The 87,966-nt window shown below is 69.5% G+C and carries 79 protein-coding genes and 2 pseudogenes; 41 read left to right on the top strand and 40 right to left on the bottom strand.

Annotated elements, in window-relative coordinates; genetic code table 11:
• Positions 1–139: 139 nt before the first annotated feature.
• The 4 genes from AC3EO4_RS26875 to AC3EO4_RS26860 all read right to left on the bottom strand — a co-directional run bounded on the left by AC3EO4_RS26875 (position 140) and on the right by AC3EO4_RS26860 (position 4,702).
• A complete protein-coding gene (locus tag AC3EO4_RS26875; RefSeq protein ID WP_431898410.1) occupies positions 140–553 on the bottom strand; it encodes a hypothetical protein in 414 nt (137 codons plus the stop codon).
• Positions 550–2,250 carry a glycerol-3-phosphate dehydrogenase/oxidase gene (locus tag AC3EO4_RS26870; protein ID WP_431898409.1) on the bottom strand — a complete coding sequence of 567 codons (1,701 nt, stop codon included), beginning with the start codon at positions 2,248–2,250 and terminating at the stop codon, positions 550–552. The genes AC3EO4_RS26875 and AC3EO4_RS26870 overlap by 4 nt, the downstream gene beginning before the upstream one ends.
• Positions 2,251–2,316: 66 nt before the next feature.
• Positions 2,317–3,834 (bottom strand): glycerol kinase GlpK, encoded by a 1,518-nt coding sequence (glpK, locus tag AC3EO4_RS26865; protein ID WP_379580062.1) that lies wholly within the window; start codon positions 3,832–3,834, stop codon positions 2,317–2,319.
• Positions 3,835–3,871: 37 nt separating this feature from the next.
• Positions 3,872–4,702 carry an MIP/aquaporin family protein gene (locus AC3EO4_RS26860; RefSeq protein WP_379580064.1) on the bottom strand — a complete coding sequence of 277 codons (831 nt, stop codon included), beginning with the start codon at positions 4,700–4,702 and terminating at the stop codon, positions 3,872–3,874.
• Positions 4,703–5,007: 305 nt separating this feature from the next.
• On the opposite strand from AC3EO4_RS26860, the gene AC3EO4_RS26855 reads away from it, so the two are divergent.
• The 3 genes from AC3EO4_RS26855 (at position 5,008) to AC3EO4_RS26845 (ending at position 7,745) form a co-directional block, all read left to right on the top strand.
• Positions 5,008–5,775 (top strand): IclR family transcriptional regulator, encoded by a 768-nt coding sequence (locus tag AC3EO4_RS26855; RefSeq protein ID WP_379580066.1) that lies wholly within the window; start codon positions 5,008–5,010, stop codon positions 5,773–5,775.
• A 34-nt stretch (positions 5,776–5,809) separates the two neighbouring features.
• Positions 5,810–7,318 carry a glycerol kinase GlpK gene (gene glpK / locus AC3EO4_RS26850; RefSeq protein WP_379580067.1) on the top strand — a complete coding sequence of 503 codons (1,509 nt, stop codon included), beginning with the start codon at positions 5,810–5,812 and terminating at the stop codon, positions 7,316–7,318.
• 130 nt (positions 7,319–7,448) lie between these two features.
• On the top strand, positions 7,449–7,745 hold the full coding sequence (locus AC3EO4_RS26845; protein ID WP_379580068.1) for a hypothetical protein: 297 nt from the start codon (positions 7,449–7,451) through the stop codon (positions 7,743–7,745).
• Positions 7,746–7,791: 46 nt separating this feature from the next.
• Here the strand turns inward: AC3EO4_RS26845 and AC3EO4_RS26840 are convergent, their stop codons facing one another.
• The 3 genes from AC3EO4_RS26840 to AC3EO4_RS26830 form a co-directional block, all read right to left on the bottom strand.
• Positions 7,792–9,108 (bottom strand): MATE family efflux transporter, encoded by a 1,317-nt coding sequence (locus AC3EO4_RS26840; protein ID WP_431898408.1) that lies wholly within the window; start codon positions 9,106–9,108, stop codon positions 7,792–7,794.
• A 130-nt stretch (positions 9,109–9,238) separates the two neighbouring features.
• Complete coding sequence (locus tag AC3EO4_RS26835; RefSeq protein ID WP_431898407.1) at positions 9,239–10,855, bottom strand: alpha/beta fold hydrolase; 1,617 nt, start codon at positions 10,853–10,855, stop codon at positions 9,239–9,241.
• A gap of 411 nt (positions 10,856–11,266) precedes the next feature.
• Entirely contained in the window at positions 11,267–12,295 is a 1,029-nt protein-coding gene (locus AC3EO4_RS26830) for an alcohol dehydrogenase catalytic domain-containing protein (RefSeq protein ID WP_379580073.1), read from the bottom strand.
• 261 nt (positions 12,296–12,556) lie between these two features.
• Here AC3EO4_RS26830 and AC3EO4_RS26825 point away from each other — a divergent pair, with 261 nt between their 5' ends.
• Complete coding sequence (locus AC3EO4_RS26825) at positions 12,557–13,252, top strand: DUF4097 family beta strand repeat-containing protein (RefSeq protein ID WP_379580075.1); 696 nt, start codon at positions 12,557–12,559, stop codon at positions 13,250–13,252.
• Positions 13,253–13,309: 57 nt separating this feature from the next.
• Here the strand turns inward: AC3EO4_RS26825 and AC3EO4_RS26820 are convergent, their stop codons facing one another.
• On the bottom strand, positions 13,310–13,807 hold the full coding sequence (locus AC3EO4_RS26820; protein ID WP_379580077.1) for a DoxX family membrane protein: 498 nt from the start codon (positions 13,805–13,807) through the stop codon (positions 13,310–13,312).
• A 162-nt stretch (positions 13,808–13,969) separates the two neighbouring features.
• The gene (locus tag AC3EO4_RS26815; protein WP_379580079.1) at positions 13,970–14,614 is read right to left on the bottom strand and encodes a DUF5919 domain-containing protein; all 645 of its coding nucleotides are present in this window, start codon (positions 14,612–14,614) and stop codon (positions 13,970–13,972) included.
• Between the two features lie 77 nt (positions 14,615–14,691).
• On the opposite strand from AC3EO4_RS26815, the gene AC3EO4_RS26810 reads away from it, so the two are divergent.
• On the top strand, positions 14,692–15,780 hold the full coding sequence (locus AC3EO4_RS26810) for an effector-associated domain 2-containing protein (RefSeq protein ID WP_379580081.1): 1,089 nt from the start codon (positions 14,692–14,694) through the stop codon (positions 15,778–15,780).
• Here AC3EO4_RS26810 and AC3EO4_RS26805 read toward each other — a convergent pair.
• Complete coding sequence (locus AC3EO4_RS26805; protein WP_379580083.1) at positions 15,768–16,007, bottom strand: DUF397 domain-containing protein; 240 nt, start codon at positions 16,005–16,007, stop codon at positions 15,768–15,770. The two genes, AC3EO4_RS26810 and AC3EO4_RS26805, sit on opposite strands and share 13 nt — an antisense overlap.
• 118 nt (positions 16,008–16,125) lie before the next feature.
• Here AC3EO4_RS26805 and AC3EO4_RS26800 point away from each other — a divergent pair, with 118 nt between their 5' ends.
• A complete protein-coding gene (locus tag AC3EO4_RS26800) occupies positions 16,126–16,317 on the top strand; it encodes a DUF397 domain-containing protein (RefSeq protein WP_379580085.1) in 192 nt (63 codons plus the stop codon).
• Here AC3EO4_RS26800 and AC3EO4_RS26795 read toward each other — a convergent pair.
• From AC3EO4_RS26795 to AC3EO4_RS26780, 4 genes are all read right to left on the bottom strand, one after another.
• Positions 16,303–16,548 carry a DUF397 domain-containing protein gene (locus tag AC3EO4_RS26795; RefSeq protein WP_379580086.1) on the bottom strand — a complete coding sequence of 82 codons (246 nt, stop codon included), beginning with the start codon at positions 16,546–16,548 and terminating at the stop codon, positions 16,303–16,305. The genes AC3EO4_RS26800 and AC3EO4_RS26795 overlap by 15 nt on opposite strands.
• A gap of 79 nt (positions 16,549–16,627) precedes the next feature.
• Positions 16,628–20,836 carry an FxSxx-COOH system tetratricopeptide repeat protein gene (gene fxsT / locus AC3EO4_RS26790; RefSeq protein ID WP_431898406.1) on the bottom strand — a complete coding sequence of 1,403 codons (4,209 nt, stop codon included), beginning with the start codon at positions 20,834–20,836 and terminating at the stop codon, positions 16,628–16,630.
• Positions 20,833–21,882, bottom strand: a complete 1,050-nt coding sequence (locus AC3EO4_RS26785) for an AAA family ATPase (RefSeq protein ID WP_379580089.1) — start codon at positions 21,880–21,882, stop codon at positions 20,833–20,835. The genes fxsT and AC3EO4_RS26785 overlap by 4 nt, the downstream gene beginning before the upstream one ends.
• A gap of 52 nt (positions 21,883–21,934) precedes the next feature.
• Complete coding sequence (locus tag AC3EO4_RS26780) at positions 21,935–23,389, bottom strand: VMAP-C domain-containing protein (RefSeq protein WP_379580091.1); 1,455 nt, start codon at positions 23,387–23,389, stop codon at positions 21,935–21,937.
• A gap of 428 nt (positions 23,390–23,817) precedes the next feature.
• Here AC3EO4_RS26780 and AC3EO4_RS26775 point away from each other — a divergent pair, with 428 nt between their 5' ends.
• The 3 genes from AC3EO4_RS26775 (at position 23,818) to AC3EO4_RS26765 (ending at position 34,880) form a co-directional block, all read left to right on the top strand.
• Positions 23,818–24,921 carry a glycerophosphodiester phosphodiesterase gene (locus AC3EO4_RS26775; protein ID WP_379580092.1) on the top strand — a complete coding sequence of 368 codons (1,104 nt, stop codon included), beginning with the start codon at positions 23,818–23,820 and terminating at the stop codon, positions 24,919–24,921.
• Between the two features lie 404 nt (positions 24,922–25,325).
• A complete protein-coding gene (locus tag AC3EO4_RS26770) occupies positions 25,326–28,586 on the top strand; it encodes a LamG-like jellyroll fold domain-containing protein (RefSeq protein ID WP_431898405.1) in 3,261 nt (1,086 codons plus the stop codon).
• A gap of 177 nt (positions 28,587–28,763) precedes the next feature.
• Positions 28,764–34,880: an RHS repeat-associated core domain-containing protein gene (locus tag AC3EO4_RS26765; RefSeq protein WP_431898404.1), complete on the top strand. Its 6,117-nt coding sequence runs from the start codon at positions 28,764–28,766 to the stop codon at positions 34,878–34,880.
• 145 nt (positions 34,881–35,025) lie between these two features.
• On the opposite strand, the pseudogene AC3EO4_RS26760 reads toward AC3EO4_RS26765, so the two are convergent.
• The 5 genes and pseudogenes from AC3EO4_RS26760 to aztA form a co-directional block, all read right to left on the bottom strand.
• Positions 35,026–35,843, bottom strand: a pseudogene (locus AC3EO4_RS26760) (DUF899 domain-containing protein).
• Positions 35,844–35,901: 58 nt separating this feature from the next.
• Entirely contained in the window at positions 35,902–36,390 is a 489-nt protein-coding gene (locus AC3EO4_RS26755; protein ID WP_379580099.1) for an SRPBCC family protein, read from the bottom strand.
• Entirely contained in the window at positions 36,383–36,766 is a 384-nt protein-coding gene (locus AC3EO4_RS26750) for an ArsR/SmtB family transcription factor (RefSeq protein ID WP_379580101.1), read from the bottom strand. The genes AC3EO4_RS26755 and AC3EO4_RS26750 overlap by 8 nt, the downstream gene beginning before the upstream one ends.
• Entirely contained in the window at positions 36,756–37,187 is a 432-nt protein-coding gene (locus AC3EO4_RS26745) for an SRPBCC domain-containing protein (protein ID WP_431898403.1), read from the bottom strand. Before AC3EO4_RS26745 ends, AC3EO4_RS26750 begins: the two co-directional genes overlap by 11 nt.
• A 118-nt stretch (positions 37,188–37,305) precedes the next feature.
• Positions 37,306–37,983 carry a zinc ABC transporter ATP-binding protein AztA gene (gene aztA, locus AC3EO4_RS26740; RefSeq protein WP_431898402.1) on the bottom strand — a complete coding sequence of 226 codons (678 nt, stop codon included), beginning with the start codon at positions 37,981–37,983 and terminating at the stop codon, positions 37,306–37,308.
• Positions 37,984–38,033: 50 nt separating this feature from the next.
• Here aztA and aztB point away from each other — a divergent pair, with 50 nt between their 5' ends.
• From aztB to AC3EO4_RS26715, 5 genes are all read left to right on the top strand, one after another.
• Entirely contained in the window at positions 38,034–38,903 is an 870-nt protein-coding gene (gene aztB, locus AC3EO4_RS26735; RefSeq protein ID WP_379580106.1) for a zinc ABC transporter permease AztB, read from the top strand.
• Positions 38,897–40,081: a PQQ-binding-like beta-propeller repeat protein gene (locus AC3EO4_RS26730; protein ID WP_431898401.1), complete on the top strand. Its 1,185-nt coding sequence runs from the start codon at positions 38,897–38,899 to the stop codon at positions 40,079–40,081. The genes aztB and AC3EO4_RS26730 overlap by 7 nt, the downstream gene beginning before the upstream one ends.
• Entirely contained in the window at positions 40,078–40,989 is a 912-nt protein-coding gene (aztC, locus tag AC3EO4_RS26725) for a zinc ABC transporter substrate-binding protein AztC (RefSeq protein WP_431898400.1), read from the top strand. Before AC3EO4_RS26730 ends, aztC begins: the two co-directional genes overlap by 4 nt.
• 48 nt (positions 40,990–41,037) lie before the next feature.
• A complete protein-coding gene (aztD, locus tag AC3EO4_RS26720; protein WP_431898399.1) occupies positions 41,038–42,228 on the top strand; it encodes a zinc metallochaperone AztD in 1,191 nt (396 codons plus the stop codon).
• Positions 42,229–42,485: 257 nt separating this feature from the next.
• Positions 42,486–44,060, top strand: coding sequence for an OmpA family protein (locus AC3EO4_RS26715; RefSeq protein WP_431898398.1), 1,575 nt, complete (start codon positions 42,486–42,488; stop codon positions 44,058–44,060).
• Positions 44,061–44,311: 251 nt separating this feature from the next.
• Here AC3EO4_RS26715 and AC3EO4_RS26710 read toward each other — a convergent pair whose 3' ends face one another.
• Positions 44,312–44,518 carry a hypothetical protein gene (locus tag AC3EO4_RS26710; RefSeq protein WP_379580114.1) on the bottom strand — a complete coding sequence of 69 codons (207 nt, stop codon included), beginning with the start codon at positions 44,516–44,518 and terminating at the stop codon, positions 44,312–44,314.
• 438 nt (positions 44,519–44,956) lie between these two features.
• Here AC3EO4_RS26710 and AC3EO4_RS26705 point away from each other — a divergent pair, with 438 nt between their 5' ends.
• The 7 genes from AC3EO4_RS26705 to AC3EO4_RS26675 all read left to right on the top strand — a co-directional run bounded on the left by AC3EO4_RS26705 (position 44,957) and on the right by AC3EO4_RS26675 (position 50,669).
• Positions 44,957–45,382 carry a hypothetical protein gene (locus AC3EO4_RS26705; RefSeq protein ID WP_431898397.1) on the top strand — a complete coding sequence of 142 codons (426 nt, stop codon included), beginning with the start codon at positions 44,957–44,959 and terminating at the stop codon, positions 45,380–45,382.
• Between the two features lie 174 nt (positions 45,383–45,556).
• On the top strand, positions 45,557–45,727 hold the full coding sequence (locus AC3EO4_RS26700; protein WP_379580117.1) for a hypothetical protein: 171 nt from the start codon (positions 45,557–45,559) through the stop codon (positions 45,725–45,727).
• Between the two features lie 187 nt (positions 45,728–45,914).
• Positions 45,915–46,484 carry a hypothetical protein gene (locus AC3EO4_RS26695; protein ID WP_379580119.1) on the top strand — a complete coding sequence of 190 codons (570 nt, stop codon included), beginning with the start codon at positions 45,915–45,917 and terminating at the stop codon, positions 46,482–46,484.
• Between the two features lie 603 nt (positions 46,485–47,087).
• Complete coding sequence (rsgA, locus tag AC3EO4_RS26690; protein ID WP_379580121.1) at positions 47,088–48,167, top strand: ribosome small subunit-dependent GTPase A; 1,080 nt, start codon at positions 47,088–47,090, stop codon at positions 48,165–48,167.
• 113 nt (positions 48,168–48,280) lie between these two features.
• Positions 48,281–48,793 (top strand): GNAT family N-acetyltransferase, encoded by a 513-nt coding sequence (locus tag AC3EO4_RS26685; protein ID WP_379580276.1) that lies wholly within the window; start codon positions 48,281–48,283, stop codon positions 48,791–48,793.
• 29 nt (positions 48,794–48,822) lie between these two features.
• Positions 48,823–49,950 carry an MBL fold metallo-hydrolase gene (locus AC3EO4_RS26680; protein ID WP_431898396.1) on the top strand — a complete coding sequence of 376 codons (1,128 nt, stop codon included), beginning with the start codon at positions 48,823–48,825 and terminating at the stop codon, positions 49,948–49,950.
• Positions 49,951–50,063: 113 nt separating this feature from the next.
• Positions 50,064–50,669 (top strand): response regulator transcription factor, encoded by a 606-nt coding sequence (locus AC3EO4_RS26675; RefSeq protein ID WP_431898395.1) that lies wholly within the window; start codon positions 50,064–50,066, stop codon positions 50,667–50,669.
• Here the strand turns inward: AC3EO4_RS26675 and AC3EO4_RS26670 are convergent.
• Positions 50,647–52,473, bottom strand: a complete 1,827-nt coding sequence (locus AC3EO4_RS26670) for a sensor histidine kinase (protein WP_431898394.1) — start codon at positions 52,471–52,473, stop codon at positions 50,647–50,649. The genes AC3EO4_RS26675 and AC3EO4_RS26670 overlap by 23 nt on opposite strands.
• Positions 52,474–52,597: 124 nt before the next feature.
• On the opposite strand from AC3EO4_RS26670, the gene AC3EO4_RS26665 reads away from it, so the two are divergent.
• The 8 genes from AC3EO4_RS26665 (at position 52,598) to AC3EO4_RS26630 (ending at position 58,810) form a co-directional block, all read left to right on the top strand.
• The gene (locus AC3EO4_RS26665) at positions 52,598–53,734 is read left to right on the top strand and encodes an epoxide hydrolase family protein (RefSeq protein WP_379580128.1); all 1,137 of its coding nucleotides are present in this window, start codon (positions 52,598–52,600) and stop codon (positions 53,732–53,734) included.
• On the top strand, positions 53,731–54,321 hold the full coding sequence (locus AC3EO4_RS26660) for a TIGR03086 family metal-binding protein (RefSeq protein WP_379580130.1): 591 nt from the start codon (positions 53,731–53,733) through the stop codon (positions 54,319–54,321). Before AC3EO4_RS26665 ends, AC3EO4_RS26660 begins: the two co-directional genes overlap by 4 nt.
• Before the next feature lie 384 nt (positions 54,322–54,705).
• Positions 54,706–55,542 carry an NAD(P)H-binding protein gene (locus AC3EO4_RS26655; RefSeq protein WP_431898393.1) on the top strand — a complete coding sequence of 279 codons (837 nt, stop codon included), beginning with the start codon at positions 54,706–54,708 and terminating at the stop codon, positions 55,540–55,542.
• A 25-nt stretch (positions 55,543–55,567) separates the two neighbouring features.
• On the top strand, positions 55,568–56,167 hold the full coding sequence (locus AC3EO4_RS26650) for an SGNH/GDSL hydrolase family protein (RefSeq protein WP_431898392.1): 600 nt from the start codon (positions 55,568–55,570) through the stop codon (positions 56,165–56,167).
• Positions 56,168–56,823: 656 nt separating this feature from the next.
• Positions 56,824–57,210, top strand: a complete 387-nt coding sequence (locus AC3EO4_RS26645; RefSeq protein ID WP_431898391.1) for a hypothetical protein — start codon at positions 56,824–56,826, stop codon at positions 57,208–57,210.
• A gap of 12 nt (positions 57,211–57,222) precedes the next feature.
• The gene (locus AC3EO4_RS26640; protein WP_379580137.1) at positions 57,223–58,065 is read left to right on the top strand and encodes a hypothetical protein; all 843 of its coding nucleotides are present in this window, start codon (positions 57,223–57,225) and stop codon (positions 58,063–58,065) included.
• Positions 58,062–58,445 (top strand): YbaB/EbfC family nucleoid-associated protein, encoded by a 384-nt coding sequence (locus tag AC3EO4_RS26635; RefSeq protein ID WP_431898388.1) that lies wholly within the window; start codon positions 58,062–58,064, stop codon positions 58,443–58,445. The genes AC3EO4_RS26640 and AC3EO4_RS26635 overlap by 4 nt, the downstream gene beginning before the upstream one ends.
• Positions 58,446–58,447: 2 nt before the next feature.
• Positions 58,448–58,810: a YbaB/EbfC family nucleoid-associated protein gene (locus AC3EO4_RS26630; protein WP_431898411.1), complete on the top strand. Its 363-nt coding sequence runs from the start codon at positions 58,448–58,450 to the stop codon at positions 58,808–58,810.
• A gap of 29 nt (positions 58,811–58,839) precedes the next feature.
• On the opposite strand, the gene AC3EO4_RS26625 is transcribed toward AC3EO4_RS26630, so the two are convergent.
• The 4 genes from AC3EO4_RS26625 to AC3EO4_RS26610 form a co-directional block, all read right to left on the bottom strand.
• A complete protein-coding gene (locus AC3EO4_RS26625) occupies positions 58,840–59,337 on the bottom strand; it encodes an STAS domain-containing protein (protein ID WP_431898387.1) in 498 nt (165 codons plus the stop codon).
• Between the two features lie 351 nt (positions 59,338–59,688).
• Complete coding sequence (locus tag AC3EO4_RS26620; RefSeq protein WP_431898386.1) at positions 59,689–60,165, bottom strand: nuclear transport factor 2 family protein; 477 nt, start codon at positions 60,163–60,165, stop codon at positions 59,689–59,691.
• A 4-nt stretch (positions 60,166–60,169) separates the two neighbouring features.
• Complete coding sequence (locus tag AC3EO4_RS26615) at positions 60,170–61,105, bottom strand: NAD-dependent epimerase/dehydratase family protein (RefSeq protein ID WP_431898385.1); 936 nt, start codon at positions 61,103–61,105, stop codon at positions 60,170–60,172.
• 96 nt (positions 61,106–61,201) lie between these two features.
• Positions 61,202–62,011, bottom strand: a complete 810-nt coding sequence (locus AC3EO4_RS26610; protein ID WP_431898384.1) for an inositol monophosphatase family protein — start codon at positions 62,009–62,011, stop codon at positions 61,202–61,204.
• Positions 62,012–62,154: 143 nt separating this feature from the next.
• Between AC3EO4_RS26610 and AC3EO4_RS26605 the strand changes: the two genes are divergently transcribed.
• Positions 62,155–62,790, top strand: coding sequence for a DUF1345 domain-containing protein (locus AC3EO4_RS26605; RefSeq protein WP_431898383.1), 636 nt, complete (start codon positions 62,155–62,157; stop codon positions 62,788–62,790).
• A gap of 24 nt (positions 62,791–62,814) precedes the next feature.
• Here the strand turns inward: AC3EO4_RS26605 and AC3EO4_RS26600 are convergent, their stop codons facing one another.
• Positions 62,815–63,189 (bottom strand): hypothetical protein, encoded by a 375-nt coding sequence (locus AC3EO4_RS26600; protein WP_431898382.1) that lies wholly within the window; start codon positions 63,187–63,189, stop codon positions 62,815–62,817.
• A gap of 513 nt (positions 63,190–63,702) precedes the next feature.
• Between AC3EO4_RS26600 and AC3EO4_RS26595 the strand changes: the two genes are divergently transcribed.
• Positions 63,703–66,021, top strand: a complete 2,319-nt coding sequence (locus tag AC3EO4_RS26595; protein ID WP_431898381.1) for an FdhF/YdeP family oxidoreductase — start codon at positions 63,703–63,705, stop codon at positions 66,019–66,021.
• Positions 66,022–66,045: 24 nt separating this feature from the next.
• On the opposite strand, the gene AC3EO4_RS26590 is transcribed toward AC3EO4_RS26595, so the two are convergent.
• A complete protein-coding gene (locus tag AC3EO4_RS26590; RefSeq protein WP_431898380.1) occupies positions 66,046–66,396 on the bottom strand; it encodes a hypothetical protein in 351 nt (116 codons plus the stop codon).
• Between the two features lie 700 nt (positions 66,397–67,096).
• Between AC3EO4_RS26590 and AC3EO4_RS26585 the strand changes: the two genes are divergently transcribed.
• Together AC3EO4_RS26585 and AC3EO4_RS26580 are read left to right on the top strand one after the other, a co-directional pair.
• A complete protein-coding gene (locus tag AC3EO4_RS26585) occupies positions 67,097–67,600 on the top strand; it encodes a SigE family RNA polymerase sigma factor (RefSeq protein WP_379580154.1) in 504 nt (167 codons plus the stop codon).
• Positions 67,597–68,895 (top strand): TolB family protein, encoded by a 1,299-nt coding sequence (locus AC3EO4_RS26580; protein ID WP_431898378.1) that lies wholly within the window; start codon positions 67,597–67,599, stop codon positions 68,893–68,895. Before AC3EO4_RS26585 ends, AC3EO4_RS26580 begins: the two co-directional genes overlap by 4 nt.
• Positions 68,896–69,120: 225 nt before the next feature.
• On the opposite strand, the gene AC3EO4_RS26575 is transcribed toward AC3EO4_RS26580, so the two are convergent.
• The 4 genes from AC3EO4_RS26575 to AC3EO4_RS26560 all read right to left on the bottom strand — a co-directional run bounded on the left by AC3EO4_RS26575 (position 69,121) and on the right by AC3EO4_RS26560 (position 72,383).
• Positions 69,121–70,077 (bottom strand): RNA-binding protein, encoded by a 957-nt coding sequence (locus AC3EO4_RS26575; protein WP_379580158.1) that lies wholly within the window; start codon positions 70,075–70,077, stop codon positions 69,121–69,123.
• Positions 70,078–70,555: 478 nt separating this feature from the next.
• The gene (locus AC3EO4_RS26570; protein ID WP_431898377.1) at positions 70,556–70,750 is read right to left on the bottom strand and encodes a hypothetical protein; all 195 of its coding nucleotides are present in this window, start codon (positions 70,748–70,750) and stop codon (positions 70,556–70,558) included.
• A 270-nt stretch (positions 70,751–71,020) separates the two neighbouring features.
• The gene (locus AC3EO4_RS26565) at positions 71,021–71,461 is read right to left on the bottom strand and encodes a pyridoxamine 5'-phosphate oxidase family protein (RefSeq protein WP_379580162.1); all 441 of its coding nucleotides are present in this window, start codon (positions 71,459–71,461) and stop codon (positions 71,021–71,023) included.
• 313 nt (positions 71,462–71,774) lie between these two features.
• On the bottom strand, positions 71,775–72,383 hold the full coding sequence (locus AC3EO4_RS26560) for a TetR/AcrR family transcriptional regulator (RefSeq protein WP_431898376.1): 609 nt from the start codon (positions 72,381–72,383) through the stop codon (positions 71,775–71,777).
• Positions 72,384–72,438: 55 nt separating this feature from the next.
• Here AC3EO4_RS26560 and AC3EO4_RS26555 point away from each other — a divergent pair, with 55 nt between their 5' ends.
• Positions 72,439–73,074, top strand: a complete 636-nt coding sequence (locus AC3EO4_RS26555) for a DUF4386 family protein (protein WP_379580166.1) — start codon at positions 72,439–72,441, stop codon at positions 73,072–73,074.
• Positions 73,075–73,093: 19 nt separating this feature from the next.
• Here AC3EO4_RS26555 and AC3EO4_RS26550 read toward each other — a convergent pair whose 3' ends face one another.
• The 5 genes from AC3EO4_RS26550 to AC3EO4_RS26530 all read right to left on the bottom strand — a co-directional run bounded on the left by AC3EO4_RS26550 (position 73,094) and on the right by AC3EO4_RS26530 (position 79,151).
• Entirely contained in the window at positions 73,094–74,338 is a 1,245-nt protein-coding gene (locus tag AC3EO4_RS26550; protein ID WP_431898375.1) for a M20 metallopeptidase family protein, read from the bottom strand.
• Positions 74,335–75,483 (bottom strand): amidohydrolase family protein, encoded by a 1,149-nt coding sequence (locus AC3EO4_RS26545; protein ID WP_431898374.1) that lies wholly within the window; start codon positions 75,481–75,483, stop codon positions 74,335–74,337. The genes AC3EO4_RS26550 and AC3EO4_RS26545 overlap by 4 nt, the downstream gene beginning before the upstream one ends.
• The gene (locus tag AC3EO4_RS26540) at positions 75,473–76,729 is read right to left on the bottom strand and encodes a type I glutamate--ammonia ligase (RefSeq protein WP_431898373.1); all 1,257 of its coding nucleotides are present in this window, start codon (positions 76,727–76,729) and stop codon (positions 75,473–75,475) included. The genes AC3EO4_RS26545 and AC3EO4_RS26540 overlap by 11 nt, the downstream gene beginning before the upstream one ends.
• Positions 76,726–78,177 carry an APC family permease gene (locus tag AC3EO4_RS26535; RefSeq protein ID WP_431898372.1) on the bottom strand — a complete coding sequence of 484 codons (1,452 nt, stop codon included), beginning with the start codon at positions 78,175–78,177 and terminating at the stop codon, positions 76,726–76,728. Before AC3EO4_RS26535 ends, AC3EO4_RS26540 begins: the two co-directional genes overlap by 4 nt.
• A 113-nt stretch (positions 78,178–78,290) precedes the next feature.
• The gene (locus tag AC3EO4_RS26530; RefSeq protein WP_431898370.1) at positions 78,291–79,151 is read right to left on the bottom strand and encodes a MurR/RpiR family transcriptional regulator; all 861 of its coding nucleotides are present in this window, start codon (positions 79,149–79,151) and stop codon (positions 78,291–78,293) included.
• Positions 79,152–79,518: 367 nt separating this feature from the next.
• Between AC3EO4_RS26530 and AC3EO4_RS26525 the strand changes: the two are divergent.
• Positions 79,519–79,729, top strand: a pseudogene (locus tag AC3EO4_RS26525) (hypothetical protein); the annotation flags it as partial.
• Positions 79,730–79,747: 18 nt separating this feature from the next.
• On the opposite strand, the gene AC3EO4_RS26520 reads toward AC3EO4_RS26525, so the two are convergent.
• Positions 79,748–80,254: a F0F1 ATP synthase subunit B gene (locus tag AC3EO4_RS26520; RefSeq protein ID WP_431898369.1), complete on the bottom strand. Its 507-nt coding sequence runs from the start codon at positions 80,252–80,254 to the stop codon at positions 79,748–79,750.
• Positions 80,255–80,418: 164 nt separating this feature from the next.
• Positions 80,419–80,835: a sensor histidine kinase gene (locus AC3EO4_RS26515; protein WP_431898368.1), complete on the bottom strand. Its 417-nt coding sequence runs from the start codon at positions 80,833–80,835 to the stop codon at positions 80,419–80,421.
• 525 nt (positions 80,836–81,360) lie between these two features.
• Between AC3EO4_RS26515 and AC3EO4_RS26510 the strand changes: the two genes are divergently transcribed.
• On the top strand, positions 81,361–82,266 hold the full coding sequence (locus tag AC3EO4_RS26510) for an RDD family protein (RefSeq protein WP_379580183.1): 906 nt from the start codon (positions 81,361–81,363) through the stop codon (positions 82,264–82,266).
• 237 nt (positions 82,267–82,503) lie between these two features.
• Here the strand turns inward: AC3EO4_RS26510 and AC3EO4_RS26505 are convergent, their stop codons facing one another.
• The gene (locus AC3EO4_RS26505) at positions 82,504–82,935 is read right to left on the bottom strand and encodes a hypothetical protein (protein ID WP_379580185.1); all 432 of its coding nucleotides are present in this window, start codon (positions 82,933–82,935) and stop codon (positions 82,504–82,506) included.
• A gap of 717 nt (positions 82,936–83,652) precedes the next feature.
• Between AC3EO4_RS26505 and AC3EO4_RS26500 the strand changes: the two genes are divergently transcribed.
• Complete coding sequence (locus tag AC3EO4_RS26500; RefSeq protein WP_431898367.1) at positions 83,653–84,465, top strand: hypothetical protein; 813 nt, start codon at positions 83,653–83,655, stop codon at positions 84,463–84,465.
• On the top strand, positions 84,462–84,839 hold the full coding sequence (locus tag AC3EO4_RS26495) for a GntR family transcriptional regulator (protein ID WP_379580189.1): 378 nt from the start codon (positions 84,462–84,464) through the stop codon (positions 84,837–84,839). Before AC3EO4_RS26500 ends, AC3EO4_RS26495 begins: the two co-directional genes overlap by 4 nt.
• A 191-nt stretch (positions 84,840–85,030) precedes the next feature.
• On the opposite strand, the gene map is transcribed toward AC3EO4_RS26495, so the two are convergent.
• A complete protein-coding gene (gene map / locus AC3EO4_RS26490; RefSeq protein ID WP_431898366.1) occupies positions 85,031–85,855 on the bottom strand; it encodes a type I methionyl aminopeptidase in 825 nt (274 codons plus the stop codon).
• 85 nt (positions 85,856–85,940) lie between these two features.
• On the opposite strand from map, the gene AC3EO4_RS26485 reads away from it, so the two are divergent.
• From AC3EO4_RS26485 to AC3EO4_RS26475, 3 genes are all read left to right on the top strand, one after another.
• Positions 85,941–86,210, top strand: coding sequence for a helix-turn-helix domain-containing protein (locus tag AC3EO4_RS26485; RefSeq protein WP_431898365.1), 270 nt, complete (start codon positions 85,941–85,943; stop codon positions 86,208–86,210).
• Between the two features lie 500 nt (positions 86,211–86,710).
• Entirely contained in the window at positions 86,711–87,184 is a 474-nt protein-coding gene (locus tag AC3EO4_RS26480; protein ID WP_379580194.1) for a hypothetical protein, read from the top strand.
• A 112-nt stretch (positions 87,185–87,296) separates the two neighbouring features.
• Entirely contained in the window at positions 87,297–87,581 is a 285-nt protein-coding gene (locus AC3EO4_RS26475) for a hypothetical protein (protein ID WP_379580196.1), read from the top strand.
• Positions 87,582–87,966 lie beyond the last annotated feature (385 nt).

Genomic DNA, 87,966 nt, shown 5'->3' with positions numbered 1-87,966 from the left:
ACCGACCGTGCGATGCCGCCCTTGCGGTCCGCCGGGCCTTCGGAGCGTCCTCCGGCGGCACCGGTTCGCGCCCGGTTCCGGGGCGTAGGTCTGGGCCGCCGGGGCCGTGGACCGGGACGTCCGAAGGAGGGCCCGGTCGTCACGCGACCACGAAGGGGCCCGGTTCCGAGCGGTGCCGGGCGAGGACCAGGCCGACGGCGACGGATTGGGCGGGAGGCCGGGCCACGAACAGGCTCCTGTTCCGATCCTGGCGGGCCACCCGGATGGCGCGGCGCGGCGGTACGGCGGCCACAGCGCGGTCATGGGGCCGGGTGAACAGCCATGTCAGCAGCAGTCCGGCCAGGGCCAGGACCGCGTCGATCAGCAGGATGAGCGTGAGCATCTTCATCTCCTTCGCGGACGCCGCGGTGAGCGGTCCCGGGCCGTCCGCGACTTCAGCAGGGCCGAGGTCGGTACCGCGGCCGCCGGGCAGGTGCCGAGGAACGTGTCCCCGGCCGTCGGGCGCGTGGTGGCGGGAGTCGCCTCGCCACCACGCGCCCGCCGCGACCGTCATGGGGAGAGCGCGGAAAGGTCGGGGACGTCGAGCCTGGCGGTGTCGGCGGCCTGGTCGTCCAGCTGCCGTTCGGCGGCGTGCTGGGCCGCGACGTGGAGCCGGTGGTGCTCCGTCTCGCGCCACACGTCCTCGGCGTCCCAGCCGAGCAGGGGCGCCATGAGCGCGGCCACCTCGGGGGCGGCGGCCAGCCCCCTGTCCTTCTCCTCGGTCGCGATGCGGGTACGGCGGCCCAGGACGTCGTCGAGGTGCCTGGCGCCCTCGTGCGAGACGGCGTAGACCACCTCGACCTTGAGACAGTCCCTGGTCCCCGGCACGCGCTCGCCGAGCGCCGGGTCGGCGGCGACCATCTCGAGCAGTTCCTCGGTGAGCGAGCCGTACCTGCGCAGCAGCCGCTCGGTCGCGGCCAGGCCGACGCCGTAGCGGTGGGCCAGGTGCCGCCGGCCGTTCCACATCGTCTCGAACCCCACGGCGCCGAGGATCGGCAGCCGGTCGGTGACGGAGGCCGGCACGGCGCCGTCGAGCTCCCGCACCGCCATGTCGATGGCGTCCTTGGCCATGACCCGGTACGTGGTGTACTTGCCGCCGGCGACGGTCACCAGTCCAGGCGCGGGGCGGGCGACGGAGTGCTCGCGTGACAGGGCGGCGGTGTTGGCGGCGTCCTTGGCGGGCAGGGGGCGCAGTCCCGCGTACACGCCTTCGATGTCGTCGCGGCTCAGCGGTGTGGACAGTACCGCGTTGACCTGGTCGAGCAGGTAGTCGATGTCGGCGCCGCTGGCGGCGGGGTTCGCCTTGTCCAGGCGCCACGCGGTGTCGGTGGTGCCGATGATCCAGTGGCGTCCCCAGGGGATGACGAACAGCACGCTCTTCTCGGTGGGCATGATCAGTCCGGTGTCGAGGCGGATGCGCTCGCGCCGGATGAGGATGTGGACGCCCTTGGACGCCTGCACGGTGGGCCGGTCGCCCGCGCCGGCCATCTGGCGCGTCTCGTCGGTCCAGACGCCGGTCGCGTTGACCACCTGGCGGGCACGGACGAGGATCTCGTCGCCGCTCTCCAGGTCGCGCACGCGCGCCCCGGTCACGCGGGCGCCGTCGCGGAGCAGGTCGGTGACGCGCGCCCTGGTCGTGACGGCCGCGCCGTACTGCGCGGCGGTGCGCGCGAGCATCATGGCGAAGCGCGCGTCGTCCACCTTCGCGTCGAAGTACTGCACGGCGCCGACCAGGGACTCCGGGCGCAGGGCCGGGGCGACGGCGAGCGCCTTCCTCCGGCTCATGTGGCGGTGGCGGGGCATGGTGCGGGCGCCACCGAGGACGTCGTACAGGGCCAGACCCGCGCCGACGTACAGCCGCTCGGCGACCCTGTGCCGCAACGGGAACATGAACGGCACCGGTCGCACCAGGTGGGGGGCGAGCCGGGTCAGCAGCAGGCCGCGCTCCTTGAGCGCCTCCCTGACCAGCCGGAAGTCCAGCTGCTGGAGGTATCGCAGGCCGCCGTGGACCAGCCTGCTCGACCGGCTGGAGGTGCCGGCCGCCCAGTCGTCGGCCTCCACCAGCGCGACCGTGAGGCCGCGGGAGACCGCGTCGAGCGCCGCTCCGGCCCCGACCACCCCGCCGCCGATGACCAGCACGTCGAACTCGGTCTCGCGCATTCTTCGCAGCGTGGTGGCGCGGTGGGCCGGGCCAAGCGGTACAGACGTCATTGCAGAACTCCTTGCGTCGATCAGAGGTGAGGATCCGCGGGGCCCGCGGCCCCGCGGATCCGCGAGTCAGTCCAGCTCGACCCAGTCGAGGGTGCGGGAGACGGCCTTCTTCCAGCTGGAGTAGCCGCGGGATCGCTGCGCGTCCGACCACTCGGGGTACCAGCGCCGCGCCTCGTTCCAGTTGCGCTTGAGCTCGTCGGTCGACTGCCAGAAGCCGACTGCCAGACCCGCGGCGTACGCGGCGCCGAGTGCGGTCGTCTCGGACACGACCGGCTTGGACACCGGGACGCCGAGGATGTCGGCCTGCATCTGCATGCACAGGCTGTTGGCGGTGACGCCGCCGTCCACTCTCAGGACGTCGAGGGCGACGCCGGAGTCCTGCCGCATCGCCTCGACGACGTCGCGGCTCTGGTAGCAGATCGACTCGAGGGTGGCGCGGGCCACGTGGCCGTTGTTGTTGTAGCGGGACAGGCCGACGATGGCTCCGCGGGCGTCGGAGCGCCAGTACGGGGCGAACAGGCCGGAGAAGGCGGGCACGAAGTACACGCCGCCGTTGTCGTCGACCTGCGCCGCGAGGGCCTCGCTCTGCTCGGCGCCGGAGATGATGCCGAGCTGGTCGCGCAGCCACTGCACCGCCGAGCCTGTGACGGCGATCGAGCCTTCCAGCGCGTACACCGGCTTCTCGTTCCCGAACTGGTAGCAGACGGTGGTCAGCAGGCCGTGCTTCGACCTGACCAGCTCGTGGCCGGTGTTGAGCAGCAGGAAGTTGCCGGTGCCGTAGGTGTTCTTGGCCTCGCCGGGCGAGAAGCAGACCTGGCCGACGGTGGCCGCCTGCTGGTCGCCCAGGTCGCCGGAGAGCGGGACCTCGCCGCCGAGCGGCCCGCCGGCCCTGGTCACGCCGTACAGCTCGGGGTGGGACGAGGGCCGGATCGCGGGCAGCATCCGGCGGGGGATGCCGAAGAACGACAGCAGCTCGTCGTCCCAGTCCAGCGTCTCGAGATCCATGAGCATGGTGCGGCTGGCGTTGGTCGGGTCCGTGACGTGCACTCCCCCGTCGGGACCGCCGGTGAGCTGCCACAGCAGCCACGTGTCGGTGTTGCCGAAGAGGGCGTCTCCGGCCTCGGCCGCCGCGCGCACCCCGTCGACGTTCTCGAGGATCCACTGGATCTTGCCGCCGGAGAAGTAGGTCGCGGGGGGCAGGCCCGCCTTGCGGCGGATGACGTCGCCCCTGCCGTCCTGGTCCAGTGCGGACGCGATCCGGTCGGTCCTGGTGTCCTGCCAGACGATGGCGTTGTAGTACGGCCGGCCCGTGACCCTGTTCCACACCACGGTGGTCTCGCGCTGGTTGGTGATGCCCAGCGCGGCCAGGTCGGAGGCGACGAGGTTCGCCTTGTTCATGGCGGTCTCGATCACCGCCCTGGTGCGCTCCCAGATCTCGGTCGGGTTGTGCTCGACCCATCCGGCCTGCGGAAGGATCTGCTGGTGCTCCAGCTGGTGCCGGGCGATCTCGTTCCCGTCGTGATCGAAGATCATGAAGCGGGTGCTCGTCGTACCCTGGTCGACGGCTCCGACGAAGTCGGCCATGACGATCGTGCCTCCTTGAGCGGGTTGGGGGGAATTTTCAGACGGCTTCGTAGGCGGCGGCCTTCGCCGGTGCCTGGACGGGCTCGGGCTCCTCCAGCGGCGGCAGGAAGCGGCTCACGACGACCTGGTAGAGCCCGGCGCCGATCAGCCCGCCGATGACGGGGGCCACGATCGGCACCCAGAAGTAGAGCGCGCCGTACTGGTCGTGGAAGGCCGTTTCGTAGCCGGTGAGGAACGAGGCCAGGCGGGGGCCGAAGTCGCGGGCGGGGTTGATGGCGTAGCCAGCGTTCGTTCCCCAGGCCATGCCGATCGCGACGACGAGCAGGCCGACGACGAAGGGCGCGAGGTTCGCGGCGGGTGAGGAGTTGCGCAGGTCGGTGATGGCGAGGATGAGGAACAGCAGGATGGCCGTGCCGATGATCTGGTCGCGGAAGGCGCCCCAGGTGTGGATGGGCAGCGTCCCGTTGCCGGGCAGCGTCGAGAAGACGCCCTGGGTCTTGATGGTGAAGCCGGGGTCGACCTTCGCCAGCACCTCGGCGTAGTTGAACCGGACGATCAGGGCGGCCACGAAGGCGCCCGCGGTCTGCGCCAGCGAGTAGGGCAGGACCTTGCGCCACGAGAAGCCCTTGAAGACCGCCAGGGCGACCGTGACGGCCGGGTTGAGATGCGCGCCGCTGACGCGGGCCGCGACGTAGACGCCGAGCGTGACGCCCAGGCCCCACGCCCACGCGATGCTGTCGTGGTCTCCAATGCCCGCGGCGGCGACCTGGGCCACCACGCCCACCCCGAAGAGGATCAGGATCAGGGTGCCCGCGAACTCGGCCGCCAGCTCGCCGAGCAGCCCGTGGGCCTTGAGTCGTTCCGCCATGTCTTTCTCCTTCAGTGCCGTGCTCCCGTCCGTCCCTGGCCGGAAGCAGACCGTCGCCATGAGGACGTTCTCCCAGGTGGTGTGACCGGCCTCACGGTTGCCGAGGACGCTAGGTGAGAGAAATGGACGGGTCAACGGCAGGGTGCCGACATTGTCGAACACTGGCCAGCGATGACACTCCGAGTTAGAGTCCGGGAACTATGAGCCAGCCCACGGAAGTCCGGCTTTGTAGGCGAATGCGAAGATTGTCCCCTCGTGTGCGCCGACATTGTCGAACGCATGCCGACAGCATTACGATTGAGCACATGCCAGGTCCAGTTCAGTCCATCGAGCGGGCGGCGGCCATCCTGCGTCTCATCGCGCGCAGTTCGGGCCGGCTCGGCGTCGGCGAGATCGCCACCGCGCTGGGTCTGGCCAGGGGCACCACGCACGGCCTGCTGCGCACCCTGCACGGGGTCGGGTTCGTGGAGCAGGACGAGGCGTCGGGCAAGTACCAGCTCGGAGCGGCCCTGCTGCACCTGGGCACCAGCTACCTCGACGTGAACGAGCTGCGATCGCGCGCCATCAACTGGGCCGACGCGCTGGCCGCCAGGAGCGGGGAGGCCGTCCGCATCGGCACGCTCCTCGACGGCCAGATCCTCATCGTGCACCACGTCTTCCGGCCCGACGACACGCTCCAGACGCTCGACGTCGGCGCGCTGCTGCCGCTGCATTGCACGGCGCTCGGCAAGGTCCTGCTGGCCTACGACGTCAGCGCCGCAGGAGGCCTCGGCGACGGGCCGCTGGAGGCGTTCACCCGGCGGACGATCGTCCTGCCCAAGGCGCTGGCCCGCACCGTCGCGGCGGTCCGCGAGGTGGGCTGGGCGGTCGAGGTCGAGGAGATGACGATCGGAGAGGCCGGCATCGCCGCGCCCATCCGCGGTCACGGAGGGCTCGTCGTCGGCGCCATCGGGATCTCCGGGCCCGTCGAACGCGTCTGCGACACCAAGGGTCAGCCGAACGCCTCCCTCGTGACGTTCGTGCGCGACGCCGCGCGCGCGGTCTCCAGGGACCTCGGCGCATCCCGCTGGTAAGCAAGATCATTCAAATATGCCGAGGTAGGATGCCATGGTCATGCGCTATGTGTTGTCCATCGATCAGGGCACGACATCGACGCGGTGCATCGTTTTCGACCAACGAGGACGCCTGGTGTCGGTGGCGCAGCGTGAACATCGTCAGTACTTCCCTCGCCCTGGCTGGGTCGAGCACGACGCCGTCCAGATCTGGCGCAACCTGGAGCGCATCGCGCCCGAAGCACTCTCCCAGGCGGGTATCGGCCTGGACCAGGTGGCGGCGATCGGCATCGCCAACCAGCGCGAGACCACCCTCCTGTGGGACCGGCACACCGGCGAGCCGATCGGGCGGGCCATCGTGTGGCAGGACACCCGCACCGACGCCCTGGTGGACGAGTTCGCCGCCCGGCCCGACGCGTCGATGGTGCAGAAACGCTGCGGCCTTCCGCTTGCCACCTACTTCTCCGCCCCCCGCATCCGCTGGCTGCTCGACCGCACCCCTGGGCTGCGCGAGCGCGCCGAGCGGGGCGACGTGCTGTTCGGGACGATGGAGACCTGGCTCATCTGGAACCTCACCGGCGGCCCCGAGGGCGGCCTGCACGTCACCGACGTCACCAACGCCAGCCGTACCCTGCTCATGGACCTCGCCTCGCTGGCCTGGGACCCCGACCTGCTCGACTTCTTCGGCGTCCCGCGGGCGATGCTGCCGCAGATCAGACCCTCGACCGAGACGTACGGCCTGGCCAGCCGCGTGCTGCCCGGCGTGCGCATCGGCGCCGCGCTCGGCGACCAGCAGGCGGCGCTGTTCGGGCAGACCTGCTTCGCGCCCGGCGACGCCAAGTGCACCTACGGCACCGGCAGCTTCCTGCTGCTCAACACCGGCCACGAGCCCGTCCGCTCCAGCCACGGGCTGCTCACCACCGTCGGCTACCAGGTGGGCGACGAGCCCGCTGTGTACGCGCTGGAAGGGCCGATCGCCATCACCGGGGCCCTCGTGCAGTGGTTCCGCGACGGGCTCGGCCTGATCAACAGCGCCCCCGAGATCGAGACGCTCGCACGGAGCGTCGACGACAACGGCGGGTGCTACATCGTCCCCGCGTTCGCCGGGCTGTTCGCGCCGCACTGGCGCAGCGAGGCGCGCGGCGTCATCGTCGGCCTGACCTCCTACATCACCAAGGGCCACCTCGCCAGGGCCGTACTGGAGGCCACGGCGTGGCAGACGCGCGAGGTCGTCGACGCCATGAACGCCGACTCCGGGCTCGCGCTGCGCACGCTCAAGGTCGACGGCGGCATGACCGCCGACAACCTCCTCATGCAGTACGTCGCCGACGTCCTGGACGTGCCCGTCGTGCGTCCCATGGTGGCCGAGACCGTCTCGCTCGGAGCGGCGTACGCGGCAGGGCTGGCGGTCGGCTACTGGGCGGACCTGGAGGGACTGCGCCAGAACTGGTACCGGGCCGCCCAGTGGCTGCCCAGCATGGAGCCCGAACGCCGCGCGACGGAGTACGACAACTGGCACCGGGCGGTGGAGCGGACGTTCGGCTGGATGAAGTCGGCCGACTGACCGCGAACGGTCCGGCCCCGGAGAGGGGACCGGACCGTCGGCACGACGCTTCCGGATCGGAACGTTCCGACCCTAGAATCCTGCGACGAGCTGATCATGCTCTCTCCCTCGTCCCTGTGTTCAAGGAACCATGAGAACCGTCTTCGCAGTGACCGTCGCCGCCGCTTCCCTGCTGCTGGCCACGCTTCCCCCCGCCGCCTCCGCGAGTTCCACCGCGCGGCCTTACTGCAACGAGAAGCATCCGCCCAAGAATCGCTACTACTACAAGCACAAGAACCACTGGGACTGCGTCGGCGAGCACCTCACCTGCTCCAAGGAGCAGCGCGGGGCCTACGGCTACTCGATGAACCACGCTCCGCACAGTCGCAAGCTCAGATGCGTCTTCTGGACGGACGCCTACCGCTGGAAGCCGGTCCGGACGAGTTAGACGGCCCGCCCGCCTTGAAACCCGAGCCCTGCGCTGTCGGTCGGGGTCAGCGGACGGCGCCGAGGACCACCCAGCGGCCGGACCGCAGCCTGGCCAGCACCGTGATCATCCGGACCAGCAGGAAGACCGACAACCCGGACCAGATCCCGACCAGGCCCCAGTGGAAGCTCAGCGACGCCCACACCACCGGCAGGAACCCCAGCACCGCCGCGCACATCGTCCCGCTGCGCAGGTAGGCCGCGTCCCCTGCGCCGAGCAGCACGCCGTCCAGCGTGAACACCACGCCGCCGATCGGTTGCAGCGCGACGAAGAACCACCACGCGTGGGGCATCTCGGCCAGCACCGCCGCGTCGGTGGTGAAGGCGTGGGGCAGGATCCCGGCCAGCGCCGCGAACAGCACGCCGAGCAGTCCCCCGAAGACCAGCCCGCAGCCGGTCACCTGCCAGGCCAGCCGGCGCGCCTGCACCCCGTCGCGCGCGCCGAGCGCGGCCCCGACCAGAGCCTGGGCGGCGACGGCCAGCGCGTCGAGCACGAAGGCCAGGAACATCCACAGCTGGAACACCACCTGGTGCGCGCCGACCACCGCGGCGGAGGTGTGGGCGGCCACCGCGGTCGCGGACACCCAGCACGCCTGGAAGGCCAGGCCGAGCAGCACCAGGTCGCGCGCGAGGCCGAGCTGGGCACGCATCGCGGCAGGGACCGGCGCGAGCGGTACGCCCTCGGCCACCAGCGCCCGCACGAACAGGCTCGCGGAGATCGACTGCGCGACCACGTTCGCGACCGCCGAGCCGTTGAGGCCCCAGCCGAGCCCGTGCACCAGCACCGGGCACAGCACCGCGGAGATCCCGTTGCCGACGAGCACGTAGCGCAGCGGGCGCCGCATGTCCCGCACACCGCGCATCCACCCGTTGCCGGCCATGGTGATCAGGATCATCGGGGCGCCGAGCAGCGCGATCCGCAGCCAGCCCTCCGCGGCGGCGGCGACCTGGTCGTCACCGGCGAGAAGGCCGGCGACGGGCGCGGCGAGCAGCTGCCCGGCCACGAGCAGCACCAGCCCCACGATCGCGCCGAGCCAGGTGGCCTGCACGCCCTCGGCCACGGCATCGGCCCTGCGGCCCGCGCCGTCCAGCCGGGCGGCGCGCGCGGTGGTGCCGAAGGACAGGAACGTCATCTGGGTGGCGATCTGCGCCAGCACGATCGCGCCGACCGAGAGGGCCGCGAGCGGCACCGCGCCGAGGTGGCCGACCACGGCCGTGTCGACGAGCAGGTACAGCGGCTCGGCGGCCAGGACGCCGAGCGCTGGAACGGCGAGCGCGAGTAGTTGACGCAGCGGGGACCCCGCCCGGTCGACCTGCTCGACCATGCACTCCTCCGTAAGGTGCTCAGCCGATTTTCACTCCTGACATCCGAACCTTAGCTGTAAGGAGCTCTGGGGGCCAGTGCCACTTACCGAGGGGTCGACGGCCGGGGCGCCCGTCAGCGCCGGTCTGGCCTCAGCGGGACGTCCTGGACGTACCCGCGGACGCCGGGCCCGGCTCGGGGCGGGACAGGGTCGCGACCGGGCCACCCCAGTGGAGCCGGCTCGACGGCCACGTCGGGGACTGCCGCTTCGCCATGGTCGCGGCCAGGGCGACGGAGCAGCGGGTGCCGGGAGCGGGCACGACCAGCGAGATCAGGTACTCGTCGAAGTGCCGCGTGCTGCACTCGTCCTTGCCGTAGATACGGTGCCCCCAGCCCTCGTATGTGAGCAGCACCGCCTTGGGACCGAGCTGGCGAGCCGCGTTGGCGGCCCAGATGTACGGCGTGGAGGGATCGTGCGTCGAGTTCCCGAGCAGCAGCGGCGCGCTTCCCCGGTAGCGCAGGGGGTGCTGCGGGTTGGTGGTGGGGTGGTTGAGGCAGATGGGCACGTCCTCGATCGGCATCGGGTTGTAGCGCATGTCGGGGGCGAGGCGGGCGGAGCTGCGCATGAGCGCGGCGTACTCCCTGTAGGTGCGCACCCGCAGGTTGTAGTCCTGGCAGAGGACCGCGGTCGGCAGCTGCGCGAGCTCTCCCGGTACCGGCTCCCGGCCGGGCGGCGGAGGCAGGTCCGACGGCGGCGGCCCGCCGGCCAGGGCCATGAGCATCTCGGTCAGCAGGTGCCAGTTGGGCCCCTGGTTGCCCAGCACGCCCTGGTAGATGAGCTGCAGCTCGGTCATCGGGCGGTCCTTGACGCCCGGGTAGTACAGCTCGCCGCGCCGTACCTTCGCGAGCAGCCCCTCCCAGAGCGCGCGGATGTCACGCCCGTGCAGGGCGCAACTGGTGTCGGCCTCGCACCAGGCGACGTACTGGTCGAACCCGTCCTCGGCGGCGGCGCTCTCGGTGTCGAGGAACGCCTTGACGCCGAGGCTGTGGTCCATGTTGCTGTCGAGGGCCAGGGCCCGGATCCGGTGCGGGAACAGCTCGGCGTACATCTGCCCGATCAGCGTGCCGTACGAGAGCCCGTAGTAGGTGAGCTTCTCCTCGCCGAGGGCGGCGCGGATGGCGTCCAGGTCGCGCGCGACGTTGATCGAGTCGACGTGGTCGTAGAGGGGACCGGTGCGGGCCCGGCAGTCCTGACGCAGCTTCCTGCTGTAGGCGTTCCAGGTGTCGAAGTCGGCCTGGCTCGCGATGACGGGGTAGGGCATCTGGTTGTACACGGACGCCGAGCAGACCACCGGGTGGCTGCGAGCCACGCCCCGGGGATCGAAGCCGACGATGTCGAATCGCCGCTGGATCTCCTCGGTGAAGAACCCGGGGGCGCCATAGGCGGCCTCCACGCCCGACCCGCCCGGACCGCCCGGGTTGACCAGCAGGGATCCGATGCGGGCCGCGGGATCGGTGGCCTTACGGCGGGCGATGGCGAGGTCGATGGTGGGTCCGTCCGGATCGGACCAGTCGATCGGTACGGCCAGCTTGCCGCACTCGGCGGCGGGCTCCTCCTCGCAGGGCGCCCAGGTGATGCCGCCCTTCCCGGCCTCCGCCGCGGCTCCGTCTCCGGCGACAGGCCCGGCGTCCGCGCCGGCAGTCGAAGCGGGTAACAGCGCCGCCATCACCACGAAGGCGGCGGCGAGCAGAGAAGATCTTCTTCGCACGTTGCTCCAATCGTCGATCGGCCGGCCCGCTCACGCGGCGCGCGGCTTGATCTTGATCATTCCCGGTCGGAGGCACACGTCGGGTGAGAATGGACATTTCCGACGCGACCGGTTTCGCTGACGAGCAGAAGAAGCTCAGATCTTGCACTAATGGACGCCCGCTGAGGCGCAGTGGGGCGTCCAGCTCAGGCGGCCTCGGAAAGACTCAGGCGGCTCGGGGAGACTCAGGTGGGCTCGGGGAGACTCAGGTGGGCTCGGGGGAGAAAGGCGCGGACCAGCGTCAGGTGGCAGGCGGGCCCTCGGGTCGGGGCAGGCTCGGGTCTCGTGGCAGTCGCCCGGCGCGGCGGCCGCGCGTGGCGTACCTGACCGGCCGCCGCAGGAAACGGTCAGCGACCCCCTGTCACGGGGTGCTCAGTTGCCGGTGGTCAGGACCATGCGGAAGCGGGCCTGGCCGGAGAGCATCTTCTGGAACGCCGCACCCGCCTCCTCCAGCGCAACCTCCTCGATCCACGCCCGGACGCCGCTCTGGACGGCGAACCTCATGGTGTTCTGGGTGTCGACCGCGATGCCGGAGGCGTGCCCGTACACCCGTCGTGCCCTGCTCACGAGCTGCAGCGGCGTGACGTTCACCGGCTCCATGGCGACGCCGACGATGACGAGCTCGCCGCGGCGTCCCAGCCCGTCGATCGTCGCGGACATCGCCGCGGCGTCGGTCACCGTCGCCAACACCACCTTGGCCCCTCCGAGGGCCTGCAGCGCGTCGGCCGTGCTCGAGGTGGCACTGTCGATGTAGTGGGACGCGCCGAGCTTGTGTGCCAGCGACGCCTTCTCGGGACCGCGGGCCATCGCGATGGTGTCGAAGCCCATCTTCGAGGCGAACTGAACGCCCAGGTGCCCCAGTCCGCCCAGCCCGAGGATCGCCACGGTGTCACCCGAGCGGGCGGAGCTACGGCGCAACGCGTTGTACACGGTCACGCCGGCACAGGCCAGGGGCGCGGCTTCCGCCGCCGTGAGCTCGTCCGGGATCGCGGCCAGGGCGACGGCCGGCACGACGACGGAGTCGGCGAACCCTCCTGCGTACGCGACGCCGGGCACCTGGAGCTCAGGGCACAGGACGCCGTCGCCCTCCCTGCAGGCGTCGCAGTGGCCGCAGCTGCCTCCGTACCAGCCGACCGCCACCCGATCACCGACGGACCAGCCGGTGACGTCGCCGCCGATCGCGTCGATGCGTCCCGCGATCTCGTGCCCTGTGGTGACGGGAAAGGTGGTGCCGGGGATGTATCCGCCGGTGATCAGCGCGTCGGAGTGGCACACCCCACACGCCTCGACGGTGATCCGCACCTGGCCAGGGCCCGGCTCCCGGGTTTCCACCTGAACCAGGGACATGTCCCCGCCAGGCTCGGCGATCTGCATGGAACGATGCATAGGCGAAGAAGACATGGCGTCTCCTTTTCTTCCTATGGGAAGCTCACTAGTCCACCTTTTCCGGTTTCGTCCGGTTTATCCATGGCCCGCCGGACCCTCGTCAAGGTCATCGCCAACGGCGACTCTCCGGAGCACCTCGGTGACGCCCGGCTGTCCCCGTCCACGGCATCGGCGCCCACATCGAATCCCAGGCCGGGGGCGGATCCAGGGTTGGTCCGGGACGCGTAGGGGTGATCCCCGATGCCGCCTCCCGCCGCTCACGAGAGCATGGAGGACATGAGGACGAGGGGCATGATCGCCGTGGCCGCGCTGGCGGCCTCCGCGACGATATTGACAGGCTGCGGGGTCGTCGGGTTCGGCGGGGCCACGGAGAAGAAGACCGAGTCCTACGAGGTGACCGACAAGGTCATCCGGCTGACCGTGAAGGGCGAGGCCGGCGATGTCGTGGTCAACGAGACCGACAGGACCGGGATCAAGGTCACCGAGAACATGAACTGGCGCAACAACAAGCCCGAGCCTTCGCACGAGGTGAAGGGCGACGTCCTCGAACTGTCCTACGACTGCAAGAGGACGTTCGACAACTGCTGGGTCGACTACACGATCGAAGTTCCCAAGGCCGTGAAGGTCAAGATCGACAACGGCGCCGGCGACATCACGCTGCGCTCGCTGACGGGCGAGGTCGAGGCGACGACGGGCGCGGGCGACATCGACGCCAACGGGCTGGCGGGCAAGCGGCTCTTCGCCGAGACGGGCGCGGGCGCGCTCGACCTGAAGTTCAGCAGCCCGCCGGACAGCGTCGAGGTGGAGACGGGCGCGGGCGATGCCACGCTCCGCGTCCCCCAGGGCCCCTACCACGTGACGACCGACACCGGCGTGGGCAGCGCCGAGGTGAAGGTGACCGACGACGCCGGCGCACCACGCAAGATCTCGATCTCTTCCGGCGTCGGCGATGTGAGGATTCTGCCTCTGTGACCCAGCCTGGCCGACGACGACGCCCACCCCAGCGGGGTGGGCGTCGCCTGTCACCGGCTACTTGAGGTATGGGTTCCGGACGAGCTTCCCGAGACCGAGGGTGTCACCGGCGCCGGCCATCGCCAGGCCGATCAGCACCATGGCGTAGATCACGTGCTCGTCCATGAACGGGTTGGTGGCCAGGGGCAGCTCCGCCGCCCACATGAGCGCCAGCATCAGCCCGCCGGCCGCGGCGGCGACGCGGGTCCCGATGCCGAGCACGAGCGCGAGGCCGACGCCGAGCAGCCCGGCCATGAACAGCCAGTCCACCCACGGCTGCCCGGCCAGAGCCGCGAAGTTGCCGCCCTTGAGGAAGCCGGTGGTGGGGCTGCCGCCGTTGGTCCACGCGCGGCCGGCGGGGGTGGCGAAGCCCCAGCCGAAGGTCTTGTCGAGGAACGCCCACAGGAACACCCAGCCGATGGAGAGACGAACGATCGCCCAGACGTAGGCGAGGGGGCGCGTCACGGTCCTGCTGGGATCGGCGTCCATGACGGGCCTGTTGTGTGTCGTGGCCATGCTGTCCTCCCTTGTCCCATGCCCATCACAGCGCTTCCGCCGTCCTGCCGGCAGTGCCGTACGGCCCGGGCCGGGAGGCCCTTGGTCCGAAAACGGCCAGGGAGGGACATGCGGGCGCCTGAGGGTGCGTCGACAAGGGACTTTCGGCCCCAGCGGGGCCGATCACCTGGCGCCCGCCTGCCACAGCCCGTCGAACAGCCGCAGCAGATAGTCGTACATCGGGCTGCCGTTCCCGAAGACCAGGCACGGCGAGTTGCGTCCGTGCGTCTCCTGCAGGTACGGAGTGAAGTACGCCAGGCGGTCGGTGACGATCACCCGGCAGCTGTGGGGCGCGTCGAACAGCCGTAACTCCACCGAGGCGTTCCTCGCGGCCACCGCGGTCACGTAGTCGATGTTCGTCGAGACCTGCTTGGCCAGCAGCCCGCTCTCGATCCCCGGATCCGTCCGCCGTATCTCGTCCTCACGGGCCCGCAGCCACCCTCCCGCGTCCGCGGGGTCGGGAAGCAGGACTCGCGTCGACTCCAGGCGCGGGTTGCCGGGCCGCCAGACTTCCTGGAAGCTGTCGCGGGTCAGCTCGTTGCCGCGCCCGGTCAGCACCTTGACCCAGCGGGCCGCGCGCAGGTCGGCCGCCAGGTCCGCGTTGGCCGCCGACTGTTTGGGATAGGAGCGCAGGACGCCCACTCCCGACATCCGCGACAGCAGGCGCAGGAGCATCCGTCGCGGCCAGGACAGGCCGAACCAGCCGGCCGCGACCGTGAGTGCCGTGGCGATCAACGAGCTGACGACTCCGATGACCAGTTCCTGCATGCTGCTCCCTCACCTGCCGGCGAATTCCAGGAATTATCGTGATCTGCTGTGCCGTCCCAGGTCTAGGCTGGGAGCTTATGATCGGCGTCATCACCGCTCTGCCCGTGGAGTCCGTCGCGGTCCGGCACGTGCTGGGCGATATGCGGGAGGTTCGGGCGCCTGGCGGTGATCCCAACCAGTACGTGGTGGCCGAATTGCCGTGTGGCCCGGTGGTGACCACGGTGCTGACCACCACGGGCAACAGCGCGGCGGCCCACGCCTGCGCGCATCTGGTGCGCAGCTTCCCGCGGATCGAGACCGTGATCATGTGCGGGATCGCCCTGGGCGTGCCGAGGAGCGACGATCCCGAACGGGACGTGCGGCTCGGCGATGTCGTCGTGGGGACCGCCGGCGTGGTCCATTACAGCCACGTCAGGGTGACCGACGAGGGCGTCTCGACCAGAGGCGCGACGCTGGTGGCCGCGCCGCGGCTCCTGCGCGGGGTCAACGAGTTGCGCGCGGCGGCGCTGCGCGGCGAGCGCCCGTGGCGCGACCGTGGGAGCCCGCCGCCCTCGCCGCTCTACGAGCGTCCGCCCGCCGAGCGGGACGTGCAGGTCTTCCACGGCCGGATCGGGAGCGGCGACGAACTGCTGCGCAGCGCGCGCCGCAGAGACGAGCTCGCGCGGCGGGAGGATCTGCTCGCCATCGAGATGGAGGCGGCGGGTGTGGCCGTCGGCTCGGCGCTCGACGGACGGGGGTGCCTGGTCGTCAGGGGCGTGAGCGACTACGGCGACGCGGCGAAGTCGGACCTGTGGCAGCCCGCCGCGTCGCTGGCGGCCGCCGCCTATGTACGAGCGCTGCTGGATGTGCTTCCTCCTTCATCCGGCACGGAGGGTACGGAGCACCGCCCGCTTTCGCTCCTGGAGCTCGTGACGACGATGGAGCGGGTTCCTTCACTGCGGACCCCGCAGGATCGCGACGACGTCCTGCGCCTGCTCGGCCCGCCTGTCGAGGGCCTGGTGAAGCGCGACACGCGAACCCGCGCGGCCCTGCTGAGCCTGGCAAGCGTCTGCGGTGGCTATCCCACGGGGCTGACCGACCTCCTGAACGTCCTGGAGCTGCTGGAAGGCGCGGACTCCTCGCCCGTGCGCGCTCTGGCGGACGCGATCGAGCGCTACCGGTCCTGACCGTCGTAGTCGAACTCGCCGTCGAGCGCGCCGGCGACGAAGGCGTCCCATTCGGCCTGGGTGAAGACCAGGATCACGCCGTCCTTGTCGCCACCGTTGCGCATGAGGATATTTTCCCCAATGAAGGCGATTTCTATCGGATCCTCAATAGTCCGGCCGGTCTCGCTGCTCGTCCATACAACGGAGGAAAGGTCGAAATCTGCCGCTTTCGGCTTGATTGGCAACATAGTCGCATCTTATGGGAAAGATCCCGCCGTATACGGAAATGCCATGCTGCCGACCGCCACCCGCACTCTCTGTAGAGTAGTCGAGTAATCACGTTCCGGAGTTGCGAAAGGGGTAGACATGCACGACGCACCCGCGTGGCGCAAGAGCACACACAGCACCGAGCAGGAGTTCGGCACCTGCGTCGAGGTGGCGGAGCTCGGAGACAGGCTGGGAGTCCGTGACTCCAAGGATCCCGGCGGCCCGCACCTCAGCTTCTCCCGCGAGGCATGGGCCGCCTTCATGAGTTCGATCAGATCACGCGCCATCTGAGGGGTTGGGGCGCTGCGCCGGCGCCCCGCTCGCTACCCGTCCGAATTCCCCCTTTTTGACTCCGGCGATGAAAGCTCGCCACGAACCTAACGACACCAGGACGTAGGGACCGGGATTCCTGCTGTCGCTGATCGCACAGTCGGCCCCGAGATGGGCGACGGTCACGCACCCACCCCCCGTCCCGTCGCTCCACGTGCTTTTACGCCACGGGAACTCAGCACTTTCGCTCACGTCGCAATACTCCCGGGTTCTTTGTGGAACCTGTCGGCAACGGGACCACGCTGTCCGCTTTTGGCTTTTACAGCACCCGCTACACGGAGATTGGGTAGATGTCGCAGTTTGCCCGCTTTCCTTGGCCGCGGGATTTGAGCGCGGGATGGTCTTCCCCCAGCACTCGCCGGTAGCCGGCCAGTGATTCGGCCAGCAGGGTTGCCGCCTCCGTCTCCTGACCCACCGCCTGCAGATCCATGCTGAGATTGAACGCGCACGCGAGCGCGGTCGGGTGCTCGTCCCCCTGTCCGGCGCGCAGCCGTTCGAGGGTCCGCCGGTCCAGCTCCAGCGCCTGCTCGTACTCGCCCAGCTCGTACAGGTCGCTGGCGTAGTTGACCGCGCAGATGAGCGTGCGCGGATGCTGCTCACCCAACATCCTGGTGAGGTCCTCCAGAGCCTTGCGGTCCAGGTCACGGGCCTCGTCGAGCCGCCCCATGAGCCGCAGGCCGACCGCGACGTTGACCGCCGCGGTGGGCGTGTTGGCGTGCTCGGGACCGAAGATCTCCTCGTAGAGCTGCTTGGCGCGCATGCCCAGCTCGAGCGATTGAGTCAGGTCTCCGATGTGGCGCAGGTTGATGGCGTGGTTGAGGGTGATGGCCACCGTGGTCTGGGCCTTCTCGCCGTAGCGGGCCCTGAACAGCGACATCGCCTCCTCTGAGAGCTTGAGCGCCTCGTCCTGCCTGCCCGCCTTGCGGCTCATCACCGACAGCAGGCCGATGGCGTCCATGGTGCCGGGGTGGGAGTTCTGGAAACGGCGGCGCATCTCGTTGGTGTGGATCTCCTGGAGGTTGCGCGCCTCCAGGTAGTGGCCGCACTCCATGATGTCGATCGTCAGGGCGACGCGCGAGCTGATGGTGCTGAGGTTGTCGGGTCCGAGCACCTCCTGCTTTCTCCGGTAGGTGTCCTCGTCCAGTTCCCTGGCCTTGGCGGGGTCGCCCGTCAGGCGGTAGTCGATGGCCAGCAGGTGGGCCTGCTCCAGGGTGAGCGGGTCGTCGGGGCCGAAGCGGCGGCGCAGCGTCTCGAACGCCTGGCGGTCGATCTCCAGCGCCTCGTCGAACCGGCCCAGGTAACGCAGGTCCGCGCCCAGATAGCCCTGTGCCTCCAGCGTGCGCTCATGGTCGGGACCGAGCCGCTCACGCAGCGCGTCACGTGCGTGCAGGTGGTGGCGGTAGGCCGCCTGGAAGTCGGCGAACAGCCGCAGTGCCCGGCCCAGGCGCAGCTCGGCGGCGAGGGTCGCGTCGTGCTCGGGCCCGAGGTTCGCGCTCCAGGTCTCCACCGCGCGTTGCGCCATGGAGATGAAGCCGTTGTGGTCGCCCCACAGGTAGAGGAAGTCGATGAGATTGAGGAACAGCTCCCTGGCCCACGGGTCGGTGCACTCCTCCAGCTTGGAGGCGAACACGTGCGGGAAGAGCGCGTGGTACTCCGGCCAGCGAGCGCGGTTGCCGGGTGCCTTGGGGTCGGCGTTGGCCAGCATCAGATGGCCGCAGTGCCGGAACAACATCCGTTCGTCGTCCGACAGCTGGCTGGTGACCACGCGCTGCACCAGCCGGTGCAGGGAGACGGTGTTGTCACGGTGGTTCAGCTTGGCGAGCGCGTACTGGTTGATGGCGCGGGTGGTGCGGCTGAGCGCGATCGGGTCGCGCAGCGCCTGCAGCAGCTCGGGCGGTCCCTCCATGTCGCGGCTGCTGGTCAGCAGCGACCTCGGGATGGGCTCGGGCGCGAGGAAGGCGCACACCTGCAGGAGCTGCAGGGCCGCGGGATGGCTCTCCCTCAACCGGTCGAACGAGACGTTCCACGCCGCCGCGACCGGCACCTCCGCGCCCTCCACCTGCAGCAGCTCGGTGCTGTGCTCGTCGAAGAGCTGCAGGTACTCCGAGGTGGGCATGCCCGTCTCCGACAGCCAGACGGCCGCCTGCTCGATCGCCAGTGGCAGGTCGCCCAGACGGCTGGAGATCTCGTCGGCGTCCCTGTCGCTCAGCTCCGGACCCCGCAGGCGCAGCAGCTCGCGACTCTCCTCCCGCGTGAAGACATCGACCTCGAGCGGGGCGGCGTAGGAGAACCAGTCGCGCGAGCGGGAGGTCACCATGATCTTCCCGGGGCCGTTGGTGGGGAAGAACTTCCTGATCTCCTCCACGTTCTCGGCGTTGTCGAAGATCAGCAGCCAGTCGGCGTACGGCCGGCCCAGCCGCAGCGCCTCCTTCACCGCGGGAACGGCCACGTTCGGCTCGGTGACGTTCAGGTCGAGGTGGACGGCCAGATCCACGAACGCCTGCCGGACCATGGTCAAGCGTTCTGAGGGGATCCACCAGATCAGGTCGTACTTGTCCTGATGGCGATAGCAGTACTCAATGGCGATCTGTGACTTGCCCACGCCGCCCAGACCATGTAGCGCCTCGGGAAGCACCGCCGTCGTTCCCGCCGACAACCGCTCGTGCAGCAGCGCCAGCATCTCCTCACGGCCGGTGAAGCTGGCGTTCTTCTGCGGGACGTTCCAGACCGGCGTCGGCTCGTGGGACTCACGCTTAGGGGCTAGTGGGACGGCGCTCATATTGATCGTTACTCCAAACGGGTCCGGCGGCGATGGATCCTTCACGACATGCGGGTAGACGGTGTCCTCCGGGCGTGGAAGATCACGACTGAAGGCCTGCCCCATGGCGGACTCATGCATGCCTTCCTGACCACGAAAGGAATCCCTGATCCGCCGCGCGGGCACCGTGTAGCGTCCTGCCATCGCCTCCAGGGCGGACACGGTGGGCTCGACCAGCGGCGACAGCTCCGGTGGCAGATCGGGCACCGGCGCGCTGCCCGGCGAGATGATCACGTCGCGCAGCCCACGTAACTCACCCACCTCCTGGCCGAGGTGGTCGACGACCGCGACCAGCACCTCGGCCGTCTCCGACCGCCTGCCCGCCTGCAGCAGTTCGGCCCGCACGCCCGGCACGAAGTCGTACGGCACGCTGGGCCGCGTCCGCGCCGAGCTCGCCCGCCGTACCAGATCGCTGCCCAGGACCTCGGCCAGGTGCGCCTCGGTGGCCCTGGGCGCCAGCCTGCGCTGCACGAGCCGCATCACCGACATGGTCAACGGCGCGGCGGCCAGGTGCACGGCCAGCTCGAAGGCGGTCGGCGAGACGCCCATGCGGAAACGCCAGACGCGCTGTCTGGCCGAGGCGTCGTCCTCCTCCGGCTCCGGCGGCTCGGGTTCGGCCTCGGCCGGCGCGCAGGCCAGCACCCCGCCGGACCAGCGGGTACGGCCGCCCATGACGAACTCGGCCCAGCTCTTCACGTGCCCGGCCACCGGCCCGATGACCGGGATGGGCACCGTTCCCTCCGGGACGGCCGCGCCGTATTGGATGGCGGGGGCGGCGGGCTGCGTGTTGCGCAGTTCACCGCGCTCCGGCGCGATGCCCGTGCGCCGCCACAGCCGGGTGGGCAGCAGGTGCACCACGGCGACCGCGTTGTGCTTGCCCCAGCGGGCCAGCATCCGGTGAGCGGCTCTGGTGTGCCAGGCGTCCCCGATGCCGTCGGTGAGGACGACGATGAGCCGGCGCCCGGTACGGCCGGGCAGCGCGAGCGCGGCGGCGGGTGTCGCGGGACCGTCCGCTCGCCCGGTGCGCAGCCGCAGCTCGGACTCCCGCTCGACGTCGGCGTCGAGCAGGTGCGTCCGGATCACCCGGAAGGCGGCGACGTCGTTGAGTGCCGCCGCGAAACCGTTGGCCGCGGCCCTGTGCAGGATCGCGAAGCGGCCGTCGTCGATCACCAGGTCGAGTTCGAGCAGGCGCTCACGTGCGGGAGTGAACACCGGCAGCCACAGGTCGTCGCCCGCGGCCTGCTCGGCGGTGGCCTCCTCGTCGAGTTCGGCCGAGCCGTGCGGTGACCCGATCAGGCGCCGGAACGCCCGCATCGCCTGGACGAGCGCCCGCCGCCTGGTGGACTCGGAGCCTGCGACGACCTCACGCTCGCCCGCCTCCTCCTGAACGGCGGGCTGGAGCCCGACGGCGAACGGCAGGCCGGAACCAGCGGCGTGGCCGCTGGGCACCTCGGCGTCGGAGATCTGCGGAGGCGGAGCCGGGCCTGGAGGCGGCCGTTCGGGAGGGTCCGACGGCTCCCCCGCCGGCCGACTCGGGGCCTTCGGTAGCGCCCCCGCCTGACCCGCCACGGTGTGGGCGGCGAGCCAGAGAAGGTCGGCGGCCTCCTGCCACTGCGGCGCGTCCTCGCGGCCGGATGGCGATCGACCTGCCGGCTCCTTCACCCCACGCCTGCCTCGTCGAGCCGTCGTAGCACCACGTCGAGCACCTGTTTGTAGGACTGCTCGCTCCAGCCGTCCTGGCCGGTGATGACCAGGTGGAGCGCGTTGAGCAGCTGGTCGGCGGCCACGGGGTTGTGCTTGCGGTAGTCGAGGAACTCCCGGATGATCCGGTCCTTGTACGGCTCGGCGTCCTGGCCGAAGTGCGCTCCGACCAGCTCGGCCAGCCGCTCGGCGCTGGGCTCGGGCATGTCCAGCCGGACGCACCGCCGCAGGAAGGCGCGCGGGAACTCGCGCTCGCCGTTGCTGGTGATGACGATGAAGGGAAAGGCCCTGCAGGTCACGGCGCCCTGGTTGATCGCGGCGGCCCCGCGCGGGTCGGCGGTGTGCACGGTCTCGGGCTGCTCCGAGCGGGCGCGGAACAGCTCCCTGATCTGGAAGCCGCCTTCCTCCAGCACGTCGAGCAGGTCGTTGGCGAGGTCGGCGTCGCCCTTGTCGAACTCGTCGATCAGCAGCACGCGCGGCAGCTCGTAGGGCAGCAGCGCCGTTCCCAGCGGCCCGAGCTGCACGTACTTGCCGACGCTCGGCTCGTTTCCCGCGACCCTGGCGTCCTGGACGCGGGCGACCGCGTCGTAGTCGTAGAGCCCGGAGCGCAAGGTGCTGCGGCTGTTGACGGGCCAGCGGAGGACCGGGCCCAGATGCAGCTCACGGCTCACCTGGTAGGCCAGAGTGGACTTGCCGACGCCCGGCGGTCCTGTGACCAGCAGCGGGCGGCGCAGGCAGAGAGCGGCGTTGACCGCGATGACCTCCTGCGGGTCGGGTTTGCGCACCGGCAGGGTGTCGACCCGGCCGAGCCTGCGGTCGAGCTCCTCGTGGTCCTCCGCCGGGGGGTCGATCAGCGGCCCGCCGGTGAAGGTCCGCCACGGGGGCGGCGAGGGCAGGGCGCTACGCAGGGAGATGTCCTGCAGCGGCCGTCCCGTGCCTCGGTAGAGGAGCCACCCCTGGGGAATGGCTGCGAGCTCACCGTCCCCATGTGGTTCTTCCACTCTCATCTGTGGACGTTCCTCACTTGGATACACGGTTCGGCGCATGAAATTTGACTACTTAGGAAGGATCCCCTTGTTTCACCTGTCGCGCAACCCTCAGCTGCGGCGCACGGGGAATTGGCCTGTCCGGATCGTCCCAAAGCAGGGCCACACTCTCACAGGCCGCTGAACTGCGCAATTGAAGGATGCTCTCCGGCAGCTTTTTGAGTTTGACCGGCTGGACGACGTCGTGAACTATCTCCCGAAATTCGACATTTGATGCTATATCGCGACACCAAAGGACAATCGGCAGTCCCGCGTCGATAGCGGCCTCCAATTGGGCACGGCCCATCGGGTGGTCGGGCGGCGCCGACAGGACGCAGGCCACCAGATGACAGCCACTCACCAGGTCGTCATGCATCGCACCGGGCTCGGCCGCGTCGAGCGGGATCAGGTGAGTGCCGCCCTCGCCGCGCAGGAACCTGCCCCACCGGTCATGCCAGCGCCGGTGCCGGTGACGCGGGCGCAGGCGCGCGTCGCTGCGCAGCACCACCTCGTAGTCCTGGCCGAGGGCGCGCGGCGGCAGGTTCGCGCTGATCTGACGGGGCCAGCGTTCCACGGCCAGATTGACCAGGTCGGGCGCGAGCATGAACTCCAGCAGCAGCGGGCCGCCGGCGGTCCATTCCTCCTCCGCCCGCAGGACCAGTTCCACCACGTAGTCGCCGAGTCGCTCGAACGGCAGCTCGACGTCCTCGCCGCGCACCGGGCCCCAGCCCGACTGGTCGGCCTGGGTCCAGTGGGTGACGCGGTGCGGGTCGGTGCCGTCGTCGGGCACGGGCGAGCGGTCGATCTCGATGATGAGACAGACCGGCAGGTCGGTACGGGTCTGATAGGGCGGCGGCTGGCGCAGCAACAGCTCCAGCTCGGTCGCGGCCGCATCGTCGAACTCCCGCAGCAGGTCGCGCTGGTGGTACAGCCACCTGCTCAGCTCGTCCTTCAACTCGACGTCGTTCGCCGGCTCCTGGTGGACCAGTCGTCCCCGCAGCAACGCCACGAAGCGCAGGTGCGGCGCCAGCCAGCCGGGCCTGCCGTTGACGTCGAGCAGGAACTCGAACATCTCCCACGCGGTGGTCAGCCCCACCGGGCAGGCGGCGCCCCTGCCTTCCGTGACCACCTGGTAGAGGGCGCGCAGGTCGTTCGCCTCGTAGCCCCTGAGCAACTCCTCGATCCGCCGCTCGTCCTCCGGCTCGAGGAGGCTGTCGGCCAGGCCCGCCAGTCTCCTGATCTGCTCCACCTGCGGGAGCCCCGCGGCGAAGAACTCCACCGCCCGCACCAGCGCGCCGCGCGCCTGCTCGCTCTCCAGGCAGTGCCGGGCAATGTTGAGGAAATGAACCTTTCGCCTGGCGGAGTAAGGAACGTCAAGCCCGGCCGAACCCATCTCGCCCATAACCGCGTCCACGAGATCTGCGGGCTCCAGCTGAGGTATCGAGGCAAGCACTTTGGCGACCGCCATGTGATCGCCGAGTTTCGCCACGCTTCTCCCTCGCTGAACACCTTCGCCGAATTAATTGCCGTGATTCTACTAAATCGCACATGCATTTCCACTAGTGGTCAAGACGATCCACCCCAGGGCCGCGAGGGCGGCCACCGCAGCCCGTTGACCACCGGGTCGCGCCCCGATGACCGTGCAAAAGAATGCCGTACGGCTGCCCCGTGACGACAACACCTCCCGACTCTGACCGAGCGGCCGGCGCCGGCACAACCGATCTTGAAGGACGCGGAATAGTTAGTGTCGTACCTCACCGAAGGGCCGGTTTCAAGATTCACTGGACGGGCGGGCAGGCCATTGTCGTGCCGCTGTTACTCGGGCCTTCCCGACCATGCACGCCGCCTCACCGACGAGCACCTCGCGACCATCCGCACGTAACCTCCGGGCCACCCCGGCGATCTACCGTACGCGCCATGATGATCCGCAGGCTACTCGCGGGCGCGCTGGCCGTCCTGACGGGCGGTACGGTCGCCGTTGTGCTGTTCCAGTCCGACCCCGCCACGGCCGAGGGCCGCCACCATGCCCCCATCGTGATCGGCCACCGGGGCGCCAGCGCCCACCGGCCCGAGCACACGCTGCTGTCGTACGAGGCCGCCATCGCGATGGGTGCCGACTACATCGAGCCCGATCTCGTCTCGACCAAGGACCACGTGCTGGTGGCCCGGCACGAGAACGAGATCTCCGGCACCACCGACGTGGCCGTCCGTCCCGAGTTCACCGGGCGGCGCACCACCAAGACGATCGACGGCCGGGCGGTCACCGGCTGGTTCACCGAGGACTTCACGCTCGCCGAGCTCAAGACGCTGCGCGCCAAGGAACGCGTGCCGGACCTGCGGCCCGACAACGCCGCCTTCGACGGGCTGGCGGAGATCCCCACGTTCGACGAGGTCGTCCGCCTCGCCCAGCGCCACGGCGTGGGCGTCTACCCCGAGACCAAACACCCGACCTACTTCGACTCCATCGGCCTGTCGCTGGAGGAGCCGCTGCTCGAAGTGCTGAACACCCATCGGGTGCGCAAGGCCTTCATCCAGTCGTTCGAGACCGCCAACCTGCGCGACCTGCGCGCCAGGACCAGACTGCCGCTGATCCAGCTGATCACCTGGGGCGGCGCGCCGTACGACTGGGTCGCGGCAGGCGACCCGCGCACCTACGACGACATGGTCAGGCCGGAGGGGCTGCGCGAGGTGGCCGCGTACGCCGACGGGATCGGCGTGGACACCCGCCGGGTGGTGCCCGTGGGCCCTGACGGCAGGCTGCAGCAACCGACCACGCTGATCGCCGACGCCCATCGAAGGCGGCTGGAGGTGCACGTCTGGACCGTGCGCAACGAGAACTCCCAGCTCCCCCTCGACTACCGGCTCGGCGACCCGGCGAGCCCGGTCTTCTCCCGGGCCACGGGCGACGTGATGGGCTGGCTGGGCCGGCTCGTGGAGCTCGGCATCGACGGCGCGTTCTGCGACGACCCCGGCATGGGCCGCGCCGTGGTCACCCGGCGGACCGCAGGCCCCGGAGCGTGACCCCGGGGCCTCGCCGTGGTCACCCGGCGGACCGCGGACCCCGGAGCGTGACCCCGGCGGTGGCACGCCCAGCGCGGTGAGAAGGAGGCCTCGCCGGTCACCGACCGGCGAGGCCGCTCCGCGCGACGCCCCCGATCACCTCGCACCGGCGGAGCGCGCCAGGTCGGTGCGCATCCTCAGCAGTGATGGGGGCGCCGAGGGCAGGCCGGCCCGCCGCCGTCACCCCTTCTGGCGGATATCTTCATGTCGATCCGGCCCCTGAAGAAATCTTTGAGCAGAATGACCAGAACTCTGGACAGACAGTAGAGGCCGGGTGAAAATCCGATCGTCAATCGAAGATCGTGGAGACGCCGGGCGGGTGGCCCGTCCCGCGCGTAACCCCTGCTCACCATGGGCGAGGACGTATGCGGGTACTGCGTGGGCTGATCACGGCGACGTTGATATTAGCGATCCCCCCGGCGGTGACAGCCAGGGCGGACACCGCGCCGGAGCCACCGGAGAGCGTCCAGGAGCGATCGACGACGGAGGAGTCCGCGGTCGCGGCGGCCCGCCGCAGCGGCGGGCCGGTCGAGATCGAGTCGATGCGGACCGAGACCCGCCAGGTCTTCGCCAAGCCTGACGGCACCCTGACTCTGGAGCAGAACGTACGGCCGGTACGCGTACGCCAGTCCGGCGGCTGGGTCCCCGTCGACACCACCCTCCGCCTCAACCCCGACGGCACGGTCAGCCCGGCCGCGGCGGCGGTCGGGCTGACGTTCTCCGGCGGCGGCGAGGCCCCGCTGGCCAAGCTGTCGCGCGGCGCCAAGTCCCTCGAACTCGGCTGGCAGGGCGCGCTGCCCAAGCCCACGCTGAAGGGCGACACCGCCACCTACGCCGAGGTGATGCCCGGCGTGGACCTCCAGGTCACCGCGGACGTGGACGGCTTCTCCCACCTCCTGGTGGTCAAGTCGCGAGCGGCCGCGGCGAGCATGACGGAGCTGACGTTCCCGCTGTCGGTCTCCGGCCTGTCGGTGGCCTCGGACAAGGCGGGCAACCTTGAGGCCGTCGACAGGAACAAGGGCACGATCTTCGTCGCGCCCACCCCGAAGATGTGGGACTCCGAAAGGATCACCAGCCCGCAGGCGCTCAAGGAGGGCCGCTCTCCCGAGGCCCGCGAGGCCACGATGGGCGTGGAACTGGTGGGCAGGCAGCTGCGGCTCAGGCCTGACAGGAAGATGATGACGGACCCGAAGACGCGGTTCCCCGTCTACCTGGACCCGTACTTCTCGGCCGCGCGGAACGCCTGGACGGCGGTCTGGAGCAACTGGCCCAACTCCAACTACCTCAACTCCAGCGACGTCGCCAGGGTGGGTCACGTCGAGTCGCAGAAGAACCGCTCGTTCTTCCAGATGAACACCGGCTCGACCATCCACGGCAAGCAGATCATCAAGGCGACGCTGCGCACGTACGAGACGTGGTCGTACTCGTGCAGCGCCCGCAAGGTCGAGGCCTGGGCGACCAACCCCATCAGCAAGAGCACCACCTGGAACAACCAGCCCACCTGGGCCAGGCTGCTCTCCACGGTGAACGTGGCCAAGGGCTGGGGTCCCTCCTGTATGCCCGGCGGCGTCGAGTTCGACGTCACCTCGCAGGTCGTGGACGCCGCCGCCAAGAAGTGGCCCAACGTCACCATCGGCCTGCGCGCCACCAGCGAGACCGACGTGTACGCCTGGAAGAAGTTCAAGAACAACCCGAGCCTGGTCATCGAGTACAACTCGCTGCCCGGCAACCCGGTGGCCGCCGACGCCTGGTCGGACCCGGGCGGCCCCTGCGTCTCCGGCGAAGAACGGCCGATCATCAGCACCGCCACACCGAAGCTGTGGGCGAAGCTGTCGGACGCCGACAACTCGGTCCAGGGCCGTTTCGAGTGGTACAACGCCGCAGGGGTGAAGACGGGCGAGCACCTCACCCCCATGGGATCGACGGGCACCGCCTTCTACGCGACGATCCCGCTGAGCCTGTACGCCGACGGCGCGCTGATCCGCTGGCGGGTCCGTGCCGAGGACGGCAAGGCCACCAGCGCCTGGAGTCCTTGGTGCGAGGCCACCGTCGACACCACGGCCCCCGGCAGGGAGCCGGAGATCTCCTCGCCCCAGTACGCGGAGAACGGCTGGAGCGACGGGGTCGGCCTCCCCGGCACGTTCGCGTTCGCCCCGAACGGCGTCGCCGACGTCGCCGCCTACGTCTGGGGCCTCGACACCATGCCCAGGACGGAGGTCGCGCCCGGCCAGGACGGCACCGCCACGATCGCGCTGACGCCGCGTCACGACGGCCCCAACGTGCTGTCGGTTCGCAGCAAGGACCATGCGGGCCAGCTCGGCCCGATCCGCACCTACGTCTTCAACGTCAACGCGGGCAGGGGCCCCAGCGGCCACTGGGCGATGGACGAGGGCCAGGGCACCCTGGCCGCCGACGCCGCGCAGGCCCACCCGGCGACGCTGTACGGGGCGACCTGGACCTCCGGCAGGACCGGCACGGCACTCAAACTGGCCGGCGCCTACGCCCAGACCTCCGGCCCCGTCATCGACACCAGCCGCAACTTCACCGTCAGCGCCTGGGCCCGCCTGACCGGCACGGCCGCCTCCGCCACCGCCGTCACCCAGGAGGGCGGCAGGACCGGCGCGTTCGCGCTGCAGTACGCCAAGGCCAACGACCGCTGGGCGCTGACCATGGCGGGCTCGGACGCGGACGGCGCGCCTGTGGTGCGCGCCCTGTCCGCGGCCGCGCCCCGGCTGAACGAGTGGACCCACCTGGCCGGCGTCTACGACTCGGCGGCCGGCCAGGTCTCGCTCTACGTGAACGGCAAACTGGAGGCCACGGTCGCCGTCTCGCCGCCGTGGAACGCCACAGGCCCCCTGACGATCGGCCGAGGGAAGGTCAACGGGGCGGCTTCGGAGCACTGGCCCGGGGACGTCGACGAGGTGCGGGTCTACGGCCGCGCCATGTTCGCCGACGAGATCGCCGACCTGGTCAACAGCGCTGCCACGCTGGTCGGCCATTGGAAGCTGGACGAGGAGTCCGGCTCGTCGGCGGCCGACGCCTCGGGCCGGGCGACGGCCGCGACGCTGTCCGGAGCCGCCTCGTGGACGGCGGGATGGCTGGACGGCGCGCTCGCGCTCGACGGCGTCAACGGTTACGCCCAGACGACCGCGCCCGCGGTCAACACCAGAACCGGGTTCACCGTGGCCGCCTGGACCCAGCTCGACTACCTGCCCACCCGTGACACGGCGGCCGTGGCCCAGCCGGGCAGCAGGGCCGCCGGATTCCAGCTCGGCTTCGACAAGGAACAGCAGCGGTGGACCCTCGGCATGGCCGCCGCTGACACCGACGCCGCCGCCCTCGTCCGCACCCGCTCCGACGACATCCCCAACCCCCTGGAGTGGGCCCATGTCGCCGGTGTGTACGACCCGCTGGCCGGTCAGCTCCGCATCTACGTCAACGGCCGCCTGTCCACGACCACCGTCACCGCCCATCTGAGCGCATGGAACGCCACCGGCCCACTGCAACTGGGCCGGACCAAGTCCGCAGGCGTCTTCACCGGCTTCTGGCCCGGGGCGGTGGACGACGTCCGCACCTATGACGGCGTGCTGAACGCCGAGCAAATCGCACAGCTAGCCGCCCAGTAACTCCCGTACCGCACCCCGACTGGGAGAGGTCCAATGGATCTGCCGGATGAGTTAGAGCTGCCCGAATCCCGCTGGAATCGTTTTCCGCCGCCAAAGGAACCCGACCTTCCCGACTCCTCCTGGAACCGTTTCCAGGAGCCCAAGCGCGAGTCGCCCTGGCCACGCAGGCTCGCGACCATGCTCCCCGTCCTCCTGGTCGTGCCACTGGTGTACGCCGTGCCCGCCTCGGCCGACCCTCGCCCGGCGCCCTCGGTGCAGAAGGAGACGCCGGTCAAGGGAAAGGCGGTCCCCGTCCTGCCGCCGATGGCCGATCCCGTGCAGAAACAGGCGTGGAAGGCGCCGCCTGGCATCACCTGGCCCCGGCCCCAGAAAGCCGAGCTGGGCGGCGCCACCACGCTGGCGGCCGGCTTCCCGGTGAAGCTGGCCCCACGGCGAGGGGAGGCCAAAGCGACCGAGGCCGCCGAGCCGGTGAGCGTGGAACTGCTCGACACCGACCGGCTGGGACTGGCGATGCGCGTCACCCCCGGCCAGGGTGTCGCGGCGGCCAGGGCGGCGAGGAAGACCCGCCTGCAGGTCGACTACTCGGGCTTCCGTTACGCCTACGGCGGCGACTACGGCGCCCGGCTGCGCATGGTCAAGCTCGACGAATGCGCGCTCGACACGGCCGCCACGAACTGCGCCCCGCCCGAGCCGGTGAAGAGCGAGAACGACGCGAAGGCCGGCACCCTGACCGCCGAGGTCGAGACCGGCGCCGTGTACGCGCTCACGGCCGCCGCCTCAGGCCAGTCGGGCGACCACTCGGCCACCTCGCTGTCGCCCTCCGCCGACTGGAGCGTCGGCACCCAGACCGGCGACTTCACCTGGGACTACGACATGCGCACGCCGCCCTCGCTGGGCGGCGACGAGCCGGAGATCTCGCTGGCCTACTCCTCGCAGAGCGTGGACGGCCGCACCGCCTCCACCAACAACCAGGCGTCATGGGCCGGCGACGGCTTCGAGCTCAACCCCAGCGGCTACATCGAGCGCCGCTACAAGTCCTGCATGATCGACGGCAAGAAGACCGGCGACCTGTGCTGGGACCAGGACAACGCCACCCTGGCGCTCGGCAGCTCCGCCGTCGAACTGGTCAAGGACGCCACGACCAAGCAGTGGCGGCCCAAGCGCGACGACGGCACCCGCATCGAGTACCTCACCGGGGCCACCAACGGCGACAACAACGGTGAGTACTGGCGCGTCACCACCGCCGACGGCACCCAGTACACCTTCGGCATCAACCGTCTGCCCGGCTGGGTGACCGGCAAGCCGGAGACCAGGTCGGTCCAGACGGCGCCGGTGTTCGGCAACAACAGCGGCGAGCCCTGCTACTCCAGCACCCCGGCCAACGCCTGGTGCCAGCAGGCCTACCGGTGGAACCTCGACTACGCCGTGGACACCCACGGGAACGCGACCACGTACTGGTACGAGCGCGAGACCAACTACTACGGCCGCAACTCCAAGCCCGAACTGGGCACCCAGTACGTGCGTGGCGCCTACCTCAGCCGCATCGACTACGGCTACCTGCAGAACGAGTTGTTCACCACGGCCCCCGCGGCCCGCGTGCTGTTCGAGGTGGCCGAGCGCTGCCTGCCCAGCGGCACCGTGACCTGCGCCCCCGACCAGCTCAAGAAGGAGACCGCCAGTCACTGGCCTGACGTCCCGTTCGACCAGATCTGCGACGCCGGTGTGAAGTGCATCGACCGCCTGACGCCGACGTTCTTCACCCGCAAGCGGCTGACCAAGGTCACCACCCAGGTCCGCAACAGCGCGGGCCAGTACTACCCGGTGGACTCCTGGGCGCTGACCCACCAGTTCCCCGCCACGGGTGACGGCCTCAGCCCGTCGCTGTGGCTGGCCTCCGTCCAGCAGACCGGTCATGTGGGCGGCACGATCACGCTGCCGAAGACCACGTTCGTCGGCGTCCAGCTCCCCAACAGGGTGGACGCCACCGAGGGCCGCGCCCCGCTGGTCAAGTGGCGAGTCCAGTCGGTCGACAACGGGACCGGCGGCGAGCTGCGGATCAACTACGCCCCCGCCGAGTGCAGGCCAGGCGAACTGCCGGCGGCCGACAAGAACACCAAGCGGTGCTTCCCGCAACGCTGGACGCCGCAGGACGAGACCGAGGTCACCGACTGGTTCCACAAGTACGTGGTGTCGCAGACGGTCGAGGTGGACCGCGTCGCGGCCTCGCCCAACGTGGTCACCAGCTACGAGTACCTGGACGGCGCCGCCTGGCACTACGCCGAGAACATCCTCATCAAGCCCGAGCACCGCACCTGGTCGGACTTCCGCGGGTTCGGCCGGGTACGGGTACGTGAGGGCGACGGGCAGGACACCAAGCGCACGCTCACCGAGTTCCGGTACTTCCGCGGCATGCACGGCGACAAGCAGTCCGACGGTTCCAAGCGCAGCGCGCAGGTCCAGGACTCCGAGGGAGCCAAACTGGACGACCTCGACCAGTACTCCGGCCTCGAGCACGAGGAGATCCTGTACGACGGCGACGGCGGGGCCGTCCTGAAGGCGGCGGTCGAGCAGCCGTGGTCGGTGAAGACCGCGGAGTCCACGCAGGGCGGCGTCACCAAGACCGCGCACGTGGTCGAGGCCAAGTCCATGGTCACCCGAACCTCGCTGCCCGGCGGTACCTGGCGGCGTACCGGCGAGGAGCGCTCGTACGACACCAAGGGCCTGCTCACCCAGGTAGAGGAAAAGGGCGACCTGACCACGCCCGACGACGACCAGTGCACCAGCTACACCTACGCCCGCAACGACGCGAGCTGGATGCTCGACTACCCCAGCCGTGTCCAGAAGGTCGCCGCGAGCTGCGGCACCGCCGTGTCCGCGCTGGCCGCCGGTGACGTCATCTCGGACGAGAAGGTCCAGTACGACGGCAAGCCGTACGGCCAGGCACCGAGCAAGGGCGATGTGACCTCGGTCCAGCAGATCGTCTCCGGAGACGGCGCGACGATCGTCGACAGCGCCCACACCTACGACGTGTACGGTCGCGAGACCAGCGAGACCGACGCGATCGGCACCAGGTCCGTGACCGCCTACAGCCCTGCCACCGGCACCCTCCCCTCCGAGATGACCGAGACCAACCAGCTCGGCCACACCGACCGTACGATCCTCGAACCGGCCTGGGGCGAGCCCGTCGCCGAGGTCGACGCGAACAACCGGCGCGTCGACCTGGAGTACGACGCGGTCGGCCGCCTGACCAAGGTCTGGCAGGCCGACCGCAACAAGGCGGCAGGGCAGTCGCCCAGCACCGAGTACGCCTACGTCCTGCGCGCCGACGGCCCCAGCATCGTCACCACGAAGACGCTGCGCGCCGACGGCGGCTACACCTCCAGCCACGAGCTGTACGACGGCCTGACCCGCGAGCGCCAGACCCAGGAACCGGCGCCCAGGGACGACCAGACGCAGGACCCCGCGCTGCGTGACGGCCGCACGATCACCGACACCTTCTACAACTCCCTGGGCGAGCAGTCCAAGGCCAACACCGGCTACTTCGCCACCGGGACGCCCTCCACCGACCTGCTGGCGGTGGCCGACACCGACGTGCCCGCGCAGGTCGTGTCCCTCTTCGACGGCGTGGGTGACGTCAACGCCCAGGTCCTCAAGGCGAAGGGGGTGGAGAAGTACCGGGTCTCGTCCAAGCAGGAGGGTGACAGGATCCACGTGACGCCGCCCGCGGGCGGCACCGCGACCACCCGTATCGGGGACGCCGAGGACCGCCTGATCGAGCTGCGCCAGTACAAGGGCGCGACCCCGACCGGCGAGTACGACTCCACCAAGTACACCTACGACCACGCCGGACGGCTGTCCACGGTGACCGACTCGGCAGGCAACGTGTGGCGCCACCACTATGACCTGCGCGGCCGGGAGATCAAGACCGAGGACCCCGACAAGGGCGTCACGACGATGACGTACAACGACGCCGACGAGCTCGTCAGCACCACCGATGCCCGCGGCAGGACCCTGTGGTACGTCTACGACGAGCTGGGCCGTGAGAAGGAGCTGCGCGAGAACTCCGCGACGGGCCCGCTGCTCGCCGAGTGGAAGTACGACGCCCTGGCCAAGGGCCACAAGAACGCCAGTATCCGGTACGTGGACGGGCAGGCGTACAAGGCGGAGATCAACGCCGTCGACGCCGACTACCGCCCGCTGCGCGAGACCGTCACCGTCCCCGCGCGGGAGGGCAGGCTGGCGGGCTCGTACGTCCTCAACACCCGCTACACGCTCGACGACCAGGTCCAGTCCGTCAGCTTCCCCGCCGCAGGAGGCCTGGAGCAGGAGTCGGTCGTCTACAGCTACGACGAGCTGGGCCAGCCGACCAAGGTCACCGGCCTGTCGTCGTACGTGACCGCGACCCGCTACTCCAAGCTGGGCGAGACCCTGCAGTACGAGCTGGGCACCGGAGGCAAGAAGACCTGGCTCACCTACACCCACGACGAGACCAGCCGCAGGCTGACCAGCATGCGGCTCGACAGGGAGAGCGCCCCGGCGACCGACCTGGACCTCAACTACACCTACGACGCGGTCGGCAACATCACCAAGATCGCTGACAGAGGGGCGAGCGGTCAGGACACGCAGTGCTTCGCCTATGACCACCTGCGCCGCCTGACCTCCGCCTGGACGGGCACCGACGACTGCGCCAGCGGCAGCCCGCAGTCGGACAAGATCGGCGGCGTGGCCCCGTACGCGTTCAGCTACGCCTACGACTCCACCGGCAACCGGACCAAGGAGACCAAGCACGCCTGGGGCGGCGCGGGCGAGACGGTCCGCTCCTACACCTACCCGCAGGCCGGCGGCAAGCAGCCGCACGCGCTGCAGACCGTCGGCGCCGACCTCTTCGAGTACGACGCCGCGGGCAACACCACCAGGCGCAAGGTCGGCACCTCGGACCAGACCCTGGTCTGGGACGCCGAAGGCAACCTGGAGTCGGTGACGGAGGCGGGCAAGACGACGTCCTTCGTCTACGACGCGGAGGGCGACCGGCTGATCCGCAAGACGCCGACCGACGCCACGCTCTACGTCGACGACATGGAGCTGCGCTTCGACTTCGCCAAGGACGTCGTCGAGCAGACCCGCTACTACACCATCAACGACCAGCCCATCGCCGTACGCACCAACGACAACCAGGTCTACCTGCTGGCCAACGACCACCTGGGCACCGCGCAGGCCGCGGTGAACGCCGGCAACGGCGAGCTGGCCGTACGGAGGACGACTCCGTTCGGCGAGAACCGGGGCGCGCCACCGCCATGGTGGCCCGGGCAGCGCGGATTCGTCGGAGGCACGCAGGATGCGACGACCGGGCTCATCCACCTCGGCGCCCGCGAGTACGACCCCAAGAACGGCCGCTTCCTGTCGGTGGATCCGATCATCGACGATGTGGATCCGCAGCAGCTCAACGCCTACGCCTACGCCAACAACAGCCCGGTGAGCATGAGCGACCCCGACGGGCAGTGGGTCTGGGTCGTGGTCGCGATCGGTGTCCGGCTCGGGGCCCGCTACCTCGCCAAGAAGGCGGCCCAGCGCGCCATCAGGCGTGAGGCGATCCGCCGTGCCAGGGAGGCGGCCAGGAAGCGGGCCCTGGCGGAGGCCAGGAAACGGGCCGCGGAAGAGGCCAAGAAGCGGGCCAAGGAGGCGGCCAGGAAGCGGGCCCTCGCCGAGGCGAAGAAGCGGCGGCTGGCGGCGGCCAGGAAGAAGGCGGCCGAGGCGGCCAGGAAGGCGCGGGAGGCCGCGGCGAAGCGACGGGCAGCGATGGCGGCCCGCAGAGAGGCCAGGAAGGCGGCTCGCGAGGCGGCGGCCAAGCGGCGCATGGCGCTGGCGTCTCAGCGGCGGAACCACCGGGCCGGCAGGATCCCCAGGGGCATCCAGCACGCGCGCTCGCGCCCGGCGAGCCGGCCGACCAGCCACAGGGCGCAGCAGCGGCACTCTCCGCCCAGGGCGAACCGGCAGCCGGCACAGCCGAGGCCCAGCCAGGTCTACAGGAACGACGGCTCCGTACAGCCGACCCAGTCCTACACCGTCTACGGCAACGGCCGGATGTACCCGCAGGGCAGGCCACCGTCGAACCTGCCGCGCAGCGGCGGCTCCGGCCAGAGTGAGAAGCAGATCTTCAAACCGGAGAAGATAGAGATCGAGACGAACCGGAGGGGTGCCGCCACCGCCGAACTCGGCGCCCGAAGCCAGAAGATCGTGGACAACGTCGTCGACATGTTCGACACCTGGTTCGGTGGAATGGGAGGAATGGGCTGACAGGACCGCCTTCCGCTGAGCACTGACCGGCGCGGGACCCTCGTGGTCCCGCGCCGGCGGCGTCACGGCGGGGCTTCCCCGCGCCTTCGCCGTACGGCGGGCCGCGGGCGTGGCTCGGGGCCCGCCAACGCCTGCCCCGGCCCGCTCATTCGTGACAGCAGCACCCTGCGGACCCGGACGATCGCATGGTGTCGTCGCCCTTCGAGATGGTGTCGTCGCCCTTCGAGGGGGTGGAGCCGAGGTCGTCGCCGCCGGAGGCCCCGGCGATCTTGTCCAGCCACCGAGGGTCCGGTTCGGCGGCGGCGCCGTACTCGTCGTGCCAGTTCCACCACTCGTACGGCCGGGTCTGGGGATAACCCTCGGGCGAGTTCTCCCACTCCTCCTGCCGCCCGAGCGCTGTCATGTCGAGGTAGCTCCAGGTGCTCCCCAGTGCCTCGTCGCCGCGGTTGTTGACGAAGTAGGTGCGGAACACGCGGTCGCCGTCACGGATGAACGCGTTCGTGCCGTGCCATTCGTCCACGCCGAAGTCGGCGTCGAACGTGTCGGTCATGGTGTACCACGGCATCGTCCAGCCCATCCGCGCCTTCAGGCGCTCGATGTCGGGCTGCGGCGCGCGCGAGGCGAAGGCGAGAGTGGTGTCGCGGGCGTTCAGGTGGGCGACGTGGGCGACCTGGTCGGCCACCAGGGAACAGCCGCGGCACGCGTGGTCGGGCCAGCCGAACACGCCGGGCTCGAAGAAGGCGCGGTAGACGATCAGCTGACGGCGGCCCTCGAACAGGTCGAGCAGGCTCGCCCTGCCCCCGGGCCTTCGAACGCGTACTCCTTGTCCACCGCCAGCCACGGCATCCGCCGACGCTCGGCGGCCAGCGCATCGCGGGCGCGGGTCAGCTCCTTCTCCTTCACGAGCAGTTGCCGGTGCGCCGCCTCCCACTCCTGCGGCGTGACGATCGATGGGGTTCTCATGGTGGTGTCCACCTTTCGGTTCAGGTTCACGCTGACGCGTTGAGGAGGACAGCCGTCGCTATCGCCCCTGCCCGGCTGCCGCTTCTTCAAGCGGCAGGCGTGGGCGGCCGCGCCCGTTGGGCTGTCCTTCTCCCGTGGTGATCAGGCTCCGGAGGCTGCCGGCGTAGAAATCCCACGCGGTGGAACAGACCTCGAAGCACTCGTAGGCGGGGACCAGGCCCTGGTGGGTGAGACGGACCTCGGTCTTGCCGTCCTCGTCCGAGATGTCGAAGCTGATCGTGGTGCCGATCCACTCGGTCTTGTCCTCGGTGAAGTCGAAGTAGTTGTCCACCACGAGCCAGGAGACCTTCCGGCCGGGGACGGCCTCCGTCACCTGGATGCGGCAGCGGTGCACGTCCTCGTAGTGGTAGGTGAACTCGGCTCCGGGCTGGTCGGTGGGGCCGTCGATCTCTTCCGACCACCAGCCTCGAGCGTCGATGACGGCGTCGAAGGCTTCCATCGGGGTCCGGTCCACGGTGAAGGTGGTGGTGAATCCGTGATCAGTCATGCTGTCCTCCGGTTTCGTGGAGCGGGGTCGTGGCGGGGCCGCTCGCACGCTGGTCGAGGTGATCCTTCAACGCTCCGAGCGGACCGTCCCAGTCGCGGGCCAGCGCGGCCAGGAACTGCTGCGCCACCTGCATGGGCGCGGAGCGAAGCCGGTAGCGCACCCGGCGCCGCTCCCCCGGCTCGGCCGTCACCAGGCCGGCCTCGGCCAGCAGGGCCAGGTGCTTGGCGATCGCCTGCCGCGTGATCGGCAGACGATCGGCCAGATCCGTGGCCGTGGCCGGTCCTCCCGAGGCCAGCGCGGCCAGGATGGCGCGCCGGCTCGGGTCGGCCAGGGCGACGAAGACCTGCTCGGCGATCGCCTCGATGTCAGGCGGCATCGAGGTATACGACCAGTTCGCCCAGTTCGCTCGCCCATCCCTGGATGTTGGCGTCGTACGCCTTGCGGTACGCGTCCTCCGGCAGTTGGGCGAAGCCGGTCTCGACCACCCTCAGCCGCGTGCCCGCGCCGACCGGTTCGAGCGTGAACTCGACATAGGTACGGCGCGGATCGTCCTCGGGCAGCCCGTGGATGTGCCAGGTGAACCCGAACACCGTCGGTTCCTCCACCCGTTCCACCCGCATGTCGACCGTGAACCCACCGGTCCACTTCATCTGGGCCGACCCACCAGGACGCAGGTCGATCGTCGCCTCGTTGCCGAACCAGGAGCCCAGCCCCTCGGCCGTGGTGAGCGCCGCCCACACCTTGCCGGGCGGGTGAGCGACCTCCACGGTCCGCTCGATGCGATCGGGAAAGCCCATGACAGCCTCCAATAAGTAGCAACCGAACGGTTGCCACACTATAGCAATCGAATGGTTGCGTCAACGGCCCCGCTCGAGGGGGCGCTCGGTTCGGCCGAGCACAGACTGGATGGGGCGGCTACGACGCCTGAGGCGCCAGCACGTCGCGGGGCGGGCCCTCCGCGGCCAGCCGCCCGGCCCGGAGCAGGAGGCAGTGGTCCGCGCCCATCGCCATGGCCAGGTCGTGAGTGGCGTGGACCACGGTGACACCGCGCTCCTTCTCCCGGTCGAGCACGGCGGCGATGTGCCGCCGCGCGTCCGGATCCAGCCCGGTCGCGGGCTCGTCCAGCACGAGCAGGCCGGGCTCCTGCGCGAGCGCCTGGGCGAGCAGGACGCGCTGGCGTTGACCGCCCGACAGCGCGCTCAACTGGCGTTCGGCCAACCCGGAGACGCCGAGTCTGGCCATGCAGTCGTCCACCGTCGACCAATCGTGCGCCGACAGCCGCCGCCACAGGCCACGCGACGCCCAGCGACCCATCGCGACCGTGTCCCGCACGGTGATCGGCAGGGCGTCCGAGACGGCGTCGCGCTGCACCACGTAGCCGGGACGGCCGGCGGGGGCTCGCTCGATCCCGCCGCGTGACAGCCGGACGGTCCCGGCGAGCACTCCCAGCAGGGTGGACTTGCCCGAGCCGTTCGGGCCGACCACGGCGGTCACGCCGGAGCGGGGCAGCCGGGCCGAGAGCCCGCGCAGGACCGCCTTACGGCCGTAGCCCGCCGTCATGTCGCGGATCACGACCACCTCACCGTCCACCATGAAGCCTCCTCTTGAAAATGACAACGGTTTTCATTGTAGAGTGCTGCGTCATGGATTGGTTGCTTGATCCCTTTCACGTCTCGTTTGTCCGGCAAGCCCTCTGGGCCGGGATCCTGGTGTCCCTGCTCTGCGCGATCGCCGGAACCTGGGTGGTGCTGCGCGGCATGGCCTTCCTGGGCGACGCGATGTCCCACGGGATGCTCCTGGGAGTGGCGCTCGCGTCCATGGCCGGGGTGAACGTCCTGATCGGCGCCCTGCTGAGCGCGGGCGGCATGGCGATGGGCGTGAGCGTGCTCAGCCGGTCGCCCCGGTTGTCACAGGACACGAGCATCGGGCTGCTCTTCGCCGGGATGCTGTCCCTGGGCGTGATCGTCGTGTCGCACTCCCAGTCCTTCGCGGTGGACTTGACCGCCTTTCTGTTCGGCGACGTGCTGGCGGTCAGGGGGCAGGACCTGGCCGGGCTCGGCGTCGCGCTCGCGGTCACCGCCGCGGTCGCAGTGCTCGGGCACCGGATGTTCGTCGCGCTCGCCTTCGATCCGCGCAAGGCGCACACGCTGGGGATGCGTCCCCGGCCGGCCCACATCCTGCTGCTCGGCCTGGTCACGCTGGCCATCGTCGCCTCGTTCCACATCGTGGGCACGCTGCTGGTGTTCGGCCTGCTCATCGGGCCTCCGGCGGCGGCCGCGCTGTGGGCTCGCCGGATCCCGACGATCATGCTCGGGGCGGCGCTGCTCGGGATCGCCTCGACCGTGATCGGCCTGGTCGTGTCGTGGCACGCGGCGACGGCCGCGGGCGCCACGATCGCCGCGGTCGCCGTGGCCCTGTTCTTCCTGTCCGCCCTGGGCGACCTCCTACGGCACCGGCTCCCCTCCCCTGGCCGGGTCCCTTTCGGAAAGGACACGGAGGGGCAGCCGTGTTGACGACAACGGCGTCCAGGGTGGTGGCGGCGACCCTCGCCGGAGGAACCCTGCTCATGGGATGCGCCGCCCAGCACAGCGACGGCAGGGCCGCGAACACCAAGGAGAAGATCCCGCACGGGTACGTCGAGGGCGCCGAGGAGATGCCCGAGCCGCAGCCCCGCCTCGTCCTGGCCGATGGGGAAACAGGCAGGGTTCACGTCCTCGACCTGCTCACCGGCGAGACCTCCGCGGTCGCTCACGTCGAAGGTGTGCGGGACATCGCCGGCAACGGCCGCTACGCCTACCTCACGACGGGCTCGGGCGTCCTGCGCGTCATCGACGGCGGCGCCTGGGCCGTCGACCACGGCGACCACTTCCACTACTACCGGACCGCGGCGCGCGATCTCGGCGAGGTCGCAGGGCGGCCGCCGTACGAGACCGCCGAGGGCGCGGCGGTCACGGCCGTGCGGTCCGCGGACGGCGCGGTCGAGCTGTTCGACCGCGCGCGCATGGAGAAGGGCGACCTCGCAGGGACGGGCGGCCTCAGGGCCGCTGCCGCCGTGCCGTACCAGGAGCACCTGCTGATGGCCGCCGACGGCGCCGTCGTGGCACGCGCGCGGACCGGCGGCGCGGGGACCCCCGTCGGCGCCTGCGAGGACCCGGCGGGTACGGCGGTGACACGACGTGGCGTGATCTTCGGATGTGCCGACGGGGCCCTGCTGGTCACCAGGAAGGGGGGCGCGTTCGCCGGCGAGAGGATCCGCTATCCACGCACGGGCAAGGACGGCGAACGCGCGACAGAGTTCCTGCACCGTCCCGGAAGCACGACGCTGGCGGCGAAGGCCGGCGACTCGGGGACATGGGTGCTCGACGTCGCCGCCAAACGCTGGAAACTGCTGGAAACCGGCCCCGTGGTGGCGGTGAACGCCGTGGGCGAGGACGCGCCGGTCCTGTCCCTGACAGAGGACGGCGTGCTCCACGCCTACGACCCCGTCTCCGGTGACGAGACCGCCAGGACGGAGTTGCTCACCGCTCCCCTGACCGGCTCCCCCAGCATCCAGGTGGACACCGGCCGTGCCTACCTCAACGACCCCGCCGCCAGAGCGGTCCACGAGATCGACTACAACGACGACCTCAGGCGCGCCCGCACGTTCGAGACCGGCTTCACACCCACGTACATGACGGAGACCGGACGATGACCGCGCTCGGCCGGCTCGTGACGGCGATCGTGCTCATGATGGCGGCCGGTTGCGCGAGCACCGGTGGCCACGGTCCGCGGGTGGTCGTCACCACGAACATCCTCGGCGACGTCGTCCGCGCCGTGATCGGCGACCAGGCCGAGGTGACCGTGCTGATGAAGCCGGACTCCGATCCGCACTCGTTCGGCATCTCCGCCCAGGAGGCCGCGCTGCTGGAGGACGCCGACCTGATCGTCTCCAACGGGCTCGGGCTCGAGGAGGGTGTCCTGCGCAACGTCGAAGCCGCCGGGAACAGCGGCGTGCCCGTGCTGGCCGTCGGGGAGGGCGTCCAGCCCCTCCGCTTCACCGCCGACAGGGCGGCGGGGCACCTCGATCCCCACTTCTGGACCGACCCGCGACGCATGGCCAAGGCCGTCGACCTGATAGCCGAACAGGTCGTCGCGAACGTGCCCGGCATCGACGGCGGCGCCGTACGAGCCGGCGCCGCGGCCTACCGCGCGCAGGTCGAGCGGCTGGACGCCTGGGTCGAAGAGCAGGTCGCCACCATCCCGCCCGAGGCCCGCCGTCTGGTGACCAACCATCACGTCTTGGGCTACTTCGCCCAGCGTTACGGCTTCCAGGTCGTCGGCGCCGTGATCCCCAGCGGCACGGCACTGGCCTCCCCGAGCACCTCGGACCTGAAGGCGCTGAAGGACGCGATCCACCGGACGAAGGTCAAAGCGATCTTCGCCGACTCCTCCCAGCCCGACCGCCTCGCCCAGGTGCTGGTCTCGGAAGCCGGTGTGGACGTCAAGGTCGTCACCCTCTTCTCGGAGTCCCTCAGTCAGCGCTCCCCTGGCGCGGCCACGTACCTCGACATGATCCGCAGCAATACCAGAGCCATCACCGCCGGCCTCGACGGCCGTTGAAGAACTCCCCATGACCGTTGAAGAACCCCCATGAAAGGTGCACGACACATGACCGTCCGACCACGGACCACCGCTCCGGCGGTACTGCTCGCGGCGGGCCTCCTGCTCGCCGCCTGTGGATCACAGGTGCCCACGGCGGCGCCCGCCCCCGACTCGCCCGCCCCCGCCTCGCCTTCCGCCGCTCAGAAGCCTGTGGCGGCTCCCGTCGTCATGACCTACGACGGCGGCTTGTACGTCCTCGACGGGCAGAGCCTGGAACTCGCCAAGGACATCCCGCTCAGCGGGTACAACCGGATCAACCCCGCAGGGGACCGGCACCACGTCCTGGTCTCCACGTCGACCGGGTTCCGCGTGCTCGACGCCGCCTCCGCCACTTTGAAGGAGGAGGAGTTCAAGGGAGCCAAACCCGGCCACGTCGTGCGGCACGCGGGCACCACCGTCCTGTTCGCGGACGGCACCGGCGAGGTGACCCTGTTCGATCCGGAGGAACTGAGCGCCGGCCTGCCCAAGGGCGAGGTCTACAGGGCGGCGGCGCCGCACCACGGCGTCGCGATCGAGCTGGAGAACGGCGAGCTGGTCGTCACCCTCGGCACCGAGGAGAAACGCACCGGCATCCTCGTCCTCGGCAAGGACCGCAAGGAGATCGCCCGCAACGAGGACTGCCCAGGCGTGCACGGCGAGGCCACGGCCCAGGGCGAGGCCGTCGTGATCGGCTGCGAGGACGGCGTCCTGCTGTACAAGGACGGCGAGATCAGCAAGATCGACAGCCCCGGCGAGTACGGCCGGATCGGCAACCAGGCAGGCTCCGAGGTGTCGCCCGTCGTCCTGGGCGACTACAAGAAGGACCCCGACGCCGAACTCGAGCGCCCCACGCAGGTCTCGCTCATCGACACCAGGACCGGCACGATGAAACTGGTGGACCTCGGCACCAGCTACACCTTCCGCTCCCTGGCCCGCGGCCCTCAGGGTGAGGGCCTGGTCCTCGGCACCGACGGCGCCGTCCACGTGATCGACCCGGCCGCCGCGAAGGTCACCAGGACGATCAAGGTGCTCGACGAATGGAAGGAACCGATGGAGTGGCAGCAGCCGCGGCCGAACATCTTCGTCCGCGACAGGACCGTCTATGTGAGCGACCCCGCGGGCAAGAAGGTGCACGCGGTCGACTTCGCCTCAGGGAAGCCGACCCGCAGCACGGCTTTGCCGCAGGCGCCGAACGAGCTCAGCGGCACCACCGGTTGAGCACGGCAGGCGACTGAAGGCACCACGGTGACCCCGTCACACCTCGAGGGGACATCGGGCCGGCACCGCGTCTTCGTGCTCGACGGACAAGGGCGACGCGACATCGCGGTGCCGGCTTTTCGCCTGGTCGGGGACACACCCTTGACCGCTCGGCCGCCGTTTGTGGCCGTGCCGGAGGGCACCCGTCGAGGTCGAATCCATCGCGCCGATTCCTCATCCGTACATGCCGAAATTTCGGGCATGGCACAATCTTCGCCATGTCCAACCGGATCTTGGCTCTAGCCGCCGCAGTCACGCTCGCCGCGACCGGTTGCGGGGTGCTGCCCACCAGCGAAGCCGCACCGCCGTCCCCGTCCGCGACCTCTCCGTCGAGCGAGCCGGCCACCAGCGCCCCGGCCACCCCGACCGCGTCGGCCCAGGAGAGCCAGGACAGCCAGGACAGCCAGGACAGCCGTCCTGCCCTGGCCGAAACCCGCAGCACCATGACCGAGAACCTCAAGATCGAGGTCGTCGGGCTCAACCGGGTCAAGGGGAAGCACCTCGTCGCCCAGCTCCGCCTGTCCAACACCGGCACCGAGCAGGTGCCCTGGACCGGCGAGATGGGCGACAACACCCGTGAACTCGGCGAGATCCGGTGGGCGTCGGGCATCGGCGTCCTCGACACGACGGCCCGTGTCTGGCTCCTGCCGTACCAGCCGGAGGGCTCCCCGTGCCTGTGCAGCGACCAGAGCCGTGACGGGCTCGGCTACTTCGTCGAGCCTGGTCAGTCGATCAACGTGTACGCGGTGCTGCCCGCTCCGTCGGGGAACCCCGCCACCGCCACGGTCGTCACTCCTGTGGGCCCGCCCATGCTGAACGTGCCCATCAGCGACGCGCCGCCCGCCGGCGACTTCCCCGACCCCGACGCCGAGCCCGTCACCAAGGTGACCCGCCGCCTCGTCCTGCCTTCCGAGAGCTCGGACAAGTCGGAGGAGACCACAGACAGCGGCAAGGACCTGCAGGTCCACCTCTCCTCCGATGTGCTGTTCGCGGTGAACAAGGCCAACCTCACCCCGAAGGCCAAGACCGTGCTGGCCCGTACGGCCAAGCTCATCGACGCGTCGCCCGCCGCCGTGGTGACGGTGGAGGGCCATGCCGACTCCTCCGGCAACGACGCCATCAACGATCCGCTGTCGCGGCGCCGCGCTCTGGCGGTGCAGCGCGCCCTGTCGGCCCTGCTGACTCGCGAGGGCCCACGTTTCCAGGCTCGCGGGTACGGCTCGCGCCGCCCCTTGTACAGCAACGACAGCGACGAGGGCAAGCGCCGCAACCGCCGGGTGACCGTCGCCTTCGAAAAGCCCAGGTCGGAGCAGACGGATCCGGCGGGGGACGTCGTGCACACGCTCTCGCCTGACGCGGGCGAGCTCACGGCCACCGGCGAGGCCAAGGGCCAGCCGATCGGCCTGGAGATCACCGGGCTGAGCAGGCTGCCGGGCGGGCTCGGCCTCCTGACGTACACGATCACCAACCAGGGCTCGGCCGAGACCTGGTACAACGACCTGCACGACGCGCAGGACTGGGAGAGCTACAAGTACCAGGCCGCCAGCAACGTCCGGCTGACCGACGCCGCCGCCCGCCGCCAGTACCTGCCTGGCCGCTTGGAGGTGCCCACGGACGACGGTGTCGATTTCTACTGCGCCTGCACCGACGTCTCCGGCGTGCGCATCAGCACCGAGAAGTTCGCCCCGGGCCAGACGCGCGTGTTCTGGAGCCTGTTCGCCCTCCCGGACAACGCGAGAAACCTCACGGTCAAGATCGCCTCCTTCCGCGACCTTGACGTGCCCGTCCGGTGACGCGTGCTCATCCGGCTCCGGGCAGAGACGGGCGGTTGACCATCCGCTACTGAGCCGTGGGCCGGCATTCCCGGTCCTGACGTTTTGCGGCCGGCTCCCTGAGGCCGGCTTCCAGGCCTTCTTGGGCCCGGCCTCTTGGGCCCGGCCTCTTGGGCCCGGCTTCTTGGGCCGGCGGCAACGCCGAAGAGGCGCCGGAAAGAATGACCTCCGACGCCTCTTCCTTGCCTTTCATGACCTTCCAGGAATTTGTACTAATTATTCCTGTTGCTGCCACCGCCGCCCGCATTGGTGCCGCCTAGGCCGATACCCTTCCCGAGACCGGGATCGCTCGCGGATGCGCTGTAGTGCGTGGCGACCGCGGTGTCGGCGGCGAGGACATCGGCCGACACGGTCGCGGGCGCGACGAGGGCGAAGGCTGCCACTGCTCCGGCTGCGAGAACGTTCTTCATCGTGAACATCGAGATCACTCCATGTCGAATGGGTTGTGCCCTGGTGAGACCTGGGCCGGCTTCCCGGAATTGTGCGATAAATCCGGATATGTGGTGCTGCAACCTTCAGGGCGGGTTCCGCATTCCGCGAATCTCGGTGATTTCCAATGAAGAGACGTGCGCATACCTTTATTTGACGTTTAAAGCAGTGTGCGCCACTCCCTGGGAGTGAAACTCCTACCGTGCTCGGACGGCCTGAGCGGCACCGTCGACGATTCCGCCGACGGCGGCTGTCGGGGTTCGGCGCGGTGCGCGGTACCGGGGAGTGGTCACTGCCACGAGCCGCAGACCGTGCCGCCGGCGGGTGGTCGAGCTGAGTCAGTAGTCTCATCGATCATGGACCTACGACGCCTGAAACGCTCGACCGCTCTGCGGTGCGCCCTGTTAGCGCCATTGCTGTATGCCGCGGTGACTCTGATCGCGATCCAGCTGGCCGCCCAGAGTGGGCTCAACCCCTGGCACCAAGGTTGGAGCGACCTGCTGCCGAGCCGGTTGGACAGGGGGATCGCGTCGGCGCGGAAGGTGACACTCGGCATCACCCTCATCCTCGCCGTCGAGGCGGCCCTGCTCGCCGCGCTGGGTGGCCGGCTGAATCGTCGATCCACCGTCGGTGGCCTCATGTTGTGCACGGCCGCCAGTGTGATCTACGTGTTGAGTCTCGCCCTGGCCGTATTGGGCACTCACGCGATCGTTCTCTATCCCTCGGGCGATCTCGACCTCGGGCTACTTTTCCCCGATTGGTACTTTCCCGCACTGATCATCATCACCATCGCGGTCCTCACCGCGCTGATCGTCTGGCTGTCCGCCGCGGTCAGGGACGCCTCAGCCTCCTGATGGTCGCAACCGCGGTCACGGCAGCCGCATCCGGCGACGTGCCGCGTTCCCCGGGCTGTTCCGCGGTCGGCCAACCGGCTCTGTGAACTGGTGCGCTTCTTGCGCTGGGCACCACTCGACCCCTCAAGCTGATCTTCTCAAGCGTTACAGAAAGATCGATTCCCCGGAGGAGACATGGTCGTCGCCTTACTGTTGCTCGGCGTACTCGCCGTGACAGCTGTCGCGATCTGGCTGGTTCAGGTCCTGCCGGTCCGCTTCGCGGGCCTGCCGATCCTGCTTTTGGTGGTGACGGTGGTCGGCGCCTGCTCCATCGCCGCTGCCTGGTGGCGGACGCTGGAGCTGTGACAGCCCGTATCAGCCCGGCCGTGAAGCTGTCCCGCGGGCGGACGGAAACATCGTCATTTCTCGGTGCGGATGGTGAGTCGCCAGGCTGGGAACGCGCTGCGTTTCTCTACATTGGCGAAGCGGGCGTGCGTCGCGCCTGGAAGCGAGAGTCCAGCGGCTCGGCTGGTGTCGAGCGGTCGGAGTGAACATGGTCGATCCCAGTCCGAAAGGGAAGCGCGGCCTTCCCGACATCGATCCCACCCTCCGGGCCACCGCGGCAGCGGCGGCGGGTGGCACGCTCGTCATCTGGTGGCCCGCGTTCACGCTGGGCGCGTACGGCGCCATCTTCTTCGACGCCGTGCTGACGATCTGGGCCGTGGCCACGGCGGTGTTGCTCTCAGGCCTGATGCTGCGCACCAGAGGTGCGCTGCCCTGGGGAGGCTGGGTCGCGCTGGCACTGCCCTCGTTCTGGATCGTCCTGGCGGTCGTGGCGCCGCGAGTTCATGGGTTTCACTACCTCCACTACTTCGAGGTGGTGCTCACCCTGGTGGGCGCGCCGATCCTGGCGTGGCTGCTGTCGAGAATCCTGCTGCCCGACTACGCCGACCTCCCGGAACTGCACCGGATGCGGGCGGTCGCCGTCACGATCGCCGTCGGGGTCCTGGCCTTCCTGCTCGGCAAGTTCAATCACCTGTTCCTCACCTGTGCTGATTTCGACATCAGCGGCAACAACACCCCCTCCGGCTGCGAAAGCGGCCCGCCCTTCCACCTCCTCTGAGTACGGCCTGCCCATCCACACGTGGTGACTCGTGTCACGGAAGCGGCCGCCATCGCAGCCGTGGCCGGCCACCCTGGCAGGCGCCTGGCCGCTGAAACGCCGCGGGCTTCGATGGCCCGCAGGGATCCTGCCGCGAGCGCTCGCCCGGCGCCCGGCGGCTCGGGAGCGGTCGTCCTGCGGGCCGACGTACCGACTGTTCGCGCAGTTCACGCGCGATCAGGGCCCGACTTCGCACCCATCCGCCGGCGGGCCGGGCCGGCGAGCTGACCCTGGACCGGCCCTCGCCGGTCGGGCGCGGCTGTCACGGGTCCGCGTCCGACCGGCGAGGGCCATCACGGGTGGAGGCGAGTCTGTGCGGCCCGCCGGGCAGTGCCGGTGGTTCGGGGGTGCTATCGTGATCCGGACTTGAATCGGACCGCTGGATGAAAGGGAGGTGAGGTTGATGACCGCGGTGAAGACCGCTGCTGTGCGCAGCGCCCGGACAATCCTCACGTCCCGGGCCCCGGTCTGACCCACTGCCTTCCCTCGTCATGAGCCGTCCCGCTCGTGCGACGAGGTGACGTCTGTGTCACGTCGGGGTCCCTTCCCGCAAGGAATCTCACGTTGTCATCGCCTTTCTTCTCCACCGAGTCAGGCCTGTCCGCCTACGGATGGACCGACGAGCTCGAGCAGTCCTTCGAGCCGTACCGCGCCGCGGGCCTGACGCCCGCCCGCATCGCGCGCGTGGACCGCGGTCTGTGCGACGCGATCACCGCGGACGGCTCCGTACGGGCCGACATCTCGGCCCTGTACTCACCCGATCCGCTGCAGGCGCCCTGCACCGGCGACTGGGCGGCGCTGCGTCACGGCGCGGATCCGGCGCTCGTGGCGCTGCTGCCGCGCCGTACCGCGATCGTGCGCTCCTCGGCCTCGCGCTCCTCCCACGGGCAGGTGCTGGCCGCCAACGTCGACACCGTCGCCATCGCCGTCTCCCTGGCCGGCGCGCTGGACGCCGCCAGGCTGGAACGGCTGCTGACGCTGGCATGGGAGAGCGGCGCCCAGCCGCTGATCGTGCTGACCAAGGCCGACCTGGCCACTGACGCCGACGCCGTGCAGGACGAGGCACGCGCGCTGGCGCCAGGCGTGGACATCCTGGTCACCAGCGTGGCCACCAGCCAGAACATCGACGTGCTGACCGCGCTGCTGAGCGGCACCACGGTCCTGCTCGGCTCGTCGGGAGCCGGCAAGTCCACGCTGGGCAACGCACTGCTCGGCGACGAACTCCTGGCCACCGGCACGGTGCGGGCCGCCGACGGCAAGGGCCGTCACACCACGGTCCGTCGAGAGCTGGTGCCCCTGCCGGGAGGCGGCGTCCTCATCGACACCCCCGGCCTGCGCGGGATCAGCCTGTACGGCGGCGCCGACGGCCTGGAGCAGGTCTTCGCCGAGATCGAAGAGCTCTCCGAGCACTGCCGCTTCGGCGACTGCGCCCACAACAGCGAACCAGGCTGTGCGGTACAGGCGGCGATCCAGGCCGGTGAGCTGGCCGAACGCCGGCTGGCCAGTTACCGCAAGCTGCAGCGCGAGAACGCATGGGCGGCGTCGCGCACCGACGCCAGGCTGCGCGGCGAGCGCACCGACAGGCAGAAGGCCATCACCAGCCACCTGCGCGCCACCTACAGGTTCAGGGACCGGCAGACGTGACCGGCGACGTCGCGCCGCCTGACCGCACCGCATCCGCCGCCACGCGCGGCGACACCGACCACCACCTCCTCCCGCCATCGCGGGAGAGCACAGAAACGGACCTGACCACCGCCATGAACACCGCCTGGATCACCCGCTCCGAGACCGGCGCCGACCTCGACCTGATCCGCGAGGTCAACCTCGCCGCCTTCCCGACCTCGCACGAGGCCGACCTGATCGAGGAACTGCGCGCCGACGCCACCGCGTGGCTCCCCGGCCTCTCCTGGGTCGCCGAGGCCCCCGGCGGCACCATCGCCGGGCACGCGCTGCTCACCCGCTGCCATGTCGACGGCTCCCCCGCCCTCACTCTGGGGCCGTGCGCGGTCCGTCCTGAGCACCAGGGGCAGGGGGCGGGCTCGGCGGCCATCAGGGCCGCCCTTCGCGCCGCCCAGGAGCAGGGTGAGAACCTCGTGCTCGTCCTCGGCCACGCCGAGTACTACCCGCGCTTCGGCTTCACCCCCGCCTCGCGCTTCGGCATTCGCGCGCCCTTCGAGGTCGAGGACAAGTACATGATGGCGCTGGCCTTCGACGCCACCCGCCCGGTTCCCACCGGGACCATCCGCTACCCGGCGGCGTTCGGCGTCTGACGCCTGCCCGCCCGAGGACGGTCACCGCTGTGGTCGGCCAGATCACAGCGGTGACTGCCCTGCCGGTCGACGACACCGCCTGTCCCACGCCGCGTGGGCGTGATATCCGCTGGAAATTCTGTCGCCGGACCGCGAGCCTGTCCATCAGCCATCAGGCCAGGAAGAACATCTGGAAGGCGTATCCGATGACGCGGACTTTCGAACGGCAGACCGAGCACCCCCACCGGCTGGAAAAGGGACATCCGTTCCGGCAGTGGAAGACATGGCGGATACCCGGCACCGCATTCACCCTCACCGGATACTCCCGGGCGAACGACAAGACCTTCTTCCACATACCGGAGCTGCGATGCGCCCTGGACGCCGGGTTGTGCGAGGGGCGGCAGGCCGAGACGGTCTTCTTGACGCACACGCACCATGACCACGCCAAGGATCTCGACTACCTCGCGTCCAGAGCATCCGGCACCGACATCTACCTGCCTGCCGAGGCGCTGCCCTACGTGGAGACTTTCCTGCGTGCGTCCGCCGAGCTGAATCACGCGGCGCCGTACGATCCGGCGCTGGCTCCGGCCTGTCGTCTGCACGGCGTGCGGCAGGACGACGAATTCACTTTCGGCTCCGGTGGCCACCACGTCCGCGTGGTGCGATGCGAGCACAAGGTGCCCTGCGTGGGCTACGCGTTCTCCGAGAACGGCAAAGAGCTGTTGCCCGAATTCCAGGACCTGCGGCACGCCCTCGTCCGGGACGGCCGCGGCGAGGAGTTCGGCCGGATCATGGCTCGGAAACGGCGAGAAGGCGTGCAGGTCGATCGGCAGGTACGCCGTCCCCTTTTCGCCTTCCTGGGCGATACGCATGTGTCGGTGTTCGAGCGGAACCCCTGGCTGTTCACCTATCCGGTCATCATCACCGAGTGCACCTTTCTCCACGACAGCGAGCTGCCGCGCGCCGACCGGGTCGGGCACACGGTCTGGAGCCGGCTCGAACCCGTGATCGAGGCGCACCCGGACACGCTGTTCGTCCTGACCCACTTCAGCCTGCGCCACTCCGACCAGGAGGTGCTCGCCTTCTTCCAGCGGGTACGGCACGACAACGTCCTGGTGTGGGCGCACCCGGAAAGCCATCTGCCCGAGCAGCACCAGTCCGCCTCCGCCGACCTGTAGACGGCGAGCACTCGTCCGGCAGGGCCCTCCGCTCGTGTCCGCATCTCTTGGGACATGAGAGGTGACGCGAGGTTTGTGGGTGTTCATGGCACTACGTGTGTAGCGTGGGACCCGTGATCCGCGTACTGGTGGCCGAGGACATGCGTCTCCTGCGGGACGCGCTGGTAGGGCTGCTGAAGCTCGAAGGCGACCTCGAGGTGGTGGCGAGTGTGGACACCGGCGACGCCATCGTGGCGTCGGCCCTGGAGCACCGGCCAGACGTCGCGGTGATCGACATCGAGCTGCCCCGTCTCGACGGCCTGGACGCGGCCGCGCACCTACGTGAGCGGCTCCCGTCCTGCAAGGTGCTGATTCTCACCGGCGTCGGCCGGCCGGGAAACCTGCGGCGGAGCGTCGCCGCCCAGGCGGCCGGGTTCATGCTCAAGGACTCGCGGCCGGAGGAACTGGCCGAGGCGATCCGCACCGTCGCCAGGGGCGGGCGGGTCCTGGATCCGCAGCTCGCCTACGCCGCGCTCGACGTGGTCGACAATCCGTTGACCGAGCGTGAGGCCGACGTGCTGCGTCTCACCGCCTCGGGCGCGACGCCGCGGGAGGTTTCCGCGCGACTGCACCTGTCGTACGGAACGGTCCGCAACTATCTCGCCTCCGCGGTGACCAAGCTCGACGCGCGCAACCGGGTGGACGCCATCCGCATCGCTACCGAGGCAGGCTGGCTGTGAGGGTGTAGGTGTCCTCGCGAAGGTCCGTGGTGAGCCGCCCGTCCGCCTCGGCGAGCCGTACCGCCAGGTTGGCCAGACCGGTTGCCTGACGCTTCAGCGGTACGGCGGTGCTCGGCCGGTCGTTGGAGATCCGGAGGTGGATCCCGGCGTCGTCCGTCGTGACGGAGATCGTGGTCTTGGCGGCGTGCGAGTGGCGGACGATGTTGGTGACCGCCTCGCGCAGGACCACGGCGAGGATGTCGTCGCTGTCCGCCGGCGGCTCCGCGAGGTCGACGGTGACGTGGGAGCCCGCGGCCTCCAGGACGGACCGGGCGGTGGCGACCTCCTCGGCGAAGGACAGGCAGACGGGGGCGTCCGCGACGGAACGGACCTCGGCGAGCGTCGCGTCGGCCAGCCAGGCCAGTTCGCGCAGTTCGGCGTCTGCTCGGCCGGGGTCACCGTCGAGCAGCCGGGCGGCGAGCTCGGCCTTGAGCGTGATCCCGGACAGTCCGCGTCCGAGCAGGTCATGGACGTCCCTGGCCACGCGCAGCCGTTCGGCGACGACGGCCATCCTGGCGGCCTCTCTCCGGGTCTCGTCGAGCCGCCTGGTCACCTCGGGGATGCGGCACAGCGCGTAGACCGCGATCGTCGAGAGGATCGGGGCCACGAGCCAGTAGACGCCCATGCCGACGGACCATCCGCCGGAGTGGAGGAGGAAGGGGCTCGCCACGGCGGCGACGCCGGGGACGGCCCAAGCCCAGGGTGTTCCGACCCTCACGACGAGCGCTCCGAACCACAGGAGGAACGGCGCCGCGACATAGGTGGCCGGCCACCCCGGGACCGTGACGGCGATGGTCGCGACCAGCGCGTGCAGGGACAGGGTCCATGGCCAGGCGCGCGGCGTGGAGGCGTCGGGTCGGGGGGCTCCGTGATAGAGCTGCAGGCCGCCCGAGGCCGCCACCAGCGTGATCAGCAGCAGCCAGGCGGATGTGTTCACGTCGGTGAGCTCGGCGACGTTGACCATCGCGATGGCGGTGTAGCCCGCCAGCAGAAGGACGAGGAACCACCAGGCGAAGCGAGGCCGGAGCCGGACGGGCTGGTCCGGCGGCTGCAGCGGGATCTCGGCGCGCTGGGCGTCGGCGACGGAGCGGGCGGTGGCCAGCGCGCTCCTGCTCGCCTCCGCGATCAGGCCGAGGCCACCCCGGGTGGGAGTGTCCAGGTTGTCGCCGATCAGCCGGACGATCGCCGACATCTCCGCACCGAGCGTGTCGCGTAGCCGTGCCGCCGACTCCATGCGTTCCGCGGCCACCGCGAGCGCCGCCAGCCGCTCGCGCTCCCTGGCCGCCTGATCAAGCCGCCGGACCAGGTAGGTGACGGCGAAGATGGTGAAGCTCGAGGTGACATCGATGAGCAGTGCGCCCCCGTACGCGGGCGGCCCGGTGCCGGACAGGGAACCGTTCACGGTCACATCGGCCAGCACGGCCGAGCCGAACAGGATCCAGGAGGCGGGTCCCGGCAGCGTCAGCAGGAGGGCCGAGCCCAGCATGCCGGCGATCGGACCCCACGCGGCCCCCAGGAGCGGGTACGGCCCGAAGACGAGGATCGTCTGGGCGACCAGCAGGAGGACCGGCCGCGACCGCCGGCTCACGATCAAGGCCAGTACCGCGCCGGCCGCCACGATGACCGCGATCCCGAACGGCAAGGCCCACGGAGCAAGGCCGGTCCGCGAGTTCGCGTCGAAAAGCCGGGCGATCCTGGCGATGACGTGACAGAGCAGGACGCTCGCGATCAACACCCACCCGGAGTGCCGCCCCAACAGTCGCATCGTCCACTCCCGCCCCGCACCAGGAACGGCAGTATGCATTTTGCACCCTTTGGAGGGCAATCTTCATGACGTGAGGTGCGCATGACACTACCCGCCGCCATCGGTCGACCCGAAGAATCACCGCATGACCGATATCAAGCCATTCACGATCGAGATTCCTCAAGCCGATCTCGACGACCTGATGGAGCGGCTTCGCCGTACCCGCTGGGCCGATGAACTGCCGTCTGAAGAGCTGGACGGCGTTCCGGCGGCAGGGCCGGTGCGGCCGGGCTGGCAGTACGGCGTGCCGCTGTCCTACGTGCGCGACCTGGTGACGCGGTGGCGCGACACCTTCGACTGGCGCGTGCAGGAGGCCAGGCTCAACCAATACCCGCAGTTCAGCACCGAGATCGACGGGCAGAGCGTCCATTTCGTCCACGTGCGTTCCGGCAACCAGGACGCCACGCCGCTGATCCTCACCCACGGCTGGCCGAACACGTTCGTGGAGTACCTCGGCCTGGTCGAGCCGCTGTCACGGGATTTCCACCTGGTCATCCCCTCCATCCCCGGATTCGGCTTCTCCGGGCGCACCACGAGGCGCGGCTGGGACGCCACCCGGGTGGCCAGGACCTGGGCCGAGCTGATGCGGCGGCTCGGCTACGCACGCTACGGCGTCCACGGCAACGACGCGGGGGCGATCATCGCGCCTGCGCTCGGGAGGATCGACCAGGACCGGGTGATCGGCGTGCACGTGAACCAGATCTTCTCCTTCCCCTCCGGCGATCCGGCCGAGTTCGCCGGCCTCACCCAGGCGGAGACGGACTATCTGGGCTTCCTGCAGTCGTTCGTCGATCACGCGATTCACGACAAGGCGCAGAGCGCACAGCCGCAGACCCTGGCGCACGCGCTGGCCGACTCGCCCGCCGGCCAGCTCGCCTGGATCGGGCAGCTGCTCGGCGACGCACTCGACCCCGACGACGTGCTCACCATCGCCTCGATCTACTGGTTCACCAACACCGCGGCCTCCTCGGCCCGCTTCTACTACGAGAACGCCCACGCGCCGCAGCCCACCGAGCCCACCACGTTCCCGATCGGGCTGGCCAGTTTCGCCTACGACTTCCGGCCCATCCGCGCGTTCGCCGAGCGGGACCACAAGAACATCACGTCGTGGAACGAGTACGACAGGGGAAGCCACTGGGCCGCCCACGACGCGCCCGACCTTCTCGCCGAGGACATTCGCACGTTCTTTTCCACCTCTTCGACCACGGGAGACAGAGCATGAGCCGGCAGATCCTGATCCTGGAGCAGGCGCACGACGCGCTCCGCACCGCCGTACAGGGAGTCACGGACTGGACCGCCCCGACTCCTTGCTCGGACTGGAACGCCACCCAGGTACTGCAGCACGCCGCGGGCGACCAGATCGCCTTCGCCGCGTTCCTCACCGGAGGACCGGGACCGTCGGAGAACCCCTTCGCCCCGTCGGGAAGGCTGGACACCTCACCCCAGAGCGTGCTGGAGCAGGCGCTCAAGCTCTCCGCGGACGCCTGGGCGGAGATCTCCCCCGACGCCGAGGAGGTCCCCGTCCCCGTTCCGCCCAACAAGATGACCGCCAGGCTCGGCGTGGGCGCCTGCGCCCTGGACGCCGCCGTGCACGCCTGGGACATCGCCATGTCGAGCGGCGCTCCCTCCCCGCTCACCGGGGAGCTCGCCCGCGAACTCCTTCCGGTGGCCCGCCAGATCGTCGAGCCCCTGCGGGCCTACGGCGCCTACGCCGCCGCGCTGCCGCCCCGACCGGGCGATGATGACGTGGCCGCCCTCCTTCGCTACCTGGGTCGCCACCCCGAGGCGAAGGACGGTGAGCATGAGTAAGGAACCCCAGGCGTAGTGCCGCGCCGCTTGTGACCCCGGGCGACCGTGTGGCCGCGGGTGGCCCGGCCGCGCGCCTGGCCACCCGTTCTTCGTTCACCGTTGACCCGCGGAGGGATCTGCACCGATGGCTCTCGACATCGTCCAACCCGAGGACCTGGACAGACCGGAGACCTACAGCCACGTGATCGTCGCGACCGTCGGCCAGCCTTACCGACAGGCCGACTGACCGAGCAGGAGGCCGAGGCCGCCCACCACGGCACGCCTCCGACGCCAAGGCGCAGGCCGCCCTCACCTTGGCCGTCACCCTCCATCACGAAGATTGGAACAAATCATTCCGTTCCGATAAGGTTGTCCCTGTTGGTCAGCCCTTGAAGAGGAGTTCTCATGTACCTGGTTACCGGTGCCACCGCCCACTTCGGGCGTCAGGCCGTCGAAGCGTTGCACGCCGCGGGCCACCCCGTCCGGGCGTTGACCCGCACCCCCGAGCAGGCCGGTCTGCCGCAGGGTGTCGAGCTGGCCCAGGCCGACCTGACCAAGCCGGAGACCCTGCCCCCCGCCCTCGAAGGCGTGCGGGCGATCCTGCTGGTCCTGCAGTACGGCATGGACCCGGCGCCGCTCCTGGACGCCGCCCGGGAGGCCGGTGTCGCGCGGATCGTCTTCCTGTCGTCGGGCGCGGTCGTGGACGGTGCCGACGTGCAGCCGGATGTGATCGCCCAGTACCACGGCGACGTGGAGCGGGCCGTGCGCGAGTCTGGGCTGGAATGGACGGTGCTGCGGCTGCTGTTCCCGGCGATCAACTCGCTGACGTTCGCGATGCAGCTGGCCGGCGGTGATGTGATCCGCGCGCCGTACATCGACGCCGCCTTCAGTGTGATCCACGAGCTGGACGTCGCGGACGTGGCGGTCGCGACGCTGACCGGCGGCGGCCACGCCGGACAGACCTACAGCCTGACCGGGCCCGAGTCGCTCACGCAGGCCGACCAGGTCCGCATCCTCGGCCAGGCGCTCGGCCGCCCGCTCACCACCGAGGACCTCGACCCGGAGCCAGTGCTCCAGCAGATGAGCGCCTTCATGGACCCGGCCTTCCTGAGTGCGCTGTTCGGCCTCATGGCGGCCACCGTCGGCAAGCCGGCCGACGTCAACGACACCGTGGAGCGGATCACCGGCCACCAGCCCCGCACCTACGCGCAGTGGGCGGCCGACCACGCCGCCGACTTCTGACTTCTCACCAGGATCTCCACGCCAGGTGGTCCGGGTCATCAGCGCCGGCGTCGCCATCCGCATCAAGATCTCCAACCTGTACGGCACGGCGCCACTCACGATGAGCGGGGCGACGGTGGCCAAGGCCGCCACCGAGGCCGCCATCCGTCCGACGACCCTGCGTCCGGCGACGTTCTCGCTGCGGCCGGACGCGATCGTCCCTGCGGGTCAAGAGCTGGTCAGCGACCCGATCCCGCTGCCCGTCCAGGAGCTGATCCGGCTCGCCCACGCCCGAGGGATCAGGATCGTCGGCGGGACGATCATGCCGTTCGAGGGCAACCAGTGGTCCTACCCGGACGGCACCCCGGAGCCGTTCGCCCTGGAGCAGATCCGGGACCAGGTGAACAGCTGGATCCGGGCCAGCGGGGAGTACGACGCGGTGGCCGACTTCGAACGCGCCCTGCTCTCCGAACATGTGCTCGCATGTGTCAGCGGCGCAGACGAACGTAGTCGCGCACCATCCCGTACGACACCTCCACGGCGCTGTGCTCCTCCACCAGCCTGTCGAAGATGCGCTTGGCGGTGTGCCACTGTTTCGACGGGGCGTCCAGGTCCGCCCACAGCATCTGGTCGATCCGCGGCTTGAACGCTCTGATCGGCGTGGAGAGGCTGGGCCGCGCAGGGCCACCTGATCGAGGTGGACGCGATCGCGGTCCTCGAGTGAATCGGCCTGGCGATCATGGATCGGGCTGATCAGCGCCGTTCCTCGCTGTCAGCGAGGGAGCCGTGTCGATCCCGGCCCCGGCGGGACCGGGGGTCGGGATGCTTGTCTGCGTACGTCGGTGGCGCAGGGAGGCTTTCGTCCCCTATTGTTCGTGATCACGCGCGGATCACCTGAGCAGTGATGGGCACCGGCGCCCTCCTGCTCACGCGTCTCTCCCCGAACCAGATGGACCGCCCACGCTGACGGCTGCCGCCAGATCAGCCGAGCAACGGAAGGTGTACAGCGTGCCCGACGGCGCCCCAGACCCCAGCCCCTCGGGCAGCCCTTCACCCGGCACCTCCCCTGGGCCGTCTCCTTCCCCGTCCGGTACCGGGTCGCCCAGCCCGACGCCCAGTGACACCGGGTCGCCCAGTGACACCGGTTCACCGAGCCCCACACCGAGCGACACGGGCGCGCCGAGCCCTTCGTCCAACCCATCGACCGGTGGTCCCAGCGCTCCTCCGAGTCCCCCGCCCGGCTTTCCCGACCCGTGTCAGCATCTGCCCAAATGCGCCAAGCCGTGCTTCCCCGACAGACTGGTGCCGGACGGCGAGACCATCCCGACCAGTCCCGCCGAACCCGGCCTGCCCGCACCCACGCCCGGTGACCACGGCGGAACGGAGTACGACACGGGCGCCATCACCGGGTTCGGCCGCTCACTGGAGATGGCAGGCAAGTCCGTCGCACTGCTCGGGCCCAGCACTCCCGTCTTCGAGGGCTCCGACAAGTTTCCCTTCGCCGGCATCCCCGTCGTGGGGCTCTTCTTCGTGCACAGGTTCAACGAGATCGCCGAGACCTGGGCGGATTGCGCAGGACTGCTCGAAGGCGTGCTCGGCAAGGAATGCGAGAAGTTCTTCCAGGTCGCGAAGAACTACTCCACCACGGAGGAAGAGCTCAAGGCCGCCGCCGAGCGGCTCAGACATTGAAAGGCCCACCGCATGTCAACCCCCCCAGCTCAGCCGCCCGCGGGCGGGCCCTCGAACAAGTTCAACGTCTCCCCTCCGAGTCCGCAGCACGTCAACAACGCCAGCAGGCCCATCGCCCTCAACCGGCCCCCGGCCGCGGTCGGCACGCCCAGCACCGCCTTCCACCGAGCCTTGCTCGCGCAGATGAGAGCCAGCAGCCACCCGATCAGGTACTGCATGGCCATGTGCGGGCTCGGCTTCCTGGCGTCGATGGTCCTCCTGGTCATCCTGGCGAACGTCGGCAACCCCGCACTCTTCCTGCTCCGCAGGGACGCGTGGAAGGAACAGCACGGCCACATCAAGGGCGCCGCCTGGGACGTGTGGCTGTCGTACTTCCACCAGATCAGCCCGAACTGGAAGGGCCACGCGGTCGAGACCTTCCAGCAGTATCTCCGCTTCAACCTGATCGGGATGTTCGACCAGCTGGGCAACATCTCCAAGGACATGAGCTCGACGATGCACAGTCAGTACAAGGAGGTCATGGAATACGATCTGGCGGCCTTCGGGCTCCTGATCCGCAACAAGAAGATCTTCGCGGGTTTGGCGGCACTGGCGCATCTGCCTCTCACCAAGGTCGCCCTCTACACGCAGTCCGGGCTGTTCCTCACCGCGGCCGGCAACCTGGTCAAGCAGTTCTACGACATCTACCTGAGCTACGACGGCACCCTCAACGACCTCGAGCTGAAGATGAACGATCTCAGGGGCGTCTTCTACGAGGCCGGCCGCCGCGCGCTGGGGCCGCGCGACGAGCTGCACCTGAGCCCGCATGTCGGCAACCCCGCGTACTGGACGCCGATCACCGAGGAGACCCCGTGAAGCGCGACGACGCGTTCGATCCGGTCACGGCTGACATAGGCAGGCTGGTCCATGAGATCGCCGGCCATACCGAGGCGATCGCCGCGACGATGCGCGAGCTCGAGCACCGCAAGCTGACGGGCTCCGACGGCACCGCCGGCGTCACGGCCACGGTTTCGGGCACCGGTCAGCTGCTGGAGGTCCTCGTCACTCCCCTGGCGATGCGAGAACTCGACCATGTCGAGCTCGCCGAGGCCGTACGGGAGGCCATAGACGCCGCGCGCGTCGCGATGGCCGACGAACTGACCGAGGCCATGAACGCGGTCACGGGAGAGCTGCCCCAGCCCGACCCTGACCACGATCCGTTCGCGCGGTACCTCGACGATCTGTTGCGCGGGTGAGCATGGACGAGTACGAGGAACTGGACAGGCTGGCCGAGCAACTGGCAGGTGCGGCGGCCGCATACGAGGCCTCCGTCGAGGAGTGGAGCCGACGGCAGTTCACCGGCACGGCCGACGAGGAAGGGATCGTCGCCACCGTGGACGCCATGGGCAATCTGGTGTCCCTGCAGATCAGCCTGCGGAGCAAACGGAGGCACGACGGGGTGACCCTCGGCGACGCGGTCGTCACCGCGGTGCACGCGGCCGAGCAGGCCGCGGCGGAGGCGCAGGAGACGATGATGCGGAGCGGGCCCGCGGGTATCGGCGGCCTGCTGGCGGATGCCCAGCGGTCCTTCGAAAGACGCGGTGGCCTTCAGCCGGACTGAGCGGCGCCCGCGAGCTTGGCGCGACCCCGTCAGATCGCCTGCCTGCCGCCGGAGTCCAGTCGGATCCGCCCCGGAGGCCGGTCAGCCTGCAGGGGTACGACCGCCGCCAATGCCGGGGTGTCGGCAGGACCGGCGCCATCAGGTGCACGCGACTGCGTTGACCGACTCGGCGCCGACTGGGCTCGCCGAAGCTGAGGCGGCTGCTCGGCGCGAGCCTCCAGCAGGTGATCGAGCCCCAGACAGGCGAGCACTCGATCCACACAGGCCGGCACGTTGGTCAGGGCAAGATCACCGCCCGCGCGCACGAGGCTGTTCTTGAACGAGATCAGCACGCCCAATCCCGAACAGTCCATGAACGACACCTGGCTCATGTCCACCTCGAGCACAGGCGCTGACCCGATGCGGTTGACCACGGCCCCCACCAGCTGCGACCGCAGATGTTCGGCGGTCGCCATGTCGATCTCCCCGTCCGGCGAGACGACCACGCGGTCGCGCTGGTCTGTGCAGATCACCTTCAGCCGCTGCATCCACGAACCTCCACGGAATGCCCGAAATGTGCGGCCAGCTCACCACATCTGCCGGAGCCGCGTCCCTCTCAACAAAGCAAATCCCCAGCAACAACATCGTCAACCGGCCGGTCGCGGCATTCCGGCCGCAGATCAACGAGGCCGAGGCCGACCCTCGTGAGCTGCTGATCGCCGGCCTCGCCCATGCTCTGCCGGTCTTCGTACTGCCGGCTGCTTCACCTCGCCGACGCGCTGATCGAGAAGGGCGCGGACGGCGACCGCGGCGATGTCGCGCGGGTCGACCGGAGCCGAGGCGACGTTGCTGTAGGCGGTCGACGCAGGACAGCGCTGCCGGCAGGGTCTGCGGCCGGGTCAGGTCGCCGTGGGCCGGCGCGCCTGGCCCGCCTCGCGGACGATCGCCCAGAGGTTCGCCACCGGACCCACGTGTCCGAGCTTGTCGGGATTGATCACCGAGCGGATCGTCTGGATCCGCCCGTCGAGTATGTCGAGCGCCCAGGTGTTGAAAACCTGGGCGTCCCGGTCGCGGAAGATCGCGCCCGGCTGGCCGTTCACCTCGTGCGGCTCCACCACGACGCCGATCCGGACGAGCGGCGCGACGATCGCGGCGAGCACCCTGGCCACGTTCTCGGCGCCGACGATGTGCTTCCACTGCGGGGCCTTGCCGCCGCCGTCTCCGACCAGCTGAACGTCGGCGGCGAGCAGTTCCCGCAGCCCGTCGACGTCGCCTTCCCTGAAGGCGTCGAAGAACCGCTCGGCGAGTTCCTCGCGCCGCCTCCTGTCGGCCTCGAACCGGGGCCGGCCCGCCTCCATGTGGCGGCGCGCCCGCATCGGGTCAAGCCAACCCTTCCTTGAAGCCCTGGCGCCACGACGGATAGCGCGGCTCCCAGCCGAGTTCCCGCTTGGCCTTGGCGTTGGAGAAACCGCGCCCCTCGGTCATCATCGTCACCGCCACTTCCCCTGCCAGCAGCCGGGCCAGCCACTTGGGGACCCGCATCGGTGGCCTACCGCCCACGATCATGGCCAGATACGGCAGCCACTCGCCGGCCGGGGCGGGTTCGTCGTCGACGATGTTGAACACGCCCTTCGCCCGCTGCTCCACGGCCAGGACGGTGGCGCTCGCCGCGTCGTCGAGGTGCACCCACGAGGCATAGCCGGTGCCGTCCCCGACGAGCGGGAACTTGCGCCTGCGCACGAGCTCGACCTGATCGTCGGTGGCGCGCGGCCTGTAGAGCCCGCCGTAGCGCAGGACCGCGCCGCCGGCCTTGACGACCGCGTCCTCGAGGTGGCCGATCGCCGACGCCACCGCGTGCTGCGACGTTCCCGCGTACGTGTCCAGCGGGTCTTCCTCGGTCTTCACCCATCCGCCCTCGCGGATTCCGTTCCAGTTGCCGTAGCTCTGCGCGACAAAGGTGGATACGCCGGTCGCCTCGGCCGCGGCCAGCAGGTGGTCCGTCCCCTCGGTGCGCAGCCGGTTGGTCATGGCGAACCAGCGATCCATGTGCCTGAAGTCGGGCTCCATGCCGGCGTTGGCCGGGGAAATGGCGGTCATCTGGTGCACGATCGCGTCCGGCCGGGCGGCGGCCACCGCCTCGCCGACCGACACCGCGTCCAGCCCGTCCATCACGACCGCCTCGGCGCCGAGCTGCTCCAGCATGCCCGACTTGGCCGCGCTCGTGGTCGTAGCCGTCACCTGGTGACCACGAGCCACGAGCTGCGGCACCAGCCGCCGCCCCACGACCCCGGTCCCGCCTGCCACGAACACCCGCACAACCATCACCTCCTGGATGGACTGGCTGTCTCCGAAACCTGAGACGAGACAGTCCAGCCGTCTGTGACATGCGAGGGAAGACAGGTCGGCTCCCGGTCAGAGGGGGACCTGATTGCCGGCCATCTGGATCAATGCGGCGTGCGTCTCCTGGTCAGCCGCCACGACAAGCCCGCCTGCGCCGGTGTGCAGCGGTTGACCGTGGATGCCGGTCACCACGCATCCGGCCGCCTGGCACAAGGCGATCCCGCTGGCGAAGTGCACGCTGTCGCGCAGATGGCCGTCGGTGACGTAGGCGGCTCGCCGGCCGACGGCGACCCAGGCCACCGCCAGGGTGGTGGAGACGACACGCGGCCGGAACCGCTGGGCGAACGCCGTGTCGGTGAGAAGGCGGGCAGCCCGGAAGCCCGGTTCGTTCGGGAAGGGAGGATCGAGGTTGACATCCACCAGTCGGGACTCGCGCGACGGTCTGAGCTCCTCGTCCACGCCGTCCCTGCGGACACAGGCGCGTTCGCCGTCCGTCCAGAACACCTCTCCGGCGAACGGATCGGCCGAGGCCGCCGCGGTGATGTCGGTCCCCACCCGCAGGGCGACGTTCACCGCGACCAGCATGTTCCGTACGGCGTAGTTCAGCGTGCCGCACAAGGGATCGACCAGCCACATGCGCTCTGTGCCTTCCGCACCCGTCCGTCCGCTCTCCTCGCCTGTCACGGCGTCGTCAGGTCGAGCGGTCCGGATGACGTCGAGGATGACCTTCTCCGCTTCGAGGTCAGCGACCGTGGCGAAGTCACCGGCGGACTTCTCGAACCGCGTCAGCGAGGCGCCGTACATGTCGCGCACCACGGCGGCTCCCGCCTGCGCCGCCGCCACGGCCAGCTCCGCGTCGGTTCCCGCGTTCACGATCAGCATGCGAAGAGAATAGCCTCGGCTGTTTTCGCGGCCGGGCTCCCCCTCGCACGCGTGCACCGGTAGTGATCGGTCCGGAACTCGTCTGCGGATCCGGGGTATGAGATGGGGATGACTCGTAGCGACTCCACGTCCCCTGCGGTCCCATGAGCGTCCTGCTGCCGCTGTCCGCGGTCACGCGGCTCGCCGGCGCGGCGGTCATCGGAGCGGTGACGGGCATGGTCGTCGGCGTACGAACCGATGCATCGCTGGGCATTCTCTCCGGTATCGCAACGACGGCGACCGTCTTCGTCACGACAGGCTGGATCGTGCTGTGGCCCATGGACGCATCCACCACTCACAGCAACGCGCGACGCGAGGACTTTCAGCCCGTCACCGAGGAACTCGTCGTCGTTGCGGCCGCTCTGTCCGGGTTGGTCGCCGTCGTGGTGCTGCTCCTTCTCGGCAACTCGGACGCCAGTCACGCCGCTGCCGCGACCGCGCTCGGCGGCGTCTTCATGGCCTGGGCAGCACTTCATCTGATGTACGCCACCCGCTACGCGTACCTGTACTACGAGACATCGGCAGGCGGGATCGACTTCAACTCCGAGCAGCCTCCGGCGTACAGCGACTTCCTCTACTTCAGCTACAACCTGGGCATGACCTACCAGGTCTCTGACACCGATGTCTCCAGTTCGACGATCCGCAGGATCGTGCTGCGGCACTGCCTCCTGTCGTACGTCTTCGGCACCTGCGTCCTGGCCACCACCCTCAACCTCGTCGCCGGAATCGTCACCGGCTGATGTCGTGACCTCAGCGCGGACATGTCACTCAGGCGTGGTGAACCCGGTGTCGATGTCGTCGTCGGTGCGTTCCTCGCCCCCACCGGACGGCTGCTGCCCGGTGGCGGCCGTGGTGGACAAGCCCTGCAGGACCTGCCGCAGCTCAGAGGTGAGCGACCACAGCCGATCGAGGGGGACCTCCTCCAGAAGGGACTGCCTGGCGTCGACGACCAGCTGCCCCGCATGCTCCTTGTCGGGTGGCGCGATGGCGGACCCGAGCTCGTTGACGCGCCGTTCGACCTGGTCGGCGACGGCGCCGAGCTCGTTACGCGCATCGACCAACCCGCCGCGCAGATCATCCTCGTCCTGGTTCCGCCCCTCGCCCGCGATCATCCGGTCGACCTCCCCTACCTGGTCCATCTAGCCTCGAACACTGTACGTGGTCGAACTGTAACATTCCGCTATCAGACGGGACCTTCTGGGGCAGACCCCGTCGCGCGCCGATCGACCAGCGCGGCGGAATCGTCAGGCCCGCCTTCGCGCACGATCTGGGCGTGCCCCATCAGCCGGCGTCGACACGTCGAGTCGCCGGGAAACGGCAGGTCAGATCAGGGAAGGTCCATCCATTCCGGGCAGATCCACGGGTTTCAGGCATTGCTCGGCGGGCCATGAATACCTGGCAGGAAACAGTTGAAATCGGGTCGCAGGCGCCCACGAACAGCGGATTGCCGCCGGCATGGCGGCGCCTGGACCGGCGACCTCCCACCGGGGTGAGCTGACCTTCCGGGTCCCCGGGCCCCGACCGCACCGAGGACGTCGCGCGCATGCGGGACGCAACCGCGCGGCCTAGGAGAACTCGTCGATGACGCCCCAGGCTGGGCTCACGCGCCGCATGCGACCACAGGACACCCAGGAATGCAGGAGGTGCGAGCCATGACCGACCAGGACACGTCGAAACAGTCCACAGGCGATGCCGAAGCGCATCCGTCCCCGGAGTACCACCCGTACCACCACCCTGCGGCGGGCTGGGGAGCGGCCAGGAGCGTCTCACAGTTCCTCCTGCGGGAGCGTGAATTCGTGGAGGGCCCCCGCGCCATCCAGAAGATGAACCACGAGGGCGAGGGCTTCGACTGTCCCGGCTGCGCCTGGCCCGACGACCTCAAGGGGCTTCGCCTGGACATCTGCGAGAACGGGATCAAGCACGTCACCTGGGAGATGACCCACAAGCGGGTCGGCCCCGCGTTCTTCGCCGCCCACACGGTCAGCGAGCTGTCCACCTGGAGTGACGCGGAGCTGGAGGACCAGGGCCGCCTGACGCACCCGATGACGTATGAGGCGACCTCGGACACATACGTGCCGATCTCGTGGCAGGACGCGTTCGCGCTGGTCGGGCAGAGGCTGCGTGAGCTCGACGATCCGAACCAGGCCGCGTACTACACCTCCGGGCGCCTCGGAAACGAAGCGACCTTCCTCTACCAGCTCATGGCGCGCGAGCTGGGGACCAACAATCTCCCTGACTGCTCCAACATGTGTCACGAAGCCAGCGGCCGTGCGCTGCAGGCAGCGCTGGGCACGGGCAAGGGCACAGCCGATCTCAAGGACTGGGAGGTCACCGACGCGTTGTTCATCCTCGGGGTCAACGCCGCCTCCAACGCCCCCAGGATGCTGACCGCGCTGACCGAGGCGCACAAGCGCGGCGCCCAGATCGTGCACATCAACCCGATCGTCGAAGCCGGAGCAAGACGTGCGATCATCCCGCACGACTTCGTGGACATGGCGCTGTTCAGGGCCACCCGCACCAGCACCCTGAACCTGCAGCCGCGGATCGGCGGCGACATGGCCCTGCTGCGCGGTATGGCGAAGGCCGTCTTCGCGGAGGCCGAAACCGACCCCAAGGCACTCGACAGGGAGTTCATCGAACGTCACACCGCGGGGTTCGAGGCCTACCAAGCCCTGTGCGAATCCACCCCATGGGAGGAGATCGAACGGCAGAGCGGCATCAGCCGCGCAAAGATCCAGAAGGCCGCACGCGTCTACTGTGAGGCCGACCGGAGCATCTTCAGCTGGTGCCTAGGAATCACCCAGCACGAGCACGGCGTCGACACCGTCCGTGAAATCGTCAACCTGCTGCTGCTGCGTGGCAACCTGGGCCGGGAGGGAGCCGGCCCCTCGCCGGTGCGAGGCCACAGCAACGTCCAGGGAAACCGTACGTGTGGCATCGATCATCGCCCGTCCCCGGACTTCCTTGCCCGGTTGGCCGCCGTCTGCGCCATCGACCCGCCCCAGGAGCACGGTCTGGACACCGTGCGGGCCATCGAGGCGATGCATCGCGGCCAGGTCAAGGTGTTCGTCGGCATGGGCGGGAACTTCGCCCTCGCCGCCCCTGACACGCCCTATACCGCCGAGGCTCTGCGCCAGTGCGACCTGACCGTGCACGTGAGCACCAAACTCAACCGCAGCCATCTCGTGCACGGCCGCCAGGCGCTCATCCTGCCGTGCCTGGGCCGCACAGAAAAGGACGTCCAGCGAGCCGGCCTTCAGTCGACCTCGGTTGAGGACTCCATGAGCATGGTGCACCTGTCCGTCGGCATGAAACGACCCGCCTCGCCTCACCTGCTCTCCGAACCGGCGATCATCGCCGGCATGGCCCGCGCCGCCCTGCCGGACAGCACCACGCCCTGGGAGTGGTACGTCGAGGACTACGACCGCATCCGTGACACCATGGCCAAGGTCCTGGACGGATTCGAGGACTTCAATCGCCGTGTGCGCCTGCCTCTGGGATTCCGTATCCGCCAGCCGGCCCGCGAGCTGGTGTTTCTCACACCTTCACAGCGCGCGGAATTCTCCACGGCGGAGCTCACCGACGTGGTCCCGGTGAACGGCACGCTCAAGCTGGGCACGATGCGGTCCCACGACCAATGGAACACCAGCATCTACTCGGACAATGACCGCTACCGCGGCATCAAGAACCTGCGAACGCTGATCTTCATGAACGCCGACGACATGCGCGAACGCGGTCTGAAGCTGTTCGACGAGGTCGACATCACCAGCACGGCCAAGGACGGGACCACCCGCAGCGTGTACGGCTACAAAGCGGTTCCGTACGGCATTCCGCGCGGATGCGCCGCCGGCTACATGCCGGAGATGAACGTGCTCTGCGCCATCGGCGACTACAGCACCCAGAGCGATCAACCGCTCATGAAGAACGTCACCATCATGGTTCGACCTTCCGGTTCCGCGTCGACGATCTGATGCGCCGCACGACACCCCGAAGGGCTACCGCACGGGCGGGGGTTGGGGGGCCCTACTCCAGCCGTAGCCTTTCTCGCCGCCGTGGATCCGGCAGGCCAGTTCCTCATCGGACGTCAGCGCGACAGCATCGAGTTCCGGCACTCCTCGCCTGAGGGCTTTGCAGATACGGTGCCATCCGTCGATGATCATCGGCCCCTCGCCGTTGGGCACGGGTACCGCGATCAACGGCTCATCGAGCTCCACGTTCGGTACGTGATCCGCGTTGATACCGATCAGTCGTGCCATGGCCGCCCATGCGGCTACCTCCACCCGGGTGTCCGGGACGCGCCCGACTGCGAGCTTCTTGGCTGCGCTGACATCCCACTGCCAGGCCATGAACTGGAACCTCTCCACCTGCGAGATATCGGCCGCGGCGGCGTCAGCGGGCTGGTGTGGTTGCGGGTCGATGTCGGTCGAACCGGTTTCCTGAGCTTTTACGTCCTTGCCTCCGTGGTGCCGCTGTGGGCACTGAGTCGCTCCGCGGAGGCGGCCGGCGCGGGACGCTCGGCCTGGATGACAATGTCTCGTTCGCCCTGTCCGATGTGCCGTTCCTCCTCGACGACCTCGACCGGAGAGACGGGAACGGGCGGGGGCGAGGTCGGAAGACGGGCGGTGTCGAGGAACGCTCATAGCGGTCGTGTCCCTTTCTGTCAGTGATATCGCCTAACTCGTGGATGTGGATGCGCGTTCATGTCGGCTGCTCGGTCATCGTCCAGCCACCGAGGTGGTCGACGCGGTCGGCTCCGCGATGACCCAGCCTCGCCGGCCCCAGGCTGGGTCGAGCCTTCTCGTGCCGGCCGCTCCCGCGCCGGTTTCGCCGGCCGCCACGCCTTCGAGGCAGCCGCCGCCCCTGCCCACGATCGAACCCCGCACCGATTAGCGGCCCAGACCGAAATTTAACAGCCGCACGAAAGCATCTATTCCCAGGGCCATCGTCGCTTCACTGGCCGCGGGCCCGCTGAAAATGTCTGCGGCGTGATGCAACGCTTTCGCCCCTTGAGTCGTCTGGGTCGCGACAAGCGAGGAAGGACGACCATTGGATGACGCACCCGGCTTCGACGACTTCGTGGCCGAGCAGACGGATGCGCTGCTCCGCTACGGATACGTCCTGACCGGCAACCCTCACGACGCCGCCGATCTGGTCCAAGAAGCCCTCGTACGGCTGCGTGGCGCCTGGCCGAGGGTGCGGCGAAAGGACAATCCGCACAGCTATGCGCGGACCACGATGGCGCGGCTGCACATCAGCGTCTGGCGACGGCGCAGGCGTGAGCATCTCGCCGGTGAGGTGCCGGAGCGGGCCAGCCACGCGCTCTTTCCCTCCGACGAGGACCAAGGCCTGTGGCAGGAGCTGACCGCGCTGCCCCGCAGGCAGCGCGCCGTACTGGTGCTGCGCTACTACGAGCAGCTCACCGACGCCGAGATCGCCAAGGTGCTCGGCATATCTGCGGGGACCGTGCGCAGTCAGGCCTCCCGGGGCCTGGACAAGCTGCGCTCCTCCCTCCTTCCCTCCTCACCGGTGACTCACGGGAGCGCGCGATGAACGATCTCGAAGACAAGCTGAGCCGCGTTCTCGCCGGGGCGGCGGACCAGGCGCCGCAGGCGTCGACCGGGCTGAGTGCGGCGGTCGAGGCGGGCCATCGCCGGCGGCGGGCGCGCACCACCGCTGCACTCGCCGCCGCGGCCATCATCATGGTGATCGGCGGAGCGGGCACGATGGTGAACGCCTTGCGCACGTCCGCCGCCCCGCCGCCCGCCGTGAGCGCGACGGAACCCGCCGAGCGCAGGAGCGACAGGGCGGAGCCGCCGGTGGACAAGATCCCGCCGCCCATCGAGGAGGTGTGGCCGCAGGCTGTACACAAGATCCCGGCCAAGCTGCCCGACGGTCGTACGTACCATCCGCAACTGCTCCTCGACGAGCACACGCTGCTGGTCATGACGGGGGCTTTCAGTAGGACGGGGCGCTACGAGGGGGACCGCCAGTTCCTGTGGAGCTTCGACCTGAACAGCGGCAAGCCCCGGCAGATCGCCGAAATCCCCCCGACGAAGAACTCGATGATCGTCGCCGACGGCGTCGCCGCAGGGGGCGGGAACATCGTCTGGTGGGCGTCGTACAAGGAGGCAGGCAAGCAGCGGGTCGCCCGCATCTGGACGGTGCCGGCCAGCGGTGGCACGCCACGGCTGGTGACCGAGGTTCCCCTGGACAACGTCATGAAAAAGGGTCACATCGACGGACTGAGCGTCGTGGGCTCCGACGTGGTCTTCGCGTACGAGAAGGGTGGTGTCTACCGGGTGCCGCTGAGCGGGGGCCGACAGCAGCCGGTGAAGGGCGCCGAGCGGCACCACATTCTGGAGTGGCCGTGGGTGGGCGCCCACCGGCGGGACGCCGTTTTCCGCGAACTGCTCAACGTCGAGACCGGTGAACGGCGCGTCGCCGTGGTCAATGCCGACGAACGGGTCAGGTGCGGCATCGACCGGTGCTCAGGCGCGGTCATCCGCAAGCACGTCGTACGCAAGAAGGGCCGCGCATTCACGTGGGAGGAGATCCTGCGCACGTTCGTCCGCGACCGCGACGGTTCACGGGAACGCGAGCTGCCAGTCGGCTCTCGTCCAGGCGATGACGCCGGCCTCGAACGGTTCTTCAAGGTCATTCTCAACGGCCCGGACATGATGCAGGCCGTGGGCCTCTACGACGTGGACACCGGCAAATCCGCCGACCTCGGCGTACGGTCGGATGCCCGGGGGCAGATGGCAGAGCCCGACGGCGGCCTCGACCGGCTGATGGCCTACCCGGTCGGGGACAAGATGTATGTCGTGGATCTGGCCGCGATCGAATAGGTCAGAGGCGTGGGCCACGATCAAGCGGTCCACCGCCCCCATGTCGCCGGCGCAACCGTTCGTCTTTGTCCGGGACGAGGGCGGCGGCATGAGCCAGCGCGATGTGAACATCGCCCATTCGCGCAGACAAGATCCTGGCGCGGCGGCGGCCCCGGCCTGGCGAGGGGACCCACAGGAACTGACCTTGATCGGCTGTGTTAGGACATCCGATCCGCGGCGGGGGCGTCAGGGGGTCCATCGCGCGCGGAGCACGCCATCGGGGTCGGGCAGTACCGCAGCCATCAGCGGATCACGCTCGTCCTCGAGACAGGAAAGGATCATCACCGCGCGGACTCCTGGCAGCATGGCGGGCAGTGCCGGATAGTCGGCTTCGTCGAGTGTCAGGCTGGTGACACGCCCTTGAGCGTTCTGCCAGACGATCTCGCTGAGGCCTTCGTGAAGGCCGGCAAGGGCTGCGTCCACATCCGCTGACAGATCGGGCCAGACCGCCAACCTAGCCCGGGGGGCGAGCCGGGCCTGTATCCCGGCAATCTCATCGAGGGTGATCCGGTGCCAGCGTGAGGCGTTCTGGACATAGCCCTCCTCCAGCACTGCCGCGCCGCGCTTGCTGACCAGCGCCTCCAGTTCGGCCCAGAATGCCGCGTCGGCGGGGCGCCGCCCCGCGCGATCGTCCTCATCAAGGTGCGGGTCATACGGTGACTGGCTGATCGGCTCGGCGAAGAGCCCTCGCTGGTGAGTGAACTCCACCGCGCGCGGGCATGGCAGGGCGCTGCCGACATACACGTACTGGTCGTAACCGACGTGGACGAAGAAGCGGTCCTCAGCCTCCAGGCGGCACCAGGCACCGTTGTCGCGCAGCATCGCCCGAACCAGTTCCAAGGCGACGGCCATCGGCACCTGCGCGCCGTCGTGGTAGCCGGTCAGGTCGGGCGGGAACAATCCGACCAGGCCATGACCGTCGATCGGCGGTTCCACACCGAAGCTGACCAAGCCGGTCACCTCCGGGTCCCGGATCGCGAGGTGGGTGACCCCGGTCTCTTGGGCGAAAGCGGCTACGGCTGCCAGGTAGGCCGCTTCGACCGGACCGTGGTCGTCGTGCACATCCTCAGGACCGACGTAGTGGCCGTGCTCGTCGCGATCCACCGGGTCATACTTGGTGACTTGGTAGACGTGCAGACCCATGTCGGTTCCGCCGCCTACAGGACGGATCTGAGGTGCGGATTCCGGTGGTTCAGAAGCGGCTGCGGGGACATTCATCGCCCCATCCTGGCGAAGGTCCGGTCTTACGGCCAATGCTCAATCTTTCCTTGTCCGGGGCCGCCGATCAGCGGGTTGGTCCGGTTCCGGACTTCCATCACGGCGGGAATGCCAGGAGTTCGCCGTAGAGCACGCCCTTTGCCGACCGTGGTACAGCATCCGGTTGAAGGCATTGCACAGCGCGCTGGGGACAGGAGGCCGATCGCGGCTGCGGCCGCAGAAATTACATCCATGCCGTTAAAGCCGCATGGGAGTATGCGTGAAGGATGCCGCCGAGCCGGTCTCGTCGGCGCATGTTCAGGTCGACGAGGTAACGACGAAAAGGCGCCGGAAAGGAAGACTTCCGGCGCCTCTTCATTTCCTTTCCCAACAGTTTTCAAGCATTTCGTTTGTTCGTCCTTTGTCAGCGGCGGCTGCTGCCATTGGCTGCGCCGTTGGCGCTGCCAACGCCATCGAGCTGGACAACGAGGGCGGATGTGCTGGCGGTGGACCTGGCCACGGTGTCGGCGCCGGCGGACTGGGCCGCCACTGCCACGGGTGCGATGAGAGCGAAGGCCGCTACTGTGCCGACTGCGAGAAGGTTCTTCAGCTTGGTCATTGAGATCACTCCACGTCGAATCAATTGTGCCCCCGGGCGAGACCCGGGCCGATTTCCCGGAACTGCGATGAATCCGGTCGTGCGATGATGAAGCTTTCAACCATCTGGCCAGGTGCATACCTTTGACATGTGGAACACCTGTGCATCGGTCAGCGTCGAAGCCGTCCACGGCGCTGCTCGGGTCGGTGACGAAACCGTCGTGAACGGGCCGCGCTCAGAGGACAGAGCCATGCGTGATCACGTTCGCGGCTCGAACACGAACGGGACGAGCTAGCCGCTGAACTCCTTGCCGAAGTCGTAGGTACGCCAGCGCTCGGGCCGCACGCGGACGGTGACCATCGTCCGCACGAAATCCTTGATGTTGTCGAAGAACCGCTCGCCCGCCTCGGAGCCGAGGTAGCGAATCGACCACTTGCGGTACTCATCCACATCGGTTGGCTCATAACCCACGACGGGACCTTCAATGGAGACGTACTTGTACGGCATCGCCTCCTGTTGCGCCGTGAATCCGATCTGGCCCGCTTCGCGGATCAGGGCCATCTTCACGCTGTCAGGGCTCGTGGCGAACGTGATCTCACCGCCGGGCTCGTAGCCGTACCAGATGGGCACCGCCATGGGCGGCCGCCCGTCCGAACCCGCCACGCTCAGCACCCCGATGTGCGTCTCGGCCAGGAAGCTCTCCCGCTCAGCCGTGGTCATCCTCGTCGACATGATCTGCTCCTCAGGTCCGGTTCGTGCCTTCACCCTGCCGGGGTCCGCTGTTGGTCGACTGACGGTTCGCTGGGGGTAGACGTCTGCACTCGCACAGCACCTGTTAGGCCGCCCCGGCGAGCCTCTCCCGCCGGGCCTCGAGCCCGAACTCGATCGCCAGGGCGCCAGACATCCAGGTGACCGCGACCCAGGTCTCCTCGATCGAGGAGATCCCCATCAGGGCCGAGTGATCGCGGACGCGACTGAGCCGCTCGACGGCTGAGGCACCTGCGTGTCGCAGGCGGATCACGGCCACCGATCGACGGCTGGGGTACTACAGCGCGGAGAGCACGCGTTCCAGGCCCCAGCGGAACTGCTCGGTGGAGACGTAGGCGGCGATGGCGTCGGCCGCGGCGTGCGTGCGCGGGAAGGCCGCGGGGTCGACGGCGAAGGCGGCCCTGCGGGCGGCGATCCGCTCGGCTTCCGGCGCGACCGGGCTCCCGGTTTCCGCCGCCTCCAGCGCGATCGAGCCCAGGACGTAGACCATGACGGTGTAGGCGGCGCGCGGGTCGGGCAGGGCGCCCAGCAGGCTCTCGCCGACGCGCAGCGCGACCGGTCCGTTGAACGCCGCGCCCAGGATGGCGGGCACGGCCGCCGGATGACGCATCAGCACCTCGCGCAGGTTCAGCGCGAACGCGACGATCCGTTCCGCGGGGCTGCCCGAGCCGTGCTCGAGCAGGTCGAGGTCGGCCTGGCCCAGCAGCCGGTCGGCCAGCGCGGTCACGATCGCGGCCCGGTCAGGGAAGTAGGTGTAGAGCGCCCCGGGCGTCAGGCCCAGCCGGGCGGCCAGGGCCCTCATGGTGAGCGCGCCCGCGTCAAGGAGCTCCAGGGCGGCGTCCAGCACGGTCTCGGTGTTCACCGAGCGCTGCGGTCCTCTCTTCACAAGGAAACCCTATACGGTGTTTAATGTTAAACACCGTTCAGAGTTAGGAGCTTCCATGAGATGGACCTTGATCGCCGGCGTGCTCGCCGCCAACCTCGCCTTCGTCGGGCTGGGCGCGGTCTTCGGCTACCCCGGCGTGCTCGCCGAGCCTCCCGCCCGCATCCTGGCCGCGTTCGCCGCCGACCAGGCCGCGATCAGTGCCTGGTTCCTGCTGCTCGCCCTGGGCGCCGCGGCCCTCGTCCCGTCCGCGGTCCTGCTCGGGCGGCGCCTCCCGCCCGGCCCCGCCGCCACCTTGTCGGTGCACGCGGGTGTGCTGGCCGGCCTCGTCCAGGCGCTGGGGCTGCTGCGCTGGCCGTTCGCGGTGCCCGCCCTGGTCGACGCGGCGGACCCGCGCAGCGCGCAGACCGTCTTCGCCGCGCTCCACGGATATCTGGGCACCGGAATCGGCGAGACCCTGGGCTACCTGCTCACCGCGGCCTGGACGCTGCTGGTCCTGGCCGCCCTCCCTCGGCCGCCGCGCTGGTTCGCCGCGCTGGGCGCCGCCTCGGCCCTGGCGGTCGCGGCCGGTGTCCTGGTCCCGCTCGGGCTGCGCGGCGCCGACCTGGCCAACTTCGTCGGCTACCTCGCCTGGAGCGCCTGGGCGATCTGCCTGGCCATCCGGTACGGCCGACGGGTCCCGGCACCCGTGTGACGGTCACGTGGCGAAGCGTCTACCACTGCTGTCCGAGGGATGCGCCCCAGGCCAGGGAGGTGGCACCGTTCTCGGCACCCCCAGGCTCGACGAGGATCCGCGCCGCGGCGAGATAGGCGGCCAGCAGGCCTTCCGCGACCGCCGCCACGCTCTCGTCCGCGGGCAGAAACGTGGGAGCATGCAGCCCCGCCGTCGTGTCGGTGCCGACGAAGAGCATCAGCGACGGCACCTCGGCGGCGAAGTAGGCGAAGTCGTCGGCGCCGCACGACCGGAGCGGCGCCGACACCGTGTGGCCGAAGCCGCCGAGCAGCGCGGCGGCCTCGGCGGCGAGGCGGGCGTCGTTCACCAGCACCGGCTCGCCACGGAGGATCCGCACCTCGGCCTCGCACCCGTGCGCCTTGGCGACACCCTCCGCGACCGCGCGAAAACGTTCGTGAAGCTGGGCCCGCCAGGACTCCGACATCGTCCTGAGCGTGCCCCGGGTGACGGCCTCACCCGGGATGGCGTTGGGCGCGGTGCCCGCCTCAAGCGTCCCGAAGGTGACCACGGTGCCCACCATCGGGTCGGCGTCGCGGCTGACGAGCTGCTGCGCGGCCACGATGATCTGGGCAAGCGCCGGTATCGGGTCCCTGGTCAGATGCGGGTAGGCGGCGTGCCCGCCGCTGCCCCTGACGATGAGTGTGAACTCGTCGGCGCAGGCGTTGACCGGGCCGGGGGTGCAGGCCACCGTTCCGCCGCCGAGCACGGGCTGGACGTGCGCGGCGACCATGGCCCGCACCTGGTGCGCGGCGAGCGCGCCCGACTCGACGATGTCGAGCGCGCCCGACGGGTAGGTCTCCTCGCGCGGCTGCAGCACCGCGATCAGCGGCGCGGGACCGCCGGTCCTGTCGACCGCCCTGGCCAGCGCGACCAACGCGGCGAGGTGGACGTCGTGACCGCAGGCGTGCATGGCACCGTTGGCGGCCGCCCAGGGCACCCCCGTCTGTTCCGTGATCGGCAGGGCGTCGAGCTCGCCGCGCACGCCGACCGCGGGGCCGTCGCCGCCGATGCGGACCAGGGCGCCGGTGCCGGCCACCGGATCCGGCGCCGCCGCGGCGGGCAGGGCGTCGAGCACCTGCTTGAGGGTCGGCCCTTCCTGCCCGGACACGCACGGCTCGGCGTGCAGCCTGCGCCGCAGCTCGCAGGCCGCGGGGAGCTCGGCGCGCAGCGCGGCGAGCAGGCGTTCGCGCGTCTCGCTCGGGGTGCGCTCGATCCGATCCGTCACGCGTCGTCTCCCAGGCGGTAGACGCGACGCGCGTTGTCCTCGCCGATCATGGTGGCCACCCGGACCGCCTGGGCCGGCGACCACTCCCCGCCGGCCACGAAACCGCCAAGGACACGGGTCATCGCCCGGCGCCACAGCAACGCTCCCAGGTGGTGCAGCTCGGCCGGGCCCCAGGCGTCGGAGGAGAAGAGAATCTTGGCGAACGGCGCCAGCTCCAGGCTCTCCGCCACGACGGCCACGCTGCGCGCTCCGGTGTAGTTCACTCCGAGGCCCACGTCGAAGTAGACGTTGGGGTAGACCTGGGCGAGGTAGCCCGCGTTGCGGTGGAACGGATAGCAGTGCAGCAGGAGCAGAGGTACGCCGCTGGGCTCGGCCCGCTCGATGAGCCCCCGCAACAGCAGTGGGTCTGAGCGGTGCAGGTCGACGTCAGGATCTCCGTAGCCGATGTGGAACTGCAGCGGCAGCCCGCGCTCGATCCCGGTCCAGATCAGGTGACGCAGCAGCACCGGATCGTCGACCCGGACCGTCGCGGTCTCCTCGATCGCCCGCAGCCATCGCCCCGCCGCCGCCGTGACCTCGGCGGGGGTGGGCGGGCTCGGGTCGAGATCGAGCCCGTGGCGGTAGGCGACGATCGTCTTGAGACCGCGGGCCGTACGGCTGCGCTTCCACAGCAGTTCGGCGAAGCGCGCGGCGAACCCGGCCGCGCTGACACCCTCGGACACCACCTGCTCGGCCACCGCCTCCAAGCGCACGACCTCCTCGGCGGGCCGCCCGGTGACCTCGGCCATGCCGGAGGTGCCGAGGATCTCGTCGCCGCGATAGCCGGTCTCCACAAGGAAGTGGCCGATCCCGCTCGCGGTGAGCAGCCGCCTGTTCACCTCCGCGGCTCCGAGCTCGGCACGCCGCGCCATATACGCGTCGGGCGGCGCGTGCGGGTCGAGACCCAGCACGGGCGCGCAGTGCCGCAGGATCGCGAAGCCGATCTGGGAGTCGAACTGACTCATCCAGCCGGGTACCGGCCGGTCCGACTCGGTGATGAGCTCCTCGAACTCCGCCCTGGACAGGTCGTTGCCCGAGGCGCCGTGGACATGGTGGTCCACCAGCGCGATGGCCTCGATCGACTGATCGAGAGACTCAGAAGACATCAGCGATCCTCCGGCAGCTTTCCACGTCGTCCAGGCCGTCGAGCGCTCGCGATTCCGTCCGCTTGACCGACAGGTACGTGTCGATGAGGTCGGGCGCGAACAGGCCGCGCACGACCTGGTCGGCCTCGAGGGCGTCGAGCGCCTCGTCCTGCGACTTCGGCAGCGGCGGCACGGCCGCGAGCTCCGCCTCGGTCACCGACTCCGGCCAGACGACCGGCTCAGGGTAGCCGCGGCGGATCCCCTCCAGGCCGGCCCTGAGCAGGACGCCGAGCGCGAGCCATGGGTTGGCGGTCGCGTCGGCCGCGCGGAACTCGACGTTGAACTCGTCTCCCGAACCAGGGCAGATGCGCAGCATCGCCTCCCTGTTCCGCTCGGCGAGGAACACCCCGCCCGCGCTCCACCGGTGTGGGGTGAGGCGCAGGAACGACACCGGGCTCGCCGCGGTCACCGCGGTGAGCGCGGCGGCGTGCCGCAGGATTCCCGCACAGAACCTGGCGGCCGGCTCCGACAGGCCTCCCGGCCTGCCGGGGTCGTGCATGGCCCCGCCCTTGAACGACAGGTGGATGTGCACGCCGTTGCCGCTGCCCTCTGGGTGCAGGATGGGCGCGAAGCAGGCGCGCAGCCCGCGCCGCCTGGCGAGGTCGCGGACGAGCTCTCGCAGCAGCACGGCCTGGTCGGCGGCGGCGAGGGCGTCGGTGGGGGCGAGCGTGATCTCGTGCTGTGCCTCGCCGTACTCGGGCAGCCAGGTCTCGGGCGCGAACCCGTTCCGTTCGAGGAGCGCCACCAGATCGGAGCCGAACGGCTCCGCGGCCCTGTATCTCTCGAAGGAGAACGGCCCTGTGGAGTCCGGCGATCGCGGCCCGGTCAGAGTGAATTCGTGCTCGAACGAGGCCACCGGGACGAGTCCCAGCTCCGCCCGCAGTTCCTCGACGGCGTCGGCGAGGAAGGCGCGGGGGCAGCACTCCCACGGCGTGCCGTCCGGCAGCGTCTGCCCGGCCAGGTACAGCCGCGTCCCCGGCACGTCGCCGTCGGCCGGGATGTCGGCGCGCGTGGCAGGGGCGGGCAGCAGCCGCAGGTCGCCCGTCGAGCCGAACGGATTCTCGGCGATGGTCCCGAAGCAGGTCAGAGCCAGGTCGGCGGGCACCCAGCCGGTGCCGCCGCGTAGCACCGCGGCCTCTCTGGAGGCGGGTACGGCACGGCCGCGCGTGTGCCCGGCCAGGTCGCAGGTCGCGATGAAGACGTTCATGCCGTCCTTCCCGCCCCGGCGACCGCCTGCTCCTCGGGACGGGCCAGCTCGGCGCTGAGGCCCTCCCCGATCCGACCGGCCAGGCCGGGAGCGGCCAGTACGACGGCCAGGCCGACCAGGCACCAGGCCGCGGCGATCCACGGGAAGTAGCTGAGTGGGCTGTCCTGCCCCGCCGACTGGTTGTAGAAGACGAAGCACAGGTAGGCGATGGCCAGCACCGGGATCGCGATCTCGCGCTTCGGGATCCCGCCGCGCCCGTTCACGATGAACGCGACGACACCCGCCCCCGCGACGGCATAGGCCACCAGCAGGCAGAGCACGCCGAGGGTGGCGAACCAGTAGTAGGCGTCGAAGGCGCTCACTCCGCCCAGGTCGAGGAACACGTCGGCGAGCGCGGCCACGGCGAGAGCGACGACCAGCGAGACGGAGGGCACCCCCGTTCGCGGATCGGTGCGGGCCAGGACGCGTGGGCCGAAGCCGTCACGGGAGAGCGCGAACAGCAGCCGGCTCGCCGCCGCCGACGAGCTGATGGAGGCCGCGAACGCCGACGCCATCGCGGTGAAGGCGATCACGAGGGAGAACCAGGTGCCGACGTAGGCCTCGGCGAGGGCGGACAGCGACGACTCCGCCCCGGCGAAGGCGGACACCCCGCGCTCGCCGGTGCCGAAGCCGATGGTTTGGGCGAACATCACGAAGACGTACAGCACACCGGTCAGCAGCACGCTGCCGGCCAGGGCACGCGGGATGTTGCGGCGCGGGTCGGCGGTCTCCTCGCCGAGCGACGCGCACGCCTCGAATCCGGCCCAGGACAGGAACGCGAACACGGTGGCGGTCATCACCGCCCCCACGGTGGTGCCCTCCATACCGAAGACCGACAGGTCGAGCGTCTGACCGCCGGGCGCGGTGCCCGCCCCCGCGCGGGCCACGATGATCGCGCTAAGCACGAGCATGCCGAGGATACCGACACCTTCGACGAGCAGCAGCGTGCGAGCCGTCACGCGGGATTCGCGGGAGTTGACCACCCAGACACCCGCGGCCGTCACGACCGCCACGGCGAACCAGGGCACGCTCCAGGACAGGCCGAGAGCGGACACGAAGGCTTCGGTGAACACCGCCGTGGCGGCCAGCGTGCACACGGCGAAGAACAGGTAGGTGCCGAGCAGGGCGAATCCGCCGAAGAATCCGGCACGGGGGCCGAGGGTCACTCCGGCCAGCGCGTAGACCGAGCCCGCGTGGTTGAAATGGCGCGTCAGCCGGACGAATCCATAGGCGACCAACGCCACGCCGATCAGGCCCAGGACGAAGACGAGCGGCACCGCCTTGCCCACCGTGCCCGCCACACCCGCGCCGTTGAGCGCCATGGCGAGTGTGGGACCCATGAGCCCGACGGACAGAGCGAGCGCTTCCCACAGTCGTAGTTTGCGAGGCGGGCGCAGTTGTTCCGGCATGGCACCTCCCGAGAGGGGGCGGAGACGGGCCGGCGGTCGCGCGGCCCACTTCCCAGCATGAAATAGAACATTCATGATGCCCGTCAAGAGTCAGGTTTGAAATTTTTGTTTCACTAGTCCATCGTGACGTGCCCCGCGATCTCTTCGACCTGCCGCAGGCGGGTCTCGCCGGCCTCGCCCAGCCGCTGGGTCACGCCCGCGACCACCGTCTCGACCTGTGCCATCGCAGGGACGAGGCTGTCGAACGGGCTCGGCGCCTCGACGCGGGCCGGGATGACGAGGTCGGCGACGTCCGAAGCGGGTGACAGCCAGGGATCGGTGAAGAGCACGATCTTGGCGCCCCGATCGTGCACGCGCCGCGCGAACTCCACGATGTCTCGCTGGTAGCGGCGATAGTCGAACACCACGACCACGTCCCGGCGTCCCGCGTCCGCACAGAACGCCGCCATGTTCTCCGGCCGCGCGTCGAGCACCCTTGTCGCCGGGCGGAGCAGCCTCAGGTGCATGTCCAGATACTCGGCGAGGATGTGCGAGTAGCGGCCGCCGATCAGTGTGATCCGCCGCGTCGTGTCCGCCAGCAGCGCGAGGACCTCGCCGAGTTCGGCGTCGGACAGCGCGGCGAACGACTCCTCCAGCCGCTGACGGAAGGCCGCCGCCGCTGACAGCCTCAGAACCCCCTCCCCCACCTGCTGACCGAGCGTGAGCGGCGACGCCCGCCGGGCCTCGATCTCCTCCCGCAGCGCCTGCTGGAACGCCCGGTAGCCGGCGAAGCCCAGTCCGGCCACGAACCGCACGACCGTCGGCGCGCTCACCCCCGCGCGCTTGGCCAGCCGCGCGGCCGTCTCCAGCCCGGCCGCCGGATAGTTGGCCAGAAGGACCCGGGCGACCTGCCGCTCTCCCGGTGACGCGTCCGCGAGGCTCCGTCTCACCCGCTCCGCGACCGAGACGAACACCTCCGCGCTCTCTTCAGTCATCGACGCCTCTCGATCAGGGTTGTCCCGCCCATCATTCTCTTAGCGCACGCCGACCGGTGGACATCCCCGCGCTCTTCTCTCACCCGGAGACGGTGTTCCATGCGTGTTCCGGATCTCGCGCTGAGGGAGGCGACAGGATGAAGCAGCTGCGGCCTCCGCTCCGATACCCGGTGAGCCGATGGTGAGGAACGAGAAACCGGATCGTCGACCGCGCCTTGCCACCACTCGCGGGCGATCGTGAGCCGGAACTCCTGAGAAACCGTCCATCGGCTTGGGGTCGCGGCTCCTGAGTGAGGCGGCATCAGCAGTGGCATGCCTGCGCCCAGGCAGGCGCTGAGCACGGTGACGCCGCCGACCGCCCGCCCGCCAGATCGGGGTGATCCTGGCCTACACCACCCCAGCGGGGCGGACGCTGCTGGATCGACGGCTCCACCTGCCCGAGCACACATGGCCGGCCGAGGCCGCGGCGCGGGGTGGCCGACCGGCACCGGAACCGCTACCGCGCCGGGCAGGGCGCCACGTGCCCGCGCTGGTATGCCTGGGCTCGGGCTCGCATCGATGAAGCGCGGCCCAGTGGTATCGGCGGCCGCGTTACCTCACGAGACCGTTCGGTTGTCCAGCTCGTCCAGGAATCGCTCCACGATGCCGGTATCCCGCACGTCCACCTCCAATGACTCCCCAATGACGCGGCCCGCCAGGTCGGTCGACAGACGGCCGATCTCCGGGCGGAGTTGGGCGAACGCCGCCTGCCTGTCAGCCTCGATCTGGGCGTGCGCCGTCCCGATGAGGTGGCGAGCCTGCGCCTGCGCCTGCGCGCGGAGCTCAGCCCCGATCTGCGCGCCCTGCTCGCGGGCCTCCTCCCGCAGCAGCGCCGCGTCGCGCCGGGCCACTTCCAGTCGCTCGCGGTATTGCCGCTCCAGATTCCGAGCCTCGGCGCGGGCCTCCTCTGCCCTCATCATTCCGCCGTCAATCGCGTCGGCCCGCTCGGCCAGCGTCTTCTGTATGCGCGGTACGAGCAGTTTGCCGATGACGAACAGGGTGACGAGGAACATGACGAGTCCGATAACGGGCTCGGAGTAGTTGTCCGGGAAGAGGGGGTTCACGAATGGACCTTTCGTCAGCGGGATTGCCAGAGGCCCACGCGCGGCGAATTGCCGGCGCGCACATCGAGGTCAGCATCTCGAAGAGGAACACATCTAAAGCCAACGCCTTGGTCGTGAACAAGACGAGCCTGAAAGCGCTCGTACACGTAGTACATCTAATATATCTACCAGCGCGTACGTGGCACTGCGCCGCTGATCGTGATACCGCCGCCCGGGGTGCCATTGATGCTGAAGGAACCGCCAACCGATGTCATCGCAGCCCGCATCACAGCGATCCCAAAGCCAGGACGAAGCGTCTCGAACCTTTGTCCGTCGTCACTGATCGTCAGCCTCAAGCCGGACATGCTGACCGTGATGACGACAGAGACAGTGCGAGCCTGGCCGTATTTTTCGATATTGGATAAGGCCTCGGTGATGCAGACGGAGACCGCCGCCATCACGTGGGCCGGTACGATTTCATCTGGAAGCGCCCATATCTCTACGTTGACTCCAGCATCCCTGGACCACTGCGTCAAGTATTGAGCAAGAGACTCTCGGGAGAGCACTTCATTACCCAGCATTACCTTGGCCCGCTCGGCCATCAATCATCTCCATAGAAAACGCGACTCGCGTATGGCGGTCGCCCCACCCTCGTCAGGGCAGGCTCAGCTCAGGGTCCTGCCGAAATGGGCGGCGGCGATATCTGCGGCGAGCATCAACCACGAGCGGCTGGGGCACTACCCACGTGCCGTCCACCACCTGATACAAGCCGGGACTTGAACCCCGATCCATGGATTATGAGTCGGCTGGATCGGTGCCGCCCAGTGTCATTGTGGATAGCTGTGGCCGGGGTTCTCCCCGCTGTCGTGTCGGCCTGTACAGCCTCCGCAGGACCAGGATGAGATGCCGTCACCATGCCGGTTGCCGTCATGCTGATCCTGACGTGGATGCGGGTCGCCTCTCCGGCTGGCACGCGGGCAACCGTCGCACCTGACGGGGCTGCGCCTGCGTCTCACCCGTCGACGAGACCGAGGCCATCGTCCTGCAGTGGGACCCGCCACCGTTAGAGACAGGCAACAGGGCAGGCGTCCCATGCCGCTAGGGTGTCGCGAAAAACGGAGATCATCTTGTCGCGATCAGCCCAGCTCGCTTGGGCGGCCGCCCTGGCCGCCGCCGCGTACCCGACCTGGGACGCCTGGCAGATCGAGTACGGGTCCTCCTATGCCGTCCTCGGCTGCGTGGGGTTCTTTGACGGAGGCGGCTTCGGCCTCGCCAGACTTGCGTCGGCCCCTCTGGGGGACGCCTACGACATCGCGAATGCGGCCGTCCTGTGCGGCGTGCCCTCGGTCCTCGTCCTCACGGGGTACCTCATGTCGGCTGCCACCGGGAACGGGGCCATCGTCGGCCGCCGCGTGGCCGGCCTGCTCGCCCTCCTTGCGATCGTCGGACCGGCCAGCCCTTCCTATATGCATGAGGACGGGTGCTCGACGATCCCCGTACTCAGCGGCGAGTGGTTCGCGACCGTGCTGAGAGCCTATGGGCCTGCGCACTCGGCCCTCCTGGTCTCCGCGTCGCTGGTGCTGCTGGCCACCAGGACGGCGAGGGAAACCTGGCCCAGTGGGTTCCCCGGCCGCCGGGGAGCGGCGTTGGCCATCGACTACGTGATTTTCGTCGCCTTCCTGGGCCTGTTCGAGGGGCGGCTCAGCAGATGGGACTACGGTCTCCTGAACTGGTTCAGGGTCAACGAAGCGGCATCGCTGCTTGCCGCCGCGGCCGCGTTCCTTTACGTCCTGACGGGACGGACGTTCGGCAAGCGGCTCATGCGCCTCCGCGTCGTCTCCGCCGACACCGGCCACTGGCCGGGCTGGCGCAGGGCCGCGGTCCGCGCGCTCGTCTTCCCGGTCCTCGTCTGCGTGTCACAGTTCGGGCTGGTCGTGCTCTTGGTGGACGGGCTGTGGGCGGTGGTCGACCCGGCCGCTCGCACTCTGCGCGACCGTCTCGCCGGCACCCAGGTCGTTCGCGACCTGCTGTGAGGCGCTCAGGTGGAGGCGCCCTCGTGATCGGATGCTCCTCGCCGACGACTTGCCGGCCACGTGATCGGATTTCAACTGCCTCCGAACCCGCGTCATATCCCTGATCTCCGTCAGTCGTGACGAACGCAAACGGGCCGCCGGAGGCCGGCGAGGAGCTTGTAGCGGTGTTTCACTTCCTTTCGGTGAAGGTTCGTGCGGGAAGCTGTGGCGATCGCCGCAGCCGGTCGTCAGGGCGGCCTAGGAGGCGGGAGTGAGGTTGACGACCGCCTTGGCGGGGTTGGGGAAGGTGAAGGTGGCCCGGCACGTCCCCGCGTTGGTGTAGGCGAAGTTCGAGAAGCCGGCGCTGACCAGGCTGGTGCCGTAGAACTTCAGTTCCCGCCCGTCGGGGGAGATGGTGATCTTCGCCGGGTCGGTGCGCTCCACCTTGAAGATGCCGATACCGGTCATGTAGGCATCGCCCTGCTGCTCGGCCGACTTAGCGGTCCCGTCGGGGTTGAGCTGGACGAGGATGTCCCAGTTCTCGTTCTGCAGCCCGCCGCCCCAGGCGATGCAGGTGAGCTTGACGGGCTCGGGCGCCTCCTGGGCGGTGTCGGCGAGCGCGGCCCGGGCGGGCAGGGCGAGGGCCGCTGCCGCGATGGTCAGGGCGGCGATGCGCTGAAGAGATCTCACTGCATGACTCCTGTCGGGTCGAGGTGGTGCGCCGTGATGGCGTGAGATCACTTTCGGAAGGCCGGTGCCGTGTCCACCACCCGTGGACAGCGCATGCGGACAACGACCGGACACCCGCCGGGCCTGGACAGCGGCCGACGAGCGAGAAGGGAGCGAAGGCGGGTGTGTCTGATCGTGATGATCCGGCAGACCCAGGATGGGCGTGGACATCAGCCAGGATCAGCCTCCGGGAGAGGGGTCCCGGCGGTCATGGCTGTGAATCCTATGAGGGTTCGAGGCCCTTCCCCAAGGTCAGGGTCAGTGTTCCGAATGCCGCCGGCCGTACCCCTTGATCGACAACGGAACGGCCAGTGGCGTCAGCAGGCCGACGGGGTGCCCGGAGCTACGACCCAGTACGAGCATGACCGCGCCGGCGGACCCGTCCTGGGCGGAGCCGGACCCGCGGCACGCCCTGGCGTTCCGACCGGGGCCCGGGAGGCGTTCCAGGCGGCCGAGGCCCCCGCTCGGCGCGACGCTCGCGGAGCTCGGCCTCGGCCGTCCGGGCGCGCACCCCAGGAAGGGGTCGGCGCCGGCCGCCGTCCACTTGATGGTCCACGGCGACGGCCGCCGCTGAGCCGAGGCCCGCGTCACCGGGACGGCGAGAGCCCACGGGGCGTTGACTTTGTCGCAAGGTATGACGCACCATGTTGCTACAAAGCTTGCGACAAAGGAGGGGCTATGACCCGTGAACCGTTACCGGACGCCGGCCCGCCGGCGCGTGCGGCCGATCTGCGACTGGCGGGCGAGTGGCTGGCTCTGCACGACCTGGCCGGTGCCCGCCCGACCCCGCTGCTGGCCAGCCGACTGGCGGTCCGGAGACGCGCCCGCCTGGCCACTTACGTCATCCTGGCCGCGCTGATCATCGTGAGCGCCCTCGCCGCCACTTCCGCTTTCGGCGGCCTCCAGCCGCATCGCCCGCTGCCGCTGCTGGCCCTGGCCGCGTCGGTGGCCGGGCTACTGCTGGCACAGTCCCTGCTCGACCGGTGGGTGCGACGCGTCGACCAGCGGGCGGGCGCGACGCTGTCGCGCCGGGCCGCCCATCCGATCCAGCCCGGCTGGCGGACCGTGCTCGGCCGGCCGTACGCCATTTTCGCCGTCGCCACGTTCGCCGGCGCGATGGTGCTGGCCGCAAGCGCCCTGGCCGTTCCCGAGCCCACCGTGCGGCAGCTGGCCGTCGTCGTGCTGATCGGCCTGCTCGGCGCGACGGCCATCACCGCCATGCAGCTGCGCCACCTGCTCAGCTTCCCGGTCGTGGCGGAGGACGAGGAGTCGCTGACCGCCGACGTCATCATGCGCGTCGAAGACGCCCGCGAGCTCACCACGCCGAACGTGCAGTGGTCGCTGCCGGTGGTGCTGTTCGGCACCGCGCCCGGCTGGTGGAATGCCGCCGCGGTCGCCTACCTGATCCTGAGCCTGGCCGCGTGCGTCGCACTCCATGCCAAGACGCCGTCGTGCGCGACGGTGGCTCGGCGGGCCATGAGCGCCCGATGATCGTCATCGACGCGGCCTCGCCGGTGCCGCCGTTCGAGCAGCTGCGAGCCCAGCTCGCCCGGCAGATCCAGGACCGCACGCTGGCCGTGGGCGCCCGGCTGCCGACCATCCGCCACCTCGCGGCCGACCTCGGCCTGGCCGTCAACACGGTCGGCCGGGCCTACCGGGAGCTGGAGGAGGCGGGGCTGATCGAGACGCGCGGGCGGGCGGGCTCGTTCGTGTCGGCCGCCGGCGAGGAAGGCCGGGAGCGGGCCCGCCAGGCCGCCGCCGACTACGCCGCCGTGATCGCCAGCGTCGGCATCGACGCGGCCGAAGCACTCCGCATCGTGCAGGCGGCTCTGAAGTCCGGCGCGGCAGCACCGGCCTCGCCATGACCGCGAGATCCCACCGAGGAACCCAGGAACAGCGGCTGGCGGTACAGGCTGGCAGGAGCGTAAAGCGCCACGTCACGGCCGCTGCGTCGGCGGTCCGGCCTGGACCGCCGACGCACACCCGAAGACACCGGCATCTCGGCGCTGACTGCGAGCACCGTTCGATCGGGCCGGCATCGGTTGAACAGGGCGATCTAGGCGTCCTTTGTGGATGGCCGACTGGCGGAATCAGCCCGCGTTGCCGGGTTCTCCGGTTCACGCCGGGTGAGCACCAAGGGGGCGTCCTCGGTGATGGCTACCGTGTGTTCGGAGTGGGCTGTGCGCGAGCCGTCCGCCGACCGGATGGTCCAGCCGTCGGCGTCGTAGACGATCCGGTCGGTCGTGCGGGCGAACCAGGGTTCGAGCGCGAGGGTCAGGCCCGGCCGGAGCGTAAGGCCGCGCCCCGCCCGGCCCTTGTTCGAAACGTGGGGGCCCTCGTGCATGGTACGGCCAATGCCGTGGCCGCCGAACTCGGTGTTGACCGGGTAACCGTAGTCGTGGGCTACCGCCCAGATGGCCGCCGAGATGTCACCCAGGCGGTTGCCAGGACGTGCCACCTCGATCGCCGCCTCCAACGCTTCCTCGGTGGCGCGGATGATCCGCAGGTCCTCCTCGGCAGCAGTTCCGACGACGACCGTGCGCGCCGAGTCGGCCACCCAGCCGTCGACGCTGACCGCGAGGTCCGCGCTGAGTACGTCGCCGTCACGCAGCGTGTAGTCGTGCGGTAGGCCGTGCAGGACGGCGTCGTTGACCGACAGGCAGATGACGTTGCGGAACGGGCCACGTCCGAAGGACGGCGCGTAGTCCCAGTAGCACGACTCTGCCCCGCGCCGTTTGATCATGCCGCGCACGTGGCGCTCCAGGTCCAGGAGGTTGACGCCCACGTCGGCGAGTCGGCCGACCTCGGAGAGCACCTCGGCGACGAAACGCCCGGCCACGTGCATGCGTTGGATCTCCGCAGGCGTCTTCAGTTCAATCATGAATACCTCGCGTCACAGGGTTGGTATAGTTATACCGGGACCCTAACACTTGCCGGTATAGTAATACCAGCCCTATCCTGGGGGCATGGTCCGCCAACCGCTCACACCTGAGCAGATCGAAGCCGGCAAGCGTCTCGGCGCCCTGCTGCGCCACGCGCGAGCGGGACGCGACCTCGCGGAAGTCGCACACACGGCCGGCATCTCACCGGAAACCCTGCGCAAGATTGAGACCGGACGACTGCCGTCCCCCGGATTCGGCACGATCGTCTGCCTCTGCGAGGCACTCAACGTGCCGGTGCAGGAGTTGGCAGCCACCTGGCGCGGCAACGACCTACCGCTGGAAGCCGCCTCGTAGCCGCCGTTGCACCCGCCCACGGCATCCCGGTGCACACCGGCCGGCCCCTGTACCTTTTGATCCGACCCACCCGCCCCCGGCCCCTGGGCGCTGAGGGCGGCCCGATCGCCGGCTCGCCACCCGTACACCGAGTTGGTCGACGGCCGCCGACCCACTGCTCGAGCTGCAACAAAGCGTCGTGGGAGTCGAAGGCACCGACCACGGTTCGAGGAGCTGCCCCTCAATACCGAGCGGGCCGTCGGCCGGGTGGCAGTGGGCGATTCGGTGACCGTGCAGATCGTGCACGTCGATGCGATGCGGCGGCGCATCGAACTCTCGCGCCCTTCCTCCTCGACAGCAGAACAGACAGGTGGATGAACGATTGATCGAGAAGCCGCTGATCAATAGTTACGCAAGGTAAAGTAAGTCTTACACTTAGTGATTTGGGTTCTTGGTGTCGGGGGCAGAACGGTGGGCGTAAACGCGTCCGCCGCCTCCTCCCTTCACACCAGGAGTAACCCATGCTCACTCGTCCCCTGCTGGTCCTGACCGCCGTCACGGGCCTGACCGCGGTACCCGGGACGGCCTCGGCCGCTACAGCGCCGCCCGCCACGATCACTGTCACCAGCGCGCAAGTCGGAAGGGCCGCCGATGAAGTCGTTGTTCGCGGCACCGTCACCTGCACCTTCGGGCCCGCCACGATGGAGCTGAAGGTGCAGGTCTTTCAAGGCACGGTGGGGATAGACAGGATCACGTCCCAGACGGCACAACCTGCCCCTGCCATCAAGTGTGACGGCGTAGAACATCAGTGGAGCGCGGAAGTTCAGACCGATGTGCTCGGCCCACAGTGGCGCCCCGGCGAAAAGGTGACGGTCTCCACCATGATCGGGACCTACCGCTCACCCACCGACCTCCGTACCTACGCGAGGAAGATGCACGAGACGGTGCTCGCGGCCAGAGAGTTCGTCGACCTGGCCGACCTTCAACCGGAGTGATCAGCGGCTTGCCGGGCCGGCGTCGCTACAACCCTGGTGGCCAAGCCGGGGGCGGACCCCAGCGTCGTCTTGAGGACACGTCGTCGGCCACGCTCGCCCGCAGGCTGACCCGATGGGCCGAATCGACACCGTCAAGGCGCCCAAGACGCCGCCCCGCCCAGCCGCGGCCACCGACGTCGCCAGGGCCCTGGCGATGATCTGCACCCGGCGGCCGCGCAAGGAGCTGCCGCTGAACCAGCTGCGCGACCGGGTACCGTTCGAGACCGCCCATGTCTACGGCGCTCCCGTGCAGCTTGGAGAACGCTTGAGTGATCGCATGGGTGCCACTGATGTCGTGGCCTTGAGCAGCGCTCTGGCGTGGCCTTCGGATGATCGTCGCGGGGGTCCGAGTAGTTGACAGTGCCTGTCTAACGATCTACCGACGTACACGATCCGCACACGCGAGCAACCAGCGAGCGACCAAACATGATCAACAACTCGCGTAGAGAGTCTGGAGAATCGTGAAACCACAGGTCAAGCACGGCGTGGAAGAGCAGGGCGGGTGGGACTTGAACCCACGACTCACGGATTATGGATCGGTCGTTGATGGCTTCGTAATGCGGCGGCCTGCGGCTATGAGCTATGGCATGGTGACGCGGTGAAGATCATTCCGCATGTGTTCCGCAGGGGTCGCACTCGTACGCCTCTGGATGCGACCGACGCATGAAGTACGTCGATCTCAACGCGTCGATGACCCTGCCCGGTGGAGATGCTATCGACGGTGTCATCAGTCCGGTCGAGTA

Source organism: Nonomuraea sp. bgisy101 (assembly GCF_057708945.1).
Note: the sequence above shows the minus strand (reverse complement) of the source record. Positions and strands in the feature narration are given on the sequence as shown.

Coding starts and splice junctions, on each gene's coding strand:
- AC3EO4_RS26660 (WP_379580130.1), top strand. CDS start 53,731: ATGAGCCGGCAGATCCTGATCCTGGAGCAGGCGCACGACGCGCTCCGC.
- aztC (WP_431898400.1), top strand. CDS start 40,078: ATGACCGCGCTCGGCCGGCTCGTGACGGCGATCGTGCTCATGATGGCG.
- AC3EO4_RS26530 (WP_431898370.1), bottom strand. CDS start 79,151: ATGACTGAAGAGAGCGCGGAGGTGTTCGTCTCGGTCGCGGAGCGGGTG.
- AC3EO4_RS26595 (WP_431898381.1), top strand. CDS start 63,703: ATGACCGACCAGGACACGTCGAAACAGTCCACAGGCGATGCCGAAGCG.
- AC3EO4_RS26750 (WP_379580101.1), bottom strand. CDS start 36,766: ATGCCGCCTGACATCGAGGCGATCGCCGAGCAGGTCTTCGTCGCCCTG.
- AC3EO4_RS26670 (WP_431898394.1), bottom strand. CDS start 52,473: ATGCGACTGTTGGGGCGGCACTCCGGGTGGGTGTTGATCGCGAGCGTC.
- AC3EO4_RS26515 (WP_431898368.1), bottom strand. CDS start 80,835: ATGGCCGAGCGGGCCAAGGTAATGCTGGGTAATGAAGTGCTCTCCCGA.
- AC3EO4_RS26620 (WP_431898386.1), bottom strand. CDS start 60,165: ATGCGGGCGCGCCGCCACATGGAGGCGGGCCGGCCCCGGTTCGAGGCC.
- aztA (WP_431898402.1), bottom strand. CDS start 37,983: ATGGTGGACGGTGAGGTGGTCGTGATCCGCGACATGACGGCGGGCTAC.
- aztD (WP_431898399.1), top strand. CDS start 41,038: ATGACCGTCCGACCACGGACCACCGCTCCGGCGGTACTGCTCGCGGCG.
- AC3EO4_RS26570 (WP_431898377.1), bottom strand. CDS start 70,750: ATGACCAAGCTGAAGAACCTTCTCGCAGTCGGCACAGTAGCGGCCTTC.
- AC3EO4_RS26785 (WP_379580089.1), bottom strand. CDS start 21,882: ATGAGAGTGGAAGAACCACATGGGGACGGTGAGCTCGCAGCCATTCCC.
- AC3EO4_RS26875 (WP_431898410.1), bottom strand. CDS start 553: ATGACGGTCGCGGCGGGCGCGTGGTGGCGAGGCGACTCCCGCCACCAC.
- AC3EO4_RS26565 (WP_379580162.1), bottom strand. CDS start 71,461: ATGTCGACGAGGATGACCACGGCTGAGCGGGAGAGCTTCCTGGCCGAG.
- glpK (WP_379580062.1), bottom strand. CDS start 3,834: ATGGCCGACTTCGTCGGAGCCGTCGACCAGGGTACGACGAGCACCCGC.
- AC3EO4_RS26485 (WP_431898365.1), top strand. CDS start 85,941: ATGGTCCGCCAACCGCTCACACCTGAGCAGATCGAAGCCGGCAAGCGT.
- AC3EO4_RS26590 (WP_431898380.1), bottom strand. CDS start 66,396: ATGGCCTGGCAGTGGGATGTCAGCGCAGCCAAGAAGCTCGCAGTCGGG.
- aztB (WP_379580106.1), top strand. CDS start 38,034: ATGGATTGGTTGCTTGATCCCTTTCACGTCTCGTTTGTCCGGCAAGCC.
- AC3EO4_RS26855 (WP_379580066.1), top strand. CDS start 5,008: ATGCCAGGTCCAGTTCAGTCCATCGAGCGGGCGGCGGCCATCCTGCGT.
- AC3EO4_RS26665 (WP_379580128.1), top strand. CDS start 52,598: ATGACCGATATCAAGCCATTCACGATCGAGATTCCTCAAGCCGATCTC.
- AC3EO4_RS26535 (WP_431898372.1), bottom strand. CDS start 78,177: ATGCCGGAACAACTGCGCCCGCCTCGCAAACTACGACTGTGGGAAGCG.
- AC3EO4_RS26500 (WP_431898367.1), top strand. CDS start 83,653: ATGACCCGTGAACCGTTACCGGACGCCGGCCCGCCGGCGCGTGCGGCC.
- AC3EO4_RS26610 (WP_431898384.1), bottom strand. CDS start 62,011: ATGCTGATCGTGAACGCGGGAACCGACGCGGAGCTGGCCGTGGCGGCG.
- AC3EO4_RS26640 (WP_379580137.1), top strand. CDS start 57,223: ATGTCAACCCCCCCAGCTCAGCCGCCCGCGGGCGGGCCCTCGAACAAG.
- AC3EO4_RS26870 (WP_431898409.1), bottom strand. CDS start 2,250: ATGACGTCTGTACCGCTTGGCCCGGCCCACCGCGCCACCACGCTGCGA.
- AC3EO4_RS26475 (WP_379580196.1), top strand. CDS start 87,297: ATGGGCCGAATCGACACCGTCAAGGCGCCCAAGACGCCGCCCCGCCCA.
- AC3EO4_RS26555 (WP_379580166.1), top strand. CDS start 72,439: ATGAGATGGACCTTGATCGCCGGCGTGCTCGCCGCCAACCTCGCCTTC.
- AC3EO4_RS26495 (WP_379580189.1), top strand. CDS start 84,462: ATGATCGTCATCGACGCGGCCTCGCCGGTGCCGCCGTTCGAGCAGCTG.
- AC3EO4_RS26825 (WP_379580075.1), top strand. CDS start 12,557: ATGAGGACGAGGGGCATGATCGCCGTGGCCGCGCTGGCGGCCTCCGCG.
- AC3EO4_RS26755 (WP_379580099.1), bottom strand. CDS start 36,390: ATGACTGATCACGGATTCACCACCACCTTCACCGTGGACCGGACCCCG.
- AC3EO4_RS26695 (WP_379580119.1), top strand. CDS start 45,915: ATGGTCGATCCCAGTCCGAAAGGGAAGCGCGGCCTTCCCGACATCGAT.
- glpK (WP_379580067.1), top strand. CDS start 5,810: ATGGTCATGCGCTATGTGTTGTCCATCGATCAGGGCACGACATCGACG.
- AC3EO4_RS26600 (WP_431898382.1), bottom strand. CDS start 63,189: ATGGACCAGGTAGGGGAGGTCGACCGGATGATCGCGGGCGAGGGGCGG.
- AC3EO4_RS26820 (WP_379580077.1), bottom strand. CDS start 13,807: ATGGCCACGACACACAACAGGCCCGTCATGGACGCCGATCCCAGCAGG.
- AC3EO4_RS26625 (WP_431898387.1), bottom strand. CDS start 59,337: ATGCAGCGGCTGAAGGTGATCTGCACAGACCAGCGCGACCGCGTGGTC.
- AC3EO4_RS26480 (WP_379580194.1), top strand. CDS start 86,711: ATGCTCACTCGTCCCCTGCTGGTCCTGACCGCCGTCACGGGCCTGACC.
- AC3EO4_RS26715 (WP_431898398.1), top strand. CDS start 42,486: ATGTCCAACCGGATCTTGGCTCTAGCCGCCGCAGTCACGCTCGCCGCG.
- AC3EO4_RS26775 (WP_379580092.1), top strand. CDS start 23,818: ATGATGATCCGCAGGCTACTCGCGGGCGCGCTGGCCGTCCTGACGGGC.
- AC3EO4_RS26830 (WP_379580073.1), bottom strand. CDS start 12,295: ATGTCTTCTTCGCCTATGCATCGTTCCATGCAGATCGCCGAGCCTGGC.
- AC3EO4_RS26540 (WP_431898373.1), bottom strand. CDS start 76,729: ATGAACGTCTTCATCGCGACCTGCGACCTGGCCGGGCACACGCGCGGC.
- AC3EO4_RS26770 (WP_431898405.1), top strand. CDS start 25,326: ATGCGGGTACTGCGTGGGCTGATCACGGCGACGTTGATATTAGCGATC.
- AC3EO4_RS26655 (WP_431898393.1), top strand. CDS start 54,706: ATGTACCTGGTTACCGGTGCCACCGCCCACTTCGGGCGTCAGGCCGTC.
- AC3EO4_RS26805 (WP_379580083.1), bottom strand. CDS start 16,007: ATGTTGCCAATCAAGCCGAAAGCGGCAGATTTCGACCTTTCCTCCGTT.
- AC3EO4_RS26815 (WP_379580079.1), bottom strand. CDS start 14,614: ATGCAGGAACTGGTCATCGGAGTCGTCAGCTCGTTGATCGCCACGGCA.
- AC3EO4_RS26580 (WP_431898378.1), top strand. CDS start 67,597: ATGAACGATCTCGAAGACAAGCTGAGCCGCGTTCTCGCCGGGGCGGCG.
- AC3EO4_RS26700 (WP_379580117.1), top strand. CDS start 45,557: ATGGTCGTCGCCTTACTGTTGCTCGGCGTACTCGCCGTGACAGCTGTC.
- AC3EO4_RS26800 (WP_379580085.1), top strand. CDS start 16,126: ATGCACGACGCACCCGCGTGGCGCAAGAGCACACACAGCACCGAGCAG.
- AC3EO4_RS26630 (WP_431898411.1), top strand. CDS start 58,448: ATGGACGAGTACGAGGAACTGGACAGGCTGGCCGAGCAACTGGCAGGT.
- AC3EO4_RS26745 (WP_431898403.1), bottom strand. CDS start 37,187: ATGGGCTTTCCCGATCGCATCGAGCGGACCGTGGAGGTCGCTCACCCG.
- map (WP_431898366.1), bottom strand. CDS start 85,855: ATGATTGAACTGAAGACGCCTGCGGAGATCCAACGCATGCACGTGGCC.
- AC3EO4_RS26845 (WP_379580068.1), top strand. CDS start 7,449: ATGAGAACCGTCTTCGCAGTGACCGTCGCCGCCGCTTCCCTGCTGCTG.
- AC3EO4_RS26810 (WP_379580081.1), top strand. CDS start 14,692: ATGATCGGCGTCATCACCGCTCTGCCCGTGGAGTCCGTCGCGGTCCGG.
- AC3EO4_RS26710 (WP_379580114.1), bottom strand. CDS start 44,518: ATGTTCACGATGAAGAACGTTCTCGCAGCCGGAGCAGTGGCAGCCTTC.
- AC3EO4_RS26765 (WP_431898404.1), top strand. CDS start 28,764: ATGCTCCCCGTCCTCCTGGTCGTGCCACTGGTGTACGCCGTGCCCGCC.
- AC3EO4_RS26840 (WP_431898408.1), bottom strand. CDS start 9,108: ATGGTCGAGCAGGTCGACCGGGCGGGGTCCCCGCTGCGTCAACTACTC.
- AC3EO4_RS26685 (WP_379580276.1), top strand. CDS start 48,281: ATGAACACCGCCTGGATCACCCGCTCCGAGACCGGCGCCGACCTCGAC.
- AC3EO4_RS26575 (WP_379580158.1), bottom strand. CDS start 70,077: ATGGGTCTGCACGTCTACCAAGTCACCAAGTATGACCCGGTGGATCGC.
- AC3EO4_RS26605 (WP_431898383.1), top strand. CDS start 62,155: ATGAGCGTCCTGCTGCCGCTGTCCGCGGTCACGCGGCTCGCCGGCGCG.
- AC3EO4_RS26545 (WP_431898374.1), bottom strand. CDS start 75,483: ATGTCTTCTGAGTCTCTCGATCAGTCGATCGAGGCCATCGCGCTGGTG.
- AC3EO4_RS26860 (WP_379580064.1), bottom strand. CDS start 4,702: ATGGCGGAACGACTCAAGGCCCACGGGCTGCTCGGCGAGCTGGCGGCC.